Source organism: Clostridium sp. HBUAS56017, from assembly GCF_007115085.1.
Taxonomy (GTDB): domain Bacteria; phylum Bacillota; class Clostridia; order Clostridiales; family Clostridiaceae; genus Clostridium; species Clostridium cibarium.
Genome location: NZ_SULK01000007.1, coordinates 57,672 through 144,335, shown reverse-complemented (window position 1 = coordinate 144,335; position 86,664 = coordinate 57,672). Strand labels below are relative to the sequence as shown.

The 86,664-nt window shown below is 30.1% G+C and carries 70 protein-coding genes, 1 tRNA gene and 1 other annotated feature; of the genes, 18 read left to right on the top strand and 53 right to left on the bottom strand.

Going from position 1 to position 86,664, the window contains the following annotated elements; all coding sequences use genetic code 11:
- Both FAY47_RS08475 and FAY47_RS08470 read right to left on the bottom strand, forming a co-directional pair.
- The coding region (locus FAY47_RS08475) for a GGGtGRT protein (protein WP_243129578.1) at positions 1-779 on the bottom strand (779 nt) is incomplete at its 3' end.
- 26 nt (positions 780-805) lie between these two features.
- The gene (locus FAY47_RS08470) at positions 806-1,498 is read right to left on the bottom strand and encodes a hypothetical protein (RefSeq protein ID WP_143316268.1); all 693 of its coding nucleotides are present in this window, start codon (positions 1,496-1,498) and stop codon (positions 806-808) included.
- 231 nt (positions 1,499-1,729) lie between these two features.
- On the opposite strand from FAY47_RS08470, the gene FAY47_RS08465 reads away from it, so the two are divergent.
- The 4 genes from FAY47_RS08465 to FAY47_RS08450 all read left to right on the top strand — a co-directional run bounded on the left by FAY47_RS08465 (position 1,730) and on the right by FAY47_RS08450 (position 5,280).
- Positions 1,730-1,816 (top strand) — tRNA-Leu (locus FAY47_RS08465).
- Positions 1,817-2,123: 307 nt separating this feature from the next.
- Positions 2,124-3,362, top strand: coding sequence for a hypothetical protein (locus tag FAY47_RS08460; protein WP_143316267.1), 1,239 nt, complete (start codon positions 2,124-2,126; stop codon positions 3,360-3,362).
- A 118-nt stretch (positions 3,363-3,480) separates the two neighbouring features.
- Positions 3,481-4,719: a hypothetical protein gene (locus tag FAY47_RS08455; RefSeq protein ID WP_143316266.1), complete on the top strand. Its 1,239-nt coding sequence runs from the start codon at positions 3,481-3,483 to the stop codon at positions 4,717-4,719.
- A 42-nt stretch (positions 4,720-4,761) separates the two neighbouring features.
- Positions 4,762-5,280, top strand: a complete 519-nt coding sequence (locus tag FAY47_RS08450) for a peptidase M56 (protein WP_143316265.1) — start codon at positions 4,762-4,764, stop codon at positions 5,278-5,280.
- 178 nt (positions 5,281-5,458) lie between these two features.
- On the opposite strand, the gene FAY47_RS08445 is transcribed toward FAY47_RS08450, so the two are convergent.
- From FAY47_RS08445 to FAY47_RS08415, 7 genes are all read right to left on the bottom strand, one after another.
- Positions 5,459-6,796: a peptidoglycan-binding protein gene (locus tag FAY47_RS08445; protein ID WP_143316264.1), complete on the bottom strand. Its 1,338-nt coding sequence runs from the start codon at positions 6,794-6,796 to the stop codon at positions 5,459-5,461.
- Between the two features lie 274 nt (positions 6,797-7,070).
- Positions 7,071-7,376 carry a LysM peptidoglycan-binding domain-containing protein gene (locus FAY47_RS08440; RefSeq protein WP_143316263.1) on the bottom strand — a complete coding sequence of 102 codons (306 nt, stop codon included), beginning with the start codon at positions 7,374-7,376 and terminating at the stop codon, positions 7,071-7,073.
- Between the two features lie 269 nt (positions 7,377-7,645).
- Positions 7,646-8,008: a sulfite exporter TauE/SafE family protein gene (locus tag FAY47_RS08435; RefSeq protein ID WP_185966773.1), complete on the bottom strand. Its 363-nt coding sequence runs from the start codon at positions 8,006-8,008 to the stop codon at positions 7,646-7,648.
- A complete protein-coding gene (locus FAY47_RS08430) occupies positions 8,009-9,112 on the bottom strand; it encodes an ROK family protein (RefSeq protein WP_243129577.1) in 1,104 nt (367 codons plus the stop codon).
- 154 nt (positions 9,113-9,266) lie between these two features.
- Positions 9,267-10,298, bottom strand: a complete 1,032-nt coding sequence (locus FAY47_RS08425; RefSeq protein WP_143316262.1) for a sugar diacid recognition domain-containing protein — start codon at positions 10,296-10,298, stop codon at positions 9,267-9,269.
- A gap of 158 nt (positions 10,299-10,456) precedes the next feature.
- Entirely contained in the window at positions 10,457-11,599 is a 1,143-nt protein-coding gene (locus FAY47_RS08420) for a glycerate kinase (RefSeq protein WP_143316261.1), read from the bottom strand.
- Between the two features lie 42 nt (positions 11,600-11,641).
- Positions 11,642-12,934 carry a GntP family permease gene (locus tag FAY47_RS08415; RefSeq protein ID WP_143316260.1) on the bottom strand — a complete coding sequence of 431 codons (1,293 nt, stop codon included), beginning with the start codon at positions 12,932-12,934 and terminating at the stop codon, positions 11,642-11,644.
- A gap of 274 nt (positions 12,935-13,208) precedes the next feature.
- Between FAY47_RS08415 and FAY47_RS08410 the strand changes: the two genes are divergently transcribed.
- Both FAY47_RS08410 and FAY47_RS08405 read left to right on the top strand, forming a co-directional pair.
- Positions 13,209-14,189 (top strand): acyltransferase, encoded by a 981-nt coding sequence (locus FAY47_RS08410; RefSeq protein ID WP_143316259.1) that lies wholly within the window; start codon positions 13,209-13,211, stop codon positions 14,187-14,189.
- Positions 14,190-14,263: 74 nt separating this feature from the next.
- Entirely contained in the window at positions 14,264-15,025 is a 762-nt protein-coding gene (locus FAY47_RS08405; protein WP_143316258.1) for an EFR1 family ferrodoxin, read from the top strand.
- A 67-nt stretch (positions 15,026-15,092) separates the two neighbouring features.
- Here the strand turns inward: FAY47_RS08405 and FAY47_RS08400 are convergent, their stop codons facing one another.
- The 6 genes from FAY47_RS08400 to FAY47_RS08375 all read right to left on the bottom strand — a co-directional run bounded on the left by FAY47_RS08400 (position 15,093) and on the right by FAY47_RS08375 (position 22,370).
- Positions 15,093-16,352: a cytochrome P450 gene (locus FAY47_RS08400; protein WP_143316257.1), complete on the bottom strand. Its 1,260-nt coding sequence runs from the start codon at positions 16,350-16,352 to the stop codon at positions 15,093-15,095.
- A 206-nt stretch (positions 16,353-16,558) separates the two neighbouring features.
- Positions 16,559-17,566, bottom strand: a complete 1,008-nt coding sequence (mltG, locus tag FAY47_RS08395) for an endolytic transglycosylase MltG (protein ID WP_185966772.1) — start codon at positions 17,564-17,566, stop codon at positions 16,559-16,561.
- Positions 17,567-17,648: 82 nt separating this feature from the next.
- Entirely contained in the window at positions 17,649-18,452 is an 804-nt protein-coding gene (zupT, locus tag FAY47_RS08390; protein ID WP_143316255.1) for a zinc transporter ZupT, read from the bottom strand.
- Positions 18,453-18,788: 336 nt separating this feature from the next.
- Positions 18,789-19,241 (bottom strand): deoxyuridine 5'-triphosphate nucleotidohydrolase, encoded by a 453-nt coding sequence (locus tag FAY47_RS08385; protein WP_143316254.1) that lies wholly within the window; start codon positions 19,239-19,241, stop codon positions 18,789-18,791.
- A gap of 119 nt (positions 19,242-19,360) precedes the next feature.
- Positions 19,361-20,110: a prealbumin-like fold domain-containing protein gene (locus FAY47_RS08380; protein ID WP_143316253.1), complete on the bottom strand. Its 750-nt coding sequence runs from the start codon at positions 20,108-20,110 to the stop codon at positions 19,361-19,363.
- 64 nt (positions 20,111-20,174) lie between these two features.
- Positions 20,175-22,370 carry an EAL domain-containing protein gene (locus FAY47_RS08375; RefSeq protein ID WP_143316252.1) on the bottom strand — a complete coding sequence of 732 codons (2,196 nt, stop codon included), beginning with the start codon at positions 22,368-22,370 and terminating at the stop codon, positions 20,175-20,177.
- 164 nt (positions 22,371-22,534) lie between these two features.
- Between FAY47_RS08375 and FAY47_RS08370 the strand changes: the two genes are divergently transcribed.
- Complete coding sequence (locus FAY47_RS08370; RefSeq protein WP_143316251.1) at positions 22,535-23,245, top strand: polysaccharide deacetylase family protein; 711 nt, start codon at positions 22,535-22,537, stop codon at positions 23,243-23,245.
- A gap of 39 nt (positions 23,246-23,284) precedes the next feature.
- On the opposite strand, the gene FAY47_RS08365 is transcribed toward FAY47_RS08370, so the two are convergent.
- The 4 genes from FAY47_RS08365 to FAY47_RS08350 all read right to left on the bottom strand — a co-directional run bounded on the left by FAY47_RS08365 (position 23,285) and on the right by FAY47_RS08350 (position 27,324).
- The gene (locus tag FAY47_RS08365) at positions 23,285-23,800 is read right to left on the bottom strand and encodes a tryptophan transporter (protein WP_143316250.1); all 516 of its coding nucleotides are present in this window, start codon (positions 23,798-23,800) and stop codon (positions 23,285-23,287) included.
- Between the two features lie 54 nt (positions 23,801-23,854).
- Positions 23,855-24,086, bottom strand: a binding site (T-box leader).
- A 52-nt stretch (positions 24,087-24,138) separates the two neighbouring features.
- Complete coding sequence (locus tag FAY47_RS08360) at positions 24,139-25,821, bottom strand: EAL domain-containing protein (protein ID WP_143316249.1); 1,683 nt, start codon at positions 25,819-25,821, stop codon at positions 24,139-24,141.
- A 316-nt stretch (positions 25,822-26,137) separates the two neighbouring features.
- Positions 26,138-26,326, bottom strand: coding sequence for a DUF4250 domain-containing protein (locus FAY47_RS08355; RefSeq protein ID WP_143316248.1), 189 nt, complete (start codon positions 26,324-26,326; stop codon positions 26,138-26,140).
- 128 nt (positions 26,327-26,454) lie between these two features.
- On the bottom strand, positions 26,455-27,324 hold the full coding sequence (locus FAY47_RS08350; RefSeq protein WP_143316247.1) for an ATP-binding protein: 870 nt from the start codon (positions 27,322-27,324) through the stop codon (positions 26,455-26,457).
- Between the two features lie 213 nt (positions 27,325-27,537).
- Here FAY47_RS08350 and FAY47_RS08345 point away from each other — a divergent pair, with 213 nt between their 5' ends.
- Positions 27,538-29,604 (top strand): methyl-accepting chemotaxis protein, encoded by a 2,067-nt coding sequence (locus FAY47_RS08345; RefSeq protein WP_143316246.1) that lies wholly within the window; start codon positions 27,538-27,540, stop codon positions 29,602-29,604.
- A 152-nt stretch (positions 29,605-29,756) separates the two neighbouring features.
- Here the strand turns inward: FAY47_RS08345 and FAY47_RS08340 are convergent, their stop codons facing one another.
- The 7 genes from FAY47_RS08340 to FAY47_RS08310 all read right to left on the bottom strand — a co-directional run bounded on the left by FAY47_RS08340 (position 29,757) and on the right by FAY47_RS08310 (position 37,460).
- Positions 29,757-30,185, bottom strand: a complete 429-nt coding sequence (locus FAY47_RS08340; protein ID WP_143316245.1) for a MarR family winged helix-turn-helix transcriptional regulator — start codon at positions 30,183-30,185, stop codon at positions 29,757-29,759.
- A 261-nt stretch (positions 30,186-30,446) separates the two neighbouring features.
- The gene (locus FAY47_RS08335; protein ID WP_143316244.1) at positions 30,447-32,747 is read right to left on the bottom strand and encodes a starch-binding protein; all 2,301 of its coding nucleotides are present in this window, start codon (positions 32,745-32,747) and stop codon (positions 30,447-30,449) included.
- Positions 32,748-33,050: 303 nt separating this feature from the next.
- Entirely contained in the window at positions 33,051-33,473 is a 423-nt protein-coding gene (locus FAY47_RS08330) for an HIT family protein (RefSeq protein ID WP_143316243.1), read from the bottom strand.
- A 320-nt stretch (positions 33,474-33,793) separates the two neighbouring features.
- Positions 33,794-33,988, bottom strand: coding sequence for a hypothetical protein (locus FAY47_RS20900; protein ID WP_243129576.1), 195 nt, complete (start codon positions 33,986-33,988; stop codon positions 33,794-33,796).
- Between the two features lie 465 nt (positions 33,989-34,453).
- Positions 34,454-34,909: a YdeI/OmpD-associated family protein gene (locus FAY47_RS08320; protein ID WP_143316241.1), complete on the bottom strand. Its 456-nt coding sequence runs from the start codon at positions 34,907-34,909 to the stop codon at positions 34,454-34,456.
- Between the two features lie 35 nt (positions 34,910-34,944).
- A complete protein-coding gene (gene clpA / locus FAY47_RS08315) occupies positions 34,945-37,149 on the bottom strand; it encodes an ATP-dependent Clp protease ATP-binding subunit ClpA (protein ID WP_143316240.1) in 2,205 nt (734 codons plus the stop codon).
- A gap of 11 nt (positions 37,150-37,160) precedes the next feature.
- Positions 37,161-37,460, bottom strand: coding sequence for an ATP-dependent Clp protease adaptor ClpS (locus FAY47_RS08310; protein WP_143316239.1), 300 nt, complete (start codon positions 37,458-37,460; stop codon positions 37,161-37,163).
- A 334-nt stretch (positions 37,461-37,794) separates the two neighbouring features.
- Between FAY47_RS08310 and FAY47_RS08305 the strand changes: the two genes are divergently transcribed.
- The gene (locus tag FAY47_RS08305; RefSeq protein ID WP_143316238.1) at positions 37,795-38,226 is read left to right on the top strand and encodes a CBS domain-containing protein; all 432 of its coding nucleotides are present in this window, start codon (positions 37,795-37,797) and stop codon (positions 38,224-38,226) included.
- Positions 38,227-38,456: 230 nt separating this feature from the next.
- Here FAY47_RS08305 and FAY47_RS08300 read toward each other — a convergent pair whose 3' ends face one another.
- From FAY47_RS08300 to FAY47_RS08290, 3 genes are all read right to left on the bottom strand, one after another.
- Positions 38,457-39,287 carry a deoxyribonuclease IV gene (locus FAY47_RS08300; RefSeq protein WP_143316237.1) on the bottom strand — a complete coding sequence of 277 codons (831 nt, stop codon included), beginning with the start codon at positions 39,285-39,287 and terminating at the stop codon, positions 38,457-38,459.
- A 99-nt stretch (positions 39,288-39,386) separates the two neighbouring features.
- Entirely contained in the window at positions 39,387-40,226 is an 840-nt protein-coding gene (locus FAY47_RS08295; RefSeq protein ID WP_143316236.1) for a flagellin, read from the bottom strand.
- 167 nt (positions 40,227-40,393) lie between these two features.
- Positions 40,394-41,074: a DUF6198 family protein gene (locus FAY47_RS08290; protein ID WP_143316235.1), complete on the bottom strand. Its 681-nt coding sequence runs from the start codon at positions 41,072-41,074 to the stop codon at positions 40,394-40,396.
- Between the two features lie 277 nt (positions 41,075-41,351).
- On the opposite strand from FAY47_RS08290, the gene FAY47_RS08285 reads away from it, so the two are divergent.
- Together FAY47_RS08285 and FAY47_RS08280 are read left to right on the top strand one after the other, a co-directional pair.
- Complete coding sequence (locus tag FAY47_RS08285; RefSeq protein ID WP_143316234.1) at positions 41,352-42,146, top strand: SDR family NAD(P)-dependent oxidoreductase; 795 nt, start codon at positions 41,352-41,354, stop codon at positions 42,144-42,146.
- A gap of 130 nt (positions 42,147-42,276) precedes the next feature.
- Positions 42,277-43,167: a LysR family transcriptional regulator gene (locus tag FAY47_RS08280; protein ID WP_185966771.1), complete on the top strand. Its 891-nt coding sequence runs from the start codon at positions 42,277-42,279 to the stop codon at positions 43,165-43,167.
- A gap of 112 nt (positions 43,168-43,279) precedes the next feature.
- Here FAY47_RS08280 and FAY47_RS08275 read toward each other — a convergent pair whose 3' ends face one another.
- The 11 genes from FAY47_RS08275 to FAY47_RS08225 all read right to left on the bottom strand — a co-directional run bounded on the left by FAY47_RS08275 (position 43,280) and on the right by FAY47_RS08225 (position 62,284).
- A complete protein-coding gene (locus tag FAY47_RS08275; RefSeq protein WP_143316232.1) occupies positions 43,280-43,657 on the bottom strand; it encodes a PH domain-containing protein in 378 nt (125 codons plus the stop codon).
- Between the two features lie 167 nt (positions 43,658-43,824).
- Positions 43,825-45,753, bottom strand: coding sequence for an ABC transporter ATP-binding protein (locus FAY47_RS08270; RefSeq protein WP_143316231.1), 1,929 nt, complete (start codon positions 45,751-45,753; stop codon positions 43,825-43,827).
- Positions 45,740-47,479 carry an ABC transporter ATP-binding protein gene (locus FAY47_RS08265; RefSeq protein WP_143316230.1) on the bottom strand — a complete coding sequence of 580 codons (1,740 nt, stop codon included), beginning with the start codon at positions 47,477-47,479 and terminating at the stop codon, positions 45,740-45,742. The genes FAY47_RS08270 and FAY47_RS08265 overlap by 14 nt, the downstream gene beginning before the upstream one ends.
- Before the next feature lie 58 nt (positions 47,480-47,537).
- Complete coding sequence (locus FAY47_RS08260; protein ID WP_143316229.1) at positions 47,538-47,969, bottom strand: MarR family winged helix-turn-helix transcriptional regulator; 432 nt, start codon at positions 47,967-47,969, stop codon at positions 47,538-47,540.
- Between the two features lie 227 nt (positions 47,970-48,196).
- Positions 48,197-49,759 (bottom strand): MFS transporter, encoded by a 1,563-nt coding sequence (locus tag FAY47_RS08255; protein WP_143316228.1) that lies wholly within the window; start codon positions 49,757-49,759, stop codon positions 48,197-48,199.
- A gap of 179 nt (positions 49,760-49,938) precedes the next feature.
- Positions 49,939-51,819: a sialate O-acetylesterase gene (locus tag FAY47_RS08250; protein WP_207706230.1), complete on the bottom strand. Its 1,881-nt coding sequence runs from the start codon at positions 51,817-51,819 to the stop codon at positions 49,939-49,941.
- A gap of 26 nt (positions 51,820-51,845) precedes the next feature.
- Positions 51,846-53,936, bottom strand: coding sequence for an alpha-glucuronidase family glycosyl hydrolase (locus tag FAY47_RS08245; protein WP_143316293.1), 2,091 nt, complete (start codon positions 53,934-53,936; stop codon positions 51,846-51,848).
- Between the two features lie 31 nt (positions 53,937-53,967).
- Positions 53,968-55,581, bottom strand: a complete 1,614-nt coding sequence (locus FAY47_RS08240) for a mannitol dehydrogenase family protein (protein WP_279232051.1) — start codon at positions 55,579-55,581, stop codon at positions 53,968-53,970.
- 4 nt (positions 55,582-55,585) lie between these two features.
- Complete coding sequence (gene uxuA, locus FAY47_RS08235) at positions 55,586-56,659, bottom strand: mannonate dehydratase (RefSeq protein ID WP_143316227.1); 1,074 nt, start codon at positions 56,657-56,659, stop codon at positions 55,586-55,588.
- Positions 56,660-56,704: 45 nt separating this feature from the next.
- The gene (locus FAY47_RS08230; RefSeq protein WP_143316226.1) at positions 56,705-58,837 is read right to left on the bottom strand and encodes a glycoside hydrolase family 3 C-terminal domain-containing protein; all 2,133 of its coding nucleotides are present in this window, start codon (positions 58,835-58,837) and stop codon (positions 56,705-56,707) included.
- 93 nt (positions 58,838-58,930) lie between these two features.
- Complete coding sequence (locus tag FAY47_RS08225) at positions 58,931-62,284, bottom strand: hypothetical protein (protein WP_143316225.1); 3,354 nt, start codon at positions 62,282-62,284, stop codon at positions 58,931-58,933.
- Between the two features lie 120 nt (positions 62,285-62,404).
- Between FAY47_RS08225 and FAY47_RS08220 the strand changes: the two genes are divergently transcribed.
- Entirely contained in the window at positions 62,405-63,199 is a 795-nt protein-coding gene (locus FAY47_RS08220) for an AraC family transcriptional regulator (protein ID WP_185966770.1), read from the top strand.
- A gap of 85 nt (positions 63,200-63,284) precedes the next feature.
- Here the strand turns inward: FAY47_RS08220 and FAY47_RS08215 are convergent, their stop codons facing one another.
- Genes FAY47_RS08215 through FAY47_RS08190 form a run of 6 tightly spaced genes read right to left on the bottom strand, consistent with a single transcriptional unit; the run spans position 63,285 to position 70,883 of the window.
- Positions 63,285-64,313, bottom strand: a complete 1,029-nt coding sequence (locus FAY47_RS08215; protein ID WP_143316223.1) for an aldose epimerase family protein — start codon at positions 64,311-64,313, stop codon at positions 63,285-63,287.
- A gap of 16 nt (positions 64,314-64,329) precedes the next feature.
- Positions 64,330-66,318 carry a transketolase gene (tkt, locus tag FAY47_RS08210; protein WP_143316222.1) on the bottom strand — a complete coding sequence of 663 codons (1,989 nt, stop codon included), beginning with the start codon at positions 66,316-66,318 and terminating at the stop codon, positions 64,330-64,332.
- An 18-nt stretch (positions 66,319-66,336) separates the two neighbouring features.
- Positions 66,337-66,984, bottom strand: coding sequence for a fructose-6-phosphate aldolase (fsa, locus tag FAY47_RS08205; RefSeq protein ID WP_143316221.1), 648 nt, complete (start codon positions 66,982-66,984; stop codon positions 66,337-66,339).
- 24 nt (positions 66,985-67,008) lie between these two features.
- The gene (araA, locus tag FAY47_RS08200; protein ID WP_143316220.1) at positions 67,009-68,475 is read right to left on the bottom strand and encodes an L-arabinose isomerase; all 1,467 of its coding nucleotides are present in this window, start codon (positions 68,473-68,475) and stop codon (positions 67,009-67,011) included.
- A complete protein-coding gene (araD, locus tag FAY47_RS08195; RefSeq protein WP_143316219.1) occupies positions 68,468-69,193 on the bottom strand; it encodes an L-ribulose-5-phosphate 4-epimerase in 726 nt (241 codons plus the stop codon). The genes araA and araD overlap by 8 nt, the downstream gene beginning before the upstream one ends.
- Positions 69,194-69,197: 4 nt before the next feature.
- On the bottom strand, positions 69,198-70,883 hold the full coding sequence (locus tag FAY47_RS08190) for a ribulokinase (RefSeq protein WP_143316218.1): 1,686 nt from the start codon (positions 70,881-70,883) through the stop codon (positions 69,198-69,200).
- 175 nt (positions 70,884-71,058) lie between these two features.
- Between FAY47_RS08190 and FAY47_RS08185 the strand changes: the two genes are divergently transcribed.
- Complete coding sequence (locus FAY47_RS08185) at positions 71,059-72,150, top strand: GntR family transcriptional regulator (protein WP_143316217.1); 1,092 nt, start codon at positions 71,059-71,061, stop codon at positions 72,148-72,150.
- Positions 72,151-72,332: 182 nt separating this feature from the next.
- Complete coding sequence (locus tag FAY47_RS08180) at positions 72,333-73,739, top strand: sugar porter family MFS transporter (protein WP_143316216.1); 1,407 nt, start codon at positions 72,333-72,335, stop codon at positions 73,737-73,739.
- Between the two features lie 181 nt (positions 73,740-73,920).
- Here the strand turns inward: FAY47_RS08180 and FAY47_RS08175 are convergent, their stop codons facing one another.
- Entirely contained in the window at positions 73,921-75,390 is a 1,470-nt protein-coding gene (locus FAY47_RS08175; RefSeq protein WP_143316215.1) for an amino acid permease, read from the bottom strand.
- 130 nt (positions 75,391-75,520) lie between these two features.
- Positions 75,521-75,865: a phenylpyruvate tautomerase MIF-related protein gene (locus FAY47_RS08170; protein WP_143316214.1), complete on the bottom strand. Its 345-nt coding sequence runs from the start codon at positions 75,863-75,865 to the stop codon at positions 75,521-75,523.
- Between the two features lie 287 nt (positions 75,866-76,152).
- Between FAY47_RS08170 and FAY47_RS08165 the strand changes: the two genes are divergently transcribed.
- A complete protein-coding gene (locus FAY47_RS08165; protein ID WP_143316213.1) occupies positions 76,153-79,776 on the top strand; it encodes a family 43 glycosylhydrolase in 3,624 nt (1,207 codons plus the stop codon).
- 66 nt (positions 79,777-79,842) lie between these two features.
- Here the strand turns inward: FAY47_RS08165 and FAY47_RS08160 are convergent, their stop codons facing one another.
- The gene (locus FAY47_RS08160; RefSeq protein ID WP_143316212.1) at positions 79,843-80,082 is read right to left on the bottom strand and encodes a hypothetical protein; all 240 of its coding nucleotides are present in this window, start codon (positions 80,080-80,082) and stop codon (positions 79,843-79,845) included.
- Between the two features lie 346 nt (positions 80,083-80,428).
- On the opposite strand from FAY47_RS08160, the gene FAY47_RS08155 reads away from it, so the two are divergent.
- From FAY47_RS08155 to FAY47_RS08145, 3 genes are read left to right on the top strand one after another with little or no spacing between them, the layout of a single operon-like run.
- Entirely contained in the window at positions 80,429-81,415 is a 987-nt protein-coding gene (locus FAY47_RS08155) for a lysophospholipase (protein WP_143316211.1), read from the top strand.
- 3 nt (positions 81,416-81,418) lie between these two features.
- The gene (locus FAY47_RS08150; RefSeq protein WP_143316210.1) at positions 81,419-83,233 is read left to right on the top strand and encodes a HAMP domain-containing sensor histidine kinase; all 1,815 of its coding nucleotides are present in this window, start codon (positions 81,419-81,421) and stop codon (positions 83,231-83,233) included.
- Between the two features lie 26 nt (positions 83,234-83,259).
- Complete coding sequence (locus tag FAY47_RS08145; RefSeq protein ID WP_143316209.1) at positions 83,260-83,865, top strand: response regulator; 606 nt, start codon at positions 83,260-83,262, stop codon at positions 83,863-83,865.
- Positions 83,866-83,979: 114 nt separating this feature from the next.
- Here the strand turns inward: FAY47_RS08145 and FAY47_RS08140 are convergent, their stop codons facing one another.
- From FAY47_RS08140 to FAY47_RS08125, 4 genes are all read right to left on the bottom strand, one after another.
- Positions 83,980-84,537: a phosphoglycerate mutase family protein gene (locus FAY47_RS08140; protein WP_347562795.1), complete on the bottom strand. Its 558-nt coding sequence runs from the start codon at positions 84,535-84,537 to the stop codon at positions 83,980-83,982.
- Between the two features lie 54 nt (positions 84,538-84,591).
- Positions 84,592-84,834, bottom strand: coding sequence for a hypothetical protein (locus FAY47_RS08135; RefSeq protein ID WP_143316207.1), 243 nt, complete (start codon positions 84,832-84,834; stop codon positions 84,592-84,594).
- A 137-nt stretch (positions 84,835-84,971) separates the two neighbouring features.
- Positions 84,972-86,291 (bottom strand): FtsW/RodA/SpoVE family cell cycle protein, encoded by a 1,320-nt coding sequence (locus FAY47_RS08130; RefSeq protein ID WP_143316206.1) that lies wholly within the window; start codon positions 86,289-86,291, stop codon positions 84,972-84,974.
- Positions 86,264-86,608, bottom strand: a complete 345-nt coding sequence (locus FAY47_RS08125; RefSeq protein ID WP_143316205.1) for a PadR family transcriptional regulator — start codon at positions 86,606-86,608, stop codon at positions 86,264-86,266. Before FAY47_RS08125 ends, FAY47_RS08130 begins: the two co-directional genes overlap by 28 nt.
- Positions 86,609-86,664 lie beyond the last annotated feature (56 nt).

Genomic DNA, 86,664 nt, shown 5'->3' with positions numbered 1-86,664 from the left:
CCACCTGATGCAACTGAGAAGTATTTCTTACCTTGTTCTACACATTCTTTCTTGTATGTTCCAGCAACTGGGTGTTGGAATCTTGTTGGGTTAGTTGAGTTACCAGTGATAGAAACGTCAACACCTTCCATATGCATTATAGCAACACCTTCTCTAACGTCGTCAGCACCGTAACATCTTACTTTAGCTCTTTCTCCGTTTGAGTATGCTTTTTCTTTAACTACTTTAACTTCTCCAGTGTAATAGTCAAACTTAGTTTGAACATATGTGAATCCATTAATTCTTGAAATAATGAATGCAGCATCTTTTCCAAGACCGTTTAAGATAACTCTTAATGGTTCTTTTCTTACTCTGTTAGCTTTTTCAGCTATTTTAATAGCACCTTCAGCAGCAGCAAAGCTTTCGTGACCTGCTAAGAATGCGAAACACTTAGTTTCTTCTCTTAAAAGCATAGCTCCAAGATTTCCGTGCCCAAGTCCTACTTTTCTGTCATCTGCAACAGATCCTGGTATGCAGAATGCTTGTAAACCTTCTCCGATTGCTTCAGCAGCATCAGCAGCCTTCTTGCAACCTTTCTTTATAGCTATAGCAGCTCCTAAAGTGTAAGCCCATCCAGCATTTTCAAATGCGATTGGTTGAGTTTCCTTAGCTATAGTATATGGATCTATTCCTATTTCTGCACATACTGCTTTAGCGTCTTCCATAGTCTTCATTCCGTACTTTTCTAATACAGGAGTGATTTGTCCTATTCTTCTTTCATAACTTTCAAATAATGCCATAATATATTTTCCTCCTTTACCTATAATTATTTATGTCTTGGGTCAATTAATTCAGCAGCGTCTTGAACTCTTCCGTATTGTCCCTTAGCACTTTCTAATGCTTCATTAGCATCCATTCCCTTAGCAACGTTTTCCATCATCTTTCCTAAGTTAACGAACTTGTATCCAATGATTTCTTTATCAGCATCTAAAGCTACATCTGTAACATAACCTTCTGCCATTTCTAAGTATCTTGGTCCCTTTGCAAGAGTTCCATACATAGTTCCAACTTGAGATCTTAATCCTTTACCTAAGTCTTCAAGTCCTGCTCCGATAGGTAGTCCACCTTCTGAGAATGCAGTTTGAGTTCTTCCATAAACTATTTGTAAGAATAATTCTCTCATAGCTGTGTTTATAGCGTCACAAACTAAGTCTGTGTTTAATGCTTCTAAAATAGTCTTTCCTGGTAAAATTTCTGAAGCCATAGCAGCTGAATGAGTCATTCCTGAACATCCAATTGTTTCAACTAACGCTTCTTGGATTATACCGTCCTTAACGTTTAATGTTAATTTACAAGCTCCTTGTTGTGGTGCACACCAACCTATACCATGAGTTAACCCTGATATATCAGTTACTTCTTTAGATTGAACCCATTTTCCTTCTGCAGGAATTGGTGCTGGTCCATGATTTGGGCCTTTTGCAACAACGCACATTTCTTCAACTTCTTTTGAATACATCATATTGATCTTCTCCTCCTTAATTATTAAATTATTATAGCTTGTCCTTAGCTACATAAATAAGGTAGGTTAAAAAACGTCCCACTGGGGATATTTTTATCCTACCATCTATTTTAGCAAAAGTAACACTTTCTAACAACCTTATATTCAAATTTTTTCTTTATTTCCAACAAAAAAAAATTTCTTATTGAATTATTAAAAATAATATGTTATTATATCAATGTTGCAAAACGTGCCGGTATGATGGAATTGGCAGACGTAGCGGACTCAAAATCCGCCGGTAGCAATACCGTGCCGGTTCGACTCCGGCTACCGGCACCATTATTTAATAGAATTGTCATATTACTTGATTTATCTTGTAATATGGCTTTTTTTATTTACCAGACTTTTTTGAAATTCTTTCTATTATTCAAGCTACCCTTCTACATCTTAGCTCCTTTATATAGATTTCATTACCTAAAAAACAAATCCATAAACTTAATAGCTAAAAATTCTCCTAAACAACCAAATTTATAATATAATAACCATCAACTTAATCTTCGTCAAAAATTCAGAAAGTTATATTTAATATTTATCAATCATAAATTATATACTGAAATAAAACATTAAATGTATGAGGTTTATAGTAATGACTGTCGGAATAGGAATTCTCAATAGAAGTGGAGTTGTATTATCTGCTGATACTTTTGAACCTGTGGTAGGAATTCAATCTTTGAAGTTTGTTTCAATTAGCAAAATCTTTCCTTTATCAAAATATAACCCTGTTGGAATTATGCTAGATGGTAGTGTTAGATTTATGGATACTATACCTTGGGAATCAATAATAGAAGTTTATAGGTCACAAATTGGAGACAAATCATTTGATAAATTGCAAGAATATGCAGAAAATTTTATTGAATTTATACCAAATGATAATCGCTTTTATTCTTGGAGTGCAGAAATGGGGTTTTTAAAGGAAGTTTTGCGTTATTGTCTAAGTAAAATCCAAGATAGAGTTCAATTAATAGAAGGTAATGAAAAGGCTATAAGTGATGAAATAGAGAATCAAATTGCATCTCTTTCAAAAAAAATTTTTTCAAATTCATTTGATGACAATTTTATAAAATTATTTTTAGAAAAACATACAAACGATTTAAAAGAATATATAAAAAACAGTACAGATCATATAATTAATCCAGTTATATCTGCTATTGATGAAAGAACACAAAAAAATTTAATAACCATGTGTGCATATGTTATAAGTAAAACTGATTATATGATTAGAAACATTTACAATGGTAGCATAGTAATCTCAGGTTATGGTGATAAGGAAATTTTTCCATCATTGTATAGATACAACATAGTGTGTGCAATTGATGGGAAACTAATATATGAATTAATAGAAAGTTATAGTATAGGATCCGATGATGAGAATGAGCTACTAAAAAAAATTATTCCCTTTGGTGAAAAAGATTTAATAAACACTTATATAAATGGAATTAATCCGAATTTGGAATATAAGATATTAGATGAAGCTAAAAAAGTTTTTGATAAATTTTTAAAGGAAATACAGAATAAATATAATAACAATAATGCACTTCAGGAATTTATTGTTAAAGAGAAAGATGAAATAGATAAAATATGTATGCTGATTATAGAAGATTTAAAGAAAAACATTAAAGATTTGCAACAAAAAATGTTGGTAGATCCTCTTTTATCTATGATTGATTTCATTAGAAAAGAAGATATGATATCTCTAGCTGATGCACTTGTAAATTTAACTGCAATTGGGGTTAAGTTCAGTTCTTACGAACAAGCAGAAGTTGGTCCAATTGATATTGCCCTTATTACTAAAGGTGATGGCTTTGTATTTATGACAAAAAAATAAATTTTTAATATAGAATTTAATAATGATATTAATCTCATACTACAAATAGCAAATAATATTTTAGTAGCTATATTTTGAATCATAATAATATGAAAGCAATAACGAAAGGAGTTGTAATATGACTGCTGAAATAGCAATTCTTAATAAGACTGGAGTTGCATTAGCTACAGATAGTGTTGCCACTGTAGACATACAAGGCGTAAAGAAATTTATTACAGTGGAAAAACTTTTTAATATATCTGAAAATCATCCTGTTGGAATTATGTTTTATGACAATCCTGATCTTACCGACATACCATGTGAAACAATAATAAAAGTATATAAAACATCTCTTAAAGATAAATACTTTGATACATTACAAGAGTATGCTGATGATTTTTTAAGCTTTTTATCAAAAAACAGAAAGGTTTATAATTCAGGTTATGAGAAAAGACTTGTAAAATCAGTTTTAGATTATTGCCTAATGGAGAATATGCCTAAACAAAAATCGGTGCATAATCGAAAGGAAACTTTAAGGAAAAATGTAGAAGAAAACCTCAAATATTTTTCAAGTATGAGATGTTTAAGTGGATTTAATGATAATTTTGTAGAATTATTTTTAGAAACTCATGGAGAATATCTAAAGAAGTACATGAACGAAATTGATAATATTAGAATTGACAGAAAAACTCAAGAAAATATAGTATTATTGTGTGCACATATTATTAGTAAAAGTGATTGTTTATTTAGATCAACAAAAAGACCAACTAATATAGTAATTGCAGGTTATGGAAATAAAGAAATATTCCCATCAATAATTGAATATAAAATTACGGGAGTAATTTCTGGAACACTAATTTATGAACTTGTAACCAAGGTAGAAGTGGGATTGGAAGAAAGTGATGTTGAAGCAACATTTATTCCATTTGCTCAAAGAGATGTAGTAGACACCTATACAAAAGGGATAGACACAGAACTTGAAAATACAATATTTAACAAGACAGATACTATTTTCAACAATTTTTTCGAAGCAATACAAGATGCAATACAAAGTGAATCTAATGCCAATTTAGCTCATGAATTTTCTAGTGAAGAAATAGATATACTAAAAAGACTAGGAAAAAAACTTAATAAGGAAATAAAAGATGATTTTGAACTTATTCAAAAGGAAAAATATACCAAACCTTTTTCAGATATGGTTACATTTCTTGGTAAAGAAGAAATGATTTTTCTAGCTGAAGCACTTGTTAATTTAACCTCTACAAGGCGTAGATTTACAACTGATTTGGAATCTGTTGGTGGATCAACTGATGTAGTAATTATTACTAAAGTTGATGGATTTAAGTGGGTAAAGAAAAAAACAATTTTTAAGACTTAGATTAAATACTAATCTATTTTATCTAAATTAGGAGATAAACTTATGAATGTTATAAAAAAAATATTTTTAACTGTTAATATATTTGCTATTACATTTTGTTTTTTAGGAGCTACATTAAAAAGCACATCAAATTTACAAGAGCAACATAGTACAAAACTTTATAGAAATAATTTTTTTAATGTTTCATTAGAATATAATTCTGAATGGAAACCAAATCCTAATTATACAGAAAAATACGAAGGAAAAGATGGATTTTTTCAGGTTTCTGCTTATAATGGAGAAAATTTAAAAATAGATGAAATAGCAAAAATTGAATCAAGCCATTCACTAAAACCATATGGAAGTAATCCTAAAATAACTGAACTAGTTATTCAAGGTCAAGAGGCAAGATTAATAATGCCCTCTAATGATCAATCACAAGCATTTAATAATCAAGCAGAATTACTAGTAAAATACCCTAAAGAAATAAAAGTTGATGATAATATCTATTATTATTTCATATTATGGGCTGACAAATACAATATACAAGAAATTTCTAAAACATTAAAGTTTTTATCATAACTTGTTTCAAATCAATTTATATAATTTGTTTACTCTAGAAATAAACATTTTTTTTGACTAATATACAGTAATACATCATTTGTTTCTAAAATTAAACACTAAAGATATATATTAATGAATTGAGTACAAAAAATTAGTTCTAGAGTAAACAATATAGGCAATTAATTGTAAAATTCAACTAATATTCCTCATCAAAATAAGTTAGTGTTGGTATATTATAGTCATATCCGTAAAAAAAAGGTGGTATAAAAGTTTTTTCTACCCCTCTATGTCTAACAGCACCACTTACTCCTACATAAATATCTGAAATTTTATACCAAGTTGGATAATTTACAGTACCTGTTTTAGCTAAATTGAAAATGCTTTGAAAAGTTTCTATTGCTTTTTTAGTACTACTACCTAAAATCCCATCAACAGTTAACTTTGGTATTAATGGAAAATGGGTTGAGATTTTATTTAAAGATTTTTGAATTGTCTCAACAGCTTCACCTGTGGAACCTATTTGTAATGGAAATCCTGGATATGATTCAGACATATTTTCACTCTTTGTTATTCTATTTAATATTATATCAGAACCATAATAAGATTTTAATATTTCTTTATCTGTTAACCCTTTATCTCCTAGTTCTTTACTCCCCCATTGTGATAGACATCCAGAACAAGGAGGTACTCTTAGTCCATCCCTATATTGTGCTAAAAGAGGAAACTCATAACCTGGTTTTTTTATATAAGTTGTGAACAACTCATCTACAACTCCATCTATTGAAGCAAAAGTATTTCTTCCATGGATGTACTTGTGATCATAAGCTGTTGAACTTGTAATATGAAATTTCTTCATCTTTCCAAAATACCATTCTGTAAATATTCTATTTAAAGTAAAAGACATAGCAGCAATTGCATTAGCTTTTATTGTTTCTTTAGGCCAATTAGCATATATTTCTGATGCTAAGACGATTTTGAAATATTGCTTAAAATCCTCTATAAACTCTGTAGCATTTTCATTTGGATCTCCATCATGTACCTTTATGGTGGAAGGATTTACTTGTCTTGTTGGATCAATAATAGCAAAATTAACTGAAGGTTTAGTTAAAGGGATTGGGTATGAAGATTCAGGTATTTTAGCTGGATAATTCCCAATCAGTGCATTTGCTGATATATTTATAATGTCTTCAGTATTATTTTGTCTAGTACTTATAGGATTCAAATGACAATATTGAATAGACTGAATACCAGGATATATTTGACATCCTTTAATGGTTAATTTTTTATAACCAGGTACTTCAGCAGTTATAATGCAAAGGCTGTAAGGTAGTTTATCTGACAATTTCATAGAATAATCTAGTGAAGGAGCTTCTAATTCTATTTCATTTGTAATTCCAGATGAATCTGTTGATAAGTTTTGAGTGATTTGTCTATTACTTGTTTCCTTATCTTGAATTACAGTAATTTTAGCATTTTCTAAAGGTATATATGAATCACCCTGAAATACATGAATTTTTAAACTTCCTGTTTGCATAGTCAATTTCCTTTTTAATGATTATTTATATAATACAATATGATTATTGTATATAAATTTCTACAATAAATTTTCAACTATTCACTAAAAGGATATGATGCTTAACATATAAATAATTAAATTTTCTAGATATAGAAATAAGAAAAGTAATACATAACAAAATATTATTTAAATAGGTATTAAGGAAACTCATTTATAGTTTCCTTAATACTAATATGCTTCTTAGACATAGCCTAAAGTAAAGTATTATTTTATAGATTATATTTAGCAAAAACTATAGCTTAGTAGGAATTTTTAATGATTGTCCTGAAGATACAACCTCACTAGATAAATTATTTAGTTGCATTATCGATTGTTTTGTAGTATTGAATTTTCTTGCAATAGAGTCTAGAGTATCCCCACCGGTTACCGTATAAGTAACAATTGCTCTGAAATTAGGGGATTGAATAAAGAGTCTTTGTCCCACATATAAAGGGTAATAATATGCCACTGGATTGAATTGTAGTATTTGCTCAATACTCACACCAAACCTCCATGCAATTAAGTTTAAGTAATCCCCAGGTTGAACAATGTAAAACATAATGTTGCCTCCTTAATTATTGGGTCTAAGCAGAATACTTTCTTGAAAAAAAATAATTTTCTATTTCTTCTGCATACATTAGTTACACCACTTTCTTATTTCTTATATTCAGTTTATTCATCAACAAAAATAATGTGATATCTTCTAATTCTATACCTTCTCCTTCTTCTCTTAATGTATCTAAAACAGTTTTTTGTGCCATTTCTACTTTCGCCTCCCCAATTTACTTTTAATGATAATTTTTATATATACCATTCTACCTTGATCCATCATTTTGAGAAGATCATTTTCAATGATATTAAAATCATCATAACTCCAAAACTCTTTTTTAAAATTGGTATTGGAACATTATCAGCTATTTTAGATCCAAAAACCGATCCAATAACTAAAAATACACATACTAAAATTCCTGCCTTTACATCTACTTGTCCTCTTTTATAGTATTGAATAAATGCCACTAATCCTGCTGGTGGAAGTAAAACTGCAAGTGATGTTCCCTGTGCTTTTAGCTGACTAAATTTGCAAAAATACATTAATGCAGGAACGATTATTACCCCACCTCCTATGCCAAACATACCACTTAACACTCCAGCAGCTAAACCAATTACTATAAATAATATTGTATCCACCATTTATCTTCCCTCCATCTTTTGTATAACCATTACACAAGCACCAATTGCTATTGATTTATCTTCATATAAACCACCTCTAGCAAAAATTATATTTTCATTTTTAACATGACATTTTTCTACTGCTACCTTTCTACATTCTTCATAGAATACTCTTGAATTCTGTATTAATGGTCCACTTAAAATTATTAATTCTGGATTAAATAGTTTTATATAATTTGAAAGCCCTATTCCAAAATATAATGCAGATTTTTTTATTATATTTGTAGCAACTTTGTTACCTTCTTCTGAAAGCCTACAAATATCTCTGTAGCCTATATCATCATTAACTTTACTTTCATCTTTAAACTTTTTTATTATATATGGTATCGATACATAACTTTCAATACAACCATGATTCCCACAAGAACATAGTTCTCCATTTACATCAACGACCATATGCCCAAATACATCTTCTAGATTATTAATTGCTCTGATTAAAACTCCCGAAGAGATAATTCCTGTTCTTATCCCAACACCGCAGTTTATATATACTATATTATTCTTACCCTTCCCACTTCCAAAATAGTATTCTCCAATAACAGCTGTATTTGCACCATTATCTATGCAAATTGATACATTAAATTCTTCTTTTAATCTTTTATATAATGGATTAATATTAAATCCACCAACTATTCCTATCCCAATTCCTAAAAGCTCTGATTCTTTTACATGCAATTTTCTAAATAGTATTTTAAGTGAAGTAAGTATAATATCATTTGAATTTTCAATGTTATAATCATGGTTAAGTGTCTCTTCTCCTATTATCTCAAGTTTCAAATTTGTAATAACTATACGCGTATAGGTTCTTGAAATATCTATCCCAACAATATAAAACTTCTCTGTATTTACATCATACAAACTAGGTTTTCTTCCTCCTGTAGATTCTCCAATATCAGTTTCTACAATTATTTTCTCATCTATTAATATTTTGAGATCCCTATTTAAGGTAGTTAATTTTATTTTTGTTATATCAATTAATTTACTTTTAGTAATAGGCCCATTTTTTTGAACAACTCCAAATATATTTTTACATCTTATATTCAATGATTCAAAGTTTTTTAACACTTTAAAATTCCACTTCCTTCCTATAGATAATTTTATCACCTTTTGACCATTTTGGAAATAAGTTTTATTTTCATCTTCTACTTGAATATATTTGTAAATAAAAAAAAGATAAACTCCTCTATAGTTTATCCCTTAACAATCTATTACCATATAATTATCTCCAAATTAACCCACATAATAGTTCAAATAACTCTAACAAAACTTTTGGATTTTTCCCTGTTAGTTGTTTTATCCTATCTAATCTATAATTCAAAGTATTTCTATGTATATTTAACCTATTTGCCACATTATTAATATCACCATTCTCTTCGATATACGCTTCTAAAGTTTGAATAAGTTCCAACTTATTTCCAACCTTATCAAGATTGGAAAGTAATGAAATTAAGTTTGACTTATCATCATAAGATAAATGGATAAATAGTTTTAGATCATCATAAATATATATCTTTGAAGAAGGTTTTATCTTAATTCCAAATTCTATTGCAAGTCCTGCATTTTCTAACGAAACAGCTACAATATCTTCTTCTCCTCCAATACCTATCTTGTTTATATCTTCACATTCTTCTAAATCCTTTATCAATGTATTGGCTTCTTGATTAGTTCTAATAAAAAATACTGTTTTATTGTTATCTAACTCGAAATAATGAAAATGCCTATTACATATTGTTCTAAAACCTTGTGAATCTATATTACAATCTACAAGAATCACCTGATACTTTTTGGTTAAATCAATCCCATAGTTTTTTGCTCTCACATAAAATTCATTATCATATTCTGTTTTTCTATGAACAAGTTCATGATAAAATCTTTGTCTATTTAACCTCTTATTTTGGGTTTCTTCATTAATTTTTTCTTGTTCTATTAAAAGAACTGCAGTAACACGAACCAGCTTACTAAATCTCCTCACTTCATCAGGATTACCTGTAATTCCAATTACACCTATTATATTATTATCAATTATGATAGGCTCATTTACACCCGGTTTCATTCTTCCTTTTTCTTCATAAACTTCATTTACATGTTGTTTATCTATTGCTTTTTTAGCACCTTCATGAATATTGCCAATACGTTTAATGTCTCCACTGCCTATAATTACTCCATTTTCATCCATAACATTTATATTATAAGGAATGACATTCATCATCTCTAAAACAATTTTTTGCGCTATAGATTTAGATAATTTCATATAATTCACACCTTTCAAATATAGTAAAATACAATTATAGACACTTAAAATATAAGCAACTAAAAATAAATATTAATTAAAAGTGCGCCAAAAATCAAGCGCACTTTCAAATATTTTAAACACCTTAAAAACTTCTCAATTATACATTCTTTTTCACACTATAACAAGTTCATAAGCCTTATTATGTTCTCAGCTGTCTTTTCTATATTTTCCTGTCCCTTAGCTAAAGCTTCATCTAAGGAAGTTGATCCTTTAGTTATTCCAAATATTGAATCTATACCTTTTTCATATAAAACTTCAATACCTTCACCAACTCTTCCAGCAAGAGCAACCACTGGTTTATTATATTTCTTAGCAACCGCTGCAACACCTAAAGGAGTCTTACCATATTGAGTTTGAAAATCTATACTTCCTTCACCAGTCCAAACCATATCTACATCTTTTACTTTTTTATCAAGCTCTGCATATTCTATTACCATTTCGATACCTTTTTTCAAAGTACCATTTAAAAATGCCATAAGTCCAGCTCCAAGTCCACCTGCTGCCCCAGCTCCTGGCTCATCTATTACATCTTTTCCAAGCTGTTTTTTTATTACATCCGCATAGTGCTTTAAGTTGTGATCTAATATTTCTATCATTTCTTTTGTAGCACCTTTTTGTGGTCCAAATACATTTGAAGCTCCTCTTTCTCCACAAAGTGGATTGTTAACATCACAAGCAACTTCTATTGTAACTTGATTTAAACGAGAATCAAAATTATTTAAGTCAATTTTACTTAATTTTCCTAATTCTCCCCCACCATAACCTAATTCATTTCCTTCAAGATCTAACAGTTTTCCTCCAAGCGCTTGAATAACTCCAGCACCACCGTCATTGGTAGCACTTCCACCAATACCTATTAACAATTTCTTTACCCCATGATCAAGACAAGCTTTTATAAGCTCACCAGTACCATAAGTTGTAGTTATTAGAGGATTTCTTTTTTCTGAAGACACTAGTTGTATTCCACTAGCACTAGCCATTTCTATTATTCCTATTTCACCATGTCCCAAAATACCATACTGTGCTTCTACTTCATTTCCAAGCGGACCAACTACCTTCAATGAGTGTACTTCTCCATTAGTAGCGTCTACTAGCGACTGCATAGTCCCTTCTCCACCATCAGCCATAGGTATATGTACACATTTAATATTGCTATTTGCCTTCTTAATTCCTCTTTCCATTGCTTCACAGACTTCTTTAGCCGTCATACTTTCCTTAAAAGAATCTGGTGCCAATGCTATAATTAAGTCTTTTTTCATCTCTAACTCCCCTTACCTATTATATATTTATAATAAATCTTGCTATCTTAAAAATCCATATATTATTGTAGCTACAATAGCCATCGATCCACCAACTATAGACTCATATGGAATCAACTTCATACGTTCATTTATTTTCATCTTAACAGAATCCGCTGTTGCATGGAAGAAATTACCATGCGGTAAATGATCGATAACTACTGCTCCTGTATGTACCATAATTGCTGCATTTAATGGAGATACTCCCATGGATAATATTGCATCTCCAAAACTACCAGCTGCTACAATTGATCCTGTAGATGTTGATGCAGTAGCTGCTGCCATTAATATTCCTGATATTGGTGCTAGAAAAACTCCTGAAACACCTGTTGTTTTAATACAATATACTACTACCTCACTTAAGTTAGATTTAGAAATAATACCTGCTATTGCCCCAGCTCCAATTAATAATATTGCAGTACCTGTCATTCTATTTAACCCAGAGGTTGTATAAGGAATAACTTTATTAAATTTACCCATAGCAATTAAACCTATTATCCCTGCAACTGGTAGTATAATCATAGAATCAATTTTAATAGCTGCCAAGAAATTAACGTTCAAGATATTTCCAATAGGACTAATTGATAATAATACAATAGCCACAATTGGAGCCACCATAGCTCTACCAAAACTTGGTTTTTCTTTACTAGTTGTTGTTGCTGCCTCTGATATTCCAGTTTCTTTAATAGCTTCTCCTTTTTTGTTTAACCATGTTGCAACAAAATATGTAACTACTAATCCTACTACTGCTGGAATAAACCCATTTATCATTACATCTGCTAAATCTAAATTAAATCCTTTTGCTACTGCAATAGTATTAGGATTTGGTGAAATTATGTTACCTGCCTTACCTCCCCCTATCATAGCTAAAAGTATTGAAGACCTAGTAAGTCCTGCTTTTCTTGCTACAGATAATGCTATTGGAGCAACTATAATAACTGAAACTGCAATAAATACACCTACTGCAGTAATAACCATACTTGCTAAAGCTATTGCTAAAAGGGCTTTTTGTTCACCAAGTTTTTCTACTATTGTTTCTGCAATTTTTTCTGCTGCTCCAGATTCAATTAAAATCCCTGCAAGTACCCCTGCTGCAAGCACTCTAACTACTGCACCCATTACACTGTTTGTACCATCAATAACAATTTGTGTTGTCTCTGCTAAACTTGCACCACCAATTAATCCTCCTACTATAGCACCGCCAAAAAGGGCATATACAGGATTTACTTTTCTAAATATTAAAACTATAGCTAAAATCAATCCAACTATTGCTCCACTCCAATGAATAACTGACATTTTTATTCCTCCTCAAATTAGATGATTTTTATGATTTGTTAATTCTAGTAATAATCATTTAACGTTAACGTTTACCTAAGTTACATTATTAATAATAATTTATTCATTCCCTTTTTGATATTGTTTACTTAACTTTTTTCTTTGTTCATTTGCACAACTAACTTTACATTTTAAGGATATCTGATATATAAAATCCATTTGGGATTATTTGAAATTTTTTCTTTTTTTCTACGAATATATATATGTAAATATTTATAAGGGGGATATAGATAATATGGAGACAAAAAAATATTATGGAATGATTGATATACTACGCTTAGTTTTTGCTATCTTAGTCATGGTCATTCATACAATGGCTTTTAGTTCTATAAATGAGGATTTAAGGATTGTAACTAGTATGGGGATTTGTAGAATAGCAGTGCCATTTTTCTTTATAGTTTCAGGATACTTTTTATATAACAGAATTAATTTAGAAAAAGAGCCCAAGTCTACATTAAAAAGATTACTGATACTTTATGGATCATGGGTGGCTATAGAATTTGTAGCCTTATCACCAGGTATACTAAATTATTTTAAATACCCACTCTCTATTATTATGAGACTATTATTATTTGGGGTTACAGGCAGTCTTTGGTATATTTCTTCACTGATTATTACTATTCTATTAATATCAAAATTACTAAAAAAAGATAAAATAATCTTTTTGCTTATAATTGGATTTATACTATATCTATTTGGAACAACAGGAGATACTTATTATGGATTATTTAATAATCCTTTAATAAATGGGTATACATCAATATTTGTACTTCCACAAATAGGTATTACTGAATCAATACTTTTTATCACTTTAGGTGCAGCAATTAATAAATACAAGTTAAATTACAAGATAAAAAATGCTGGAATACTTAGCATTTCTTCAATTATCTTATTATTAATTGAAACATTTGTATTAAACAAAATTGGCATTGCTAAGGATGCAAATATGTACTTATCTGCTATAATTGCTGCTCCATCAATTTTAATTTGGGCTCTTAATTATAAAAAAAACATCTCCAATAAATTTTCTAAAACTTGTAAAGAATATAGCATAGGCATATATTGTTCTCATCAAATACTAATGTTGTGGATTCAAGCACTTCTTCCTAATGCTGCTACAAATTCCATGATTAAATTTATTTTAACCTTCTGCCTATCTGCTCTAGTAATTACATTACTTAGAAAAACTAAAGCTAAAATAATACTTTTAGAATAAATTAGTGGACACATTCTGTAAAAATTATTACAATTATATTAAGAATAAGAAATGATTAGAAAAGAGGAAAACTAATGATATTCTATTTTTCAGGAACAGGAAATTCCCTATGGGCTGCTGAAAAAATTTCTATAGCTCAAGGCCAGAAACTTTTTTCTATAGCAGATGAAATTAAAAAGAATAATTTTGAATATACACTTGATGACAGTGAACTTGTTGGGTTTGTTTTTCCCATCTATGCATGGAATGCCCCTAAAATGGTTGTTGATTTTATAAATAAGCTAAAACTTAAAAATTACAAAGCAAATTATACCTTTGCAATTAGCACTTGTGAAGCTAATGTTGGATATACAATGAGAAATTTAAAAGATACTTTAAATAGCAAAGGATTAGAATTAGATAGTGGATTTTCCATTGCTATGCCAAGTAACTATATAATATTAACTCATGTAAAGTCTAAAACTTCTATAGAAGCTATATTGGATACTGCTGAAGAACGAATTGAAGAAATAAATACATCTATAGATAAAAGAGAAAATAAATTTGAAATTACTTTAGGACAATTTCCATATATAAAAAGTAAACTTATTAATCCACTATTTATGAAATATGGAATTAAACCCAAGAAATTTTTTGCAAGTAATTCTTGTATATCCTGTGGATTATGTGAGAAAGTATGCCCTACAAACAACATTAAAGTTGATGTAAAGCCTAAATGGGGAACAAACTGTACCCAATGTTTAGCTTGCATTAATAGATGTCCTAAAAAGGCTATTGAATACGGTAAATCTACAAGAGATAAAGGTAGATATTATAATCCAAGATGTAAAAAATAATAATTACTATGTAATAAGCTTGCTATTATTGGAAATAAATAATAGCAAGCTTATTATAATTAAATCTCTAAAACTTCCTTTTTACATTCCTTATTATAAATCTACTTTCTGGCAATGTAGGAATCCTTCCCATATCATAACTTAAATCCTGCTCTGGAACTTCATATTCAATCTTATTTACAAGAAACTCTAAGCTTGCTTTCATAATTTCTATGGTAATACCTTCTCCTGGACAGCGGTGTCCTCTTTCATAATCTCCTCCACCTTGAGGTATAAATTCACATAACTTATCCTTATATTCACTAAAATGCTCCGGATCAAATTCGTCAGGATTTTTCCATATACGAGAATCATGATTAATTCCATATATATCAAGTAATACAAGCATATCTTCTTTGAACTTATGTTCATTCCAAATAAAATCTTTTTTTGCTCTGGCTCCTAGAAATGGTGTAAATGGATAATATCTTCTAACTTCTTGTACAAACATTTCTTCATATTTCTTATTCTCTTTAGCTAAATTGCTTTTTAATTCCGGATGATTATATAATGCTAAAGCTGTAAATGTAATGTAAGTAGAAATTGCCACAATGGGGCGCAAGATATTAATAAGTTCTGCTGCAGCTACATGTGAATCCATATAACTTCCATCAAGTTCCTTGTGAAATGACATAGCATGAAGAGCTGAATCAGCATCAGCCAAAAACTTGCCTATTCGAACATTTTCTATTATATTCTTTATCCATTCTTCTGCTCTATCTCTTGCCTTTTTTCCTTTCCAATGTCTAGGTCCAACAGCAGCAAAGGCATCGATCATTGCACTAAAATCTCCAGCTCTCTCCTTCACTTCTGATTCTAAGAGTGGAACTCCAGCAAAAGAACATGCTACTTTACATAGAATCTCATTTCCTTCATCAAAGAGTATAATCTCCTCTGCACTTTCCCATCTAGTAATAGCTCTCTCAAATTCTTCCCTTACTTGATTCCCCAGTTTTCTTTGATTCGCTTCTGTCATAAAAGACGTAAAGAGTTGTCTTCTACGAAAATGTTCCTTTCCATCCATCCCTTGAACTGTATTCATCCCAAACAAGGTCTTTTGTACCCTCTTTGGTGCAACCCCTTTTCTCTGAAATCTTTCTTCATCATAAAATAACTGAACAGCTTCCTTTCCACTAATACAAATTACTTTTTCTCCCATTAAATTAGTTTCAATTATATCAGTTTGCTGCTTAGTAGTCCTGTTTTTAATAAAAAGATACCCTTCCTTTAGCATATTTAAAGTACTATCTAGAACTTTATCATGCATAATTTTTTCATTTAATAGCATAAATTTATCTTCTCCATTCTACCTTAATCAGAAAATATAATTACAAAAGTATCAAGAATAAAAAATTCTTATTATTTTATTGTTTCTCTCTTATTAAAAATTATCCACTAAAATCTTTTAAGCTAATCTAATCCCATATAAAAAAGATATAGTCGAAAATACATCTATATCTTTTACAAAATTTCACTCTTTATAATTTAGTATTTCTATTTAATATATTTTTTTACATTACTCAAATGCTCTTCATAGGTTTTGCTAAAAACATGGCCTTCACCATTTGCAACATAATATAAATAATCATGTTCCTCAGGGTAAAGAGCTGCTTCTATTGAAGGTTTCCCTGTTGCTCCAATAGGCCCAGGTGGCAATCCTTTATTAATGTATGTATTGTATAAATTTTTCACTTTTAAGTCATTATATGATACCTTATCTATTATACTTTCCCCTTTAGTTATTGCATATATTACAGAAGCATCTATTTGCAATAACATATCTTTTTTTATTCTATTATATATAACTCCTGCTATTTTTTTACGTTCACTATCATTTGCTGCCTCTTTTTCAATTAATGATGCAATTGTTATAATATCGTTAGTATTTAATCCTAATTCCTTTGAACGATTAACATATTTCTGTGAAAATACATCTCTAAATCTATTAAACATTAAATTTGCAACATCTTTATCATTAGATCCATTTGGTATATAGTACGTATCTGGATATAAGAATCCTTCTAATTCATAGTACGTATTATTTTTCTTTGAAACTATATTATTTGAAACTAAATCACCAATTCCTAATCTTAAGAAATCTTGCTTTTTTATACCTGTATTTTTTTCTAATCTTTCAGCTATTTGATAAAAAGTAAATCCTTCCGGTATAGTAACAACAGAAAAATCAGATTCCTCGCTTTGTAGTTTTAATATTAAATCTTTATAACTAGTATTTGGCCTGATAACAAAATTACCACCATTCATTTTTTCACTTAATCCATTTACTTTTGCATAAATAAAAAATACATTCTTGAATTTAATTATAGATTTATCTTTAAGCTGCTGTGATAGATCTTTTAATGAAGATTCACTTTTTACAACTAAATATGCGTTATCTTCATTAATAGTATTTAATTTTTTCACATACTTAAATATTACCCCAGTACATATTAAAACTACAGCTAGTATAATAGAAAATATAATAATATTTTTTTTACTCATTAGTTCCTCCATAATTAAGTTTAATCATAATTTATAATCCTTTTTAGTATGCATTAAATAATAGATATTATTACTTAATTATTTAGATAAACAATAATAAACTTACTGCCATTACTACAATTCCAGCGACTAACCCATATATAGAAAGATGATGTTCTCCATATTCTCTTGCTGAAGGTAATAATTCATCTAAAGATATAAAAACCATTATCCCAGCCACAGCAGCAAAAAGTATTCCCAAAACCATATCATTTATAAATGGCATTAAAATAAGATATCCAACAAGTGCACCTATTGGCTCTGACAGTCCTGAAAGAAATGAAAAAAGAAAAGCTTTTTTTCTATCTCCAGTAGCATAATATACTGGTACCGACACTGCTATTCCTTCTGGAATATTGTGAATAGCTATTGCTACAGCAATTGATATAGCTATTGTTGGCTGTTGAAGTGATGATATAAAAGTCGCTAACCCCTCTGGAAAATTATGAATTCCAACTGCTAAGGCTGTAAATATTCCAAGTCTTAAAAGTTTATTGTTTTTCTCTAAATTCTCCTTATCCATATCTTCAACCTTATATATATCATGTGGATTTTCCCCACTAGGTATAAATTTATCTATAAGAGCTATTAATAACATTCCTCCAAAAAAAGCTATAACAGTAACCCATGATCCTATCTTTATGCCCAATTCACTTGTGAGAGAATTTTTTGCCTGAGGAAATAATTCAATCATAGAAACATAAATCATTACCCCAGCTGAAAATCCTAGACTCACAGATAAAAACTTTGTATTAGTTTTTTTAGCAAAAAACGCTATAGCACTTCCTATTCCTGTGGATAGTCCAGCAAAAAGTGTTAATCCAAAGGCAATTAATACGTCATTCATTATACTCCTCCTTATTATTTGTCATATATAATTTACAAAATTATATGCAGGAAATCTATCAATTATCAAGTAACTCCAAAGTAATTGATAATAATTATCACTTATATTTTATCTCTTTTATTTTATTTTGTCTATATCAAGGTAAATTTCTATTAATTAGATAACAAATTTAATAATTAAGAAATAGACCTTCCCATGAAGAAACCTAAGGAAAAGTATATGGAGAATTGTCAATAATGTATGAAGACATCTTTAACAAACCTTAGGTATATAAAAAAACACACCCTAATTAATGGGTGTGTTTTTTATATAAATTTTTTCACAATCTCGCGATTTTTATTTTGCTCCTGTTGTGCCAAATCCACCACGACTATCATTTCCAAAAGATTCTACTTCCTCAAATTCTATTTCTGGCATTACTTCCATTATTCTAAATTGCCCTATCTTATCCCCTTTCTTTATCCATGTTCCTTCTACATTATTATTTAAATCTTTTCCTTGCAAGCAATATACTGGCATATGCCACTGATCATTATCTCCTATATATGTATCATCAACTACACCTACTGAATTAGTTTGAATTACTCCCCATGTTTTAAATGTTGAGCTTCTTGGAGCTAAATGAGCTTCCCATCCCTTAGGTAATTCTAATGCAAATCCCAATGGAACCATTGCTCTTTCTCCTAATTTAACAAATACCTCTTTATTTGCATATACATCAATCCAATTTCCTTTTTCTATCTTTTTTAATTTAGTTGCATTTTCAAAATACTTAATTCTAATTTTCATATGTTACTCCTATTAATTGTTTTTCTATTATTATAACAAAAAATCATTTCTTATATAATATTTAATTTTATAACAATAAAAAAAGGCCTATTATAAATAAACCTTTTTTATTGTTAGACTTAATATTTGGGACACTGCCTTATTGAATTCATAGCATAAATAGTACTTTCCTTATTACATTTATCTATGGTAACTTCATTCCATTTAACATATGATGGCTTTTCAAAATAAGTTCTATCTATGAATTCAATAATTCTATAACTTCCATCTTCTATATTAGAAAATACCACTCTTCCTTCTGAATCGGTTTCTTGTGATTCCACCAAAACAGGTGATAATCCATTTATTCTATAAAGATTAACTTTTACACCTTTTAGCTTGGTGTTTTCTTCGCCCTTAAGAATAGAATAGACTGTTACTTTACCCATCTTTTCTATAATTTCTCTCTTATCCTCTTTATCATAGTAACATTTACATTTTTTTATATACTCTCTCCACTCATCTCTACAGTTATCCCATTTATCTTCTTCAAATTCTAACAAAGATTGATGCGGAAGGTCTTTATTATAATTCTCACTCTTCTCTGAGTTATATCTTATCCCTTCTTCCTCCATATTATGATCTTCATATTCTTTTTTTTCATCACAATCATCTACATCTCCAAATACACAACTTTCCGATCCACAAGTATAATTTTTATTTGTTCCATCTGCATAAGTTATATCGAAGTTTACTATTAAGTCGTCAGCTGTAGGAATCTTGCCTTTTTCCCCCATCTTATCTATATATTCATTCATAAACTTTTCCATTAAAGGATCGTTCTCCTGCATATTTGTAAAATATATATTCTTAGATTTCTCATCTTTCACCAAAAAAACCTCCTTAGTTTTCTTCTATACTAAAATATGAGAAATAAAGAACATATGTGATTCATTATTTTTCTTTATCTAAATTTATCACTTTTTCAAACTCAAGTGGCTTACTAAAATAATATCCCTGAATAATATCACAATTTATACCTATTAAATATTTTAATTGCTGCTCAGTTTCTACCCCTTCTGCAACCACTTCTAAATCTAATAAATGAGCTAATTCTATAATTTTTTCTATTATGAACTCATCCTTAAAATCTTTTCCTATATCTTTTATAAAACTTTTGTCTATCTTCACGGTATCAATAGGTAATATTTTTAAGTAATTTAAAGATGAATAACCAGTTCCAAAGTCATCCAAAGCTATAGATACTCCTAATGATTTTAGTTTTTCTAAAACTTGTATGTTTTTATCTACAGACTTCATTATAATACTTTCAGTTACTTCAAATTCAATATTATTAGGACTTATTCCATATTTTTTTATCATGTATTCTATGAAATAAACTAACCCCTCATCTCTAATTTGAACTTGAGACAAGTTTATAGCTATTTTTATATTATTAGAAAATAATTCTATTAGCTTATTGCACTTTTTAAACGCATCCTCCATCAAATATTTCCCAATGTGAATTATAAATCCTGCTGTCTCTGCTAAAGGAATAAATTCCATAGGGAAAACTATTCCAAGTACCTCACTTTTCCACCTTGCTAAGCACTCAAATCCCTGTATCTTATTGTTTTTTGTCCAATATTTAGGTTGAAACAGAAAATATACTTCTTCATTCTCTACCGCTTTTCTTATACATCTATTTAGTGATAATTCTCTATCTAACCTTTTTGAAAGTGCCTCATTAAATAAGCAATACCTATTTTTCCCACCTGTCTTTGAAGTATACATAGCTATATCTGCTTTTTTTAAAAGAGTTTGAATATTATCTTCCTTAACCTTTGCTATGCTTACCCCCATACTTACTGTATTATATATTTCTTTTCCGTTTATATCTAGAGGCAAATTAAATTCCTCTAATATCTTATCTAAAATTCCGATAATTTGTTTGTTATTTTCCATATGATGAACAGCTACTACAAATTCATCTCCTCCAAACCTTGCTAAAAGACAATTTTCTTCCAAAACATATTTTAATTTTTTACAAAACTTTTTTAATACCTCATCGCCAATAGCATGTCCATATGTGTCATTAACAAATTTAAAATTGTCCATATCTATAAATATTATAGCGAATTTTTTTCTGTCCTTTATAGATTCTCTTAATATTTCAGTTGACCTTTGAACAAAATACCTTCTATTTGGTATATCAGTTACTTCATCGTAGTTACTCATATAATATATTTTAAGTTCTTTTTCTTTCCTATCAGTATCATCATTCATAGATCCATAAATATATTCACCATCCTCTTCTAATATTCTCTTTCCACGCACTTTTAACCACACATATTTATCTGAAAAATTCTTCACTCTATATTCTATATTAAAATACATTTTTTTATTTGAAACAAAATCAAAGTAAGCCCTTTTATACTTATCTCTATCCTCTTCTACTATATAGGTAATCCATTCTTCCATTGTAAAGTTGTACTCATTTTTTTGTTGAAAATCAAGCAATTTAGATATTTTTCCATTAAGAGTTATACAATTATTGCGCAAATAAATATAAAACATTATTTCTTGACTTCCTTCTAATGCTCTCCTATAATTTTTTTCACTTATTCTAAGCAGCTCATTTTGATTTGTTTTTTCCGTAATATCTATTATAATTCCAGTCATTACATAACAGTTATCTCTTATCTTTCCTTTTCCCGAACACTCAATATTAATTATTTTACCTTTTTGATCCACCATCTTAAACTCTAAAGAGAATTTTTCCTGTATCTTTCCCTTAATCATATCGTAAAAAAAACTTTGTATATATTCTGCATCCTCCTTACAAATAAAGAAATAAAAATCTTGAAAGCATTTTATTTCTCTATTTGTATGCAAAATATCTCTAAGCTTATTTGAAACAAAAAATTTATTTTCATAACACTCCCAAATAGTAACATTTAGTGCATCTAATGCTACTTCATAACTATTAAATTTACATTCATCTTTTCTAGCATGCCTTTTATTATTTAATATTCTTGCTAATGTTACCAAAACAACTACAGAGTAAATAATCATAATCGCCGCTATTTGACTCTTTCTAAAAAAAAACAAAACTAAAATTAATGTTAAACCATCTAATACTCTTTCCATAAGTCTATCACAACCTCACCCATAATTATGTTGCTATTTTAATACCACCATATTTTACCATAATACACATACCTTTCTATATTTTTCATAAAGCTTTTTAGAGAATAAAACCAAAGTTTTGATATATACTAAATAAGATAAATATTTTATATGAAGGTGATATAATGTTTAAAAAAAACAGAAGATTTATATCTATTTTTTTGACTGTACTATTGGTATTGAGTCAAAGATTAGTTCCAACTTATGCTAGTGAAGCTAATCCCAAAATAATATATCTTACCTTTGACGATGGTCCTGGAGGAAAAGTAACTGAAGCCACCTTAGATATATTAAAAAGGGAAGAGGTGCCTGCAACCTTCTTCTTAATAGGGAATCAAATAAAAGGACAAGAACAATTACTTATACGGATGAAAAATGAAGGGCATTCTTTAGGACTTCACAGCATGAGCCACGATAGATGCAAATTATATTCTTGTAATACTAGTTTTCTAAATGAAATGCTTGAAGTTAAAGCTTACATAAAAGAAGTTACAGGTGAAGATACAAATATCTTAAGATTTCCTTTTGGCTGTAATAACAGCACATTTACCTTAAAACCTGAATTAGTCAATCTACTCCATCAAAATAATTTTAAAATATATGATTGGAATGTAGATACAACTGATGGTGCAAATTTTAATTCTCCTCCTACTCGCTTTACAAAAAATGCAAGAAGTGATAAAGATGTTATTTTCCTTTTAATGCACTGTGGCTATGCTAATAAAAATTCTCCCAAAGCCCTTCCTGAAATAATAAAATACTATAAAGATAAAGGGTATGTATTTAAACCAATAACAAGTGAAACTGAAGAATTCTTTCACTATATAAAAAAATAGTGCTATTTTTTAGCACTATTTTCTCTAATATATAAATTTTTAATTCATTTTAAATTTAGTTTGTTTTATAGCCCTTTCAACAATTTTATATATTATAACTCCAACAACTAAATTAACAAGTGAAGTAGGTACAACCACAGCTACTATAGGCACCAATATTGATCCTTCTATTCCATAAATTGTAGCTAATGATAAAAGAAAAGTTAGCCCACTTAACATTGTTCCAAAAAGTAATACAACTGCAGCTTGTATATTCTTATTTATTTTATCTCTAAGTGGCAATAATACAAAGTACATGACATTACAGGTAATTAGTTTATCTAAAATATTAGGTAATTGTCCTCCTGGTGTTTTAGTCGTCATAGCTGTAAAAATACCAATTATAATGCCAGCAAAAAGAGTTGTTTTATAATCCTTATTTAATATCATTATTATAAATAACATGGCTACTGCAAAGTCTGGCTGAGCTGGCAACCCAATTGATGGTGCTGATATGTGTAATATTACACCTATAGCTATTAAAATAGCATTGATTATCATTTTTTTTGTATTCATATTTTATTCCCCCCAATAAATTAATTTTTAAAATAAAAAAACTCCATCCTAAATTAATAGGACGGAGATATCCGCGGTACCACCTAAATTGCACATAAAATGCCTCTCTTCAAGTACTAACATACTCTATTTGCTATAACGTGCAACCACCGGCTAAACTACTCTCATAAAAATTTCATATCGCTCTTCAAAGGCCCATTCACCATTAGCATAAGTACTGAAATCCCACCATCATCAGCTCTCTAAAACAATGCACCTGGATACTATCCCTTTTCATTAGATTTATTAACTATGTTATAATATATTCTATTCATATATCGAAATTTTGTCAATATAATTTATAATTTTTTTCCTAATAACTTTTTAGCGCATTCAAATCTCTTAGGTTTACTAAAGTAGTAACCTTGCACTATATCACATAATACTTTTTTTAAATATTCTACTTGTTCTATTTCCTCTACACCTTCAGCTACTACATCAATTCCTAAAGCATGTGATAAATTAATTATATTCTCTACTACACATCTACTCTTATAGTTTTCCAATAAATCAATAACAAAACTTCTATCAATCTTTAATACATCTATAGGAAGTTTTGTCAAATAATTTAAACAAGAATATCCTGTTCCAAAATCATCCAAGGCAACAGTAGCACCTAAACTTCTTATTGCTTGGAGCTTATTTATATTGTCATCAAAGGATTTCATTAATATGCTTTCCGTTATTTCCACTTCTATATATTGTGGCGATACTTTATATTTTTCACTAAATTCAATAAAATCATCTATAATAGTTCCATACCTAAATTGTACTTCTGAAAAATTAACAGCTACCTTAAACTCATCAAAACCTTCATCTAATAAAGTCTTAATTTTTTTAAAAACTTCTTCTAATACAAATCTCCCTATTGGAATTATTAATCTTGTGTCTTCAGCTATTGAAACAAACTCACTTGGTCCTATAAATCCCAAACTATTATTTTCCCACCTTATTAATGCTTCAAATCCAGTTACTGTTGAATTATCTAACACAACCTTGGGTTGAAAAACTACATATAGTTCTTCTTTCAATAATGCATTTTTTAGCTCTTTTTGAATTAAATAAACTCTATCTATTGTTTTAGGATTCATATTAGCATCAAATAATTCATATCCATCTTTTCCATTACTCTTTACTCTATACATAGCAAGATCAGCACTTTTTAGAAGATCATTAAAACTTTCTCCATTTTCAGGGAAAACAGCCACTCCTATACTTGCTGTTATATACATATTGCATCCTTTAATATTAAAAGGCTTATTAAATATAGATTTAATTTTATTAACTACTTCTTTCGCTTCATCAATTTCATTAATCTGTGGTTTGAATATTATAAATTCATCTCCGCTATATCTAGAAATCAGTTCTTCTTTCTCAATTATATTTAATAATTGATTTGCTACCTCTACTAATAACAAATTTCCTTGATCATATCCAAATGAATCATTGATAACCTTAAAATTATCTATATTTATTAATAACAAGATTCCTCTGAAATTATCTTTTTTTCTATATAATAAGTATTCATTTATATAATCTTTTATATAATACGTTGACGGAAGCTTGGTTAAAGGATCAAATTCCATTAAACTCTTTAGAGATTCTTCTGCTTTTCTTTCTAAAGATATATCGTGTATATATCCGTAAAAATATTCTACTATCTCTTGTTTGTTAATGAAAGGTTTAATCTTTAAACTAACACATAATTGTTCCCATCTTCCGGAATAAATATAAAAATCCAATTCTATTGGCTTTTTACTAGCAACACCATCATAAAAACCATCCTTAACTTTTTTCAAATCTTCATTTCTAATTAAGCTAATGGCTTTTTCAAATGTAAGTTCAAGGGTATATTTGTTATTCATCCTCATAACTAAGTTTCCTGATACTTCTATTGTTCTCTTCTCAATATGAATTACCAAAAAATTATCTTTTGAATATCCTATTATATTTTTAATATTATAATTTTCTATTCTATTCATCTCTATTTCCCCTTGAGATAAATTTATACAATTACACCTAATGACACTAATTATATAAACAAAATACTTTATTATTCCTCTTCTTTTATTTCATCATTTCCTTTTACCTTTTTGTCCTTAACTATAGATACTACTAAAGCCGTAGTAGCTCCTAAAAGGGCTAGCAACTTTCCAGTCTTTTTCACATTCATCACGCTACCTCCATAATAATTATAAAATCTTATTATATTATACCCTATGAATATATGAATATTCTAGATTTATTAACAATATTTATAATAATGTTAACTATACAGTCTTGACTACAACCTTCAATCTATTTAAATTGATTAGTTTCTCTGTTATATATACGTCCAGTACTCTCTAGTTTTTGTGCAATCTCACTTTCTGTTACCCCAATATCTTCACAAAGTTCTTCTATGGAACTAAAATTATCTCTAAGCTTTAAATTTAATATACTCAATAAAATATCAGGATCCATCGAAAATAACGAATCTCTATTCATATTTTTTTCCTCCTTATAATTACAAAAACTTACTTTTCATATTATTATCGTTTATTAATTTATTAACTTTATTTAATATAATTCTTTTTTATTTGATGTATAAGCTATATTAACTTTTCTATATATAATTATTCTTCATCATCATAAAAATCTAAAAATGAATATTTTACCTCATCCTTTTCCCATCCAAGTATTGAATCCATACTTACATTAGATGCAGACTTAAATATTGATTTGTCAACTCCATCAAACTTTGTTTTTAATTCTTTTATAAGTTCTTTTATTTCATATCTCTTATTTCCTATTTTCTTAGCTGCAATCATACATGCACAGTTTAATGGCCAAATACCACTATAATTTATAAATCTCTTTATGGCCTCTTCTTCCACATAATATAATGGTCTTATAAGTTCTAGATTTTCAAAATTCTTAGCTTTAAGCTTTGGAAGCATAGTTTTAAAATTGCCTGCATAAAGTACATTTAATAGAGTAGTTTCTATTACATCATTATAATGATGTCCTAAAGCTAATTTATTACAACCAAGTTCCTTTGCCTTTGCATATAATGATCCTCTTCTCATCCTTGCACATAAATAACATGGATAATCTTTAGCCATTTTATCAACTACACCAAATATTCCTGAATCATATATTTGTGCATTAATATTTAAATACTCTAAGTTATCTTTTAAAAGTTCTTTTATTTGTGGATGATATCCTGGATCCATTGCAATAAATTCTAATTCAAAGTTAACTTGACCATGTCTTTGCAATTCTTGAAATAATTTTGCCATAAGTATGCTATCCTTACCACCAGAAATAGCAACTGCAATTTTGTCGCCTTCTTCTACCAAGTTATACTCTTTTATAGCCTTTACAAACTTTGACCATATTGGCTTTCTATATCTTTTAACAATACTTCTTTCTATTTCTTTAAGGGGCTTTTTGTCTTCTTCCGGAATTAACCTTTCACACCCTTGACCTGCTATATTACTCATATTAACACCTCATTTTCAAATGATATTATACCATCATAATATATAAAATTAAACAATTCATATTTTAATTATATCATTTATGAATAGTTTCTCACGTTTGCCATAATATACATGAAGAATATGTGAATAAATCCCTATTTTATTGACTAACATTATCTAAAAACTTAAAATAATTATTGATAGGTAAATAACACTTAATCTAGGAGGGATATGATGAAAAAAATATCAACTAAAATTATTGTAACTATTGTATCATTTTGTGTACTAACTTCAATAGTAATAACAACCGCAACAACCTTAGTAAATAAAAGCACACTAAAAAGTGAAGCGGAAACAAATCTGACGCAAACGACAAAAAACCTATCAAAAACTGTAAATGAAGGTCTTATAACAACTAAAGATAATGTTCAAATTATAAGTAAGTTATTAACAAATACCTTAGACCTATCTAAAGTCAACGTAAACGATGACACATATATTAATACTTACATTGAATCACTAAATCCATTTATAAAAGAATTAACATATAGTCAATCAAATTTATTAGGAATAGCCATAATAGTAAATCCTGAGATTACAAATACAGCTCATCAACTTATCTATGAAAGAAAAATTGGTGATAAAGACGTAAATAGACTAAACAAATTTACAAAAGATCAATTTTATCAAAGTAATCCTGACATGAGTTGGTATTATACTCCTATTAACAACAAATCTGCAATATGGAGTGACCCTCATACAGATAGTAGTTCTGCTAGTATGAGAATGTCTTATACTGAACCAATATACATAAATAATCAACTAATTGGTGTGGTTGCTGTTGATTTATTCTTTGATAATTATAAGGATATGATAAACAACATAAGTATATATGATAAAGGACACGCATCATTATTAAATAAAAATGGACAATACTTGGTGGATAAAAAATATTCTCAGGAAGATAATATAAAAAGTGCTTTAGGAGATTCTATTGATATAGATTCTAAAGATGATGGAATTCAATACTATACAAGTAATGGCACTAATTCTGTACTAGCTTATACTAAATTAGCTAATGGCAATGTAATGATTGTAAGTGCTGACGAAAGTGATATTTTCAAGGATGTAAACAAAAATATTCTTATATCTCTTATTATAACTATAATTGTTTGTATAATAATTTCTATAGTGGCTTATTTTATAGGAAATATGATAAGCAATCCTATTAAATTTATTACAAAACTTGTCAATACTACATCTGATTTAGATTTACGAGAAGATACTAAATATCTTAAAATACACAAATTCAAAGATGAAACAGGAATAATAGGAAAATCTGTTATTAATTTAAGAGAAGTTATTAGAGAAACAATTAGTAATATTAGAGGTTGCTCTAGCGAAACCTACAATCAATCAAATAAACTAAGTCTAATAACCGATGACTTACAAGGATCAGTAAATTCAATTGATAAAGCTATTTTAGAATTAGCAAATGGTGCTGAAGCTCAAGCTAATGATGCACAACTTGGATCTCAAAAACTTGAAGAATTATCTGACAAAATTGAAAACATTCTAGAAATAGCAAAAAGCTTTAATTATAACTTTGATAAAGCAAAAGCACAAAATAATAGTGCTATAAACTCAATAGATAATTTAGTTGGAAAAGTACAAGAAAACAACAATATTTCTAAGAAAACTAACGAAAGTGTAAATGAATTATCTAACAAATCTCTTTTAATAGGCAATATTACTTCAACAATAAATAATATATCTGAACAAACGAATCTACTTGCTCTTAATGCTGCCATAGAAGCTGCTAGAGCTGGTGAGGCTGGAAAAGGTTTTGGAGTTGTTGCTGAGGAAATACGAGTACTTTCTGAACAAACTGCTGAATCTACAAAAATGATAGAATCAATAATAAATGAGATAAGTTCAGAAATTATTAAAACTCAAGATAATATGAATAAATCAACCTCTACAATTCTCGAAGTAAATACTACAATGAACGAATCTAAGATGACCTTTAATTCAATGAAAGATTCTTTTGACACTATGTCTAATGAAGTTAACAATTTACTTACTAACATTAATGAAATTAAAGAAAGCAAGGAATCTGCATTATCAGCAATTCACGGCATAACTGCAATATGTGAAGAATATGTTGCCTCAACTGAAGAAATATCTGCAACAGTACATGAACAATTAGAATCTGTTCATAATGTAAAAAATTCTTCTGACGAATTAAAAGTATTAGTTAACAAATTAGAAGAAATGATTTCAAAATTTATTATTAAGTAAAAAAAACTGTCTCATTAAAATGAGACAGTTTTTCCCCCTATATAGTTTTATTATTTCCTTTTTCTTCTTTATAATCATTTATTAATGATTTCCCTAAGAACTTATTTAAATTATGTTTCTAAATCCTTTTTATACTTTCAAAATTCTGCTATCTAAACTTCATTTTTTAAATTAGAAATTATTTTAGACATAGTACTTTGCATAAATGAAATCTCGTCTTCATCCATCCCAACGGTAGCAGACCTCATAATTTTTTCACTTATACATTCGAATATATCTGAATTGTTTCTATATCTGTTAGTTAAGGATAATACCCATGCTCTGCCATCTGTTGGATGTGGTGATTTCCTTATATATCCCTTTTCAATAAGTCTATTTACCACCGCCGATACAGTTGGCTTATCCATATCTAACATCTCTGCTATATTTACTGCAGTGCTAAAATTATTATCTTCACTATGTATATCCATATATTTCAACACACAGAACTGCACTGATGTAAGCTCATAAGGTTCTAGTTCTTTATTTAACCTTTTCTTAACTAGTTTGGAACATAAATTTAATTCATATCCTATATTCATTTTTCTCCCACCATTTGTTTATAACACTATATAGGGTAACAGTATAATTATCATTTGCAGTAGTTTAAAATCTCCCATTCTACTTATCCAAATTAACTGTTTACATAGAAATTATAACCTATACCAAATAAAAATGTAAATTAATAATCTCATCAATTATTTACTATTTACTATAAACATATAAGAAGCTATCTGGAATATAAGCTGATTACTTTTCATCCAAATAGCTCCTTATCATATAGCCTGTACTAATTTTTACAATTACATATTAGTCCAAGTTCCATTTCGATATATCATACTTCCTTTAAGCATTAGCCCTCTGCTATTACTAGCTGGATATTGATTCCTCTTGTCTGTAAATATTACTAATGGATTTGTAAAACTACTGTCTACCTTATAGCTATACAAATTACCTTCAACTTTTGTCATCTTTATCCCTGGCCATGAAGCATTCTCTTTTACTGTTCCATTGTTTTCTTCATAAACATATACATATGGTTCTCCCCATCCTGATGGCAATTCTATATATGCCACATTATCTGTATTAACATCAGGTATATAACTATGCCAATTACCATTTTCATATATCATCGATCCTGATAGTTTTAAACCAGAAGCTCCTTGGTATGGACATTGTTGATTCTTATCTGTAAATATTACTAATGGATTCGTGAAACTACTATCTACTACATAGCTATATATATCATCTTTAACCCTAGTCATTTTAACACCTGGCCATGAAGCATTATTTTTTACTGTTCCATTATTCTCTTCATAAACATATGCATATGGTTCTCCCCATCCCGCTGGTAATTTTATATATGCAGTATGTTTGCTTATAGGCTCCTTAGTCTTTGTAAAAGTATAAGTTTTAGAACTTATTTCTTTCCCATTTAAATCTTTACCGTATAATGTTATAGTTACATTTTCGCCATACTGCTTTTCGGCACCAATTTTTATTATTTTACCATCAGAATAACTTACTCTTTCTTTACCATCAATTGAATAATATGATTCTGATGTGTATTTTGCATTTAGCATTACATCTAATGTATTTGTGCTAAAACTTGTACTTTCTGGAGAAGCAGAAACTGAAGCCACTTTTATATCAGATGGATTATAGAAAACTGCTGTTTTTCCAGAATCTATCTGTAAATTAATATATCCATTTGAAACTGTAGCTGTTCTTCCTGATACTTGATCCTTATACTGTCCATCTTTTAAGTTAGTTTGAAGTCTACCATTATATCCACCATCCAAATTAACTATTACAATACCATCGCTTCCACGTTCAATTCCTATTGTATTATTATTTATTTGTCTTACATACTCACTCTTACCAATCATAGCGTTACGGAATTTATTTACTGCTACAACTTCTGGATCCTTCCAATCATCAGTTGAAACTCCAATTGGTCCTTCTAATTTTCCTTCACTATTATATCCGTCAAACTTTGGTCTAGCAAAAAATAAAGGAACTCCTTTAGCTCTTGCAGCAATTATTGAATAACCTTTTCTTATTTGCCAATTGTTAACTGGTCTTGTGCCACCTTGATCTCTCTTATTATTATCAGAATTAGCATAAGTGTCATGAGTTTCTACATAAGTAACTATCTTATCTGCTTGTACTCCATCTGGCACTTGATAATTTACTAAATCTGTAAATAAATTATGATTACAAACAGCACCTCTAACAACTCTGCTGTAAGTATCTCCGTTAGTCCCCATTAGTGCAGCATAACCTAAATAATTATCTCCAGTATCTTGTAATATTTCTCCATAAACAAAGGCACTAGAATTTTTTGATCTTATAGCATTAAGTATTGTAGGCCAAAAATCTCCACCAAAGTTACCATCATTAGGAAGTTCTATATGCTTAGCTGTATCAAATCTAAATCCATCAGCCCCTGAATCCATACAATCATCCAAATAACTTATAATCATATTTTGAACATCTTTACTTTGAGTATTGTAATCAGCAAGTCCTAGTACTTCTTTCTGAGTAAGAGCCCATCTATTTTGCCATTCACCATCTCCAATTATTCCATTATGATGAAATAAATTATAATTATTCATTATTGAAGGATCCACACTTTCCCTGTGTCCAGATACATGATTTGCCACAATATCAACTATTATCTTTATACCATACTTGTGTGCTTCAGCTGTCATAGCTTTAAATTCTTCTTTTGATCCAACTATATAATTACCAATTTTATTATAAGTAGGCTGGTAAGTATTTTCCCACTCCCATGTATGCTGTTTTGGCCCTTGATAACATGTTTGTATAGGTGAAACTTGAATGCTTGAGTACCCGCAATCGGCTATTTCTTTCATTCTTTCTCTTATTGTATTAAAACTCCAACTGAAAGCATGAAGTATAGTACCGTCTTGTGTTCTATTTGCAAGTCCATAATTATTAACATCACTAGTTGCTTTAGCCTCTATATTTTCAGAATTAACAGCAGCACTTGCCTCCTTGGCAACGTTTCCAAAAGATAGCCCACTAGCAACAGCAATAGTCAATATTAAACTAGTTAGTCTTTTTCTTAATCTTATCATATTCCCATCTCCTTATATATAAATTATTAAGGCAGCAACTCTAGCATTAACTTAGATTTTTTCTTCAACCCCCTTCCTAAATAAGTTTAGTGCAATCGTTTGCATTTTGGGTTCCATGACTTATGCTTATTAATTATAAAAATAAGTTCAACATTTATATTTAACAGCTAATGCATTTATTAAATCGCTCTACCTTATCTTTACTTTACATAATTTCTTTGTTCTATTCAATATATTTTTGATAAAAATTTACTTTTTGTAATTTCTTACAAAAAATAAGTTTTTATCATGCTATGAAGTTAGCTATAAATTATTTTTAATTTTATAAATTAATTCTTTATACTCTTCATCACTTAGATATGTTTTTTGAGGATTCATAGTAAATGTTCCTCCATAATCAGGTCCACCTTCATATTTAGGTACAATATGAAAATGTAGATGCTTCATATTATCAGCAAAAGCTCCATAATTGACTTTTTTAGGCAAAAATGCGTTATGTAATGCCTGTCCAACAGTAGCTATATCTTTAGCAAAACTATTTCTTTCTTCCTCTGTTAGTTCAAACATTTCACTTTTATGTCCCTTAAAGGCTATTAAACATCTTCCTCTATATGTTTGCTCCTTAAATAAATATAGAATTGATGCTTCTAATTCACAAATTTCAATCATAATATCTGTAAGTCTTTGATCTTTTACACAATAAAAACACTCTTTATCAAAACTCATTTTATCTCCTCCTAGTTATATAAATTTATACTTAAAATATATCAATTTGATTATACTACTTTGTACAATTTAATTCCACAATGTGTATTTTTTAACAATGTAAAAATAATACAGATTCTGTTGCAATCCTCAGTACATTTAATATATTTCAAGTACAATTCCTGAAAGAATTAAATTGTTAATATATTAAATTTATTGTATAATTTAGAAGTGCAATTACTTAAAAGGAGAACTTTAACAGTGTTAAATTTTATTTTTTTCTTATTGATGTTGATATTACTTTTTCCTTTAATGCATTATAACATTACTCCAACTGGATATTATGAGGAAATTTTTAAAACTCTCTGTAGCATTTGCTTTGTTTGCTGTTCTTTCTTTAGTTTTAGAAAATGCCCCACAAACAAAAAATATTTTTCTTTGATGTTTATAGGATTAATTTTTTGTTTGTTTGGGGACATATTTTTATCTTTTCCCGGTGAAACAGTATTTATTTCAGGCGTAGGCAGCTTTGCCATAGGTCATATATTCTTTATTTTAGGATTTATTTATCTAACATCTATATCATTAAAAGATTTAATAATGTATTTTATTTTAATTACTTTAGCTGTATCATTTATTACTAGCAAAAGTGGTTTTCATTTTCAAGGCATGTTACCCCTTGTTTTAATTTATACTTCAATAATTCTTTTTATGCTTACAAAATCTTTTTCCTTATTAAAGCTGAGAAAAGGAAATAAACTTGGAACATACCTTACTATATCTGGCACCACTCTGTTTTTTATTTCTGATTTTATTTTATTATTTGTTATATATTATACAGAATGTCCTCATATATTTAGTGCTATTAATCTTTTTGTATATTATATTGGTCAAGGATTATTATCACTTAGTTTCATAGGTGATTTTAAATCAAAATAAAAAGCAAAAGATAGAACTACCTTAGCCATCTTTTGCTTTTCGTTTTATAAAATTTCATAAACTTATAATTTTTCTTTATTAATTAATTTTTCAATAGCAATTTCTATACGCTTATTACGTGTCTCTTCTCTTTTTGCCGAATATACCCAATTAACATACTTCTTTTTATTAGAAAATGATAGTTCATTCCAGAATTCCAAAGCTTCCTTTTCACTATCAATTTTTTCTTTAAATTCTTCTGGTATTTCAACTACTCTTTCTTCTTCATCTTTTTCAACAGTAACTAAAATTCTATCACCAATATCTTTATTGATTTTATTTCTTATTTCCTTTGTAATGCCTATTATGTGACATTCTGTTCCCATTTTAACAATTGACCCTCTATAAGGTGTATCATCAAAAGTTGCTTTAACCTTTACCCTCTTTGCCCCATACACTTCCTCTACATTAAATGGAATTTCTACATAAGCCCCGCCTCTACCAATTACTTCTTTAATTTCTGCTTCGAACCTCTCCATATGTCTTTTTCCTTTCATCTTTAGTTCTATTTTAATTAAATTTCAATAACTATTCTGTCAGTATAATTTACTTTGCATTTACCCCCCTTTTTTAGTTTTCCAAATAATATTTCTTCAACTAACAATGGCTTTATCTCAGCATCTATTATTCTACTAATTTCTCTAGCACCATATTCTTCACTAATTCCTTTTTCTTCAATGTAAGATATACAAGTTTTTGATATAGACAATTCAATTCCTTTACCCTCTAACTTCTCACTTAATAGTTTGAATTGTTTTCTTACAATCTTAGCTGCCATATCTTTGTCAATGGTATTAAAAATAACAACTTTAGTTAACCTATTTCTAAACTCTGGTGTAAATGTTCTTTTAACTGCATCATTTATTATATCTGAATTTATATGCCTCTCTCCGAAACCAATAAGGCTTTTATTAATGTTACTTGCTCCAGCATTCGATGTCATAATTAAAATAACATTTCTAAAATCAGTTTTTCTCCCCTTATTATCTGTAAGAGTAGCATAATCCATAACTTGAAGTAAAATATTAAAGATATCTCCATGAGCTTTTTCAATCTCATCTAAAAGTAACACACAGTGAGGATTTTTTCTAACTGCATCTGTTAGTAATCCACCTTCTTCATAACCAACATACCCTGCTGGTGCCCCAATTAACTTTGCTACTGTGTGCTTTTCTACATATTCACTCATATCAAATCTTATTAATTCTATATCCAAGGTTTTGGCAAGCTCTTTAGCAATTTCAGTTTTTCCAACTCCAGTAGGTCCAACAAAAAGCATACTTGCTACTGGTTTATTATCCTCATTTAATCCTGCTCTAGATAATTTAACTGCATTTACAACCTTATCGATAGCTTCATTTTGTCCAAATACTTGTGATTTAAGCTTCTTTTCCACATTAGATAACTTTTTAATTTCATCACCTTCAACAGTTTGTTTTGGAACATTACATATCTTTGATAAGACCTCTTCAATGAGTTTTTTATCTACTGTTTGAACCTTTTTTTCTATTGGATTAAGAACCCTATATGCTCCTGCCTCATCTATTAAGTCTATAGCCTTATCTGGTAAATATCTCTCATTAATATACTTATCACTAAGCTTTACTGCGTGTTCAATTGTACCTTTACTGTATTTAACGTTATGGTAATCCTCATAGTAATGTATTAATCCATTTAAAATTTCAATCGTTTCTTCTATTGAAGGTTCTTTAACATCAATATTTTGAAATCTTCTAGTTAAACTTTTACTATTTGCAAAGTGTTTATTATACTCCTCGTAGGTAGTAGCTCCAATAAATCTAATTTTTCCTGCTGCTAAATAAGGTTTTAACATATTAGATACATCAAAAGATCCACCACCAATTGATCCTGCTCCCACAATATTATGAACTTCATCTATATAGATAATTGGATTTTTTTCTTTAGCTACCCCATCCATAATCATCTTAAATCTTTTTTCGAAATCTCCTCTATATTGAGTTCCTGCAAGCATTCCTCCTAAATCTATAGAAAATACCTTTGCATTTTTTAACTTTTCCGGAACTTTGCCTTCATTTATAAGCTTTACTAAACCATTTGTTATTGCAGTTTTTCCAACCCCTGCTTCTCCTATATGAATAGGATTATTTTTATATTTTCTACAAAGTATTTGCATAGTTCTTTTAAGTTCTGCTTCTCTCCCTATAAGAGGGGTATTTTCTTCAACTATATCATTTAAGCAGGTAACATACTGTCTCCAGCTTGAATCCACATTTTCTTTTTTATCCACTTCTACTTTTTTAGATTCTTCTTCCTGCTTAAAATCTATTTCACACATTTCATAAAGCAAATTAGTCCTCTCTATTCCTTGTGAAGATATGTAATAAACTGCATGACTATCCCTTAAATTCATTACACCTGCTAATATATGGATAAGTTCAATTTCATCTTTCCCTGATGAAGTTGCTTGTAAACTTCCATATGATAATACTTCATTTAATCCATGACTAACTATAGGTTCTTCTACATCTATCTTATCTATGTTCTCCCCTAAATAAGTTTCCAAATCTACTCTAAGTTTTTCAACATCTCCACCGCAACTTTTAAAGCATTCAATAAATGTATTATTAAATGTAATTATATATAAAAGATGCTCTGGAGTAATATACTCATGTTTTTTTGCCTTAGCAAAACTTATCATCTTACCAAGTATCTCATTTACTATTCTAGAATATTTCATTACTAGTCCTCCTACACTTCTTCTACCTTTATTCTAAAAGGATAACCTTCCTGCCTTGATAGTGATATAGCTATATCAGCTTTTGTTTTAGCTATATCATAAGAGTATATTCCTACCACTGCTTTTCCACCTTTATGTACACTCATCATAATTTGCACTGCCTCTTCTTCGCTTTTTTTAAATATATTAATCAATATATAAACTACGAACTCCATAGGTGTAAAATCGTCATTATACATTACTACTTTGTATTTTTTAGGTTCCCTAACTTTAACTTTATTCTTTTCTTTTATTGATGTACCAGTTGCCATTTATGCCCTCCCTAAAAATATTTATCTATTATTATTTATATTATAACAAAAAAACAGCAAGACATAACTCACTGCTTTTCTTATTTATATTTTTAATTAACAAGTATAGCTTACTATACCATATGATAACACTCCTTTATGGTAATATTCTTAAGAATATGCTGATAACTTGGGCCTTTACAGGTTATCTGTCTTCAAGAATATTATAACTTTACTAGTTTCCTTCACTTCAAATATATTTAATAACATATAATTTAATGACATACTTTCTTAAGGATTTAAAATCCATAATAAAAAATTTATTATTGGGTAATATACTTGAGGAGGTGGATTTATGTTAGTAAAAGATATAATGTCAAAAGATGTAGTAAGCTTAGATTCAAAAGACTCTATTGAAAGAGCAGCTCAAATGATGAAGCAATTTGATGTAGGTTCAATACCTGTATGCAATGAAAAAAGATTAGTTGGCATAATTACAGATAGAGATATTACATTAAACTCTGTTGCATCTGGTAAAAATCCAACTGAACAACAAATCTCTGATGTTATGACTTCACATCTTATTACAGGAAATCCTAATATGGATGTTCAAGATGTAGCCAAAATAATGAGCAGAGAGCAAATAAGAAGATTGCCTATTGTTGAAAACAATAGCCTTGTTGGAATGATATCCCTTGGTGATATTTCAGTTGAACCAGCACTTCAACACAATGCAGAAGATGCTCTTAGTAGTATTTCAGAACCAGGCACAAACAATCATTTTTAAAACACAAAAGAGTCAGTTCATATTAACTGACTCTTAAAGACTATATTAATCTTTTTTATATACTTTCTTATTGTGCTTTGTTTTACCGTTATTTGATTTTCTCTCCTTCTCCTGTTGGCTTTTGCAAGAAGGATCTTTTTTTTCGCTCATAAAATATTCCTCCTAATAAAAATCTCTACATTACTATTATCTACAATATAGAAATTATAATTCACTAAATTTAAAAGGTATTATTTATAAGCATTTCTTAATAACTCTATCTCTTTTGCATACCCTTCAAGTTCATTAGGTGTTTCAAGGAAAAATGGTAGATTTCTTAACTTTGGATGATTAATTATTCTTGTAATTGCTTCAATTCCAATTGATCCTTCTCCAATTTTTTCATGCCTATCTTTATGACTTTCAAAAGGATTCTTACTATCATTTAAATGAATTGCACATAGTCTATCTAATCCTATTATCCTATCAAACTCATCTAATACACCATCTAAATTATTAACAATATCATATCCAGCATCGTATACATGACATGTATCTAAACATACTCCTAAATGATCTTTTAACTCAACTCTATTAATTATCTCACCTATCTCTTCAAATGTTCTACCAACCTCTGTTCCTTTTCCAGCCATAGTTTCTAACAATACTTTTGTGGTTTGTTCAGGCTTAATAACAGAGTTTAATAAATCTACTATATAACTTATTCCAACTTCCACTCCTTGTTTAACATGACTTCCAGGATGAAAGTTATAGAGATTATTAGGTAAATATTCCATTCTCTCTAAATCATCTGCCATCATCTCTCTAGCAAATTCCCTTGTTCTCTCATCTGCTGAACATGCATTTAATGTATAAGGAGCATGGGCTAAAAGGGTAGCGAAGCAATTTTCTTTTAATAGCTTTAATAATGCATTAACATCACTTTCATCTATTTCTTTGGCCTTACCACCTCTTGGATTACGAGTAAAAAATTGAAATGTATTAGCACCAATTTCAAGAGCTTCTTTTCCCATGTTTTCAAATCCTTTGGTAGTTGATAAATGACATCCTATATTTAACATTTAATTATCCTCCATATTTTATCTTACATAAATAATACTATTAAGAATAAAATACTTCAATAGATATTTTTTATTTACTAAAAATAATTATTTGTTAATTTAACTATTTAACATTGATTTCAACATATCTATCATGCTTTGACGTTGTTTATTAACTTGTGCAAAAAGACTTTGAGTTACTTGCATTAACACATTGCTTCTTGAATAATCTAGCATTTCCTTTGCCATATCAGCATCTCTTATTCTAGATTCTGCTTCTGTTAAATTTTCAGCATAGTTTTCTAAATTATCTGCTATATATTCTAATCTATTTTGCACGGCACCAAGCTTTGCTCTTTTCATTGATATTTGATCTATTGCATTTTGAATTGGTTTAATTGCTTTCATAGCATCCTCTTGTGTTGCAATACTTACATCCTTTAATCCGATAACTGTTGTGTTCATTATTCCCAAATCTATTTCCAAAGTTTGTCCTGCATTAGCTCCAATTTGAAGAACAAATTTATTACTTCCACTACCATTTTTCTCTTTAAATAAAGGATTTGTATTAAATTCAGTTTGATCTCCTATTGTATTAATTTCACTTAAAAGTTGATTAAATTCTTCAGCTAAAGCTTTTCTATCCTTATCATTGTAAGTTCCATTTGAACTTTGAGTTGCTAATTCATTTAACCTCTGTAAAATATTCTGAACAGTTGAAAGCGCACCATCTGCTGTCTGTACCATCGAAATGCCATCTTGCACATTTCTCTCTGCTGCATTTAATCCTCTTATTTGTGCTCTCATCCTCTCAGATATAGCTAACCCTGCTGGATCATCTGCCGCACTATTTATTCTCAATCCAGAAGAAAGTCTTTCCATAGATCTATTCAAATTTGATTGGTGAATCCCCATTTGTCTCCATAACCCTAACCCAAACACACTCCAGTTACTATTCATATTATTCCCTTCTTTGTTTTATTTTTACTAACTATTTTATTATCGTCAATTTATTTTTTTTCTTTAAATAAAAATCTAATAATTTATTTTTCCGTATTTAGGTCAATAAATATAGGGATAGTTGAATTTCTCTACTATCCCTATATCTGCTAAAAACTGCTATATTCTTAAACTTCAACATCTTGGATTTCATCAAAAGCATAATTCTCCTTTAACATTTCCCCAATAAACTCAAGTTTTTTATTAAAGAACTTAGCCATAAGTCCAACAATTAAAGCCGCTATTATGGTACCTTCTCTAACCCCTACAATATTATGAAATAAAACTAAAGAAATAACACATGCACCTATAGTCAGGGATCCATCAAATACTATTTTGGTAGTACCAAATTCCTTTTTCATAACTTCTGAGATTGCTTTTACAAAAGCTTCCCCTGAAAGCATAACTACATCAGCAATTACTTCCATACTAATACCCAATGCAAGTATTATACATCCTATTATTAAATATGCAATTTTTTGAACATATACTGCAGGATTAAGAAAGGACAGCCCAGCCATAGTTAAATCAATAAAAAATGCAAATAGAAATGATACTGGAATTTGTAAAAGTTGTATTTTTTCAAAATCTTTTCTTAATATAACAATTTGTCCTAATATTAAGAACATATTTAATATAAATGTAAACTCTCCCATTGTAAGTGAGAATCCTTTGCTAAGGGTATACGGAATGCTTGATATTGGTGATGTACCCAAGCTTGCTTTTGTGATAAAACTCACACCTAATGCATTAATAAATAATCCAATAATAAAAAATAAATATCTTTTCGATAACTCCTTCTTCGTCATATAGAAAAACCTCCTGCTAAATTTATTTTTACATTTTCATCTTCTTTTACTTGTCCTAATCTGTTTAACTAATAAACTTCAAAAGGAAATAGTATATTGTATTTGATTTATAATCATTCACATCTACTTATTATAATTCTTCATTCTATTCTTATCTAATACATTTTTCATAACTTATAATAAGTAGATACTTATTATTGATATTTATAGAATAATTTATAAATTGATGCACAAAATAAATCTTAATCATTTATTTTAGACAGATTAGGGTGATAATATGAAAAAAATATTAATTACTGGGTGTGGTTCTGGACTTGGAAGAGAAGCAGCAGTCGCTTTAGCTAATAGAGGGCATTATGTATACGCAACAACCCATACAGAAGAACAAGCAAATGAATTAAATATCATAAGTGAAAAATATAATCTACCCCTTGAAAGCTTTAAATTAGATGTTTTATCCAAAGATGACAGAATGAAAGCAACAAACATTAGAGTTGATGTTTTAATAAATAATGCTGCTATTGGCAGTTCTGGTTCAGTTGCTGAAATAGATATTAATAATTACAAAGATACATTTGAAACTAATGTATTTTGTCCTATTGAGTTAACTCAACTTGTTTTAAAACAAATGCTCACTAGAAAAGAAGGCAGAATAATTTTCTTATCTTCACTAGCTGGACTTTCACCTATTCCATTTTTATCTCCATATTGTGCTACAAAATTCGCTTTAGAAGCCATAGCCCCCTCTTTAAATGAAGAATTAAAAGAATTGAAAGGCGTTAATATTCCTGTAATATTAATTGAACCTGGCAGTTTTCCTACTGGCTTTAATCAAAAAATTATAGGAAAACAATTTAACTGGATGAAGATGAATTCTTATTTCAGTAATAATATAAAATCACTAAAAAAGAAGCAATATGCATACTTCAAATTAACTGAATGCAGTGACATAGATTCTATAATTGATAAATATATTAAAGCAGTTGAAGATAAATATCCAAAGAAAAGATATACTGCTCCACATAATCAAAGTACTTTTATAAAAATAAAGAATAGCCTTTTTAAGAAGTAATTTATGTATTAGTCTAACAATACCTTTATCTAAGTTTGATAATTCTTTACAATATGTATCCTCTTCAGCCTTTGCCAATACTATTTTAATGACTTATAATAAACATATACTTATCATTGGCGGTGATTTTATGAACATAAGACAATTAGAATACTTTCTTGCTGTTGCAGAAAATTTAAACTTTACCAGGGCTGCTGAAAAATACTATATCTCACAAACCGCAGTCACTCAACAAATACAATCTTTAGAAAAAGAACTTAATGTAAAACTCTTTAATCGTACAAATAGACATGTAGAATTAACTTCTGCTGGAAGGATTTTTGTTAAAGAAGCAGAATCACTTATAAAACACACAAAAGAAGCATTAGAACGGACTCAGATAGCATCTACTGGATACTCAGGGGCATTAAGTCTTGGATTTGTAAAAGGTTATGAACAAACTTCCTTTTCTAGATTAATTCAATCTTTCCATACTTCCTTTCCAAATATATCTTTATTTCTAGTGCGTGATAATACTGCAAAACTATATACAGATTTAATAAATAGGCAACGATATGATATAATTTTTACCGTTAAATTTCATATTGAAAAATATAATAATGTTAATTATAAAGTTATTGAAAAACATCCTCTTATTGTAGTTCTTTATCCTGACCATCATCTTGCTAATAAAAGATCTATTAAAAGGTCTGATTTAAAACATGAATTATTTATTGCAAATGAAATGCGTAATAATAGACATAACGGAGCTAGTTCTATTATTAATGATTCTATAAATGTTGGATTCATGCCTAATATAGCTAAGCAGTCAAGAGATGTTGAAACTATCCTACTCATGGTTTCCGCTGGTATGGGAATAGCAGTTCTCCCAGACTATGCAATCAAGGCATATACTAACTTCATGAATTTAGTGTATATTCCCATTGATGTAGAAGAAGAATATATAGAAACTGTTGCTGTCTGGAATAAAGATAATTCAAATCCATCATTAACTAAATTCTTAGAAATCCTTAATATTTAATTTTTCACATATACTAAAAATTATATTACTTTACAAAAATAACAGCCTCTATTATATAAAAAATCTATAATAGTAAGCTGTCTTTCTATTTTCCCCTAATTAACTTAATAGCTTATTTTAAAACATATGAAGCCAATACACTTTGTAGCTCATATATATTTAAACTTTTATTAAATTGTTTTTGTATTGGAAGGGCCATACTAGAAACCCATATCTTAAGTTCTGCATCTAGATCTAAATGCCCAGCTGTTTCAATACTAAATTGTGTAATACTTTTATATGGAATTGAATGATAATCTGTCTTTTTACCAGTAACTCCTTGCTTGTCTATTAATATAAGACGTTTATCTGTGAATATGAACATATCTCTTATTAACTTATATGCCTTTTCTATTCTTTCTGTAGGTGTTAAAAGATTAGTATATTCATTTTCAATTTCCTGAATGTTAACCTCAGAAGCATTTCCCATTAATCCACCAAGTAGTCCCATTATTAAATCCTCCTAAAAATACATTTTTTTAATATTGTATCATGTGAATTCATAAAATGTAATATTTTTTTATTTTGTGCACATATTACTCAAAATATAAATAAAAAAGCATTTCAAGATGATTCTCCAACCATCTTGAAATACCTAATTTTAATTCTATCTAAATCTTATGATAATTCAAATGCTCCTGTATATAATTGATAGTACTTTCCTTTTTGTTCAATTAAATCATCATGATTTCCTCTTTCAATAATTCTACCTTGTTCTAAAACCATAATTACATCAGAATTTTTGATTGTTGAAAGTCTATGAGCAATTACAAATACTGTTCTTCCATGCATAAGTTTATCCATACCATCTTGAACAATTTTCTCTGTTCTTGTATCAATACTAGATGTAGCTTCATCAAGTATTAAAACTGGAGGATCTGCAATAGCAGCTCTAGCTATTGTTAATAATTGTCTTTGTCCTTGTGATAAATTTCCTCCATCACCTGTAAGTATGGTATCATATCCCTTTGGTAAATGTTTTATAAATTGATGAGCGTTTGCAAGTTTTGCTGCTTCAACTACTTCTTCATCAGTTGCATCTAATCTACCATATCTAATATTATCTGCAACTGTACCTGTAAATAGATGAGCATCTTGAAGTACTATTCCAAGTGATCTTCTTAAATCATCTTTTTTAATCTTATTGATGTTAATACCATCATATCTTATTTTCCCATCCTGGATATCATAGAAACGGTTAATTAAATTAGTGATAGTAGTTTTCCCTGCACCTGTAGCTCCTACAAATGCTATCTTTTGGCCTTGTTTTGCATAAAGTTTTATATTGCGCAATATAATCTTTTCATCATTGTAGCCAAAATCAACATCATCAAATACTACTTCACCAAGGAGCTTAGTGTAGGTAAGGGTACCATCTTCATGTGGATGTTTCCAAGCCCAAATTCCAGTACGCTTTTCAGACTCTACTAACTCTCCATTTTCATTTTCATTTGCATTAACTAAAGTTACATACCCTTCATCCATCTCTTTTTCTTCATCAAGAAGCCTAAATATACGTTCTGCTCCTGCTAAAGCCATAATTACAAAGTTAAATTGTTGAGACATTTGATTTATTGTTTGGCTAAAAGTTCTTGTTAATTGTAAGAACGACGCAAGTGCTCCAAGAGTAAAGCTCCCTATTGAACCAATGGCAAGAATAGCACCTATAATAGCAACAAGCACATAATTTATATAACCTATGTTACCCATAATAGGCATTAAAACATTAGCATATTTATTTGCATTGTTTGCACTATTCATAAGCATATCATTTAATTTATCAAAATTTGCCTTTGCTTCTTCTTCATGACAAAAAACTTTTACAACCTTTTGTCCTTCCATCATTTCTTCTATATATCCATTTACTGCACCTAAATCTTTTTGTTGAAGCCCGAAATACTTTCCACTTTTTGCTCCAATTGATTTAGTTACATAAAACATTAATATTATGATTAAAATTTCTACACCTACTAATGGCAAGCTTAAAAATATCATAGAAATAAATATACTAACAACTGTTATTATAGCTGATAATAGTTGTGGTATACCTTGGCTAATCATTTGCCTTAACGCATCTGTATCATTGGTATAAAGACTCATTATATCCCCATGAGCATGTGTATCAAAGTACTTTATAGGCAGTGTTTCCATATGTGAAAACATATCATCCCTTATCTTTTTTAGTGATCCTTGAGATATAAGAATCATAACACGGCTATATGCATAAGTTGATAAAACTCCAACATAATAAATTACAGCCATAGTAACTATCATTTTAAATAGTGGTCCAAAATTAGGCGAAGCCTTACCTAAAAGTGGTGTTATATAATCATCTATTAAATTTCTCAAAAATAATGTGCCTACAACATTGGCAAGAGAACTTATAATTATCATTATTAACACAATAAAAAATAATAATTTATATTCTTTAAGGACATAAGCTAATAATCTTTTTAACACTTTTAAAGAATTTTTATTAGCTTTTACAGGTCTACGTACCCCACGTCCATGGATTTCTCTTGGTTTTACTCCATTATTTTGACCCATCATTATCAGCTCCTTTCACTTGTGATTCATAAACTTCTCTGTATATATCATTTGATTCCAATAATTCTTCATGAGTTCCAAATCCATTTATTTTTCCATCATCTAACACAATAATCCTATTAGCATCTTGTACTGAGGATATACGTTGAGCAATTATTAGTTTTGTAGTATCAGGAATTGATTCTTTAAATGCTTTTCTAATTAAAGCATCTGTCTTAGTATCTACTGCACTTGTAGAATCATCTAAAATTAATATTTTAGGTTTCTTAAGAAGTGCTCTTGCAATACAGAGTCTTTGTTTTTGTCCTCCTGATACATTTGTTCCACCTTGTTCTATAAAGGTATCATATTTGTGAGGAAGATTTTCTATAAATTCCTCTGCTTGAGCTTGCCTGCAAGCAATGATTATTTCTTCATCTGTTGCATTTTTATTTCCCCATCTTAAATTTTCTTTTATTGTCCCTGAGAATAATACATTCTTTTGTAATACCATTGAAACTTCATCTCTAAGAGTTTCAATATCATAATTTCTAACATCTATTCCTGAAACTTCAACAGAACCTCCTGTAACATCATATAATCTTGGAATAAGCTGAACAAAAGTAGATTTTGAGCTACCAGTTCCTCCTATAATCCCTATAGTTTCCCCTGAATTTATTTTTATGTTGATATTTTCTAAAGTTAGGTTGTCCTTATCTTTAGCATAACTAAAATTAACATTATTAAATGAAATAGATCCATCTTTTATTTCATAGATTGGATTTTCTCCATTTGTTAAATCACTTTTCTCATCTAAAACTTCTACAATTCTTTCTGCTGATGACTTTGCCATAATTACCATAACAAATACCATTGATATAATCATAAGGCTCATTAGGATATTTGTTGTATAAGTAAATAAACTCATAAGTTCACCAGTTGTCATTGAATTAGCAACAATATTCTTTGCTCCAAGCCAAGATAAAAGTAAAATACAAGTGTAAACTGCAAATTGCATTGCTGGTCCGTTAATTATTATTAACTTTTCGGCTCTTATAAAGAATTTGTATAGTACTTCTGAAGCTTTATAGAACTTGTCTGTTTCATGTTCTTCTCTCACATAAGCTTTTACAGCTCTAATTGCAGTTAAATTTTCTTGTACACTTGCATTTAAATCATCATACTTTTTGAATACCTCCATAAAATATGGATGAGCTTTAGTCATAATAAAATATAATATAACTCCTAAAAATACTATAGCTCCTAGGAATATTGAAGACATCTTTGCATTAATATAAAAACTCATTGCCATAGCTGAGATCAGCATAAATGGTGCTCTAACAAGTATTCTTATTACCATTTGAAAAGCATTTTGAACATTAGTTACATCTGTGGTAAGCCTTGTTATAAGTCCAGCTGTAGAATATTTATCTATATTAGAAAAAGAGAAATTTTGTATATTATAATACATTCCTTTTCTTAAGTTTCTTGCAAAACCTGTTGATGCACTGGCTGCATGTTTACCTGATAATGCACCACAAGTAAGAGATATAAATGATACTATTAACATTACTCCCCCAACAATGCAAACATACTTCATATCACCTTTTCCTATTCCATTATCAATAATCCATGCCATTAATAGTGGAATAATAGTCTCCATTATTGCTTCTAAGGCAACATATATTGGAGTGAGAATAGTATCTCTTTTAAATTCTGCTACATAACCTACTAATCTTTTTATCATAATTTTCCTCCCTTTTTGTTAGACTTCTAACTAATAATTTTCCAAAAAAAAATTGCATCTAATCCGCAACTTTTTCAGATAATCTATCAATTAATTTTATTAATGTTTTTTGTTCATCATCACTTAGTTCATCTCTTAGTGATTTTTCTATTTGAATAATAAAAGCAAAAACATTCATATGAATATCTACACCTTTTTGTGTAAGTATTATCTTCTTAAGTCTTGCATCTTTTGAAACACTTACTCTTTCTATAAATCCATTTTTCTCCATAAGTTGAAGTACACTAGTTACTGAAGAACGTCTAATATCTAGCTCTTCTTCTATATCTTTTTGGAATATGTCCTTTTCCTTAGATTTATTATATATAAATCCCATTATTCTGCCTTGAACACTTGTTATCCCATATTGAGCAGTTTCTTTCTCTATTCTTCTATGGATTCTTCTAGCTAATATATTTATTTTTTTCCCAATATGAAATTCTCCATCCATCTTTGTACTCCTATGTTTTTGTTAGATTTCTAACTAATTTTAATTCTATTTTTTGTGCTTGTCAATAGTTTAGTATATATATTCCTCTTAATTATTAAGGTTATAAATCATTTATATATTCAAATTATATGATTTATAACCTTTAAGATTTTGTATGTAGATATAATAATGAGAGGATACACTCCTCAATTAGTTGTATCCTCTCATTGATATTATTTACAAATAAACTAAATTAATAAATTCTCCCCATTTGTACTGCCATTTACTTCATTTGCAACTGCAGGCCATACTTTTTCATATCTTATACCTGTTAAATGTTCAACAACATCTTTTGTTTTAGCATCTGCATCCTTTTTTAATCCATTATTTTTTAGCCTTTGAATTTCATTGATTAATATTTTATGAGTAGAAGTATTAAGTTTAAATCTAAAAGCTACTAACAATGAAATTAAAGTTAACCCCCCACCTCCAATTAACAAAGTTAATACAATAGCATGTTGTACTACCAATGGTTGAACAGTTGCATCTTTAACTAAACCTGCTGATTCAAGCATAATTCCAATAATAATTGCTGCAATCCCGCTTGTTGCTTTTCTTAAGAAAGTCATCACCGCAGCAAAAAGTCCTTCACGCCTCTTTCCTGTCATTATTTCATCTACATCAGGAATAAACGGAAATACGTTCCATGGCGTAAAATATACACAAGATTTTCCCGCTTGAAATACAAATGAAACAACAATAAGTGCAATAATTAGTGTACTATCTGTTAAATGCAGAACATAAATTCCACAATATCCTAAAATACCTATAATAACTGTTATATAGCAGAATTTTAATAGATTAGCTGGTCCAACTTTAACAAAAAGCATTCCCCACACTAAAGTTAATGGTACCCCAATAAGATTTATTGATAATAAACTCGAAGCAAAAGAAGCAGTAGAACCTAAATTGAAAACAATAAAATAAACAAAAACAGTTACAATAATATCCTGTGCTGTTACAGCAAATAAGTACATAATTAAATGCTGACGAAAGGCTTTTACTTTTAAAGTTGAAAAATATTCTTTAACTATATGAGCCACTTTTCCTGCTATTTCTATAATAGAAATACCTTTAAATGACTTATTCATATTTTGCTCTTCAATCATCTCAGCTGTTAATTCTCTTTCCCAAGTAGTGTTATAAGTAATCAATATACATATAACATAAAGTGTAGCAAAACTGAAACCAAGAACAAAATAAGCATTAGGGTTATTTTCCCCCATTATTTTAATTAATGTACCACCAACTATAGTACAAATAGAACTAGTAAAACCAGAACATAACATTCTACCTGTAGTCAATATTGTCCTTTTATTAAAATCAGAAGTCATTTCTGAAGGTAATGTTTCATATGGAATAAGAACAACACTGGCAAGAATATCGAAAATGACATAAGTCCAGAAATAAAACCAGTAGTTTAGTCCATTAATCCATAGCAATCCATAAACAAACATTAATGGAGCTCCAAATAAAAGGAAGAAACGTCTACGTCCAAATTTTTTTCCAAGCTTTGTACGATAAAAATAGTCGGTAATATTCCCCATGCAAATACTGACTACAGAGTCAATAAGTTTTGAAGATGCAAATATTGCTGCTGCTTCCATGGCGCTTAAGCCAACAAAGGTAGTATAGAAATACATAAGATAGGCCCCTATGAGCATTCCAGAGCTCCCTCCCATAACATCAGTTAATCCATATCCTAAACCTGTTAACAGAGTAATTTTTTTCTCTTTCCTACTTTTAAACATTCAATTTTCCTTCTTTCCTAAATATTAATTATTGTAGTATTTAATTACAATATAGAAACTCACTCATAATAATCTTACTTGTACCTATTGCGTTTTGTATTAAAACGTTTTCTTAAGTATGTTTAAAATATGAATTTCCCCTACTTTAAACAAAATATTGAAATCACTTTGTTTTCTATCTATATTGCAGTAAATGGAGATGCTGGTAATCCTTCTTTATTGTATAAAGTAACATTAGTAGGATTATCTGCCCAGCAGTATCTTACACCTATTGGATTTTTTATATTCTTGTTATAAACCTTTACTCTATTTCCTTCTATTTCAGCACTTGCTTGCACATAGTTTTTATCCTCTCCACATATAAAAAATTGATTTAAACTATTCTCCTTAATCATTAATCCGCTACCTATATTTGAAAAATTTAAATAAATTTTATTTTCTAAAACCTCCATACTCTCATATAAAGGCCCACTATAAACAACATCTTCTCCATAAGCTATTTTTTGAGCTGCAAGCGCAAGTCTTCTTCCTACTTCTTTTTTATTTTGTGGATGTAAATCATTATATTCTCCTAAATCAATTGAAACTACCATGGCAGTATTATTTACTTTTAAAGCTCTTCTTTGTAAATCTCTTATCTTAGCCCAATTTTCACTGTATTCCTTAGAAGGCTCTAAGAAATTTGCAAGTTGAACAAACAAAAATGGGAATTCTCCTATGTTCCAAGCACTTCTCCATTCTTTTATCAATCTTGTAAATAACTCTTCATAACCTTTTGTATCACAAGTATTAGACTCTCCTTGATACCATATAACTCCTTTAATTGTATAATGCCTTAATGGTGAAATTAATCCATTATATAACCCTGTAGGCTTATATTGAAAGAATGTCTGATCCTCTAAAGGTTCCATCTTGCATCCTACTCTATATTTCCAATTTCCATCTAGTTTTATCTCTTCACCTTTTGCAATTATTTTATAAGCCTTATCTTTAATAAATCCACCAATATTAATTTTACTGAAGACACGTATGGCAATAATATTTTTACCTTCCTTCAATACTCCACTTGGAATATCGTATTTGCGTGGTGGATATCTATAATCTGTGTTTCCAACTAATTTTCCATTAATATATATAAAATCAGCGTCTACAATTGCTCCAAAATATATTCTAGCTGGCATATCTATCATTGACTTTGGTATATCAATTTCCTTTCTAAACCAGATCGAACCATTGATTTTTTCTAATTCTGTACCTTCAAAGCTCTGTGGTATAAAGAACTCATTCCACTCTGAATCATCTAAGCTTTCACCATACCATCTCTTGCTTTCATCTTTATAACCTTCATCAATTAAATCTATAAACTCATACCAATTGCTAATTCTTTTCTCATCATCCTTCTTTACTTTTTCTACATAGGAATCATCTTTGCACTCATGTAATAAGTTCTTAAGTTTTGGAAAATCCTCTAGTGACTTTTCACTAATCCATGCTTCAACTGGAGTTCCCCCTACTCCTGCTGAAATTAATCCTATTGGAATTTTATATTTTTCATATAATTCTTTTGCAAAAAAATATCCCACTGCAGTAAAGTCTAATGCAGTATCAGGGGTAACTGATGTCCATGGACTGTTACACTCCAACTCTTCTTTTGGACCATGAAAATTATATGTTTGTTTAGGTAAAAACTGACGAATATTAGGATTTGAATAACTTAATATTTCATCTTCAAATAGATCCATAACTCTTCTACAAGGCAGTTCCATATTTGATTGTCCACTACAAAGCCAAACATCTCCTATTAATATATCTTTAATAGTTCCTCTTTTTCCTCTTTCTATAATGGTCATTTCATATGGCCCACCAGCTTCTAGATCTTCCAAGAGTATTTCCCACATTCCTTCTTCGTTCGCAGTAGTTTCATATGTTTTTCCTAAAAATTCAATTGTTAATTTTTCTTTTTTATTTGTTTTTCCATAAACCTTTGTTTGCTTTCCTCTTTGAAGCACCATACCATCACTTATAATACATGATAAAGGCATATCCTCTTCACCCTTCATATTTATCAACTTCCTTCATTTAATCATTAATATATATTTCTTTCCTTTTCATCCTCTATCCCCGACATCCTATAAAAATACGTATTAACCTGATCTCTCCAATCTCTAGCACTTCCTAATTGAATACTAAGTCGTTCAAGAACTTCCTCATATACTTTTTCATCTATAATACCTTCTAGTTTTCTCCACCTATCGACAAAATTTTCCACTTCCTCGTAGCCTTCAAAATGTGTATCATAAATATGCTGAATTACAGTTTTACCTGATTTCAATAGATGAGTATAAGGAACATGGTGAAAAAATAACAACACCTCATCTGGACAGGTTTCTAAATTATCATATTGACTTTTGAGTGGCTCATTGTATTGTCCTACATAACCTGTCCCACTTTCTATAGTCCGATCAATTCCAATCCCTCTAATATCTGCTCTATGGTATGTTCCCCAAGGTGAAAACTCATATCCATCTACATCTGGACCATAGTGATGTCCTGTTGCTACCATCCAGCCTATACCAAGCGGAGCTGTATAATTTTCATATGCTTTCCAAGAATTCATTAATATCTCCATTACATTTTCTATAACTATCGGATTATCACCAAAGGTAAGATTAATCCATTCCTCTGCAATTTCTTCACTTGTCATTTCACTATTCCATGCAAGTCTGCCATATCCATAAAGATTTGCTTGAGCTAAAAAATGTCCTGTCCAATTTTCATCATCACCTACATTGACTATTGCAGCTATTCCATTAATTCTTTTAGCAACACTACTTTCATTTCCATTTGCATATGTTGGAGAACTTAATGCTTCTTTCCATAAGGGAATTAAAAAGCATACATGTTTTTGCTGACCTGTGTATTCTTGAGTTATTTGAAATTCCATTAACTTGTTAGTTTTATCCATTGCTCCAAATAGTGGCGATATTGGTTCTCTAACTTGAAAATCCATAGGTCCGTTTTTAATTTGTAAGTATACATTATCTAAAAATTGTCCATCTAATGGCTCAAAACAGTCAAATGCAGCCTTAGCTCTATCTATTGAATAATCTCTCCAGTCTTGCTTACAGTTATATACAAAGCATCTCCATATTAATATTCCTCCAAATGGTGCTAGTGCTTCCCCAAGCATGTTGGCCCCATCTGCATGATTACGTCCATAAGAAAATGGTCCTGGCCTACCCTCTGAATCAGCCTTTACCATAAAGCCTCCTAAGTTTGGAATTACACTATACACATATTGAACTCTTTTCTTCCACCACTTTTTTACCCTCGCATCCAAAGGATCACAAGTTTCTAAGTCCTTTAAGGTAATTGGTGCTGCAAAATTTATACTTAAATAAGTTTTAATTCCCCATCTGTTAAATATGTAGCTTATAGTTTTTACAATATCAGCTTTGTTATCTATTAAATAAGTTTCTGCTTCATGGACATTTGTGTTATTTATAATTACTCCATTAATTCCAATGGAAGAAAGCATTCTCGCATAATCATTAATTCTATCTAAATCCGAAGCTACCTTATAATCATCATTAAATGCCTTTCTTAGCCCTGGTCTAGCTGCTGTAATACCACCTATTTCATCCATAACAGCTTTCATAATCTCTTTATTACGGCAGCTTTCAAATAGTATAGAACACCCTGCAAATCCACGTTCAATAGTCCCATCTATGTTATCCCAATGATCTATTAGTCTAAGATCTTTCCTCGGATTGTCTATAACTTCCTTTCCTTCCAGCTGTTTGTTTTGTTCAAATAAACTCAATAATGCAAATACTCCATAAAGAATACCATTATCATTCTTAGCTGAAACACTTATACATCCATTAGTTGCATTACAGTTTATTTTATATCCATCATTAACTAAAGTTTTGTCTTGTGTTCTCTCTAGTTTTATATATTTAACCTCTTTAATATCTTCTTCACTTTCATAAAACACCTGTGTTCTTTTGCTATCACTTATTTGCTTAAATGCTCTTTTTAGTTCTGATAATGCAGAATCTATAACTTCACTTCTATGACAAACCAACACATTTTCAAGATATTCTTTATATTTACTATTTTTGATATTATTATGGCTTAGCCAACAAGAATATAATTTACTTTTTTTATTTACCATATCAACATCACCTCTTCTTTCCTTTTGCAAATTATAAATAATTCTTCAAAGTTCTTCTTACTGCTCCCTTACCATCTATCATTTCTTCAAAACATAGTTCTATTAAACTTCCTAAATCTGCTTTATATAAATCTAACCCAAAGATCTTTTCATTTGAAAGAATAGGTTTCAATTCTTCATGAAATGGTCCTTTTTGTCCTAGTTTAATTCCTTTAAGATGTTCTCTAAGTATAGATAGCATTGGATCATCACTAATTTCAAATTTATTACCATTGTCATCAACACCTAGCAAATATCTACACCACCCCGCTATAACTATAGGAATAAACTTCAATTGGCTTACTTCTAATTTAGGATCTTTCAAATATGCCTTGATTGTTTCTCCAAAGCGAATAGGCAGTTTTTGTGAAGTATCTGTGGCAATTCTTTGTGGAGTATCTGGCATAAATGGATTTGGTATTCTAATAGTTAAAACTTCATCTATAAAATCTTTTGGACTTATAATTTTAGGATCAACAACTACTGGTAATCCTTCTAAATACCCAATATTCTCCACTAAAGATCTTAACTGCGGGTCTTTCATTTCTTCACAAATTCTAGTATAAGATAGTAAACATCCAAATACAGCTAATGCAGTATGTAGTGGATTTAAGCATGTACAAACTTTCATCTTTTCCACACGATCTACTGTACTTCCATCAGTAAATTTGACACCTACCTCTTCAAGTTTTGGTCTACCATTTGGAAATGAATCTTCAATTACTAAATATTCTGCTTCCTCTGCATTTGTAAAAGAAGCTACATAAGTATTTTTAGAAGTTATAATAGGTTCTACATCTGAAAATCCACTCTCTATAAGCATGTTTTTTACACTATCATCTGGTCGTGGTGTAATTTTATCAATCATTGTCCAAGGAAATGTTACACTACAGCCATTATTAATGTATTTCAAAAATCCCTCCTCTGCTTTCCCATTATCAACCCATTTCATTGCAAAGGTATTAATAGCATTGTATAATTTTGATCCATTATGTGAACAATTATCCATACTCACTAATGCAATTGGCATTCTATTATTAAGATATCTTTCATAGCATAATGCAGATATTTTCCCTATATAACTCTTAGGTTTCTTAGGACCATTTTTAAAATCTTCTTCTACTTCTGGAATGAAGTTTTCATTCTTTCCAATAAGGCTATACCCCTTTTCAGTAATAGTAAAACTAGCCATCTGCAGCGATGTCTTTCTAAAAATCTCTTTTAATCTTTCAAAATCTTTTTCATTGTCACTATCTAATGCAAGGGATTCTGTAATACTTCCAATCACAGTTTTTTCAACAGTTCCATTAGCTTTTAAAATTACCATTACACTTAAGTCATCATGCTTTTTATTTACTTTTTCAATAATCTCATAATCATAACCTTCTGCTACAATGATACCTTTATTGGTTTTTCCTTCATCTAAAAGAGTTTGCTGTAATGCAGCTGGAAATGACCTGAAAATATTGCCTGCACCAAAATGAATCCATGTAGGATTTTCTTTTGTCTCCTTTATAACTTTTTCTCTATTAAATTTAGGAATCTTAAAGCCTCTTTTTTCCCATTCTTCTCTGCTTTTAATTCCCTCATTATTTAACTCCAACATTTTTTCACCTACTTTTATTTGATTTTTTCAAGCTTTCTAATATTCCGTTTAAATATGTTACTCCAAGTGCTCTATCATAAAGCCCATATCCAGGCATGGCTACTTCTCCCCAGATAGCACGTCCATGATCTGGTCTTACAATTCCTTTAAATCCAATTTCATATAATGCTTTCATAATTTCATACATGTCTAGAGATCCATCTGATGATAAATGTGCAGCTTCATCAAATTTACCCGGAGCAATATGTTTAATATTTCTAACATGTGCAAAGTGAATTTTTCCTTTTAGAGACCTTATAATATCAGGAATATCATTATTTATGTTAGAGCCTAGTGACCCTGTACATAATGTAACCCCATTGCAAGGACTATCTACCATTGTTACTAATTTTAGTAAATTTTCCTTGCAAGTCATAATTCTTGGGAGTCCGAATACTGGCCAAGCTGGATCATCTGGATGTATTGCCATTTTTATATTGTATTTTTCGCACGTTGGCATAATTGCTTCTAAGAAATACCTTAAATTATTAAATAACTTTTCATCATCTACATCTTTATACATTTCAAATAATTCTTTTATTCTGGCCATACGCTCTGGTTCCCATCCTGGTAATTCAAAGCCATTAGCTTTTGAATCCATTGATGATAATAAGTTTTCAGGATTTATTTTATCTATAATTTCTTGGTCGTAAGATAATACTGTTGATCCATCTGGTCTTACCTTTGCAAGATCAGACCTTGTCCAATCAAATACTGGCATAAAATTATAGCAAACGACATTAATCCCCTCTTGTCCAAGGCCCTCCAATGTTTTGATATAATTTTCAATGTATTTATCTCTATCTGATGTACCTACCTTTATTGAATCATGAATATTAACACTTTCTATCCCCGAAAGCTTAAGCCCAACAGCTTCTACTTCTGCCTTCATAGCTTTAATTCTTTCCTTTGACCATACTTCTCCAGGCATTGTATCATATAAAGTAGTAACAACACCTGCTACTCCTGGAATTTGCCTAATTTGCTCTAGTGTCACTGAATCTGCTTCTTTTCCAAACCATCTTAATGTCATTTCCATAATAGTGTTTCCTCTTTTCAATTTCGTATTTAAATTTAATAGATTTTATACTACTTCAATATCAGCTTCTAGCGGAGTAATTCCTATAAGCCTGATACTTCTACTGTCTGGTTGTGATATACCAACAAACAACTTAAACTTCTTGCTATCAAGAATTCTTTCACCTTTATCATTTACAGCTTCAAAAGATTTTTTATCTATTTTGATTGATACTGTTTTACTTTCCCCTTTTTTAAGCTCAACACGTTTAAATCCTGATAAACTATAATTATCAACTGCAAACTGTGATTCAAGGTCCTTTACATAACATTGAACTACTTCCTCTATATCAAAATTTCCTGTATTAGATATTTTAAGACTTACATTAACGCTATCAAAATTTTTATGAATATTAGATACTACTAAATCAGATAATTCAACAGATGAATAAGTTAATCCATAACCAAATGGATATAGACTTTCATTCTTCATATAACGATAAGTTCTACCCTTCATAGAGTAATCTGTAAACTCTGGTAATTCTTCAATAGTTTTATAGAAAGTTACAGGTAATTTACCACTTGGTGAACATTTCCCAAATAGTATATCAGCCAAAGCTCTACCACCATGACTACCTGGATACCATACATCTAAAATAGCAGCACAGTTTTCTTCTTGCCCTTGAAGAGTTAATGCACTTCCAGCTCCAAGCACTACTATTACAGGTTTGCCAGTTGCAATTACTTTTTCAAGCAATTCTTGTTGTCTTCCAGGTAAATTTAAGTTTAATTTATCTCCAGCACCATCACTATTACTAGCATCTCCTTGTTCTCCTTCAATTGAAGAATCTAAGCCTAAACAAAGAATAACTACATCGCTATGTTCTGCAACAGTAACTGCTTCAGCCATTCTATCATCTGCTTCTGCTAAATCTGAAACTCTATCTTTGTATAGATGGCAACCTTCTGAATAAAATACCCTTATATCATCTGAATCTACAGCTTCATGAATTCCTTCTAGTATTGTAGTGTACTTTGAAGCAGTGCCAAAATAATTTCCCTTAAGCATTAACTCACTATTTGAGTTTGGTCCAATAACTCCAATGGATTTCAATTTTGATTTATTTAATGGAAGTACTCCATTATTTTTTAACATTACTATAGATTTTCTTGAAGCTATTAATGAAATTTCATTATGTTCCTTACTATCATTCATCTCATAAGATATTTTGTTATACTCACATTCTTCATCAAACATACCCAATCTAACTCTTGTTGCCATTAATCTTTCAGCAGCAGTAGTTATATCCTCTTCTGATACTAAACCTTCCTTATATGCTAATAACATTTGAAGATATACATTTCCACAATTTAAATCACAACCATTCTTTATTGCAAGAGCCGCTGATTCAGTAGCAGTGCTTGTAACCTTATGATATAGATGAAAATCTGCAATAGCCCAGCAGTCAGATACTACATGTCCTTTAAATTGCCATTTTCCTCTTAAAATATCCTTTAATAAAAGTTTACTTCCACAACAAGGTTCATCATTTGTACGATTATAAGCCCCCATTACAGCTTCAACGTCAGCTTCTTTTATGCAAGCTTCAAAAGCTGGTAAATAAGTTTCAAACAAATCTTTTTTACTTACAACAGCATTAAATTCATGCCTTAAGCCTTCTGGTCCACTGTGCACTGCAAAGTGTTTAGCACATGCTGCTATTTTTAAATACTTTCCATCACCTTGTAATCCTTTGACAAAGGCCACTCCTAACCTAGAAGTTAAATATGGATCTTCACCATAAGTTTCATGCCCACGTCCCCATCTTGGATCTCGGAAAATGTTTATATTAGGAGACCAATATGTCAACCCTTTATAAATATCTCTATCACCTTTCTTAGAATTCTCATTATATTTGGCACGCCCTTCAGTTGCTATAATTTTTGCAATTTCTTTTAATAGCTCATCATCAAACATGGCAGCTAATCCAATAGCTTGAGGAAATACGGTTGCTGTGCCTGCCCTTGCTACACCATGAAGCCCTTCATTCCACCAATTATATCTTGGTATATTTAAATGTTTTATAGCTGGTGCCTTATATGTTAATTGCTCCGCTCTTTCTTGAAGAGTCATTTTAGCTACTAATTCTTTTGCTTTCTCTAATGCACACTCATGAGTTATTCTTTCATTGTTTCTCATAATATTTCCTTCTTTCTCTATATTTTTTCTTATCTAACGAAAAATTTATTAGCTGTCTAAACATCTCTTACATTTCTATTTTTACTGTTTCTTCTACTTTAGTGCTTCCATCAATTCTGTAACTTTTCTTTGAGTTATACTACTACTTATTAACGCTTCCTCACTCTCATTAACAAGGCTGCTATTTTTACCTTTATACTTCCTAAGTGCATCTCTTAGTGCATCACGATTTGGTGCTGGAACAATTGAAAGTTCATCGGCATAAAGTATATTGTCATCTTTAGAATACAGTGACAAAATAACCTTAGTAGTACCCTTGGGCTCATCGTATACAAAAGCATCATTATTACATTCAGCCCAATTTGCCACTCTCACATTAACAGGTTGAAATGAACTTATACTAAGAGGGCCACCTTCGAGAATAGAACCTAACAATGTATTACCATTAAACCAAGCCCTTTCACCAGCTTCACGTGCTGCAAGTGGTTTTGGCATATCACGTCCACCAATTTTGGTCATCCCTAACTGCTTACCGTTTTCATCATAATATACTAATGCAACTTTAACATCTCCTGGTTTTTCAGCTGCAACTTCATAACCTAGTGATCCATCCTTCATTGAAAGAAATTGACCATTAAAATGGTATCTCTCACCTTTTGTCATCTTACCAGTGACATCTTGCCATATCCCATCATATTTCCCATTAGCACTTGTACGATTTTCCAACCTTGCAGAACCAGCAACTTTCGAAGTATTACTATTTTTTAGATATCTTGAAAGTCCTGAATAGCTCTGGATTGTGCTTGCACTTAGTGCAGGTCCAGTGACATTCTGCTCAAACTTTCCTTTGCTATATCTTCCTACTGACCACCCATCAGTATTTGAATCAGTTGTAGTATCAAAATCACCATTCTTTAGCACGTTTCCTTCTGTAATTACCACTGAATTATTTGCATCAGCACTCCAATCAGAATCGTTAGCCCCAAATAAAAAGCGATCAACTGTAATCTTATCATGTAAGCCACCTAATGCAGCTACAATATAAAGATCTTTATGTCCATAAGCCCCATTATCACCAGTGTCAACCTTAGCTTGATATTTGCTATAACTTGTTCCTTCTGGCACAAGTATTTCAGCTACTCGTTTTCCTTTTGATGTTATATCGCTAACGCTTCCTACATGTGTGCCAACAGGCAATGTGTATGCGAGTAAGCTTCCACCCTTACCTGATGTTGCATGTGAAAGTGCAGTTAGATATAGCAAGTGTCTACGAACGACGCCACCATTAGCAGAGCCATCAGCAAAGTTAACATTTTTATAAGAAAGATAATCACTATTTCCAAGTGAAACTGCTTCTTTAGTACGACCAGCATTACCAGCTTTATTTCCCATTATACCGTTATCGTTTTCTTCAGCTTCAAAAGTAGAGAAAATATCGCGTTCACTGTCAAGACCATTAAAAGTAGCATATCTGCCTTCAGATGGTACTATTGTAACAATACTTGCTGATGGAATATCTATGATAAACTTACCATTCTTCACAGGAATCTTTGCAAGCTTCTTCTGATTTTCGCTACCAGAAGTACGAAATACTGTTACACTCTTAGTACCCTCTGGAAAATCCTTCAAGGCAAGCTCTAGATGTTTAATACTATCATCATTGTTAGAATTAGTTATGGTTATTGAAAAATCCTTATCATCTGAACTCTTAAATCCAACAACATTTAAATTGTCACCTGGCTCACGTGTCACACTAAAACGTTTGTCCCCTGGATTCATAAAACGTGAAAAATGACCAAAACCATAAAAACGTTTGAAAATTTGATATTCGCCTGTTAATGTACTAGTATGTCCAGCGTATTGTTGGGAGTTTGTATTTACCAATCGAATTAGGTCAGAACCATTTGCACCGTTATTATCCCATGTCATCCACCATAGATAAGCATTAATACCTGGATTGCTTGTAAACATATTTGTCATAAGATATGCATATCGCACAGCATCATTGATATTCTGATTACCATAACGCTGAGTATATGCACCTGCTGATCCATCACTAACATCCTGATTCATAAACTCCGCTTGCCAGATCTTATATCCATTTAGGTATGATGGCCACTTTGTACCATCTACTGTGTAGTCATAAGGTTTAAGTGCAATATTGCTATTTCCTTCTGCATTATGTTTTAGTATAGTTTCATCTGTTCCAGTACCAACTGAACCATATAAATGGGTAGTAGCCACATCGAGATACTTATGTTTGTTGATACTAGAATCTAGTTCTGGAAAAACCTCAGCCCCCCTATCCAAAGTAGCCTCCAGGTTAGTTCCATCCAATGCACATAACTTTGGTTGAAAATCAATCACTTTACCATCAGGGTTCTTAATTCCATATAGCATACCTCCTGGTTGTACAGCTTTCTTTAAAGTTGGACCTATGTAATCATCAATAAGTTCCTTAATGTATGAAGAACTTGCACCTTCAAGGTCAGGTTCATTAAATGGGTTTATGTTAGTAATAGGAATTCCCCATTGCTCCCAATAGCCCTTAATATAATTGACTAGATAATCTGCATATGCTTGATAGTAGATTTTTTTACCATCTGAAGCTTTATCATCACGTATTATCTTACTTGGAACATTGCTTCCAGATGAAGATGGCTTGCTCATCCAATAAGGTGCCTCCCACATACATGCATAAAATGTATGTACCCCATACTTCATTGCTTGTTTCATAGTCCACACTTGGTCTATATCAAAAATTTCTTTTCTAGTACGAGAACTGCTCTTAATTACTACAGGTTTATCTCCTGATTCCTTAATCCAATTTACAGGTCCACCTTTGTCATTTGCTATAGACTTGTCCCAATTATCATAATCCCAAGCGAAATCCTTTACAGGAACCATAGTGCCAGTTTTATGTTCAGGTTCATTTGGCCAAATTGTATCAGTTTGACCATCGTAGAAACGATTTGATGCTTTCATCATCTTATAACCATACAAACCAGCTGTTCCATTCACAGGAATTGGGTTTCCACCCACGTCATAACCAGGTTTGCTTATGTCAACCCTCAAACCTGTCTTTGGATTAAACCCCGGACTACTTTGCGAAGTCCCACTAGCAGTAACACCACCATTGCCAATAATAACTCGTACAATATCATGCCCAGTTCCATTCTTTTCACTAAACGCCAAGTTAAGCAGATGATTAACTGTTTCTTGTTTACCTGCTGTAGCTAACTGTATAAGCATGCTGGAAGCAGTATATGCATAGGCTGATCCTACACCATCCATAGTCTGATATGTTGTTTTCCAATCAGCAATAACTGGAGCTGCATAATTTACTGCCTTTGCCTGAAAAGGAACCAGCATTGTAATACTGATAAAAAACGCTAGCGTGATATTAGCAAAGAGCATCAGAAACGATTTTGTATTATTTTTCCTCATTGTATAAACCCCTTCCTTAATTTCAAATTATTGATAATATTTTATTACTGTAATATAATAAACTCAATGGTCAAAAATTAGATGACTTGTACAATTTTAGAAAGGATAGTATATTTTTATATGAATTATGCTGATATTAATCCTCAAATTGAATATTTTATTAATAGACATTCCACACCTAGTTGGATTATTGAAGATGCCATAACAGATTTTATTGATTTAACATATATTTCTAAAGGGAAAGTTTTCTACACTATTAATGATGTAACATATGAATTAAATGAAGGCGATCTTATATGTATTCCCAAAGGTAGCCGTAGAAGTGCATTTACTGATTCTGAAAACTTAATGTCAAGCTATGCTCTAAATTTCCACCTCTATAATCTAAAAGGTGATACTGTAACCTTACCATTTCCACTAGTATCACATATTGGTAAGCCAGAAGAATTGCTTTCCTTATATAATAATTTGACATTTGAATGGTTAAAGAAAAATCAAGGTTATGAATTGAAAACTCGTGCTTTGCTTCTTATGATACTTCATTATTATTTTAAACATTTATATTATAAAGATAATATCATTGATGTAGACAAACGTATTCAAAAGGCTGTTAACTATATTTTAAGAAATCTGCAAAATCAAATAGAGGTAAAAGAATTAGCATCTACTACTGGTTTAACCACTGCCTATTTTGGCACTCTTTTCAAGAGATACATGGGATTATCTGTTAAAGAATATATTAATCGAATGAAAATTAATAACGCTGAAAATATTTTGTTGAGTGGTGAATTCTCTGTTCAAGAGGCTGCATATAAATGCGGTTTTGAAGACGTTTACTACTTTAGCAAACTATTTAAAAAAACAAAAGGATTCCCACCATCTAAAATTCTATTAGAGAAAAATAAGAGCTATTAATATTTATAACTATCTATATTTTATGGAATCGTCAATTATAAATGCACCAATCTCACAATGATTGGTGCATTTATTCATACTACACTTAAGCTAAACTAAAATGATATTTTATATTATAATGTTTCTTTTCATCTGCATTTAGCACAATGTCTCCAAAACCTTTATGATTAATTGCATCTGGTAAAGTTTGAGGTTCTAAAGCTACTGCCATATGCTTAGCTATACTCTTCCCATTCATTTTAAAATTATCATAACAAGCATTTAAAGTATAAACTATTAATGCATTACGTTCTGATTCAATATCTAATCTTATACCTGTATCCTTACTAATTAAAGTAGCAATATTTTTACTATTAACTTTAAATGGATGATCAATTCCATCTAATTTTAATTCCTTCTTAAAACTTTCTACTACCTTCATTAAATCTTTGGGTTCTCTAAAATCAAAAGGTGTTTCCTTAACCTCTTTAAGCTTTCCTGTAGGTATATTATCAGATCTAAGTTCTTCAACGTAATCTGAATTAATTTGTAAGGTATGATTTCTTAGTAAATTTTCAAAATTGCCACTTAAATTAAAATATGAATGCACAGTTGGATTAAATAATGTATCCTTATCTGAAGATGCATCAAAGTCAATATTCAAATCATTATTATCATTTAAAGAGTAAGTGATTTTAACTTCTATATTACCTGGAAATCCATCCTCTTCTTCTTTGATAATATTATAGAAAGTTACACTATTATTACTTTCGGAAATTCTACTTTCCCAATTAAACGAATTAAATCCATGAGTACCTCCATGAAGAAGATTTTCACCTTCATTAGATTCTACCTTGTACCTTTTTCCCTTAATCTCAAATTCACCTTTTTCTATACGTCCAGCAACACGTCCTATAGATGCAGCTGAAAATATTTTTGTATCTTTTAAATAATAATCTAAATTATTAAATCCTAGCAGTACATTTACTGGATTATTATTTTTATCTAAAGCATAAATTTCTGTTAAAGTAGCTCCATGAGAGATACATGAAAACTTCATGCCATTTTTATTATTTATAGTATACTTATATACAGGCTTTTCTTGAAATTGTCCACAAATTTCTTTCTTGATCACATTTCTCCCTCCCTTATTATAAATTTTCTAAAACACTTTTAGCTTTTTGTACTACATTTTCTATAGTAAAGCCAAACTCTTTAAATAAAACTTCTGCCTTTCCTGATGCTCCAAATGTCTCCATTCCTATTACTTCACCATCAATACCTACATATTTATGCCATCCAAATGGTGATGCAGCTTCCACAGCAACTCTTGCTCTAACCTTTTTAGGCAATACTGAACTCTTATATTCTTCGCTTTGATCATCAAATAATTCAAAAGAAGGCATGCTAACAACTCTAGCATCTATATTTTCTTTTTCTAACTCTTTTGCAGCATTTAAAATAAGTTCAACCTCGGAACCTGAAGCCATTAATATAACATCTGGATTTTCTTTATTTTTAGAATCCTTAAGTATATATCCACCCTTTAATGCATTTTTACCTGAACCATCATATAAAGGTAGTGTTTGTCTTGTAAGAACCAACGCAGTTGGACCTTTTTTACTATTTATTGCACTGTACCAAGCTGCAGCAGTTTCATTTGAATCCGCCGGTCTAAATGTAGTCATATTAGGAATTGATCTAAGTGCTGCTAACTGTTCAATAGGTTCATGAGTTGGTCCATCTTCTCCTACTCCAATACTATCATGGGTTAACACATAAGTAATTGGAAGTTTCATTAAAGCTGAAAGTCTCATTGCCCCCTTCATATAATCACTAAATACAAAGAAAGTTCCTACAAATACTTTAAGTCCTCCATGTAAATACATTCCATTAGCAATGGCTGCCATAGCATGTTCCCTTACTCCAAAATGCATATTTGAACCTTTTCTATTTTCAGCAGAAAAATCTCCTCTATCATTCATATATGTTTTATTTGATGGAGCTAAATCTGCAGAACCTCCCATAAGATTAGGAATTACTTTAGCAAGTCTATTGATTATAACCCCTGAAGATTGTCTTGTTGCCATTGGTTTATCAAACTTCCAAAACTCTTCCGCTTCAAGAAGATTAACTTCTCCTTCCCCATTAAACCAAAGCTCCCACTCTTTAGCTAATGAAGGATATTCTTTTTCATATTCTTTAAATAACTTATTCCATTTTTCTTCTTCTTTTTTAGCTCTTACTTTAAATTCTTCTCTAAAAGCTCTTACTTCATTTGGAACACTAAAAGGCTCATAATTCCAATTTAAATTTTCCTTTGTAAGTCTTAGATTTTCTTCCCCTAAAGCCTCACCATGAGCTGATGGTGTTCCTTGTTTATTAGGACAACCAAATCCTATAATATTTTTTACTATTAGTATAGAAGGCTTATTCTTTTCTTCTTTAGCCTTTTTAATAGCTGCATCTACTTCTTCTATATTATTACCATCATCTACATTTATGACTTGCCAACCATAAGCTTTATATCTTAAAGCTACATTTTCTCTAAAAGCAATATCTGTATTTCCTTCTATAGATATGTTGTTTGAATCATATAAAACTATTAATTTTCCTAGTCCAAGTGTCCCAGCTAAAGAGCTAGCTTCACCTGAAATTCCTTCCATTAGACATCCATCACCAGCTACAGCATAAGTATAATGATCTACAACCTTATATTTTTCTCTATTAAACTTTTCTGCTAAATAAGTTTCCGCTATAGCCATACCAACAGCATTACAAATTCCTTGTCCAAGTGGTCCTGTTGTTGTTTCTATCCCATGAGTATGTCCATATTCAGGATGTCCAGGAGTCTTGCTTCCAAATTGTCTAAAATTCTTTATATCATCTATACTTACATCATATCCAAAGACATTAAGTAGTGAATATAAAAGCATTGAACCATGTCCTGCAGAAAGTACAAATCTATCTCTGTTCTTCCACTCAACATTTTCTGGATTATGTTTTAAATGTCTACTCCAAAGTGTATATGCCATGCTTGCACAGCCCAAAGGCAAGCCTGGATGCCCAGACTTCGCCTTTTCTATAGCTTCTGCAGAAAGTATTCTTATTGTATTTATAGCTAAATTATCTATATTCATGGTGTTTTATCTCCTTTGCTATCTATTAAATGCATCTTTCCAATCCTTCATAAATCTTTCTATCCCTGCATCAGTAAGAGGATGTTTAACTAATTGCTTTAAAATTTTATATGGAATTGTCCCTATATGTGCTCCAGCTTCTGCTGCATCAACTACATGCTTTGGACTTCTTATGCTTGCAGCTATTATTTCTGTCTTTATTCCATGAATATTAAATATATTGACAATTGAATTTATTAGCTCCATAGAATTAGATGATATATCATCTAATCTACCAAGAAAAGGACTTACAAAAGTAGCACCTGCTTTTGCTGCTAAAAGAGCTTGCCCTGCTGAAAATATAAGTGTTACATTTGTTTTTATTCCTTCTTTAGATAACACCTTAACAGCTTTTAATCCCTCTTCTGTTATTGGTATTTTTACTACCATATTCTTATGGATTTTAGCTATTTCTCTACCTTCCTTAATCATTCCTTCTGCATCTAATGCAATGACTTCACCACTTATAGGTCCATCCACTATAGATGTAATCTCTTGTATAACTTCTTTAAAATCCCTACCTTCTTTTGCTATAAGTGAAGGGTTTGTTGTTACTCCACAAATTATCCCCATGTCATTAGCTTCTTTTATTTCTTCAACATTAGCTGTATCTATAAATAGTTTCATTTCTTATCCTCCTAATTTCTTAACTTACTTTGTTGTTTTTTCTATAATATCTCTAAGTTTAGTTTCCTTATCTATAACTATAGTTTCAAGTCCTACCATACGGCTCCAGTCATATACTTGTTCTACTGTTAAATCTAATGAAACAACTGTATGATGTCCACCACCTGCATAAATCCAAGCTCTTACACCATCAAGGAAATTAGGTTCTGGTTTCCATACCATCTTTGCAACTGGCAAGTTAGGCATATCTTCATCTGGTTCTACAGCAGTTAATTCATTTATAATTAATCTATAATTACTTCCAAGATCTAGCATAGACACGGCTACACCTTTTCCTGTTGATCCATTAAATATTAAACGAGCTGGATCTTCTTTATCACCTATTCCAAGTGGTTTAACAACAACCTTTGGTCTATCTGATGCAAAAGTTGGGTCAACTTCTAACATATGTGCACCTAATACCTTTTCATTTCCACTTTGTAGTTCATATGTGTAATCTTCCATAAATCCAGTTCTAGTGTTATTAGTCATAACTTTTAACATTCTATCTAAAGCTGCAGTCTTCCAATCTCCTTCACCTGCAAATCCATAACCTTCTGCATTTAAACGTTGAACTGCTAGTCCAGGTAATTGCTTCATTCCATAAAGATCTTCAAAGTTTGTACAGAATGCATTGTAATTTCCTCTATCTAAGAAAGTTCTTAGTGCTATTTCCATCCTAATTTGTTCTTTAACTTGCTTTTCATAATATGCTGGATCATTTTCTCCTGGATCTAAAATATATAATTCTTCAAATTCTTTGTAAGTTTTATCAATTTCACTTTCTGATACCTTGTTTATTTCAGCTACCAAATCACCTACAGCAAAATAATCAACTGTCCATCCAAATTGAATTTGAGCTTCTATCTTGTCTCCCTCTGTAACAGCAACATTACGCATATTATCACCAAAACGAGCTACCTTTATATCTTGGCTAGCCATATACCCTACTGCCACCTTCATCCAATCAGATACTTCCCTTTGGATATTTTTATCTTTCCAGTATCCTACTATAACTTTATTATTTTTATTAAGTCTTGCATTAATAAATCCATATTCTCTATCTCCATGGGCACTTTGATGCAAGTTCATATAGTCCATATCTATTTTCTTCCAAGGAATATTTTCGTTAAATTGAGTTGCTAAATGTAGTAGTGGCTTTTGTAGAAGTTTAGTTCCAGCAATCCACATCTTAGCTGGTGAGAATGTATGCATCCATGTAATTACCCCTGCTACCTCATCTCTATAGTTAACCTCTTTCATTATCTTTTTTATTTCATCAGCTGATGTTGCTAAAGATTTAAATACTATTTCATAAGGTAAATTTCCACTTCTATTTAGTTCATCTACGATTTCTTGTGAATCTTTTCTAACTTCAGCTAAAGCTTCTTCTCCATATAGATGCTGACTTCCTACTACAAACCAAAATTCCATTTTACTATTTTTAAACATAATTTATCTCTCCCTTTTCACTTATATTTTGACCATAATATGCATTTTCTCCATGCTTACGGAAAAAGTGCTTATCTAATAATGATTTATTCATCCTAATATTTTCAGGATTTAACTGCAAAGAATGGTAAGTCATCTTTGCCACCTCTTCTAATACAACAGAATTGTGTACAGCATTTTTAGGATCTGTTCCCCAAGTAAATGGACCATGATCATTTACTAAAACTCCTGGCATGTAATCAGGATTTATATTTTTACTTCTAAAGGTTTCAGCAATAACATTACCTGTTTCTTTTTCATATTGACCTTTAATTTCTTCTACTGTCATTTGACGAGTTACAGGTATATCTCCATAGAAATAATCTCCTTGTGTAGTTCCCGATGCTGGAACTTCTAATCCTGCCTGTGCAAATGAAACTGCCCAAGGTGAATGTGTGTGCACAATTCCCTTTATATTTGGAAACGCCTTATATAAAACTAAATGTGTTGCTGTATCACTGGATGGATTCAAGTTTCCCTCTACAATCTTTCCATCTAAATCCACTACAACCATGTCACTAGCTTTCATTTCTGAGTACTCAACTCCACTAGGCTTAATTACAACTAAGCCTTTCTCTCTATCTATACCACTTACATTTCCCCATGTGAATGTCACTAATCCATACTTAGGTAATAATAAATTAGCTTCCAATACCTCTTTCTTTAACTTTTCTAACATAAACTTACCCTTCCTTTACAGCATTCTCCTTAATTTTCTTAAGGCGCTTCATTACATCGTTTTCTCCACGACCAAAGTAATCATGTAATTTTACATATTCTTTATAAATAGCTTCATATCTCTTCATATTTTCAGGGATAGGTTTTATAGATTGTTCCTTAAGTCTTGTCATCTTTTTAGATGCCTCTTCTATAGAATCAAATCCTCCAAGTTCCTTTCCTGCTGCAACTGCAGCAAACATAGCTGCACCTATTGCAGGTGCTTGAAGATGTTCAGCTATAAATATTTCTTTTCCTGTTATATCTGCATATATTTGATTTAACATTTGATTTTTATGAGGTAATCCTCCACAAACAATAAGCTTGTCGATTTTTATATCATTTTTTTCAAAATTATCTATAATTAATCTCTTACCAAAAGCTGTAGCTTCTATTAATGCTCTATAAATTTCTTCTGGCTTTGTTTCAAGATTCATACCAAAGATAAGTCCTGTAAGATCAGTATCTACTAAGATAGATCTATTTCCATTCCACCAATCTAAGGCTAATAGTCCACTTTCGCCAATATTTAATCTCTTAGCTTTCTCTTCTAGTAATTGATGAATATTCATATTTCTTTCATTTGCTTCATTAAAATATCTTTCTGGAACTTGATTTTTAACAAACCAAGCAAATATATCACCAACAGCATTTTGTCCTGACTCATAAGCATAATAACCTGGTACTGCTCCATCTTTTACTACACCACATATCCCTGGTACTGGAACCTCTTTATTTCCAAGTGTAATATCACAAGTTGATGTTCCCATAATATTAAGCATTGTTCCTGCTTCAATAACTCCAGTTGGAGCAACTGATACATGAGCATCTACATTTCCTATAGCTACTGGTATACCTGTGTTTAGCCCTGTAGCTTCTGCTACTTTCGATAAAAGATTTCCAGCCTTCTCTCCAACGGAATAGAAAGTTGTTCCTATCTTTTCTTCTATAACGTTTTCCATCAATGGATTTAAAGCTTTAAAAAATTCTTTGCTTGGAAATCCTGTTTCTGCATTCCAAATAGCTTTATAACCAGCAGTTGTCTTATTACGCATTTCTACTCCAGTTAACTGCCAGGTAATCCAATCTGTAGCTTCTATAAATCTATCCATTTCTTTATAAACTTCTGGTGCTTCTTCAGCTATCTGCATTAGTTTTGGAAATAACCATTCAGATGAAATCTTACCTCCATAATATTTAAGCCAAGCTTCATTCCTCTTTCTTGCAATGGCATTCAGCTCATCTGCTTGTCCTTGTGCAGCATGATGTTTCCATAGTTTTACCCATGCATGAGGATTATCGTGCCATCTATCAATATTCATTAAAGGAGTTCCATCTGCCTTAACAGGAAGAACGGTACAAGATGTGAAATCAACAGAGACACCAATAATGTCATCCTTTGATATTGTTTTACAAGCCTCTTGAACTGCTTTTTTAACAGTTGTAATAAAACAATTGTAATAATCATTTGGATTCTGAAGTGCCCAGTCGTTGCCAAGCTTAATATTAGTTCCTGGCAAATATTCATCTATAACTGCATCAGGATAATCCATAACATCTGATGATAAAACCTCACCATCTTCTAAGCTAACAACTACTGCTCTTGCAGACAAAGATCCAAAATCAACTCCAACAGTATATTTATTTGACATTTTTACCGACCACCTTTTCTTAAGTTAATCGCTTTCATAAGAAAAGCATAATATTCATACGTACAAATGTCAATATTTATTTTTAAATTTATACGTACTAATATTCTACATAATGTTGTTAAGTCAGTTCAATTTTGATATAATTTATGTAAAATATTTTATTTAGGAGAAGATCATGAAACACAAATATGAAGAGGTAGAAGAAAGTATTATAGACTGGGCCAAAACTGGCAGATACAAACCTCACGAAAAAATACCAACTGAATCAGAATTAATGGAAATATTCAAGGTAAGTAGGCATACTATAAGAAAAGCCATAGGTGATCTAGTTTCTTTACAATATGTTTATAGAATCCAAGGAAGTGGCATTTATTTATCTAATTGGACAGAAAATAGCACTAATATCATAGATACAAAAAATGTAGCCGTACTTACAACTCACATATCTAATTATATTTTTCCAGACATAATTAGAGGTATGGAAGATACTCTTTATTCTGAGTCCTATTCACTTTTATTATCTTCAACAAACAACAACGTTATGTTCGAAAACAGCAATTTAAAAAATTTGTTAGCTCACAAAATAGATGGACTTATTTTAGAACCAACAAAGAGTGCATATCAAAGTCAAAATATTGGGTATCTAAACAACATAATTGACAAAAATATCCCATTTGTAATGATAAATGCTTGTTACGCCGGACTAGATTCGCCAAGCCTTAGAGTAGATGACTTTAAAGGTGGAAAACTTGCAACAAATCATCTAATATCCTTAGGGCATACAAATTTGATGGGTATTTTTAAAGTTGATGATTCTCAAGGGATTAATAGAATGAACGGATTTATTTCAGAATGCCAAGAAAATAATATTGCACCTACACCAGGACAAATTTTAACTTATCTTTCTGAAGAAATAACCACATCCCTTCCACCAAAAATAGAATATGCATTAAAATCTGTAAAAAAGCCTACAGGAATCTTTTGCTATAATGATGAAATAGCATTTATGGTATTAACCATTGCTGAAAAACTTAATTTAAGAGTTCCCGAAGATCTTTCAATTGTAGGCTTTGATGATTCTCATCTTGCAGTAGTAATGAATCCTAATCTAACTTCCATAACTCACCCTAAAGAGCAAATGGGTAAAGATGCTGCTAACTTAATTATAAAATTAATTAATAACAATAATAAATTTGAACCTACTGATTCAATTCTTTATGATCCAGAACTTGTTGTTAGAAATTCAACCTGTGAAATAAAAAAATAATTTTTTAAGTCCTCTGCACTAAGACTGCAAGGGACTTTTCTTTTCTTCTTTATTCCAATTTGTACGTATAAAAAAATATTTTGTATTGACAATTATACAGATAAATATTACCATTTAAGAGTAATCGCTTTCATAAAAAGTTAATATTGTTTAAATATACTAAATTTAAGGAGGAGTTTTCAATGGAAGGAAACAATTCACATAAGCATTCTTTATTATTTATAATCTTAATTTCTTGTGCTGCAGGTCTTGGCGGTTTACTATATGGTTACGACACTGCAGTAATATCCGGTGCAATAGGTTTTCTAAAACAATTATATAACCTATCCCCTGCTATGGAAGGTTTCGTAATTTCTAGTATTATGGTTGGTGGTGTCATCGGTGTTGGTTTTTCTGGTTTTTTAGGTGATGCTATCGGTAGAAGAAAGGTATTAATGATTGCAGCTGCATTATTTGCTATTTCCGCTGTAATTTCTGCTGCTTCTACTACTGTATTCGTCTTAATATTTGCTCGTATAATAGGTGGACTAGGTATTGGAATGGCATCAGCATTATCAGTAACATACATCACTGAATGTGCTCCTCCATCAATACGTGGTAGGTTATCTTCTCTGTATCAGTTATTTACTATATTCGGTATTTCAATAACTTATTTTGTCAATCTTGCAATCGTAAACATGGGTGGAGATTCCTGGAGAATTTCTACAGGTTGGAGATATATGTTAGCATGTGGAACTCTTCCAGCTGTAATATTTTTATTAACTCTATTCTTTGTTCCTGAAAGTCCACGTTTCTTAGTTAAATCCGGTAATCTTGAAAAAGCATCTGCTGTTTTAACTAAAATTAATGGTCCTAAAATAGCAAAAGAAGAACTTGATTCTATTTCAAAATCTATTGACTCTGAAAAGGATTCATCATTAAAACAACTTTTTCAACCTGGACTTCGTAGTGCTCTATATATAGGTATTTTCTTAGCTATATTTAATCAAGCTATTGGTATGAACTCAATTACTTACTATGGTCCTGAAATATTTCAAATGATCGGATTTAAGAGTAATTCAAGTTTCCTTGCTACAAGCATTATAGGTGTAGTTGAAATTTTCTCAACTGTTTTAGCCATGTTCTTAATAGATAAACTTGGTCGTAAAAAGTTAATGGAAATAGGTTCAGCTCTTATGGCAATTTTCATGCTATTAATCGGAACTTCTTTCTATATACATCTTTCTAATGGATATTTAATCTTATTATTTATTGTTTGCTTTGTTGTTTCTTTCTGTATTTCAATGGGACCTATTCCTTGGATTATGATTCCTGAAATATTCCCTAATCATTTAAGAGCACGTGCAACAGGTATAGCAACAATTTTCTTATGGGGTGCTAACTGGGCTATTGGTCAATTTACACCAATGCTTCTAAATGGTATTGGAGGAGCTTATACTTTCTGGATGTTCTGTGGAATAAATGTATTTTGTTTTATAATAGTTAAAACTAAAGTTCCAGAAACTAAGAATAAATCTTTAGAAGAAATAGAAAAATTCTGGCTTCCTAAATCAAAAAAACATGTTTCACCTTCTTTAGATGCAAAATAATTTAATATAAAGAATCCGTAACCCTTTAATAAAATTTTATATAAATTAGAAAGATGATTACTGAACATTCAGTAATCATCTTTCTAATTTATGCTATTAATCTAATTTTACCTTCAAAAACCTTATGTCCATTAATCCTCATTATATTTTTTCAATAACATTATAAATATTAAAACTTCATTTACTCATCAGCTTTTTTAGTAAGATTTCTTTTATCATTATCTTTTTTTATAATCTCCTCTGCTAACTCTTTTGAAAATTCTACTGCTAATTTCCCCCTATACCTCTTAATATTTAAACTTCTAACAGCTAAATTTTGAGCTTTGGAGCTACTAAAAGATTTCATTCCAAGATAAATTAATGAATATAATGCTATCATTACAACTCCAGCTATAAGTCCTACTCCTTGACCTGAAATGAATGGCATACTTAAAATAACAACAATCATGCCTATTAGAGCAAATAAAGATGCATAGGGAAATCCAGACATCTTCCCCTTTCCATCATTAGAATATCTATTCATTTTGCGAAATCGTATATGAATAGCCAAAATTACTACATATGTAAAAAGAAATGCAAAGCCACTTGAACTTATTAAAAACAAATATACTCTTGGAAACAAAAGACCTAGCCATAATGCTATTAACATTGAAAGTCCAGAAAACAACATTCCTCGGAAAGGTACATCTCTTTTATCTTTTAACCACCTTGGCGCCTGACCTTCATCTGCAAGTGATCTCATCATCCTTCCAATTCCAAACATAGATGCCAGTGAAGCAGATAGTATTGCTGTAATAAGAACTAAATTCATAACTGCACTAGCCCATCCCATTCCCCATCTATTAAGAGCAACTACCATAGGGCTTATACTCTCACTTAGTTCAGCTGTTGGAACAATTGGAAGTAATACAATAACAGAAAGTATATATAACCCTACAAGTCCAAAAACAGTATTTCTAATTGCTTTTGGAACTGTTTCCCTAGGATTGGCTGTTTCTGATGCAGCTAATCCAATTATTTCAAAACCTGCATAGGCAAATATAACTATAAGCATGCTGCCTGCAATGCCCTTTAATCCTCCTGCCATAAAAGGCTCCCTAGCTAACTCTCCAACTCCAATTGCTGAAGTTCCTGGAATTATTCCTGTAATCAATAGCACTGATATAATAATAAAAAAAACTATTGCTAATAATTTCACTGAAGCAAGACTGCTTGCTAACTTACCTATCTTATCTGCTCCTAAAAGATTAAGCAGAGTAACAGCAATTATTATTATGCTTCCCATCAATGATACAGGTATTTTAGGAAGCCAATTAAGTATCAAAATTGATACAGCAGTAGCTTCACTAGACATAGAAAGAATCATTCCAGTCCAATACACCCAGCCTACAACAAATCCAGTTCCTGGTCCAAATACCTGTGTTGCAAAAGTACGGAAGGAGCCAGAATGAGGGTTTGCTACAGTTAGCTCAGATAAGGCATATAGTATATAATAAACTAATATACCTCCTAAAATATAAGATACTATAATAGAAGGTCCTGCCGCATTTATGGCTACAGAAGATCCAAGAAAAAATGAACCTCCTATAACAGTTCCTAGAGTCATCATTGTAAGATGACCTGCTGATAATCCTTGATGTTTTTTTTCCATAATACTCTCGCCTCCCAGACTAAACCAATCTAAAACTAATAGTATTATTCCTCAAATATTTAAATACATTCAGTTTCTTAATAAATAAATTAAGGATAGAATTTCTTCTATCCCTGAGTATATAAAATATTTAAAAATTTCTTCCGTTCCATCCCCAATCACTAACTTCCTCATACTTAACATATATTTCATTTTGAGGTATTTCTAATTCTTCTTCATAAATATTACAAATAGCTTCTGTTAATTTTTCATAAGCATCTTTACTTGTTTTTCCGAATATTTTAACTTCTACAAAAGCACCCTTTTCCAGCTTCTCTCCAGCAAAATATAATGAATATTCATCTTCGAAGCCAACCATTAAATAAGTCTCACTTTTTCCTGGAATTAATTCTATAGCCTTTCCTAACTTCGTTTTTATAATTCCTTCTTTTTCTTTTGAGATTTTAACACTAACTTTTGATCCTATAAATGGCATTATTCTATCCCCTTTCAAATTAAACTTATATATTAATATTACAATATAATTTTATTATGTACTATATTTCTTAGAAATAGTGCCTAATAGCCTCAGAAAAATATAATACCTAAAAAGGATATTTCAAAGCTTATAAAAAATCCAAATCATAAAATATATATTTTTATGTCAGCAAATCCAAGAAATTTTAGGTAATATATGGTAAAATAGAGATAAGAAAGTAAACGTTATCTGAAAGGAGGGTATAAATTTTAAAATAAAAATTTTAACATTTGGAGGGAATTTTTATGAAAAGAATAAAAATTAAAAAACTTTATAAGAGAACAGCGTTTGTAGTAATTGCTAGTATGATATTTTCAATAATGCCTGAAGGATTTATTGCAAAAGCTGATAGTAAAGATTCAGAAAATCACTTAAAACTACATTATGATTTTAGTCAAAAGGACGGCAATATCGTTAATGATATTTCTAATAATGGAAATAACGGACAATTATTTGGAGGTGCTACTTATGTAGATGATATTGGTGATGGAGCTTTACAGCTTGATGGTGTTAATGGATATGTGAAATTGCCAGATAATATTACTAAAGGACTAACTGATTTTACAATTAGTACAACTTATGAGATAGACTCTGTTTCACAATGGTCTAGACTTTTTGACTTTGGAAGTGGTGTAGATAATTATATGTTCTATACTCCAACATCTAATCAAAGTACTTCAAGAATTGCCTTTAGTAAAAACTCTAAAGAGGCTTATTACAATACAACAAGGTTAGTAAATGACACTAATTCTTGGAGAAACTTAACTTTAGTTATGTCTAAAGGAAATTTAACTATTTATGATAATGGTGATGAAATATTAAATAAACAGGTGAATATAAATTTAAATGATTTAGGAAACACCACAAGAAACTTTATTGGAAAATCTCAATATGATGGAATACTTTCAAAATATACTGATCCTTATTTTAAAGGTAAAATAGCTGATTTTAAAATATATGACACAGCACTGGATAAAGAGAATGTAAAAGAGTTATCTTCAGGCTTAGAAGAGGATTTATTAAATACTGATGTAAAAAAATTATCATTAAATAATACAGAAGTTAGTGAAGATATCACTTTACCCTTAGCTGGAGAACATGGCTCAAAAGTCACTTGGGTATCAAGTAATAATGATGTTATAACTTCAGAGGGTAAAGTTACTAGACAAGCTGTAGATACTAAAGTTAAATTAACAGCAACAGTAACTAGAGGAAACCTAACTGCTACAAAAGATTTTGATATTATAGTTTTAGCTCCAAATCAAAAGGAAGATATAAAAAAAGATTTTAATGAATTATCTGTTGGACTTGTTACTGTAGCAACTGAAGATTTATATCTCAAAACAGCTACAAAATATGGGTCAACTGTTTCATGGAAATCTTCAGATACATCATTAATAGAAGACAATGGAAAAGTTCATAGACCTGAAAAAGGAGAAGGAAATCAAAATGCAACTTTAACTGCCACAATAAAGAATGGTGAATATACTATGTATAAAGATTTTAATATAAAGGTTTTAGAAGAATATTCAGCATATATAATGGCTTATTTCACAGGAGAGCAAACTGAAATAAGTGATTCATTACATCTTGCTTATAGTTATGATGGTGTAAATTGGACACCTCTTAATAATAATAAAGGTATTTTGTTCCCAAAGACAGGAACTAAGCATATCCGTGATCCTTTCTTATTTAGAAAACAAGATGGATCATTTGGATTACTTGCGACTAACAATTGGAACGACAATAAAATTTACACTTGGAATTCTAATGATATGATCAATTATAGTGATGAAAATCTTGTTACTATGAATTCAGATGGACAACATGCATGGGCACCAGAATGTATTTATGATAAGAAAAATGGACAATATAGAATCTTCTGGTCTGGCAATGTTATTTACTCTAATACAACAAAGGATTTTAAAACTATGTCAGAGCCTAAGGAATACTTTAATCCAGGTTATTCAGTAATTGATGCAACTGTTGTAGAAAATAATGATTCCTATTACATGATTTATAAAGATGAAACTAATTCTGGTAAGAGTATAAAAGTTGCTAAGTCTAATTCTTTAGAACCAGGTAGTTTTAATGTTATCACTAATAATTTCATAACAGATGCTAAATGTGAAGGACCAACAATAGTTAAATCCTTAAATTCAAAGGATTGGTATGTATTATATGACAGATATTACGAAGGTAAATGGGGAGCAGTAAAAAATACAAACCTTGATAACGAAGCTGACTGGAAAGCATTAAGTGATACTGAGTTTACAGTACCGAAAGGCGCAAGACATGGAAGCACTGTTAAGGTTACAGAAGCTGAACTTGATAACTTAAAAAATAAATTAGGAAAAGTAACTAATACTGGTGTGGAAGATATTAATGTTACAACTAAAGAAGGGGTAAAGCCAGAACTTCCAAAGCAAGTTAAAATGAAATATAGTGATGGCTCAACCGATGACATGAATGTAAACTGGGAGAATATTGATGAAAGAAAGTATAAAAGTGAAGGTTCTTTTGAAGTTAAAGGAACTGTTCCAAATTTGTATGAATACTCTAATCCATTGATTGAACAAAGAGCCGACCCATATATATACAAACATTCTGATGGATATTATTATTTTACAGCTACAGTTCCTGAATATGATAAAATTGTTTTACGAAGAGCAAAAACAATTGAAGGGTTAAAGGATGCAGAGGAAGTTACAATATGGACAAAACATGCTACTGGAGAAATGGGTTCTCACATATGGGCACCAGAGCTTCATTATATTGATGGAAGATGGTATATGTATTTTGCTGCTGGAGCAGCAGAAGATGTATGGGCAATAAAACCCTATGTGCTTGAATGTAATGGAGATAATCCAATAGATGGAACTTGGACTGAAAAAGGAGTTGTACAAAAAGCAACTGAAAATAATTCTGTAGTTAATGCATTTTCTAACTTTTCACTTGATGCCACAACCTTTGAAATTAATGGACAAAGATATCTAGTATGGGCACAAAAAGATTCAGCAGGTAATTCAAACTTATATATGGACAAGATGGTAAATCCATATACAATAGAAGGTAACCCAATCCTTTTAACAAAACCTGAATACGGCTGGGAAACTATTAGATTTAATGTTAATGAAGGACCTACAGTTATTAATAGAAATGGAAAAGTTATCATCGCATTTTCAGCTGCTGGAACAGGATCAGAATATTGTGTAGGAATGCTAACAGCAGATGAAAACAGTAATTTAATGGACAAAAATGCTTGGACAAAAACGCAATACCCAATATTGACAACTGAAGATTTGAATAGAGAATATGGTCCTGGACACTGTACATTTACAGTAGATGAAAAAGGTAATGATATTTTAGTTTATCATGCAAGATCCTATGCAGAAATAAATGGAGACCCATTAAATGATCCTAATAGAAGCACAAGGATTTTAAGAGTTCATTGGAATAGTGATGGAACTCCAAATTTAAGAATGTCTAATAAAGATATTCTAAATGATAAATTTAAGACTATTACAGCAACAATAAATGTAGCTAAGAAAGAAAAGACTATTACAAGCATTGCCAAAACAGATTTAACCACAACAGTAGGAAAAAATGTTAATTTACCAAAATGCGTGAATGTAAATTATAATGATGGAACAAATGAACCGCTTGAAGTATTATGGAATGAATATAATAAAGATTTAATAAATAAACCTGGTAAATTTGAAGTTGAAGGAAATGTTCAAGGAACAGAAATTAAAGCTATAGCTGAAATTACAGTTTTAAAGCAAGATATTCCAGACCCATCACTTTTTGATATTATTAAGAATTTTTTTGACAAGATATTAGATTGGTTGAAAAAGATATTTAATTAGGTTTATAAGGGCTTTTGTACTAAATAATTAATTCAAAGCCCTTTCAATTATACCCTTTAAATCTCTCTAACTCTCAAATAGTTCTCTTAAATATTCTTGATACTCTTTGCTATTTTCCCTACTAATATTGAAATACTCATTTATATTTAAGAACTCTTCTTTTCCCATATAATCTGCCACTTCTTGATACTGCATGAATGCTCTTAAACTGCTTTTATATACTTGTACTATATACTCACGATTTAAAGGTGATAATTCATTTTCAAATTCTTTAAATGTTAAATTTAATATATCTGATGTTTTCATATATCCTCTTAAACCTGACCCCTTAGCATAAAGCTTAATAGCCCTATTTCTATCAAAGGCTGGCTTTTCCTCCTATATTATTCATTTCTCTTTTTTTATTTTTTAATTTAGAAAAGCTTATACCCTCAGCTTTCCTAAATTAAAAATTTCTCTCTAAAAATATCTCTTTTCTCCAAACCCGTCTTCAACCAAATTGAAATTTTTTAACCCGTTATACATATCTCACATCATAATTATATTCAATTTAATTGAAGTGGTCAAGAAAATTTATGGAAAAACATATATTGTTTAAAATTATTCTTGTATAATATACTTGAAGATACTTAAAAAATAGGAGGTTTATTTCTTGAGAAAATTAATATCTAATCTAGGAGATCACTACGGATTATATGATTTACATAAAGATTATAGTAAAACAGATCAATTTTTTTATAATGAAAAAGAAGTTATTGAACTTAATAGTGATGATTCAAAAGTTTATTTTGAGCCCAAGCTACCAAAAATAGAATTTGAAAACAGTTTTGAAGAAAATAATTACATACATGGAAAATTAAATTTCTTAAGTCAAGTCAGCAGTGAGGAATGTAATAAAGATGCAATATTTTATTATGATTTGTGCAAGTGCAAGAATGAAGATAAAGAAAATGTTAATGTTATTATGATTCACGGATGGAGAACAAGCAAACTGGATAAACTAGAAAATTTGTTTTTAAAAGATTTCATCGAGAATAATTATAATATTTATAGATATGTATTACCATATCACTTAGACAGGTCCCCTAATACGTCATCTTTTAGTGGAGAATATTTCTTTAGTGCTAATGTAAATAAAACTATAAAATCAATTCAGCAATCTGTTAATGATATTAGAGCATTGATCAAATTTATAAAAAATAATAAAAAAGGGAAAATTATTTTAATGGGCTTATCCTTAGGAGGGTTAGTTACAAATTTAGTATCTGAATTTGAAAAAGAAATTGATTTATTAATTTCTTTATTTTACGCAAATGATTTATCTTTTGTAACTTTTAAAAGCATACCTGGAAAATTTATAAAACAAGATTTTGATAACCATGATTTTCATATTAACTTACTAAGTGAATCTTGGAAAGTTATAAATCCTGGTATAAGAAAACCATTAATAAGTTTAGATAAAATATTTTTGGCTTCTGGTATATATGACAAATATGTTTTAGAAGAAGATACAAGATCCCTTTGGGAAAATTGGGGGAAACCAAAAAGGCATTTGTTTAAATGCGGACATTCAGGAATAGTTTTATATAAAAACAAGATAAGAAAAGAAACTTTAACATTTATAAAGGAAAGGTTATAAACTATGGTATTTACTGTATTATCCATTTGGATAGCAGCATTAGTAGCTATTATAAAAGATAGTAAAACAGAATCAACAATATGGTTAAGTGCTTTTTTATTCACGTTAGGAATTGGTGGATTTTCTGTAATTATTAAAGAAAATTATTTTGTTGATAATTTCCTTATTACTGAAAGTGGAATGAATAAAATATATTTTTTTAATGCCTTAGCTTCAGCTATTTCTCACAATCTTGTTCCATACTTCTCTTTGCTATATGGTATATCTTATACCAGTATTTCAAAGAAGTATAAAAAAATACTCTATAGTTTGCTACTTATACCTCCAATTTTATGCTTTATATTTTTACCGTTAAAAAGTAACTATTTGAAAACACCTGAAGAAATTATTTTATATTTTAGAATAATTTCTATATGGATTGTACCATACATGACAACCTCAGTTGTCTTACTGATGTATTCTTTTCTTAAAGAAAAATCAAGGTTCATGAAACGGTATAAGGTTTTAAATATAATAATTATTATTCCTGCTATTATATATATAATTTTATTTAATATCATTTTTAGAGCTTTAGGGATAGATGAAAATTGGAGATACTGCAGTGTATTAGTTCCTATTCTTTTTTTAGGGTTTATTTTCTTTGCATATAAAAACGGTGTTTTTGGAGTTAGATTTAAATTTGATAAATACAATTTTGCATTTGAAAATATAAGTGATTTTATATCTGATTCCTTTATTGTATTAGATAAAGAACTTTTTATTGTAAGAACTAATTCATTATTTGTTAAAAACTTCCTATACGATATAGATAAGAAATATGAAAAATTCGAAACTTTACTTAAAGACAGTAAAATATTTAATTATGAAAAAGAAATAATAAACTTAATAAATGAATCAAAAGATAAAGCTAAAATGATAAAAATATCTGTAAATAACAAAAATAATATAGAGTATTTTGAAATACAAGCCAACCCTGTAAAAATACAAAAAGAATTTTTTGGAACAATGCTCTTATTTAAGGATATAACAACTCATGAAAGAAACTTGGAGCTTATAAAAGAAAACCATATCCAATTAATTGAAAAGGAAAGACTTAGATCTTTAAGTCAACTTATAGGTGGAGTTGCACATAACTTAAAAACTCCTTTAATGAGTATCGGTGGTGGCAATGCTATTATTAAAAGAAATATAGATAAAATATATGAGTATACTAAAGAAAATTGTTCTCATAGTGATGATGATGTTTATATAGAAAAACTAATAAATGAAATTAATAATTGGCAAGATAGAAATAAGGAATATTTGCTTTATATGACAGATATAATGAATGCAATAAAAGGTCAATTGAAAGAAGTTGATGAAAACTCTAATGATATAAGCTTTACAATCAAAGAAGTCATTAATAGAATTACTTTACTTATGACATTTGAAATAAAAAAGCATAAATACGAATTTATTAAGGAAGTAGAAATTGATGAGTCAATAAAAATTAATGGTGAAATTAATAATATTATTCAAGTATTAAATAATATTATTAATAATGCAATGGAAGCAAGTACAGAAAATAAACTAATAATATTAAAGGTTTATCAAGAAGCTGATAGCATAATATTTTCTGTTAAAAATTTAGGCGAGAAAATCCCTGACGATATACAAGAAAAACTGTTTAAAAAAATGGTCACTACTAAAGGTAAAAATGGAACTGGATTAGGCTTATACATATCACAATCAATTATAAAAGGAAGTTTTAATGGTAGTATATATTTTAATAGTACTGATAATGAAACTATCTTTTACATAAAGATACCAATTAATTAAAACCAAATTTAAGGAGTATGAGATAAATGAGTAAGGAAAAAATAAATATAATTATTATAGATGATGATTTAGGTATAGTTGAATCATTAAAAAGTTTTCTTGAGGAAGAATGCAATGTTGAAGGTTTTACAGACTCTGTGGAAGGATTAGCCAGACTTCAAGAAAAAAGCTTTGATTTACTTATTTTAGATTATTACATAGACAAGCTTAATGGTGCTGATATAGTAAAAGAGATACGAAAATTTAATAATAACATCTATATTTTAATTTTAACAGGATACTCTGAATCAGTTCCTGGTTTAACATCACTTGAAAACCTAGATATTCAAAATTACTGTGAAAAAACTGCTGATTTTGATAAAATCCTTATACAGATTAAAAGTATAATTAAATCTATTAAATTTTTTAAAGATCAAGATACAACAGGGGGAAGGTTAAAGCAATTAAGAAAAGTAAATCGATTAAGCCAAGAAGATGTTGCAAAATATTTAGGAGTTCAAATATCTTCAATCTCTCAATATGAATCAAATCTTGTACTACCACCAACACAAAATATTTTAAAGTTAGCAAAGTTATTTAATGTTACAACAGATTTTATACTTTGCTACGAACTAGATATAAGAAAAAATTAATTTAAAGCTTTTAATATTATTTAGGGACAGTAGAAAGATTTATCTTTACATAAATCATTCTACTGTCCCTACATTATTAATATTTTTACGACTAACAGGTATCTTTATATTTAACTATTTCTTATATAAATATAATCTACCATTCTTAGGTTTTCTTACATTTTCTCCAACAAATCCTCTTCTTTTAAGTTCTTTTTGTAACATATTCATAAAAAAACCATGGCAAACAATTAATATGTTCCTATCCCCTTCATTCTCTATACTGTCTAAAAATTCATTTACTCGCCTTATAGTATCTTTCTTAGTCTCTATTTGAGATTTATGATTAAAAAGCCACCCAAGCCTTCCACTAACACACCAAAATACATAAGGTAGTTTTATATTAGTTTTGCATATTGGTGCTATTGGAACTTCTCTTAACAGAGGAGTTCTTGTTATTTCACTTCTGAAAATAGCTTTAGAAGTTTTTATAGCTCTTGATAAATCACTTGAAAAGCATTTGTGCCATTTTATATTTCCTATTTCAAATTTATTTTCTATAACATCACTATCATCATACTGTTTTATCCATTTATTAAAATCATCTGATGTCATAAACATCTTTGTGTAACAATCAACTTTAAAATGTCTAACTAACCCTATATTCATCTTTCCCCCAGTATCTACTCTCATATTAATTAAACTTATTTTATCTATCCTACAATACTTTTAGCTTAAATGATTTTTTTATTCTGCATACGCTGAAACAAGGTGTCTTGCTAAAATACACTTTTCCTCATCCGTAATAAAATTCTTAGCAATTGATACTTCTGCATATGGCATATATTCTCTCCCTTTCTTTTCATTAATTTTATTATATATAATTTTTCTATTCCTTCTCTTCCCTTTACAGCCTCTGTTTTCATATAAAGCTCCTTCTTCAAGCCTCGCTATATATGTAAAATTATTTAATATACTACAATTACGCACTACATTATACTCCAACTATGCTCCAGATACAAATTTATCAAAATAAAAAGATATATAGAAGTCACTATATCTCTTAGCCAATTATTACATCATAGTTATTAAATTATTTTAGTTGCTTTATTTTACAATTCTTTAAACTACTTTAAAGAATCTAGCCTAGCATAAGATAAACTCTTCCCTTTATAAATACTCATTATGATTCCAATAGCAGCCATCTGAGTTATTGTTCTTGAACCACCGTAGCTTATAAAAGGCAAAGTGACACTGACAATTGGAGCAAAGCCTAGTATCATCAGTATATTCCATATAAATTCCATGGCGAATATGCACATAAACCCCCATATTAAAAATCTTCCATAAATATCTTTTACCTCTTTTGCTGCAATGACCATACGGGCTATGAATACAAGAACCAGTATTATAAGGGTAATGCCTGCTATCCATCCAAATGTATAGATTATGTATGTAAGAACAAGGTCACTATCTACTATGGGAAGACCTCTTTTAGGGAAAGTGAACCCATTACCCTTAAATCCTACAGATGCCAATAACTTTTTTATTTGAATATATAAGTATCCTGCGTTTGTTGGATCACTTTCAGGATTTGTAAAAATTAGTATCCTTTTTAGTTGGTAAGGTGCAGAAAGAACTATAAGGCCCCCCCCTGTAATCAATGTCCCTATAACAGAAAGCAAGTATGCCAGCTTGACCTTTGATATAAACATGAACATTATAAATACAACTAAATAAACCATAATTTCCATAGACACTTTAAGCATAATATATAAGCTAACAGGTATAAGGAGCATTAAAGTTAAATATACGTAGCCTTTTACACTCTTCAAATCTAAACTTCTTATTAGCTTTGAAAGTGAGATAACGTATAAAAATAAGCTCAGTTCAGTAGTATTAACGCTTAATGGTCCTAATGTCAGCCAGGTTTCCCTTCCATACACAGGAGCTGCAAATAAATGTTGTAACAATAATATCACTGAAATTCCAATAAAAATTTTCGCAGAATACTTCTCTAATTTTTTATAGTCAAAAAAATACACTCCCAAGATAGATATGTATCCAATTATGTTAAATGTTACATTCTTGGAAAGACTACCACTATAAGGAACAACTTCATTAGCTAACATATGATAAGTAGTAACCAACCCCAGCAGAGAAAATAAAACAGTTATAATCAATATAGTCCATTCCGGCGTAGCCTTATGACTTTGATTCAGCTGCTTTCCAATTATTTCAGCCTGTCCCATTTCAACGAGTGCCTTCTTTGATGCTTCTTCCTCATTCATTCCTTCAAGCATCAGATCTTCAGTCTTTTCCTCTATGTGATTTAAAAACTCTATCCTTATTTCTTTGTGAGCTTTTTTAAATTTTACATAGCTACAAATTTCTTTTATATATTCTTCAACCTTAGAATTTACCATCCCAATACAGCCCCTTCCCATATCACTTTATCCACTGCAGAGCGAAAGATCTTCCACTCCTTTTGCTTTTCCTTCGCATATTCTCTTCCTTTCTTAGTAATCTTATAATATTTTCTTTTCCTTCCCCCATCAGTTTTAGTCCAGTAACATTCAACCATTCCCTCAGCTTCCAAGGAATGAAGTATAGGGTACAAAGTTCCTTCCTTAAGTGTGAACACACCTTCTGATTTCACTTCCATTTCCTTTATCATCTCATAGCCATACATAGGCCTTTGGTCAAGAAGTGATAGTATCAAAATCACAGTACTTCCCTTCAAAAGCTCTTTGTTTATTGCCATAGGCTCACCTCCAATTACAATACATAGATTTATTATGTATCGGTTATCTATGTATA

Excerpts from the sequence above, each read along its gene's own strand:
- clpA (WP_143316240.1), bottom strand. The coding sequence starts at position 37,149 with ATGAAATATTCTAGAATAGTAAATGAGATACTTGGTAAGATGATAAGT.
- FAY47_RS08370 (WP_143316251.1), top strand. The coding sequence starts at position 22,535 with ATGTTTAAAAAAAACAGAAGATTTATATCTATTTTTTTGACTGTACTA.
- FAY47_RS08320 (WP_143316241.1), bottom strand. The coding sequence starts at position 34,909 with ATGGAGAGGTTCGAAGCAGAAATTAAAGAAGTAATTGGTAGAGGCGGG.
- zupT (WP_143316255.1), bottom strand. The coding sequence starts at position 18,452 with ATGAATGACGTATTAATTGCCTTTGGATTAACACTTTTTGCTGGACTA.
- FAY47_RS08405 (WP_143316258.1), top strand. The coding sequence starts at position 14,264 with ATGATATTCTATTTTTCAGGAACAGGAAATTCCCTATGGGCTGCTGAA.
- FAY47_RS08175 (WP_143316215.1), bottom strand. The coding sequence starts at position 75,390 with ATGGAAAAAAAACATCAAGGATTATCAGCAGGTCATCTTACAATGATG.
- FAY47_RS08330 (WP_143316243.1), bottom strand. The coding sequence starts at position 33,473 with ATGAGTTTTGATAAAGAGTGTTTTTATTGTGTAAAAGATCAAAGACTT.
- tkt (WP_143316222.1), bottom strand. The coding sequence starts at position 66,318 with ATGAATATAGATAATTTAGCTATAAATACAATAAGAATACTTTCTGCA.
- araA (WP_143316220.1), bottom strand. The coding sequence starts at position 68,475 with ATGTTTAAAAATAGTAAAATGGAATTTTGGTTTGTAGTAGGAAGTCAG.
- FAY47_RS08240 (WP_279232051.1), bottom strand. The coding sequence starts at position 55,581 with ATGTTGGAGTTAAATAATGAGGGAATTAAAAGCAGAGAAGAATGGGAA.
- FAY47_RS08160 (WP_143316212.1), bottom strand. The coding sequence starts at position 80,082 with ATGAAAACATCAGATATATTAAATTTAACATTTAAAGAATTTGAAAAT.
- FAY47_RS08185 (WP_143316217.1), top strand. The coding sequence starts at position 71,059 with ATGAAACACAAATATGAAGAGGTAGAAGAAAGTATTATAGACTGGGCC.
- FAY47_RS08415 (WP_143316260.1), bottom strand. The coding sequence starts at position 12,934 with ATGTCAGTTATTCATTGGAGTGGAGCAATAGTTGGATTGATTTTAGCT.
- FAY47_RS08270 (WP_143316231.1), bottom strand. The coding sequence starts at position 45,753 with ATGGGTCAAAATAATGGAGTAAAACCAAGAGAAATCCATGGACGTGGG.
- FAY47_RS08470 (WP_143316268.1), bottom strand. The coding sequence starts at position 1,498 with ATGATGTATTCAAAAGAAGTTGAAGAAATGTGCGTTGTTGCAAAAGGC.
- FAY47_RS08340 (WP_143316245.1), bottom strand. The coding sequence starts at position 30,185 with ATGAATATAGGATATGAATTAAATTTATGTTCCAAACTAGTTAAGAAA.
- araD (WP_143316219.1), bottom strand. The coding sequence starts at position 69,193 with ATGTTAGAAAAGTTAAAGAAAGAGGTATTGGAAGCTAATTTATTATTA.
- fsa (WP_143316221.1), bottom strand. The coding sequence starts at position 66,984 with ATGAAACTATTTATAGATACAGCTAATGTTGAAGAAATAAAAGAAGCT.
- FAY47_RS08425 (WP_143316262.1), bottom strand. The coding sequence starts at position 10,298 with ATGAAATTATCTAAATCTATAGCGCAAAAAATTGTTTTAGAGATGATG.
- FAY47_RS08225 (WP_143316225.1), bottom strand. The coding sequence starts at position 62,284 with ATGAGGAAAAATAATACAAAATCGTTTCTGATGCTCTTTGCTAATATC.
- FAY47_RS08245 (WP_143316293.1), bottom strand. The coding sequence starts at position 53,936 with ATGGTAAATAAAAAAAGTAAATTATATTCTTGTTGGCTAAGCCATAAT.
- FAY47_RS08290 (WP_143316235.1), bottom strand. The coding sequence starts at position 41,074 with ATGACGAAGAAGGAGTTATCGAAAAGATATTTATTTTTTATTATTGGA.
- FAY47_RS08165 (WP_143316213.1), top strand. The coding sequence starts at position 76,153 with ATGAAAAGAATAAAAATTAAAAAACTTTATAAGAGAACAGCGTTTGTA.
- FAY47_RS08335 (WP_143316244.1), bottom strand. The coding sequence starts at position 32,747 with ATGATAAGATTAAGAAAAAGACTAACTAGTTTAATATTGACTATTGCT.
- FAY47_RS08300 (WP_143316237.1), bottom strand. The coding sequence starts at position 39,287 with ATGTTAAATATAGGATGTCATTTATCAACTACCAAAGGATTTGAAAAC.
- uxuA (WP_143316227.1), bottom strand. The coding sequence starts at position 56,659 with ATGGAAATGACATTAAGATGGTTTGGAAAAGAAGCAGATTCAGTGACA.
- FAY47_RS08385 (WP_143316254.1), bottom strand. The coding sequence starts at position 19,241 with ATGAAAATTAGAATTAAGTATTTTGAAAATGCAACTAAATTAAAAAAG.
- FAY47_RS08170 (WP_143316214.1), bottom strand. The coding sequence starts at position 75,865 with ATGCCATTTATAGGATCAAAAGTTAGTGTTAAAATCTCAAAAGAAAAA.
- mltG (WP_185966772.1), bottom strand. The coding sequence starts at position 17,566 with ATGAGTAAAAAAAATATTATTATATTTTCTATTATACTAGCTGTAGTT.
- FAY47_RS08125 (WP_143316205.1), bottom strand. The coding sequence starts at position 86,608 with ATGGCAATAAACAAAGAGCTTTTGAAGGGAAGTACTGTGATTTTGATA.
- FAY47_RS08345 (WP_143316246.1), top strand. The coding sequence starts at position 27,538 with ATGAAAAAAATATCAACTAAAATTATTGTAACTATTGTATCATTTTGT.
- FAY47_RS08310 (WP_143316239.1), bottom strand. The coding sequence starts at position 37,460 with ATGGCAACTGGTACATCAATAAAAGAAAAGAATAAAGTTAAAGTTAGG.
- FAY47_RS08130 (WP_143316206.1), bottom strand. The coding sequence starts at position 86,291 with ATGGGAAGGGGCTGTATTGGGATGGTAAATTCTAAGGTTGAAGAATAT.
- FAY47_RS08250 (WP_207706230.1), bottom strand. The coding sequence starts at position 51,819 with ATGAAGGGTGAAGAGGATATGCCTTTATCATGTATTATAAGTGATGGT.
- FAY47_RS08455 (WP_143316266.1), top strand. The coding sequence starts at position 3,481 with ATGACTGCTGAAATAGCAATTCTTAATAAGACTGGAGTTGCATTAGCT.
- FAY47_RS08420 (WP_143316261.1), bottom strand. The coding sequence starts at position 11,599 with ATGAAAAAAGACTTAATTATAGCATTGGCACCAGATTCTTTTAAGGAA.
- FAY47_RS08360 (WP_143316249.1), bottom strand. The coding sequence starts at position 25,821 with ATGAATAGAATAGAAAATTATAATATTAAAAATATAATAGGATATTCA.
- FAY47_RS20900 (WP_243129576.1), bottom strand. The coding sequence starts at position 33,988 with ATGGCAAAGCTGCCTACGCCTGAAATAAATACTGTTTCACCGGGAAAA.
- FAY47_RS08440 (WP_143316263.1), bottom strand. The coding sequence starts at position 7,376 with ATGTTTTACATTGTTCAACCTGGGGATTACTTAAACTTAATTGCATGG.
- FAY47_RS08285 (WP_143316234.1), top strand. The coding sequence starts at position 41,352 with ATGAAAAAAATATTAATTACTGGGTGTGGTTCTGGACTTGGAAGAGAA.
- FAY47_RS08350 (WP_143316247.1), bottom strand. The coding sequence starts at position 27,324 with ATGAGTAATATAGCAGGTCAAGGGTGTGAAAGGTTAATTCCGGAAGAA.
- FAY47_RS08365 (WP_143316250.1), bottom strand. The coding sequence starts at position 23,800 with ATGAATACAAAAAAAATGATAATCAATGCTATTTTAATAGCTATAGGT.
- FAY47_RS08260 (WP_143316229.1), bottom strand. The coding sequence starts at position 47,969 with ATGGATGGAGAATTTCATATTGGGAAAAAAATAAATATATTAGCTAGA.
- FAY47_RS08295 (WP_143316236.1), bottom strand. The coding sequence starts at position 40,226 with ATGAATAGTAACTGGAGTGTGTTTGGGTTAGGGTTATGGAGACAAATG.
- FAY47_RS08445 (WP_143316264.1), bottom strand. The coding sequence starts at position 6,796 with ATGCAAACAGGAAGTTTAAAAATTCATGTATTTCAGGGTGATTCATAT.
- FAY47_RS08230 (WP_143316226.1), bottom strand. The coding sequence starts at position 58,837 with ATGAGAAACAATGAAAGAATAACTCATGAGTGTGCATTAGAGAAAGCA.
- FAY47_RS08150 (WP_143316210.1), top strand. The coding sequence starts at position 81,419 with ATGGTATTTACTGTATTATCCATTTGGATAGCAGCATTAGTAGCTATT.
- FAY47_RS08460 (WP_143316267.1), top strand. The coding sequence starts at position 2,124 with ATGACTGTCGGAATAGGAATTCTCAATAGAAGTGGAGTTGTATTATCT.
- FAY47_RS08355 (WP_143316248.1), bottom strand. The coding sequence starts at position 26,326 with ATGAATAGAGATTCGTTATTTTCGATGGATCCTGATATTTTATTGAGT.
- FAY47_RS08255 (WP_143316228.1), bottom strand. The coding sequence starts at position 49,759 with ATGTTTAAAAGTAGGAAAGAGAAAAAAATTACTCTGTTAACAGGTTTA.
- FAY47_RS08305 (WP_143316238.1), top strand. The coding sequence starts at position 37,795 with ATGTTAGTAAAAGATATAATGTCAAAAGATGTAGTAAGCTTAGATTCA.
- FAY47_RS08450 (WP_143316265.1), top strand. The coding sequence starts at position 4,762 with ATGAATGTTATAAAAAAAATATTTTTAACTGTTAATATATTTGCTATT.
- FAY47_RS08180 (WP_143316216.1), top strand. The coding sequence starts at position 72,333 with ATGGAAGGAAACAATTCACATAAGCATTCTTTATTATTTATAATCTTA.
- FAY47_RS08410 (WP_143316259.1), top strand. The coding sequence starts at position 13,209 with ATGGAGACAAAAAAATATTATGGAATGATTGATATACTACGCTTAGTT.
- FAY47_RS08140 (WP_347562795.1), bottom strand. The coding sequence starts at position 84,537 with ATGAGAGTAGATACTGGGGGAAAGATGAATATAGGGTTAGTTAGACAT.
- FAY47_RS08145 (WP_143316209.1), top strand. The coding sequence starts at position 83,260 with ATGAGTAAGGAAAAAATAAATATAATTATTATAGATGATGATTTAGGT.
- FAY47_RS08375 (WP_143316252.1), bottom strand. The coding sequence starts at position 22,370 with ATGGAAAGAGTATTAGATGGTTTAACATTAATTTTAGTTTTGTTTTTT.
- FAY47_RS08280 (WP_185966771.1), top strand. The coding sequence starts at position 42,277 with ATGAACATAAGACAATTAGAATACTTTCTTGCTGTTGCAGAAAATTTA.
- FAY47_RS08220 (WP_185966770.1), top strand. The coding sequence starts at position 62,405 with ATGAATTATGCTGATATTAATCCTCAAATTGAATATTTTATTAATAGA.
- FAY47_RS08265 (WP_143316230.1), bottom strand. The coding sequence starts at position 47,479 with ATGATAAAAAGATTAGTAGGTTATGTAGCAGAATTTAAAAGAGATACT.
- FAY47_RS08275 (WP_143316232.1), bottom strand. The coding sequence starts at position 43,657 with ATGGGACTACTTGGTGGATTAATGGGAAATGCTTCTGAGGTTAACATT.
- FAY47_RS08435 (WP_185966773.1), bottom strand. The coding sequence starts at position 8,008 with ATGGTGGATACAATATTATTTATAGTAATTGGTTTAGCTGCTGGAGTG.
- FAY47_RS08400 (WP_143316257.1), bottom strand. The coding sequence starts at position 16,352 with ATGCTATTAAATGAAAAAATTATGCATGATAAAGTTCTAGATAGTACT.
- FAY47_RS08190 (WP_143316218.1), bottom strand. The coding sequence starts at position 70,883 with ATGTCAAATAAATATACTGTTGGAGTTGATTTTGGATCTTTGTCTGCA.